The following is a 115,343-nucleotide window of genomic DNA, read 5'->3' on the forward strand; positions in this document are numbered from 1 at the left end:
GATCTATGAATCCCTCGGCCCGCTGTCGGTGAACCTCGCCGGCGCACAACTGCGCCAACCCAACCTGCTGGGACGCATCGAGCAACTGCTCAAGGACAACCGCCTGCAACCGGAATTACTGCAACTGGAAATTACCGAAAACTTCATCATGAGCCAGGCTGAAGAGGCGCTGGCAGTGCTGCACCAGCTCAAACACCTCGGCGTGCAACTGGCCATTGATGACTTCGGCACCGGTTATTCCTCGCTGAGTTACCTCAAGCGCCTGCCGCTGGACATCCTCAAGATCGACCAGTCTTTCGTGCGCGGCCTGCCCGATGACCCGCACGACGCGGCGATTGTCCGCGCCATCATCGCCCTGGGCCGCAGCATGCAATTCACAGTAATTGCCGAAGGCGTGGAAACCCAGGCCCAACAACAGTTCCTCGCCGCCGAAGGCTGCGAACAGATCCAGGGCTACATCGTCAGCCTGCCGCTGCCACCAGAAGAGTTCGCCGCGACGTTTCTTCGTATAGCCGTATCAGATTTTTCGGATAGCACAGCCGAGAAACCGTCGCTATAATCCGCGGCCTACTGAGGGCCTATAGCTCAGTTGGTTAGAGCAGAGGACTCATAATCCTTTGGTCCACGGTTCAAGTCCGTGTGGGCCCACCAAACATGAAAAAGCCGCGCATTCGCGCGGCTTTTTCGTTTCTGCCATTCCGGCCCGGGGGCAGTCGTTCCATCTCCCTCAAAACATGCGACTTCCGAAAGCGTGAACAAGGCTTGCCTCGTGCCTGTTTAAATCGACAACTAACCATTTCGTTACACTTTTGTCCTGGCACCCAAAGCCGAGGCACATCTGATGATTCGAAAAAGGAATTTTTATGGTTGATGTCACTCGCCGCTCACTCATGGGAATCGCCGCAGCACTCCCCCTGCTCGCGCAGTCATCCTGGGGACAGGCGCAACGTCAGGATGTACCGGCACCGGTACCCGGCGATGAGGTACTGATCAATTTCAACGAGAGCCCCTGGGGACCGGCACTCACCGCCCGACAGGCGATGCAGGAAGGCATTGCACTGTGCGGGCGTTATCCCTACAAGATCCAGTACCGACTCAACGCTCTATTTGCCCGCCAACAAGGCATACCGGAGGAGTATGTTCAGACCTTCTGCGGCTCCAAAATGGCCTTGCAGCATGCGGTTCACGCCTTCACTCGACGGGGCAGCCTGGTCGTCGCGTCGCCCTCTTATGAAGACCCTGTCGAGGCGGCGCGTGGCAGCCAGGTCGCGGTCCACGAAATAGCGCTGAATCCTGATCACGCCCATGATCTGCCACGCATGTTGGCGGCCGACCCGCAGGCGGGACTGATCTACGTCTGCAATCCGAATAATCCGACCGGTACGGTGACGCCCCACGCAGATATCCTGCTCGCGCTGGCGAACAAGCCAAAGGGAACGATTCTGTTGGTGGACGAGGCCTATATCGACTTCTCGAATGCGCCAACCTGCATCCCGTTGGTCAAGGACCATCCCGAACTGATGGTGCTGCGAACCTTCTCGAAAATCTATGGCATGGCGGGCGCTCGCCTGGGTATCGCGATAGCCAACCCGACCCTGCTGGAGCAACTGGAGGTGTTCGGCAACTATAACGTGCCGGCGGCTCCGTCACTTTTGGGCGGCATAGCCAGTCTCGAGGACACGCAGTTGCTGCCACAACGCAAGCACACCAACACGAAGCTGCGTGACGAGACGATCAGCTGGCTGGCCGCTCGTGGTTTTCGCTGCACGGTGTCGCAGGCCAACTGCTTCATGGTCGACGTGAAACGTCCTGCCACGGAGGTGGTGCAGGCGTTGGCCGATCGCCGGGTAAAAGTAGGCCGGGTATGGAAAGAGTGGCCGACCTGGATTCGGGTCAGCGTTGGCACGGAAGACGACATGCGACGGTTTCGCGAGGCATTTGCCAGCGTCTGATATCAAGACAGTTCCTATGGAAAACCGCGCGAGTGTCGCCCACAAGCTTACCGCCGGCCGAGCCTGTAACATGCGCAGCCAAAGATCCGCGCCCATGGAGACGCCCCTTGTCCGACATCCGCCCACCCGTGCTCGATGAAATCGACCGCCAGTTGATCGCTGCCCTGCAAATCAACGCCCGCGAAAGCGTGGCGATGCTGGCGCGGCAATTGGGGATCGCCCGCACCACCGTGACTTCGCGATTGGCGCGACTGGAAAAGGCCAAGGTCATCACCGGGTATGGTGTGCGTCTGGGTCAGCGCGTGGTGGACGGCGGATTGCAGGCTTACGTCGGGATCAAAGTGCAGCCACGCTCCGGCAAAGAGGTGCTGCGCCGGTTGAGCGCGATGGCCCAGGTACAGCAATTGTGCGCGGTGAGTGGTGAATTTGATTACGTAGCCTGGCTGCGAACCGATTCCCCGGAGCAGCTCGATCAGCTTCTGGATCAGATCGGCAGCGTAGACGGCGTGGAGAAGACCACAACTTCGATCATCCTCAGCAGCAAGATTGATCGCGGGCATCCAGTTTGATCACTACTTTCGTCATATTGCAGCACTAACGTTCAAAACGACGACACATTGCGTCTTATTAACGTGTTCTACGCTCCCTAGAATGGCTGGCATCTTTTCCTATACTCAGACGCGCATCCAGCGTCGGGTCGCCAGCAAGGTCAGCCATGAACAAGAACAATCGCCATCCTGCAGACGGTAAGAAACCCGTCACCATTTTCGGCCCGGACTTTCCTTTCGCCTTCGACGACTGGATCGAACACCCGGCCGGTCTGGGCAGCATTCCCGAGCATAACCACGGGGCCGAAGTGGCCATCGTCGGTGCCGGCATCGCCGGTCTGGTGGCGGCTTATGAGCTGATGAAGCTCGGCTTGAAACCGGTCGTGTATGAGGCCTCGAAGCTTGGTGGACGCCTGCGTTCGCAAGCGTTCAACGGTACCGACGGCATCGTCGCCGAGCTCGGCGGCATGCGCTTCCCGGTGTCCTCCACCGCGTTCTATCACTACGTCGACAAACTCGGCCTCGAGACCAAGCCCTTCCCCAACCCGCTGACGCCGGCCTCCGGCAGCACCGTGATCGACCTGGAAGGCAAAACCCATTACGCACAGAGCCTGAAGGATCTTCCTGCACTGTTCCAGGAAGTGGCTGACGCTTGGGCCGACGCTTTGGAGGCCGGCTCGCAGTTCGCCGATATCCAGCAAGCGATCCGCGACCGCGACGTGCCACGCCTCAAGGAACTGTGGAACACCCTCGTACCGCTATGGGACGACCGCACGTTCTACGATTTCGTTGCCACATCGAAAGCCTTCGCCAAACTGTCGTTCCATCACCGTGAAGTGTTCGGTCAGGTCGGTTTCGGTACCGGCGGCTGGGACTCGGACTTCCCCAACTCGATGCTGGAAATCTTCCGTGTGGTGATGACCAACTGCGACGATCACCAGCATCTGGTGGTCGGCGGTGTGGAACAAGTGCCGCAAGGCATCTGGCGTCATGCGCCGGAACGCTGCGTACACTGGCCGCAAGGCACCAGCCTGAAATCGCTGCACCACGGCGCCCCGCGCTCCGGGGTGAAGAAAATCGCCCACGCGCCTGACGGACGCTTCGCAGTCACCGACAACAACGGCGACACCCGCGAATACGCGGCCGTACTGACCACCTGCCAGAGCTGGCTGCTGACCACTCAGATCGAATGCGACGAAAGCCTGTTCTCGCAAAAGATGTGGATGGCACTGGACCGCACGCGCTACATGCAATCGTCGAAGACCTTCGTGATGGTCGACCGCCCGTTCTGGAAGGACAAGGACCCGGAAACCGGCCGCGACCTGATGAGCATGACCCTCACCGATCGCCTGACCCGTGGCACCTACCTGTTCGATAACGGCGACGACAAGCCTGGCGTGATCTGCCTGTCGTACTCGTGGATGAGCGATGCGCTCAAGATGCTCCCGCACCCGGTGGAAAAACGCGTGAAACTGGCGCTGGATGCGCTGAAGAAGATCTACCCGAAGGTCGACATCGCCGCGCGGATCATCGGCGATCCGATCACCGTGTCCTGGGAAGCCGACCCGCACTTCCTTGGCGCGTTCAAGGGCGCCCTGCCCGGCCACTATCGCTACAACCAGCGCATGTACGCGCACTTCATGCAGGACGACATGCCGCCGGAGCAGCGCGGGATTTTCATCGCCGGTGACGACGTGTCGTGGACGCCGGCCTGGGTTGAAGGCGCGGTGCAAACGTCGCTCAACGCGGTGTGGGGAATCATGAAGCACTTCGGCGGGTCCACACATAAAGAGAACCCCGGCCCGGGCGATGTGTTCAAAGACATCGGCCCGATCGCCCTGCCCGAGTAAGAGGAATCCCCGATGCGTGTAGCCCTTTACCAATGTCCACCGCTGCCACTGGAACCCGCCGCCAACCTTCAGCGCCTGCATCAACTGGCGATGGAGGCCAAAGGCGCCGATCTGCTGGTGGTGCCGGAGATGTTCTTGACCGGCTACAACATCGGCAAGGAGGCAGTCGCGACATTGGCCGAGGTCTACAACGGTGAGTGGGCGCAGCAAGTCGGACGTATCGCCAAGGCTGCCGGCCTGGCGATTCTTTACGGTTACCCTGAGCGCACCGCCGAAGGACAGATCTACAACGCCGTGCAGTTGATCGACTCAAACGGCGAGCGCCTGTGCAATTACCGCAAGACGCATCTGTTCGGCGATCTGGATCGTTCGATGTTCAGCGCCGGCGATGGCGAGTTTCCCATCGTCGAGCTCAACGGCTGGAAGCTCGGGTTCCTGATCTGCTACGACCTGGAGTTCCCGGAAAACGCCCGGCGCCTGGCCCTTGAAGGTGCCGAACTGATTCTGGTGCCGACAGCGAACATGATTCCTTTCGATTTCATTGCCGACGTCTCCGTGCGCTCCCGGGCTTTCGAAAACCAGTGCTACGTGGCGTACGCCAACTACTGCGGCCACGAGGGCGACATCCATTACTGCGGGCAAAGCAGCATCGCCGCGCCGGATGGCAGCCGCATCGCCCAGGCAGGATTGGATGAAGCACTGATCGTCGGTGAGCTGGATCGCCAGTTGATGGTCGACTCCCGTAGCGCCAACCGTTACTTCAACGACCGCCGTCCCGAACTTTACGACGCGCTCAACAAGCGCTAATCCGCTAGCATTGGCACTTCACTGTTCTGGAAGTGCCCATGCCTGCGCCGACTCACCCCCGCCCCCACACCGAAACCCTGGCCAACGGCTTGCGCGTGACCCTGCGTCACGTGCCCGGCCTGAAACGCAGCGCCGCTGCGTTGCGAGTGGCGGCCGGCAGTCATGACGTGCCGTTGGCATGGCCGGGGCTGGCGCACTTCCTTGAGCATCTGCTGTTTCTCGGCACCGAGCGATTTCCTGCACAGCAAGGGCTGATGGCCTACGTGCAAGGTCACGGCGGCCAGGTGAATGCCAGCACCCGCGAGCGCACCACCGATTTCTTCTTTGAATTGCCGCCAGCGTCGTTCAGCGCTGGGCTGGAGCGTCTGTCAGACATGCTCGCCCATCCGCGTATGAATCCGGACGATCAGTTGCGGGAACGGGAAGTGTTGCAGGCGGAGTTTGTCGCGTGGACGCAGGATGCTGCGGCTCAGCAGAAAGAAGCGCTGTTCGAAGGGTTGTCAGCGGAACATCCGTTGCGCGGTTTCCACGCCGGAAACCGCGACAGCCTGCCGGTGGAGCAAGCGGACTTTAAACAGGCATTGAAAGACTTCCATCAGCAGTTCTACCGCACCGGGCAAATGACCCTGAGCCTGGTCGGGCCGCAGAGTGTTAAAGAGCTGCGCACGCTGGCCGAACAGTTTGCCGCCACGCTGACGCCTGGGGATAAAACTGCACAGGCAGCTGCCGTACGCTTGATGGGCAACGCTGAGGAGAGTTATCAACAGGCCGGCGAGCATCGCGGCAATCTGCTGTTTGCGTTGGAGGAGTTACCGGAGTCGTCAGCCGAAGCGCTGGCGTTTCTCTGCCACTGGTTGAACAGCGCCAAACCCGGTGGCTTGCTCGCCCATTTGCAGCAGCAGGGTCTGGCGGAAGGTTTGCAGGCCTGTGTCCTGTATCAGTTTGCCGAGCAAGCTTTGCTGCACCTTCAATTCACGACGCCATCCGGTCCACTCGACGCCATCCGCGCACAGTTTCTCGACTGGTTGAGCTTCTTCGCAGCCCAGCAGGACTGGCCGACTTTGCGGGAGGAATATTCGGCACAGTTTCAGCGTCAGCAGCAGGTCAGCGGCGCGCTGCAACGGGCGCGACTCGACAGCGAACAACTCGAGAGCGGCCTGTCCGACGCGGCCGTTACGGCGCTCAAAGTAATTCTCGGCAAAATCGGCACTGTGGATAACTTCAGCAGTCACTGGCATCTGCCCGCTGCCAACCCGCTTCTGCGCGCAGCCGAGCCGCTGGCCAACGCCGGTCTGATCCGCGGCCAGACCAGCGCCCACCGAGGCCTGCGCACATTCGCTCAGGATCGCTCGCGCAGCCGCCGCGAACGCTCGCCGATGCAATTCAGCCAGGCGCTGCCGGATAACGGCGACGAAGGCGCGGTGTATGTGCGCTGGCAGACGGAAGCGGCGGCCACGGCCGAGCTGCAAGCGAAACTGCAACGCAGCCTGCGGGAAGTGTCTGACGACGCGCGTCAGGCCGGGGTGGAGTTGTCCTTCAGCACTACGGGTAATCAGTGGCTGCTGAAATTGACCGGCCTGCAGGACACGCTGCCCGTAGTGCTGGAACATGCGCTGAAATATCTGACGCAGGTCGATGCCGACTCGCCAAGCGGTGAGCCGCCAGTGCCGTCGATGCTGATCCGTCAATTGCTCAAGGCATGGCCCGAGCGTTGCCTGCCCGTGGTTGCGCAATCCGATGATGCCAAGCAGCTGTGGACAACTTCCCGTTGGGATGGTCTGGCGCTGGGTCTCGATGCCCATACCCAATCGGCCATGGGACTGGCCCTGAGCCGCATTCCCGGCAAGCCATCCAATGAATTACCAACCCTGCCGGCATTCCACGCACAACATCGCTGGGATCAGTTCGACACCGCCTCCAGCGAACACGCATTACTACTGTTCTGCCCGACCGCCAGACCGGACATTCCCAGCGAAGCCGCGTGGCGCTTCCTTGCGCGCTTGTGTCACACGCCGTTCTATCAGCGGCTACGAGGTGAATTGCAACTGGGATACGCGGTGTTCAGTGCTTTCAGACAGGTACACGGTCAAGGTGGATGGCAGTTCGGCGTGCAATCGCCGACCGCCACTCCCGCGCAACTGCTCGATCACGTTCAACAGTTCATCGAAGGCATCCCCGCGCTGGTCGAAAACATTGATGATGCCTTCCTCGTCGAGCAGCGCCAGATCCTCGCCGTACACCTGGATGCCGGCATCCTGTCCGGCAAGGAGGCTGCCGAACTTCTGTGGCAGGCAAAACTCGCCGGCCACTCGTCGGATTACCTGATTCAACTGAGCAATGCCATAAGTCAGCTTGACCGCGAGGCATTGCTGGCCGCCGCACACTGTTTAATCCGCGCCGAAGGCGGCTGGCACGTCCTGGCCAACAGCCCTTCGCCCGGCGCGCCCTGGCAAGCGGCAAATTGATCATTACCGGGGCTGCAAGGAGCTTTCTCAAAGATTCACGGGCAAACCCCCTGAAATTTTGAGTAACATAGCCACCTAACTATTTGGAACATCCCTGCGCTGCCGTGGACTATACCTATGGATAGCGCTATCCCACCCACCTGAAAAAGGAGTCACCCGATGGCCTGGACCAAACCTGCTTACACCGACCTGCGCATCGGCTTCGAAGTCACCATGTACTTCGCCAGCCGCTGAGTCCTGCCTCAAGCAGAACATTGCAGTGCAACGCCTCGGCTCGCCGGGGCGTTTTATTTTCAGCGTTGAAATGATGGAGCGTTCATGTTCGTCCAGATTCTGGGTTCGGCCGCCGGTGGCGGTTTTCCGCAGTGGAACTGCAACTGCGTCAACTGCGCAGGCTTTCGCGACGGCAGCCTGAATGCCCAGGCCCGTACCCAATCGTCCATCGCGATTTCCGATGACGGCGTGAACTGGGTGCTGTGCAATGCCTCGCCGGACATCCGCGCGCAGCTTCAGAGCTTCGCCCCGATGCAGCCGGCCCGTGCCCTGCGTGATACCGGCATCAGCGCGATCATTCTGATGGACAGCCAGATCGACCACACCACCGGTCTGCTCAGCCTGCGCGAAGGCTGCCCGCATCAGGTCTGGTGCACGGACATGGTCCACGAAGACCTGAGCACCGGTTTCCCGCTGTTTACCATGCTCAAGCACTGGAACAGCGGGCTGGACTGGAACCGCATCGAACTCGACCAGAGCTTCACCGTCGCCGCGTGCCCGAACCTGCGCTTCACCCCGCTGCCTCTGCGCAGCGCCGCACCGCCTTACTCGCCGCACCGCTTCGACCCGCACCCGGGCGACAACATCGGCCTGATCGTCGAAGACCTCAGCACCGGCGGCAAACTGTTCTATGCGCCAGGCCTGGGCAAGGTCGATGCGCCGTTGCTGGAAATCATGGCCGGCAGCGACTGCGTGCTGGTGGACGGGACGATGTGGGATGACGATGAAATGCAGCGTCGTGGCGTCGGCACACGCACCGGCCGCGAAATGGGCCACCTGGCGCAGAACGGCCCCGGCGGCATGCTCGAAGTGCTGGAACAGCTTCCCGAGCAGCGCAAGGTGCTTATCCACATCAACAACACCAATCCGATTCTCGATGAGGACTCGCCGGAGCGCGCGGAGCTGGTGCGGCGCAATGTTGAAGTGGCGTATGACGGCATGAGCATCGTCCTGTAACGAATGGCCCGGAGAACCGCAATGACCGACACCCCGCTGTCCCCCGCCGAATTCGAAGCGGCCCTGCGCGCCAAGGGCGCCTATTACCACATTCATCACCCGTATCACGTGGCGATGTATGAAGGCCGGGCCACCCGCGAGCAGATTCAGGGCTGGGTCGCCAACCGTTTCTACTATCAGGTGAACATTCCCCTGAAAGACGCGGCGATCCTCGCCAATTGCCCGGATCGCGAGATCCGCCGCGAATGGATTCAGCGCCTGCTCGACCACGACGGCGCGCCCGGTGAGGACGGCGGCATCGAAGCCTGGCTGCGTCTGGGCCAGGCCGTCGGTCTCGATCCGGATCAATTGCGTTCCCAGGAACTGGTGCTGCCCGGCGTGCGTTTCGCCGTCGATGCCTACGTCAACTTCGCCCGCCGCGCCAGTTGGCAGGAAGCTGCCAGCAGCTCTTTGACCGAACTGTTCGCGCCGCAGATCCACCAGTCGCGTCTCGACAGCTGGCCGCAGCATTACCCGTGGATCGACCCGGCCGGCTACGAATATTTCCGCACCCGTCTCGGTCAGGCCCGCCGCGATGTCGAGCATGGTCTGGCGATTACGCTGGAGCACTACAGGACCCGCGAAGGTCAGGAGCGCATGCTGGAAATTCTCCAGTTCAAACTGGACATTCTTTGGAGCATGCTCGATGCCATGAGCATGGCTTACGAACTGAACCGCCCGCCGTATCACAGCGTCACCGATCAACGGGTCTGGCATAAAGGAATCGCCTTATGAGTTTCGACCGCAGCAAGACCCCGACCTGGCGTCCCGGCTACCGTTTCCAGTACGAACCGGCCCAGAAAGGCCACGTGCTGCTGTACCCGGAAGGCATGATCAAGCTCAATGAAAGTGCCGCGCTGATCGGCGGCCTGATCGACGGTGAGCGGGACGTCGCGGCAATCATTGCCGAACTCGACAAACAGTTTCCCGGCGTGCCCGAGCTCGGTGACGACATCGAGCAATTCATGGAGGTTGCCCGTGCGCAACACTGGATCGAACTTGCCTGAGTCATCGGTGCAAGTCCCGGCCAAACCGGAAGTCGGCCTGCCGCTTTGGCTGCTCGCCGAGCTGACCTACCGTTGCCCGCTGCAATGCCCGTACTGCTCCAATCCGCTGGATTTCGCCGAGCAGGGCAAAGAACTGAGCACCGAGCAGTGGATCAAGGTGTTCCGCGAAGCGCGGGAGATGGGCGCAGCGCAATTGGGCTTCTCAGGTGGCGAACCGCTGGTACGCCAGGACCTTGCCGAGCTGATCCACGAAGCGCGCCAGTTGGGTTTCTACACCAACCTGATCACCTCCGGCATCGGCCTGACCGAGCAGAAGATCAGCGACTTCAAGAAGGCTGGCCTCGACCACATCCAGATCAGTTTCCAGGCCAGCGACGAGCAAGTGAATAACCTGCTCGCCGGCTCGAAAAAGGCCTTCGCGCAGAAACTGGAAATGGCCCGCGCCGTGAAGGCGCACGGCTATCCGATGGTGCTGAACTTCGTCACCCATCGGCATAACATCGACAAGATCGACCGCATCATCGAGCTGTGCATTGCGCTGGAGGCCGACTTCGTCGAACTCGCCACCTGCCAGTTCTACGGTTGGGCGCAGCTCAATCGTGTCGGTCTGTTGCCGACCAAAGAGCAACTGATCCGCGCCGAACGCATCACTAACGAATACCGCGCCAAGCTGGAAGCCGAAGGGCATCCGTGCAAGCTGATTTTCGTCACCCCGGACTATTACGAAGAACGCCCGAAAGCCTGCATGAATGGCTGGGGCAGTCTGTTTCTGACAGTCACACCGGACGGCACCGCCCTGCCCTGTCATGGCGCCCGACAGCTGCCGGTACAATTTCCCAATGTGCGCGACCACAGCATGCAGCACATCTGGTACGACTCGTTCGGCTTCAACCGCTTTCGCGGTTATGACTGGATGCCCGAGCCGTGCCGCTCCTGCGACGAGAAAGAGCAGGACTTCGGCGGCTGCCGCTGCCAGGCCTTCATGCTCACCGGCGATGCCAGCAATGCCGACCCGGTGTGCAGCAAGTCAGAACATCACGGCGTGATTCTCAAGGCCCGCGAAGAAGCCGAGCACGCCACCCAGACCATCGAACAACTGGCCTTTCGCAATGAACGAAACTCGCGCCTCATCGCCAAAGGCTGAGCCTTTCAGCGCTACCGCCGCGGTTGCCGCCGGCGTGGACTTCGCCGAATTGCAGCTCGGCGCCCAGGGTTTGTTCTGGAATGAATATCGCCCGACAGACGCCGCATGCCGGATCTGGCACTGGCGCGATGGTACGGCGAAATGTCTGACACCCGCGGGTTTCAGCGTGCGCAGCCGGGTGTACGAATATGGCGGTGGGGCGTTTTGCCTGACGCCTGACGGGGTGGTTTTTGTCAACGAGGCGGATCAGCAGCTGTATCGCCAGACGCTGGATGGCGAGCCCGTGGCATTGACGTCTGGCGAGTGTCGTTATGGCGATCTGAACTACGCCGACGGGCAGGTGCTGGCCGTTGAAGAGAACGGTGATCGCCATCGGCTGGTGGCTATCGATCTGGCGAATGGCGACCGCCAAATGCTGGTTGAAGGGGCGGATTTTTACGCGTCGCCGATCATCAGTCCGGACGGCCAGCGCCTGGCGTGGATCGAGTGGAGCCGTCCGCATCAGCCGTGGACTTCCACCCGACTGATGATCGCCGAGCGCTCGTCCAATGGATTTTCCGCCCCGCGTTGTGTGGCGGGTGAAGCGTTTGAAGAGTCGGTCCAGCAACCGCGATTCAATGCCAATGGCCGACTGGGCTGTCTGACCGATCGTGCTGGTTATTGGCAACCGTGGGTCGAGTCGGCAAACGGCTTGCAACCGTTAGCCAGCGCCGAAGCCGATCACGCTCCAGCCCCATGGCAACTTGGCGGCTGCACCTGGCTGCCCACCGACGAAGGTTTTTTGGCGAGCTGGAGCGAAGGCGGTTTCGGTCGTCTGGCGCTCAACGGCGAAGACTTCACCGGCGACTACAGCCGCTTCCGTCATCTGGCTGTCGATGATCAGTTCATTTACTGCATTGCCGCCTCACCGATCAGCCCTTCAGCGGTGATCGCCATTGATCGCAAATCGCGTGAAGTGAATGTCCTGGCCGGCGGTGTCGCACCGCTGCCCGCCGAGCGCATCAGCCGCCCGCAAACCCTGCGCTACCCCAGCGGTTCGGGTGAAGCACACGGATTCTTTTACCCGGCCACGAATGGCGATGCGAAACCGCCGCTGGTGGTGTTCATCCACGGTGGCCCGACGTCGGCCTGCTACCCGATGCTCGACCCGCGCATTCAGTACTGGACACAACGCGGGTTCGCCGTCGCCGATCTCAACTACCGAGGCAGCAGCGGCTATGGCCGAGAGTATCGACAGGCCCTGCATCTGAGTTGGGGAGTGGTGGATGTAGAGGATGCTTGCGCAGTGGTGGCCTATCTGGCCGAACGCGGCATGATCGATGGCGACCGTGCGTTTGTCCGTGGCGGCAGCGCCGGCGGTTACACGACGCTGTGCGCACTGGCGTTCCATCAGGTATTCCGCGCTGGCGCCAGTCTGTACGGTGTCAGCGACCCGGTGGCCCTAGCCCGTGCTACGCACAAGTTCGAAGGCGATTACCTGGACTGGCTGATCGGCGATCCAGAGAAGGACGCCGAACGCTACGCCGCCCGCACGCCGTTGCTGCACGCAGGCAACATCCGCGTACCGGTGATTTTCTTTCAGGGTGAACTGGACGCCGTCGTCGTGCCGCAACAGACCCGCGACATGGTCGCGGCTCTGGAGCAAAACGGCATTGAGGTCGCAGCGCATTACTACGCCGACGAACGCCACGGCTTCCGCCGGGCCGCCAACCAGGCCCATGCGCTGGAGCAGGAATGGCGGTTCTACCGGCGAGTGATGGGTTTGACGGACTGAGACTCAGCGCTTGGCGATGATGTACACCGCGTGCACGATCCCCGGGATGTAACCGCACAACGTCAGCAGAATGTTCAGCCAGAACGCGCCGCCGAACCCGACCTGCAGAAACACACCCAGTGGCGGCAACAGAATGGCGATGATGATGCGGATAAAGTCCATGGGGCAGCTCCTGATTGGGGGTTGGCTCACCTGAGCCATACAAGCTAATCGACCTGTGCCGTTTGTCAGGGTTCAGTGCAAACCGCAATCTCGCCATCTGATTGCCATTACCCGGCCACAAAAAAACGCCCCACGCCAAAAGAATCAGGCGTGGGGCGTGCGTTATACCGCGAGACGGTTCTTGAATTCGGGTGGGAAATTTCAGCTCAGACGGCAATCCCTTTGCGGCATTGCAGCTGCGCGGTGCGTACCCGGGAGAAGGCGCGGGCCAGACGCAGGAGCATTTCGTCGATGTTGGCCTGGCTGACGTTGAGCGCCGGGGTGAAGCGCAGGCAGCTGGCTTGCGGGGCGTTGAGCAGCAAACCTTCGTGAAGTGCGGCTTTGACGACGGCCTCGGCGGAGTCTTCCGACAGGGTCAGTCCCCAGAACAGCCCTTGCCCGCGCAACTCGCCATGTTCATAACGATGGGCCAGACGGGCGAGCCCTTCGCGCAGATGCTGGCCGTTGTCCCGGATCTGTTCGAGGAAGGCGCGGTCCTGCACGCTGTCGAGCACCACCAGGCCAGCGGCGGTCATCAGTGCGTTGCCATGATGCGTACCGCCCAATTCCCCAGGTTCGAAACAGCAGGCCTTGCCTCGCGCCAGCAGCGCCGCCAGTGGAACACCGCCGCCGAGGCCTTTGCCGAGCACGACGATATCGGCGCGCACTCCGTAGGACTGTTCGGCGAGCAAGGTGCCGCAGCGGCCGATGCCGGTTTGAACTTCGTCGAGAATCAGCAGAATCCCCAGCTCACGGCACAGACGTTCGACACCCTTGAGGTAATGCTCGGTCGCCGGGATTACTCCGGCATCGCTCTGGATCGGTTCGAGCATGATCGCCACGGTTTGTGCGTCGACCGCTGCATGCAATGCCGGCAGGTCATTGAACGGCACCAGATCGAAACCCGGCAGCAGCGGCGCGAAGCGGTTGTGCAGGTTGCAACTGTCCGACGCCGAAATCGTCGCCAGACTACGTCCGTGACAGCCTTGTCTGGCGACAATGATCCGCGAAGCGCCACCGCGATGCAGTTGACCCCATTTGCGCGCCAGTTTGATCGCTGCTTCACAGGCCTCACTGCCGCTGTTGAGCAGGTACGCCTGATCGCTGGCAGTGCTGGAACACAGGCGCTCGGCGAGGCTGAGCATGCCGCGGTTGTGCAGATTGAAGCCGGGATTGATCAGGGCCTGGGCCTGGCTGGCGATGGCCTTGACCAGCGCCGAAGGGCTGTGGCCAAGGCTGTTGGCGCCGCCGGCCTGGGAAAAGTCCAGGTAGGCGCGGTCATTGCTGTCCCATAGCCAGGAGCCCTGGCCGCGAACGAATACCTGCTGCGGGCGCTCGACGCTGGGCATCAGACGTTCGGCATTCAGGCCATCAGCGACGTTCGATTCTTGGGTTTCAAAAACCAGGTCATCGAGGCTCGGCGTCTGGCGCCGCAAACTGAACAGATTCATTGAAAAAAACCTCGATCGAGGTTTTTTGAACTGCCTATGCAAACACTTTCATAACAAACGCTGGTCATTGCGCTTTCCGGCCCTGTAAGCCTTGTGAATGCGGTTAGACTAGGCCGGTTCACGGCGTCGAGCCATTTCGATTTCCCAGCATTTTCGATAAGTATTACTTATGGATTTCAAACAACTGCGTTATTTCGTCGCGGTCTACGAAGAAGGTCATGTCGGACGCGCCGCCGAGCGCCTGTCGATCTCTCAACCCGCGCTGTCCCAGCAGATCCGCCAGCTGGAACAGAACCTCGACGTCACCCTGTTCGAACGCAGCAGCAAACGCCTGTTGCCGACCCTCGCCGCCCACACCTTGTACAACCACGCCCTGCCGCTGCTCGACGGCATGCAGCGGGCGCGCGAGGCGCTGGGCAACTTCAAGGGTCAGGCACTGCGCACATTGGCGATTGGTGTACTGCAAACCGTGCACACCAGCCTGGTGCCGCAGATGCTTGAGCGGGTGCGCAAGGCCCAGCCGCATCTGGTAGTGCAAATTTATGAACTGACGGGGCTTGAGATCGAGCGGCGACTGCTCAACGGCTCGCTGGATATCGGCATCAGCTATTTGCCGCCACGTCAGCCGGGGCTGCACGGCGTAATGCTGTACGAAGATGAACTGACGCTGGTCATCCCGGCGGATCATCCGCTGCGGGAATTCAAGAAAGTCTCGATGAGTCAGGCGGCCGAATTGCCGATGTTGCTATTGGGCGAAGAATTTCAGATCCGTCAGATCTGGCAGGCGCAATTGGCCAGCCTCGGACGACGCCCGCAAGTGCAGGCCGAATTGAACAATATGGTCGGGATTCTAGACAGCCTGCCGCATACGCGTCTGGCGACGGTGCTACCCGGTCGTTCGCAAAAGGAGTACGACGATCAGGATCTGTTGTGGAAACCGTTGAGTGAGCCGCGTGTACCGTTGAAGGTCGGGCTGGTGTGTCGCGATGTGCAGCGCCAGCAGGCGCCATTGGCCTTGCTGCGAACGTTGCTGGAAGAGGTGATGCAGCGTGAGGACAAACCGCTGAAAGGTGCACCACCGCTGGACGCGCTGAGCTGAAAACTTTTCTGCGGGCATAAGAAAACCCCGCCGAAGCGGGGCTTTGCAGACTGTTTCCCTGACATCCATTTCACTCCGCCACCCTGGCAGAATCCTACGTGTCCGTGTTGTTGCTTTGCGCTTCCTGCGCGACGTCCATGGAAAGTAGATTAGCTCTGGATCCAATCTACGCCTATGGGAGAACAGCAGCACGTCATGTAAGAGATCGCTTACATGACGTTACATCATCAGAACTGCGCAGCGTCCAGCAGGAACAGCGACTCGCTACCAGCCTTGACCGACGCGCTCAGCGAGTGAATCCGCGGCAGCACACGGGCGAAATAGAACCGCGCCGTGCCGAGTTTGCTCGCGTAGAAATCGTCCTGCGCTTCTTTGCCCAGCGATGCCTTGGCCATCAGCGCCCACATGTACGCGTAAGCGGTGTAGCCGAACGCTTGCAGATACTCGACCGATGCCGCGCCGATTTCGTTCGGGTTGGTTTTCGCCCGGTCCAGCAACCACGAGGTCAGCTCGTCGAGGGTGTCGACGGCGTCATTCAGCGGCTTGGTGAACTCGCCCAGATCGGCACTGGCGGTCGCGGTGAAATGGCGGATCTCGTCGGCGAACAGCTTGTAGAACGCGCCGCCGCTGCCGACGATCTTGCGCCCCACCAGGTCCAGCGCCTGAATGCCGTTAGTGCCTTCATAGATCTGGGTGATGCGCACATCCCGCACCAGTTGCTCCTGGCCCCACTCGCGGATGTAGCCGTGGCCGCCGAAGATCTGCTGACCATGGACGGTGGTTTCCAGACCCAAATCGGTCAGGAAGGCCTTGGCCACTGGCGTCAGCAAGGCAACCAGATCTTCCGCACGCTTGCGGGTGGCGGCGTCTTCGCTGAACTTGGCGGTATCGAGTTGCATCGCCACGTAGGTGGAGAACGCACGGCCGCCTTCGTTCGAGGCTTTCATGGTCAGCAGCATGCGACGCACGTCCGGGTGGACGATGATCGGGTCGGCCACCTTGTCTTTGTTCTGCGCGCCGGTCGGCGAACGGCTCTGCAGGCGGTCGCGGGCGTATTCGATGGCGTTCTGGTACGAGCGCTCGCCGGTGGCCAGGCCCTGGATGCCGACGCCCAGACGCTCGTAGTTCATCATGGTGAACATCGCCGCCAGGCCCTTGTTCGGCTCGCCGACCAGATAACCCACCGCTTCGTCGAAGTTCATCACACAGGTGGCCGAGGCCTGGATGCCCATCTTGTGTTCGATCGAACCGCAATTCGCAGGGTTGCGTGCGCCCAGGCTGCCATCGGCATTGACCATGAACTTCGGCACCAGGAACAGCGAAATGCCCTTCGGCCCAGCCGGTGCGTCAGGCAGCTTGGCCAGCACCAGGTGAATGATGTTTTCGGTCAGGTCATGCTCACCACCGGTGATGAAGATCTTGGTGCCGCTGACCTTGTAGGAACCGTCGGCCTGAGGCTCGGCCTTGGTGCGAATGATGCCCAGGTCGGTGCCGGCGTGCGGCTCGGTCAGGCACATGGAACCGGCCCAGACACCGGCGTACATGTTCGGCAGGTAAGCGGCTTTCAGTTCTTCGCTGGCGTGAGCGTTGATCGACAGGCAGGCGCCGGCGGTCAGCATCGGATACAGACCGAAGGCCAGGCTGGCGGAGTTGACCATTTCTTCGACCTGGGCCGATACGGCTTTTGGCATGCCCATGCCGCCGTAAGCCGGATCACCGCCAACACCGACCCAGCCGCCTTCGGCGTAAGTCTGATAGGCCTGTGGGAAACCAGCCGGCGTGGTGACGGCACCGTCGGCCCAGTGGCAGCCTTCTTCATCGGCGGCACGGCTCAGGGGCGCGATGCTTTTGCTGGTGACTTTGCCGGCTTCTTCGAGAATGGCTTCGACGGTTTCCGCGTCCACGGTCTCAGCCAGCGCCGGCAGTTCGGCCCAGAGTTTGGCGACTTCGAACACTTCATTGAGGACGAAGCGCATATCGCGCAGCGGCGCTTTGTAGTCAGCCATGGCAAACCTCGCAAAGATCTAAACAGGTGATTCGTGGAAGGGTGTTTTCGTTGAGCTGGAGTGTAACCCAACAACTTTTGCGACACATAGGGTCAGGCAGTGACTGTTTTGTTATTTTTAGTCACCAGCCATCCAGCATAAAGAAGCCCGCAATCAGCGGGCTCTTTTGTTTAACAGGCGCGCGTTACAGCGCAAACAACTGGGCCGGCAGCTTCATCAGGCAATCGCTGCCCGCCTCGATCGCCGCACGATGCGCCGCGATGCGCGGCAACAGACGCTTGAAGTAAAACTCGCACGTCGCCAGTTTGCCCTGGCAGAAATCGCCATCACCCTCGCCCGACTCCAGCTGCGACTGAGCGACCAGCGCCATGCGCAGCCACAGATAGCCGAGAACGATGTAACCGCTGTACATCAGGTAATCCACCGACGCGGCGCCCACTTCATCCGGGTTCTTCATCGCGGCCATGCCGACCTTCATGGTCAGCTCGCCCCACTGCTGGTTGAGGCCATCAAGCTGCGCGACAAACCCGCCCAGTTGCGGATGCCCGGCATTGGCCGCGCAGAACTTGTGGACGATTTTGGTGAAGTTTCGCAGCAGCTTGCCCTGGCTGCCCAGCACCTTGCGCCCGAGCAGATCCAGCGCCTGAATGCCGTTGGTGCCCTCGTAGATCGGCGCGATCCGGCAATCGCGAACCAGTTGCTCCATGCCCCACTCGCGGATAAATCCGTGGCCGCCGAACACCTGCATGCCGTGGTTGGTCACCTCAAGGCCGGTGTCGGTCATGAACGCTTTGCAGATCGGGGTCAGGAACGCCAACAGGTCTTCGGCCTGCTGACGCGCCTCGGCGTCCGCGCTCAGGTGCGCGACATCGAGCATCTGAGCGGTGAAATAGGTCAGCGCGCGGTTGCCTTCGTTGAAGGCTTTCATAGTCAGCAGCATGCGTCGCACGTCCGGGTGGACGATGATCGGGTCGGCCGGTTTGTCCGGAGCTTTGGCGCCGGTCAGGGCACGCATCTGCAAGCGATCGTTGGCGTATTTGATTGCGCCCTGAAAACTCGCTTCGCCCAGACACAGGCCCTGCATTCCCGTGCCGAGGCGCGCATGGTTCATCATGGTGAACATGCAATTCAGGCCCTTGTTCGGCTCGCCGATCAGGAAGCCTTTGGCGTCGTCGAAGTTCAGCACGCAGGTGGCCGAGGCCTTGATGCCCATCTTGTGCTCGATCGAGCCGCAGGAAACGCCGTTGCGCTCACCCGCCTCACCGGCTGCGTCCGGAAGGAATTTCGGCACGATGAACAGCGAAATGCCTTTGGTCCCGGCCGGTGCGTCCGGCAGCTTGGCCAGCACCAGATGAATGATGTTGTCACTCATGTCGTGCTCACCGGCGGAGATGAAAATCTTGCTGCCGGTCACTGCATAACTGCCGTCGGCCTGAGGCACCGCGCGGGTCTTGATGATGCCCAGATCGGTGCCGCAATGGGCTTCGGTCAGGCACATGGTGCCGGTCCACTGGCCGGCGGTGAGTTTGCGCAGATAGGTGTTTTTCTGTTCTTCGGTGCCGTGGGCGTGGATCGCCGACATGGCGCCGTGGGTCAGGCCCGGGTACATGCCCCACGAAGTGTTGCTGGAGGCGACCATTTCGCTGATCACCAGCCCCAGCGAACTCGGCAGGCCCTGGCCGCCGTAGGTCGGATCTGCCGCCAGACCGTGCCAGCCGCCTTCCACGTATTGTGCGAAGGCTTGCTTGAAGCCTGTAGGCGTTGTTACCACGCCGTTGTCGAAATGGCAGCCCTCTTCGTCACCGCTGCGATTGAGCGGTGCCAGCACGTTCTCACAGAACTTCGCGCCCTCGTCGAGGATCGCGTTGATCATGTCCGGGCTGGCGTCGTGGGCGCCGAGGGCCGCGTACTGAGTGTGGAAGTCAAAGACGTGGTCGATCAGAAAGCGCATGTCGCGCAAGGGAGCTTTGTACTCGGGCATGGTGGCTTCTCCTTCAGCAGATTGCTTCAACCTACTGCCGGCCACCCTGCCCCACAATCACTGTCCAGACGCTGAATGCGCCGTCATCACTCAACCTGCGGCGCTGTCCATGCGCACCGCGCCACGGCGGTTCTGCCCGAACGCCATCACGCAGTTTCGCCCTGCGCCCTTGGCGCTGTAGAGCGCCTGGTCGGCGGATTTCAGTACCTCTTCCGGCGTGCGCTGTTCCAGGCGTTCGGCCACGCCGATGCTGACCGTGACGGACACACTGGACGCGCCCGAACCCGAGCGACGCTGGCGGCCCTGCTGATCATCCTGCGGGCGGCTTTCCTGATTGCGCAGCTGGATGTTGTAGGAGGCAATCGACTCGCGAATGACTTCCAGGTGCGGCATGCACTCTTCAAGGGTCTTGCCTGCAAACACCAGGGCGAATTCCTCACCGCCATAGCGATACGCCCTACCGCCGCCGCTGATTTTCGACAGCTTGCTGGCGACCAGTCGCAGAACCTGGTCACCCACGTCGTGGCCGTGGGTGTCGTTGAATTTCTTGAAGTGATCGACGTCGCTCATTGCCAGCACATAGTTGCGCCCCAGACGCTGCATGCGCTCGTTGAGTGCGCGGCGGCCGGGCAGGCCGGTGAGCTCGTCGCGGAATGCCATTTGATAAGCCTCGTGCGCCACCGCCGCCGCAATCATCAGCATCACCTGGCTGCACATGATGTTCAGGGTGAACGGCAGGATGAAGGTTTTCGGCAGCATCCAGAACACCCCGAGCAACCCCACCAGTTGCGCCGCGTGCAGCGGCCGCGGGTTGCGCCAGTATTGCCAGGCCAGCAGCAGAAACGCCGAGATGAACACCGGATACGACAACTGAATCAGGCTCATCCACGCGCCGTGCAGCGCCGGCCAGCGGATCTCGGAAAGCCACATCAGCAAGGCCTGCGGATAACTTTGCTCAAGTCCCAGCGCCACGCTGCCAAACGCCAGCAGCACGGCGAAGCGCGCGACCATGTCCTGAAACAGGTGCGTGCGTTCCTGCCACGCGGCGAATAGTCCGAACAACAGCGGCAATAGCAGACAGACCAGATGGAAGACGACTGCCGCGTCTTCGCGCACCTTGCCGTTGTCACGGTAATAGTCCGTCTGGGTGTCGAGCAGGAAGTAGGCGATGTACACCGTGACCATCAGAAACAGCTCGCGCTGGCGTCGGTAAACCGCACAGTACGAACCGCCCAACAGCAGCACCAAGGTTGGCAATACGTTGAAGAGCGAGGTGAAGAACACGTTGAGGTCTTTGACGTACGCAGCCGCCAACCCCGCAAGCAACAACAGCAGTGAAGGAATGAAATGACTGAAACGTACAGCGGAAGAACGCGGCAAGGGTAAAGCTCCGACCGTCTTGGCAAAGAGATGGCATTGTGCCTGCAATGTGGCCAGTTAAGCACACACAATGTGATCCAGATCACAGGCAGCCTCTTTAACGGCCGAAATCTGAAGTTACTGAGGGATTTAGTAAGGTTTTTTGCGCAATGGCTGCTAGACGGCCACCATGGCCATCATTCTTGATGGCCATGGTGTGTTTTTCTGCTCAGAGATCGTTGTAGAACGGCTGCAATGGCCCCTCTGCCGCCGGCCGGCCTTCAGCACCGTAAGGCTTGAGATTGAGCGATGCGTCCATCGCCTGACGGGTCGTGACTTTCGGACTGGCCGGACGCTGGGTCACGGCGTTTTCATCGCCGATGTGGCCCTGCGGAATCACCAGCGACGGATGATCGAACGGTGCGCGCTCCCACGCCACGCGCGGATCGGTCAGGCCGACCTCCATGAATTTCACCAGAGCGTCGATTTCATCGGGCGTCAGGTTCAGCGCCGTCATGTCCGGGTCGAGATTGGAGGTGTTGTGCTGATTCACCGCCGGATGCTCGAAGCCGCTGGTGTTGTTGGCGTCCTCGCCGCGCCGGTCACCGCCACGGTTGTAGAACTCCATCACCTGCTTGAGCGTCGAGCGGCTGCCGTTGTGGAAGTACGGGCCGGTCAGGGCGATGTTGCGCAGGGTCGGGGTCTTGAAAGCACCGTCGACCGAGTCGCGGAAACCGACATTCGGCTTGAGCGTGGCATCGCACGGAATCGCCGCGCTCAATGGCGCCTCGAACGTGCAGACATCGACGTCCAGCGGATCGACCGAGCGGCCGCCCTGCAGCACGCTGTTGTACTGCCGGGTGAACGACCAAGGATTGCCCCACGCATCCGCGCCGCCAAGGGCCAGGTCTTCCGAGGTCGGCCGCACACCGGTGTTGTAGAAACCGTTGTCGTAAAGGGTGGTCAGGTTGTCGGCCATCACCATGCGCTCGATGCGTTCGCGCGGATGCATCAGCAGGCGGCTGGCGGCGTTGGTCAGCTCCGGTCCGCCGTGGCAATTGACGCATTTGCCCTTGCCGAGAAACAGGTTCATGCCCTCGACCTGTTGCGCGTTCATCGCCGTGTGATCGCCTTGCAGATAGGCATCGATCGGCGCCTGATCGGACACCAGCGTGGCCTCATACATCTGGATCGCCAGGCCGAAGAACAGCGGGAAATTGGCCTCCATCTGGGTGTACGGCGCACCTCCCACCAGAACGTTTTGCGTGGCGTTCCACAGCCGGGGCTGGAAGGCGTTCTTGATCAGCTCGCGATAGGTCGGACGCCGTGCGCCGGACACTGGAGCCAGCACCGAGTCGGTGGATGAGATCCGCTGCTGCTTGAGCATCAGCGTGTCGAGCATCCTGCGACCAATGTCGGCAAAAGTGCGGCCACCGCAGGACATTTCCACCGGACTGCCGGGCGGGCCGACGGCTTGCGAGGCGGCAGACGCATCGTTGAGCGCCAGCCGCACTTTGGTCGCGACCGTGCTGCGTTCGCTGGTCACGTAGATCCCGGCATCCGGATCGCGTTTACCGAACGGCGAGAAGCCGTTGAACACGTTGTTGGCCCGACCGTCCCAGAAGTTGCGCACGTTGAACGCGGCATTGATCACCGACGGCGCGTTGCGTCCAGTACTGCGACGTACGTTGATGCCGCCTACCTGAAACAGTCCGTCCGGCTGCTGGGTGCATTTGTCGAAACGCGGCTGGTTGGGTTTGACGAAGTTGGCGTCAAACACGCCTTGCGAGCCGACCACGTCGTCCGTCGAGTACACGATGGGCGAGTTGCGCTCCAGCGGATTGCTCAGCACGTGGGTCGGGAAGTCGGTTTTCTTCAGCGTGTAGTTCGGGCCACCCTTGCCACCGGACAATGTCGCGTAGGACGCCACGTCACCGGGAATGTCCGACGCCACAAACGGCTTGTTGAAGATCGACGCGACGTTGGCGTTGGTGTGCGCCTGGCCGGGGTTAAGCTGGTTGGTGATGCGGTGGTCGACGCCGGCGTGGTAATGGCAGGACGCGCAGGCCGTGGACCCATCGCTGCCGATCTCCATGTCCCAGAACAGCGCCTTGCCCAACAGGATCGCAGCCTGGCGATTGAGCACGTAGTCGGTCATCAGGTCGACCTTGCGCCCACCTTCGGTTCCGGACGGATCAGGGGGCACCATCCCGCGCAACGATTGCAGCGAAGGGACTTCCGGCACCGGGGGATCGACTTCGGCGGGGTCGGCGGCCCATGCGCTGTGGACTGACAGCGCGATGGGTAACCAGAAGGTCAAACGAGCGAGTCGACTGATGTTCATAGGCTTCACCCTGACTGTTGTTGTTAAGTGCCGGGCGTCTTGCTTCTTTGAGCAGGCAGTTCTGGTTAGCACCGGTAAATCGGGCAGTGCAATTAATTGGCCACTCTTCTGGAAACATTTTGAATCAATAAGCGCAGGGATTCGGCCGAGCAGTGGCTTCATCAATGCTGGGGAATCAGCCCCGGGATTGGGGAAATCCGGGCACAAAAAAACCGCTGCCCCCGAGGGAGCAGCGGTTTTTTGAAAGACCGCGTTAAGGCTTAGTAGCCCAGTGCGAAGTCTTCTTCTTTCATGTCCATCAGGTTGTTGGCGCCCGACAGCATGGTGGCCACGTGCGTACGGGTACGCGGCAGGATGCGCTGGAAGTAGAAGCGCGCGGTTTGCAGCTTGGCGGTGTAGAACGCCTCGTCGCTGGTGCCGGCAGCCAGTTTTTCAGCAGCCAGACGCGCCATGTCAGCCCAGAAGTAGGCCAGGCAGGCGTAACCGGAGTACATCAGGTAGTCCACGGAGGCCGCGCCGACTTCTTCGCGATCTTTCATGGCGGCCATACCGACCTTCATGGTCAGTTCGCCCCACTCTTTGTTCAGTGCAGCCAACGGTGCGACGAACTCTTTGACGGCTTCGTTGCCTTCGTTGTTCTGGCAGAACTTGTGGACGATCTTGGTGAAGCCTTTGAGCGCCTCGCCTTGAGTCATCAGCACTTTACGGCCCAGCAGGTCGAGTGCCTGGATGCCGGTGGTGCCTTCGTACAGCATCGAGATGCGGCTGTCGCGAACGTTCTGCTCCATGCCCCACTCGGCGATGAAGCCGTGGCCGCCGTAGATCTGTACGCCGTGGTTGGCGGATTCGAAACCGACTTCGGTCATGAACGCTTTGGCGATCGGAGTCATGAAGGCCAGCAATGCGTCGGCTTTCTTCTTCTCTTCTTCGTCCACGCCGTATTTGACGATGTCGACCTGTTTGGCGGTGAAGTACACCATCGCACGGTTGCCTTCGGCGAATGCCTTCATGGTCAACAGCATGCGGCGTACGTCTGGGTGAACAATGATCGGGTCAGCAGCCTTGTCCGGCGCTTTCGGGCCAGTCAGGGAACGCATTTGCAGGCGATCGCGAGCGTATTTCAGGCCGCCCTGGAAGCCGATTTCGGCGTGAGCCAGACCTTGCAGTGCGGTACCCAGACGTGCGGTGTTCATGAAGGTGAACATGCAGTTCAGGCCTTTGTTCGCCGGGCCGATCAGGAAGCCGGTCGCGCCGTCGAAGTTCATCACGCAGGTCGCGTTGCCGTGGATGCCCATCTTGTGTTCGATCGAACCGCAGGTCACCGCGTTGCGTGCACCGACGGTGCCATCAGCATTCGGCATGAACTTGGGAACGATAAACAGCGAGATGCCTTTGGTGCCGGCCGGTGCGTCCGGCAGGCGGGCCAGTACGATGTGGACGATGTTGTCGGCCATGTCGTGTTCACCGGCCGAGATAAAGATCTTGGTGCCGGAAACTTTGTAGGAACCGTCGGCCTGAGGTTCGGCCTTGGTGCGCAGCATGCCCAGGTCGGTGCCGCAGTGCGGCTCGGTCAGGCACATGGTGCCGGTCCATTCGCCGGAGACCAGTTTGGTCAGATAGGCTTCCTGCTGCTCTGGGGTGCCGTGCTCGGAGATGGTGTTCATCGCGCCGTGCGACAGGCCCGGGTACATGCCCCACGACCAGTTGGCTTCGCCGACCATCTCGCTGACAGCCAGACCCAGCGACTCAGGCAGACCCTGACCGCCGTGCTCGACGTCATGGGCCAGGCTCGGCCAGCCGCCTTCGACGAATTGCTTGTAGGCCTCTTTGAAGCCGGTCGGGGTTTTCACGCCGGACTCGCTCCAGGTGCAGCCTTCGGTGTCACCCACGCGGTTCAGCGGTGCCAGCACCTGCTCACAAAACTTGGCGCCCTCTTCGAGAATGGCGTCAACCATGTCCGGCGTTGCTTCTGCACACGCTGGAAGGCTCTGATAGTGCGCTTCGTAGCCGAGCAGTTCGTCACGAACGAAGCGAATATCACGCAAGGGGGCCTTGTAGTCAGGCATAGCGATAAACCTCTGCTGATGTAACCGGGAATGAACGACCGCGTTGATTTGTTGTGACGGTCAAACAGTTGTTTGAAACATACGTTTACGCCGAAATCTTGTCAAGCGTCGTTCTTTTGCCATTCGTCATCACATTTTCCGAACGCCGGACACAGCAGCGCGACATGTGCCCGACCGAGCCATGTGCACTGAAAAAAGATTAGTTGAGGGAGAAGGACTTACAACGAAAAACGCCGCGAACAGTCGCGGCGTCTGGCAAAGCGCAGATCAAAAAAATCAGGCGAATGTGTCGATGATCGTACCGAGCATTTCATCGGAAGCCTTGGCGACTTTCACGCCCAGTTCCGCCTGAAACTTGCCTTGGGCCATCTCGACCATGTTGCTCGACAGGTCCGATTGCTGGGCGCGATCCACCGAACGCAGACGATCGACCTGCACTTCCGAAGACTGGCTGGTCACCGAACGCTCGATAGTGCTGCTGGCGATCTGGCTGGCCGCCTGATCGACGCGGTTCTGCCCGGTCTGAATGGTGCTCAGACCTGCATAAAAAGCTGTGTTTCCGGAGATTTCCATGGGAGCTCTCATCCTTGGGAAGGATCAATGGTCGCCATTGAACCAGAGGCGCCAGAAAAACACCCGTCAAAAACACTAATGGCACAGTGCCTTGTCATAGCCAAAATCAGTCGAGCAGATCCAGTTGCAAGTGATCGGCAACCGCTTCGGCGCTGACCGCCTTGAGTTTTGGCACCCGCCCCAGGCACGGCGCCGGGATTCGCTCGGCCAGTGTCGCCAGGTTTTCCTCCAGCCGCGAAGTCTTCGGATCAATAATATTCGCCACCCACCCGGCCAATTGCAGCCCGTCTCGGGCAATTGCCTCGGCAGTCAGCAACGCATGGCTGATGCAGCCCAGACGCACGCCGACCACCAGAATCACCGGCAATTTCAACGCAATGGCCAGATCCGACAAATTGTCCTGATCCGCCAGCGGCACTCGCCAACCGCCCGCGCCTTCGATCAGCGTGAAGTCGGCGTTCATGGCCAGGATCTCGCGCATCGGCGCCAGCAACGATTGCACGGTCAGCGCCACACCCGCCTCACGCGCTGCCAGATGCGGCGCGATGGCCGGCTCGAACGCCACCGGGTTAACCTGTTGATAGGTCAGCGGCAACGAGCATTCGGCCTGTAACGCCAGCGCGTCGGAATTGCGCAAACCTCTGGGCGTCACCACACAACCGGACGCCACCGGTTTGCCCGCCGCCGTACTCAGCCCCGCCGACCGTGCAGCGTGCAGCAACCCGGCGGCGACGGTGGTCTTGCCGACGTCAGTGTCGGTTCCGGTGATGAAATAGGCTGCGCTCATAAGGGTTTCTCCAACACGGCGTAGACCACCTGATAAGTCGCCGGCAAGCCCTGCGGCTGACGGAACTGCTCGTAGGCTTCGACCAGCCCCAGAATCCGCGCCCGTCCGGTCAAACCACCCGGCCGACCGGGGTTCAGGTTATGCGCGCCCAGTGCCTTGAGTTCGTGGGTCAGGCTGCGCACATCCGGGTAATGCAGCACATGCGGCCGATTCTCCAGACTGGCCGTACGCAAACCACTGGCCGCGCACAATTGCTCATAGCGGGCGAACTCGCGGAAGCGGTTCACGTGCACCAGGCCATCGACCTGACGCCAGCTGTCGCGCAATTCGTACAGCGTCCCTACACAAAGACTAGCAAACGCGAAAATCCCCCCCGGTTTCAGCACCCGAAACGCTTCGCCGAGCACCGCTTCGAAGTCTGCGCACCACTGCACGGCGAGGCTGGAGAAGATCAGATCACATGTCGAATCCTGTAACGGCAAACGTTCGGCATCGCCAGCGATAAAGTGCGTGGCGCCACCCAACGGCCGCGCGTGATTGAGCATGCCTTCAGCGATATCCAGCGCCAGCCCCTCACCAAATCGCTCGGCCAGCGCCCGAGTGAAATACCCGGTGCCGCAGCCCAGATCCAACCAGCGTGCCGGCCGAAAATCCACCGGCAAGCGATTCATTAACTGCGTACCGACATCGCGCTGCAACTCGGCGACGCTGTCGTAGCTGGCCGCTGCGCGAGAAAAAGAAACCGCGACCTGGCGCTTGTCAGGCAAGCCGCCGGGCAACGCCGCAACAGACAAATCAGTCATCACCGCACTCACTCAAAAACGCCTGGATCGCACCCGCCACACCGTGGGGATCTTCCAGAAGAAACGCATGGCTGGCCTGCTCGATCAGACCGACCTCGACATCCGCCAGCAACGCGAACAACTCGCCCGCGGCCTCCGCCGGCACCAGCCCGTCAAGCCCGCCGAACAAATGCAATTGCGGGCCACTAAACGCCTGCAACGCTTCCCGCGTATCGATCTGCGCCAACAACTCCAGACCGGCCATCAAAGCGGCCGGCGAGGTGTTCGGCGCGCCGCCGAGCAACAGACGCGACAAGCCGCGCGCGTCTTGCGCGCCCTGGGCGCACAGCAGCGAGAATCGCTTGAGGGTCGTGCGCGGGTCGGCGCTGCAGCCGGCCAGAAACGCATCGAAGGTTTCGCCGGGCATCGCGCTCGGCCATTGTTCATGGGCGACAAACGAAGGATTGCTCGCCAGGGTCAGCAAGCCGCAGCAATGTTCGCCACGCCGGGCCGCCAGCTCGGACGCGAGCATGCCGCCCAGCGACCAGCCGCCAAGCCAGGCATCTTCGGGGACGCGCTCATCGAGCTCGTCGAGCCAGTCGTTCAGATCGCTGGAGTCCAGCTCCGGCAACGGCTCGATGTCGACCTGCAGGTGTTCGTCGAGTCCGCGCAACGCAGCGGCCAACGGCTCCAGCGGCGAAACGCCGAGCCCCCAACCCGGTAACAAAATCAGGCGATCACGCATGACTCGGCTCCGACGTAAGTTGAGCAAAGCAATCGGCCAGTCCTTCTAACAATAGCTGCACCTGCGCCTCGCTGTGGGCAGCGGTCAGCGTCACCCGCAACCGCGCACTGCCGGCAGGCACGGTCGGCGGGCGGATTGCGGTGACCATCAGCCCACGCTCACGCAGCATCTGCGACAGACGCACGGCGCGACCGGCATCGCCAATCAGGATCGGCTGGATCGGCGTGAAGCTGTCCATCAGTTCCAGGCCGATCTGTTCGGCGCCGTGGCGGAACTGGCGGATCAGCGTCTGTAAATGTTCGCGACGCCAGTGTTCGCTGCGCAGCAGTTCCAGACTTTTCAACGTTGCGCAGGCCAGCGCCGGCGGTTGGCTGGTGGTGTAGATGTACGGGCGGGCGAACTGGATCAGGCTTTCGATCAGCTCTTCACTGCCCGCGACGAACGCACCCGCCGTGCCGAACGCTTTGCCGAGGGTGCCGACCAGTACCGGCACATCCTCCTGGCTCAAACCGAAATGCTCGACGATGCCGCCACCGTTCGCCCCCAGCGGACCGAAACCGTGAGCGTCATCGACCATCAGCCAGGCGCCTTTGGCCTTGGCTTCCCGGGCCAGCGCCGGCAAATCAGCAAGGTCGCCGTCCATGCTGAATACGCCGTCAGTGACCACCAGTGTATTGCCGGTGGCTTTCTCCAGGCGCTTGGCGAGGCTGTCGGCGTCGTTGTGCAGATAACGATTGAAGCGCGCGCCGGACAACAATCCGGCATCCAGCAACGAGGCATGATTGAGCCGGTCTTCCAGCACCGTATCGCCCTGCCCGACCAGCGCCGTGACCGCGCCGAGGTTGGCCATGTAACCGGTGGTGAACAACAGCGCACGCGGCCGTCCGGTGAGGTCAGCCAGGGCTTCTTCCAATTCGTGATGCGGGCCGCTGTGGCCGATCACCAGATGCGAAGCACCGCCACCGACGCCCCACTTCGACGCACCGGCGCGCCAGGCCTCGATCACTTGCGGATGATTGGCCAGGCCCAGGTAATCGTTGTTGCAGAACGCCAGCAACGGCTGACCGTCGACCACCACTTGCGGCCCTTGCGGGGTTTCAAGCAGCGGTCGCTGGCGGTAGAGATTTTCGGCACGACGGGCAGCAAGGCGTGCGGCGAGATCGAAAGACATGCAAGCCTCACGGGTGGCAAATGAATCAGCAGGCGCCGTCCGAGGCAGCGCCTGAGAAGGACGGGCGATCAGACCGCCGCGTTGTAGAACTGCTCGCTGCTCTTCTGCTCCACCAGCGCCTGCTCGATAGCGGCCTGATGGACTTCGTCGGCATGCTCTTCGCGGGCTTCCGGCTGAATGCCCAGGCGCGCGAACAGTTGCATGTCCTTGTCGGCCTGCGGGTTGGCGGTGGTCAGCAGTTTGTCGCCGTAGAAGATCGAGTTGGCGCCGGCGAAGAATGCCAGGGCCTGCATCTGCTCGTTCATCGCTTCGCGGCCGGCGGACAGGCGTACGTGGGATTGCGGCATGAGGATGCGCGCCACGGCGAGCATGCGGATGAAATCGAACGGATCGACGTCGTCGGCGTTTTCCAGCGGCGTGCCGGCAACTTTCACCAGCATGTTGATCGGCACCGATTCCGGATGCTCCGGCAGGTTGGCCAGCTGGATCAGCAGGTTGGCACGGTCATCGAGGGACTCGCCCATGCCGAGAATGCCGCCGGAGCAGATCTTCATCCCCGCGTCGCGCACATAGGCCAGTGTCTGCAGACGCTCGGCATAGGTGCGGGTGGTGATGATGCTGCCGTAGAACTCCGGCGAGGTATCGAGGTTATGGTTGTAGTAGTCGAGCCCGGCCTTGGCCAGGGCTTCGGTCTGGTCCTGATCGAGACGGCCGAGGGTCATGCAGGTTTCCAGGCCCATGGCCTTCACGCCTTCGACCATCTTCAGCACGTAAGGCATGTCCTTGGCCGACGGGTGTTTCCACGCCGCGCCCATGCAGAAACGGGTCGAACCGATGGCCTTGGCGCGGGCAGCCTCTTCGAGGACCTTCTGCACTTCCATGAGCTTTTCTTTTTCCAGCCCGGTGTTGTAGTGACCGGACTGCGGACAATATTTGCAATCTTCCGGACAGGCCCCGGTCTTGATCGACAACAGGGTGGAAACCTGAACGCGGTTGGCGTCGAAATGCGCGCGGTGCACCGTCTGCGCCTGGAACAGCAAGTCGTTGAATGGCTGAACGAAGAGTGCTTTGACTTCGGCCAAAGTCCAGTCGTGACGCAGGGTGGCAGTGGTGCTGGCGCTCATGGGCGTTTCCTTGGTTATGCTTGGCTGGCGCCTGGGGAAACGGAATACCCACAGGCACGACACGGATGTTCGGCATATTTAAGGAAGAGTCATGCGCTGTCAACCACACTACGAAAGGCCGGTTTACATCTGGTTAAAAAACAAACAGAACTGCTTGTTGTGCGACGAACCGGCAGACGCGCAAATCCCGATCTGCACCGCCTGCGAAACCGATTTGCCGTGGCTGGGCGATCAATGCCTGACCTGCGCCCTGCCCCTCGCAGCCGGCCTGACTTGTGGTGGCTGCCTGCAGGATCCACCGGCCTTTGAACAGGTGGCTGTGCCCTGGGTTTATGGCTTTCCGGTGGACACGCTGATCACCCGTTTCAAGCACAACGCCAAATGGCCGCTTGGCCACTTGCTCGCCGACGTTCTCGGCGAGTTTCTGCAACATCGCTTCGAAGAAGACCTGCCTCGCCCGGACGCCCTGCTACCGGTGCCGCTTGCGCCGAAACGCTTGCGCCAGCGCGGCTTCAACCAAGCGGCGATGCTCGCGCAGTGGCTGGGCAAGTCACTCGACCTGCCTTGCGAGGAACACAGTCTTTTGCGGGTGCAGGATACCGACGCCCAGCAGGCGCTGAACGCCAAGGCGCGGAAACACAATCTGCGTCACGCCTTCGCCTTGAGCCCCGATGCCCAAGTGAAAGGCCGGCACCTGGCCCTGGTCGACGACGTGCTGACCACCGGCGCCACCGCCCAGGCGCTGGCCCGTTTGCTGATGGACGCCGGCGCCGCGCGGGTGGATGTGTACTGCCTGGCCCGCACGCCAAAACCCGGCGACGCGGCTTGACGGATACGCCATGAGCCGCCAACGTCCTCCCTCAACCCTTCAGTACAAAGCGTCCGCCATGTCCCTGCCCAGTCTGTTGTCCCAGCACATCGTCCGCCGTCCGCAGCGCATCGCCTTGCTGCAACACATCGCCGAACAGGGTTCGATCACCCGCGCAGCGAAGAGCGCCGGTTTGAGTTACAAGGCGGCCTGGGATGCCATCGATGAGCTGAACAACCTCGCGCAAAAGCCTCTGGTCGAGCGCGCGGTAGGCGGCAAGGGCGGTGGCGGAGCCAAACTGTCGAGCGAGGGCGAGCGAGTGCTGCGCCTCTATCAAAAGCTGCAAGCCTTGCAGGCTCAGGTACTGGAGGCGGCCGAGGATGCCAGCGATCTGGATCTGCTCGGTCGGCTGATGCTCAGGACCAGCGCACGCAATCAGCTGCACGGCAAAGTCGTGCTGATCGAAGGTCAGGGCCGCAACGACCTGATCCGCCTCGAACTGGCCGAGGGCCTGTCGATCAACGCGCAGATCACCCACGACAGCACCGTCCATCTGGAACTGCAACCGGGCACCGAAGTGGTGGCGCTGATCAAGGCCGGCTGGCTCGAACTGCTCGCTCCACAGGCCACGCCTGCGGTCGGCCACAACCTGTTGAACGGTCGGATCGAGGCGATTCTCGACGCCGAAGATGGCCCGAGCGAAGTGCGCATCGCGCTGCCCAACGGCCAGACCCTGTGCGCGCTGGCCGAACCGCTGGACTTGCGCAGCCGGGGCCTGACGGTCGAGCAAGCGGTGCAGGTGCAGTTTTCCCCGTCGAATGTGCTGCTGGGCACACCGCTCTGAGCGCACTGCAACGAAAGCGTCATCGACCCGCATTAAGGTGGCTGCCAAAACCATGCAGGGAGCCTGATGTGAGCCTATTAGAAGAAAACCAATCCACAGACCTGGAAAAAATGGTCGGCCTGAGCCGTCGCGGTTTCATCAGCGCCGGCGCGCTGTGCGGCGCGGCGATGTTCCTCGGCGGCAACCTGCTGAGTCGCAGCGTGCTGGCCGCCAGTGTCAGCGCCGGCAACAGCCGTCTGCTTGGCTTCGACAGCATTCCGGCGGCCACCACCGACACCATCAGCCTGCCCAAGGGCTACAAGTCGTCGGTGCTGATCAGCTGGGGCCAGCCGCTGCACAAGAACGGCCCGGCCTTCGACCCGAGCGGCAACGGCACCGCGGCCGCACAGGAAGTGCAGTTCGGCGACAACAACGACGGCATGAGCCTGTTCGAATTCCCGGGCGAGAAAAACCGCGCGTTGATGGCGATCAACAACGAATACACCAACTACCGCTACCTCTATCCGCACGGCGGCATGCCGCAATCGGCCGAGGACGTGCGCAAGGCCCTGGCCTGCGAAGGCGTGTCGGTGATCGAAGTGCAGCGCAAGAACGGCCAGTGGCAGTTCGTCCAGGGCTCGCGCTACAACCGGCGCATTCACGGCAACTCGCCGCTGCGCATCAGCGGCCCGGCCGCCGGCCACGAACTGCTGAAAACCAGCGCCGACAAGCACGGCAAAAAAGTCCTCGGCACTTTCCAGAACTGCGCCAACGGCAAGACACCGTGGGGCACTTATCTGACCTGCGAAGAGAACTTCACCGACTGCTTCGGCAGCAGCAACGCCCAGCAACAGTTCGACCCGGCGCAAAAGCGCTACGGCGTATCGGCCGCCAGCCGCGAGATCAACTGGCATCCGTTCGATCCGCGCTTCGACATGGCGAAGAACCCCAACGAGCTCAACCGTCACGGCTGGGTCGTGGAGATCGACCCGTTCGATCCGCAATCGACCCCGGTCAAACGCACTGCGCTGGGCCGCTTCAAACATGAAAACGCCGCGCTGGCCGAGACCGATGACGGTCGTGCCGTGGTGTACATGGGCGACGACGAACGCGGCGAGTTCATCTACAAATTCGTCAGCCGCGACAAGATCAATCACCGCAACGCCAAGGCCAACCGCGACATCCTCGATCACGGCACGCTGTACGTGGCCAAGTTCGATGCGGGCGACGGCAACCCGGACCACCCGAAAGGCCAAGGCCAGTGGATCGAACTGACCCACGGCAAGAACGGCATCGACGCCAGCAGCGGTTTCGCCGATCAGGCCGAAGTGCTGATTCATACGCGGTTGGCAGCCAGCGTGGTTGGCGCCACGCGCATGGACCGTCCGGAGTGGATCGTGGTCAGCCCGAAAGACGGCCAGGTTTATTGCACCCTGACCAACAACGCCAAGCGCGGCGAAGACGGCCAACCGGTGGGCGGACCGAACCCGCGCGAGAAGAACGTCTACGGGCAGATCTTGCGCTGGCGCACCGACCGCGACGATCACGCGTCGAAGACTTTTGCCTGGGACCTGTTCGTGGTCGCCGGCAACCCGGGCGTCTACGCCGGTACGCCGAAAGGCGGTTCGTCGAATATCACGCCGCAGAACATGTTCAACAGCCCCGACGGCCTCGGCTTCGACAAGGCCGGACGGTTGTGGATTCTCACCGACGGCGACTCGAGCAACGCCGGTGATTTCGCCGGGATGGGCAACAACCAGATGCTCTGCGCCGATCCTGCCACCGGGGAAATTCGCCGGTTCATGGTCGGGCCGATCGGCTGTGAAGTCACCGGGATCAGCTTCTCGCCGGATCAGAAAACCCTGTTCGTCGGGATTCAGCACCCGGGCGAGAACGGCGGTTCGACCTTCCCCGAGCATTTGCCGAACGGCAAGCCGCGCTCATCGGTGATGGCGATTACCCGTGAGGATGGCGGGATCGTCGGCGCCTGATCGGGCGACACTCTGATCGTTCCCGTGCGCTGCCCGGGAACGATCCCACTCAAGACAGCCCGTCTGCGCTACCATGCTGAGCCGGACGCGGCAGCCTGCTGCGCGCAGGAGTCAGCATGGCCCACCCGTTTGAAACCCTCACCCCAGACCTCGTGCTCGATGCCGTCGAAAGCATCGGCTTCCTGAGCGACGCGCGCATTCTGGCGCTCAACAGTTATGAAAACCGCGTCTATCAGGTCGGCATCGAAGACTCGGAACCGCTGATCGCCAAGTTCTATCGCCCGCAGCGCTGGACCAACGAAGCGATCCTGGAAGAGCACCAGTTCACCTTCGAACTGGCCGAAGTCGAGATCCCGGTGGTGGCGCCACTGATCCACAACGGCGAAACCCTGCACGAACACGCCGGATTTCGTTTCACCCTGTTTCCCCGTCGCGGTGGCCGGGCGCCGGAGCCGGGCAATCTCGATCAGTTGTATCGCCTCGGCCAGTTGCTCGGGCGCATGCACGCGGTCGGCGGTACCAAACCGTTCGAACACCGCGAAGCGTTGGCCGTGAAGAACTTCGGCCATGACTCGCTGACCACACTGCTGGAAGGCAACTTCATTCCCAAGGCCCTGCTGCCGGCCTACGAGTCCGTCGCCCGCGATCTGCTCAAGCGCGTGGAAGACGTCTACGCCAGCACGCCGCACCAGAACATCCGCATGCACGGCGACTGCCACCCCGGCAACATGATGTGCCGCGACGAGATGTTCCACATCGTCGACCTCGACGACTGCCGCATGGGCCCGGCGGTGCAGGACATCTGGATGATGCTCGCCGGCGACCGTCAGGATTGTCTCGGGCAGCTGTCGGAATTGATGGACGGCTACAACGAATTCCATGACTTCGACCCGCGCGAACTGGCGCTGATCGAACCGCTGCGCGCCCTGCGCCTGATGCATTACAGCGCCTGGCTGGCCCGGCGTTGGGACGATCCGGCGTTCCCCCGCAGCTTTCCGTGGTTCGGCAGCGAGCGGTATTGGGGCGATCAGGTGCTGGCGTTGCGCGAGCAACTGGCGGCGTTGAACGAAGAGCCGTTGAAGCTTTTCTGACACGACACGTCTATACAACTGCCCGTACAATCGCTGCTTTGTTAGCTGCCTAAGCAAGGATTCTGCATGCAAGCCGCCAACCCGCGTCGCGGGTACATTCTGGGCCTGAGCGCCTACATCATCTGGGGACTGTTCCCGCTCTACTTCAAAGCCATCGCCGAAGTGCCGGCGGTGGAAATCATCATTCACCGGGTGCTGTGGTCGGCGCTGTTCGGCGCGCTGCTGTTGATGGTGTGGAAGCATCCCGGCTGGTGGCAGGAGCTGCGCGACAACCCGAAACGCCTGGCGATTCTTGCGCTCAGCGGCACCTTGATCGCGGCCAACTGGCTGACCTACGTGTGGTCGGTGAACAACGGCCGGATGCTGGAAGCAAGCCTCGGTTACTACATCAACCCATTGGTGAACGTGCTGCTGGGCATGCTGATCCTCGGCGAACGCTTGCGGCGCATGCAGTGGCTGGCGGTTGGTCTGGCGGCGGTCGGTGTTGCGCAGCAGGTGTGGCAGGTCGGCAGTCTGCCGTGGGTATCGCTGGTGCTGGCGCTGACCTTCGGTTTCTACGGGCTGATCCGCAAGCAGGCGCCGGTCAAGGCGTTGCCGGGGCTGGTGGTGGAAACCTGGATGCTGGTGCCGATCGCCCTCGCGTGGCTGCTGTTCAATCCGACCGCCACCAGCGCCCAGGCCGAGTTCTGGACCACCTCCGAAGCCTGGTGGCTGGTGGCGGCCGGCCCGGTGACGCTGGTGCCGCTGGTGTGCTTCAACGCGGCGGCACGGCATCTGCCCTACACCACCCTCGGTTTCCTGCAATACCTGGCGCCGACGTTGGTACTGCTGCAAGCCGTGCTGCTGTTCGGCGAGCACTTGTCGTCCAGCACGCTGATCGCCTTCATGTTTATCTGGGCCGGTCTGGCGGTGTACAGCGTCGATGCATGGATGAGCTTGCGCCGGCGCAGCTGATCAAAAAACGCACAAACCTCCACAGGCCACGGTTCTCGTGGCCTGTATCGTTCCTTCCCAAGGTTATCCACAGCGTGATCCCCGCCGTTTGTGCGCAAGTCACTGAATGCCGACGGTTTTTTGATCAATTTTCGCCAAGCCACAGCGGACGTGGCCTGGCGTCCGGTCTCTACAGGTTATCCACAGGCAGGTGCACGTTTAAACTGGATAACCAGATCCGTCTTCACAGGTCGGTGCGCAGCACCAGTTCGACCATCAAGTCATCGGCCAGGGTTTCCAGGCGCGATTGCAGCACGTCCAGCGACAGGGTCAGCGGCACTGCCAGGATCGCCTCGGCGTGGAACAGCGGCTCGCTGCTCATCGGCGCCGGTCGTACTTCGGTCACCAGCCGTTCGAGGTTGACGCCCTGCTCGCTCAGCAACCGAGTAATGTCGCGCACGATGCCGGGACGATCATTGCCCACCAACTCCATGGCGATCGGTTTCCAGGTGCAGGCCTGTTCGATACCGCTTTCCGCCACCAACACGCGAATGCCCTGTGCCGACAGTGCTTGTAAGGCATCGACTAATTCGTCGTAAGCCTCCGCCGGCACGCCGACCCGCAGGATCCCGGCGAACTGCCCGGCCATGCACGACAGGCGGCTTTCCAGCCAGTTGCCGCCGTGTTCGGCGATGCATTGGGCGATGCGCTCGACCTGCCCGGGCTTGTCCGGTGCGAAGACGGTGAGTACGAGGTGATCCATGGCGCAGCCCTCTTGTCATGACTTTTGTTATAGAAAAGCAAGTATAGGCAAGCGTTCTACAGACGCCTCAGACGCTCGAAGTCACAAATCGTGTACAACTTTTTATATTTAACTGGAACAATCCATTGGTTTTTTGAGAACATCCCGTTCCGCGCCGTGACCGCAATGCGTCATGGGGTCGCAGAACGACGTAATTAGTCCGATTTTCACAACCGCAACTCATCATGTAGTATGCCGCAGCGCGCACTACATAACGCTGGATCGATGTCTGCCCAAGGCACGTTCGCAACCCTGAAAGCCCCGTCAGCAAGGCCCCCAAGCCGTTGATTGGTCCCAACCCAGCCGCCAGCGATGGCATGTACTGGTCGAAGGGTTTGTGGTTTAAATGGCCAGAGGCTTCATTGTTAAATTGACGAGCTGAAAAGCGAAATAGCTGAGCAGAGTGAGGCAAGCAATGACTGAACACGTTCAAGTCGGTGGCCTGCAGGTCGCCAAAGTCCTGTTCGACTTCGTGAACAACGAAGCCATTCCCGGTACCGGCCTCACCGCCGACAAATTCTGGGAAGGTGCCGACAAGGTCATTCACGACCTGGCGCCGAAGAACAAAGCCCTACTCGCCAAACGCGATGACTTCCAGGCTCGTATCGATGGCTGGCACCAGAGCCGTGCCGGTCAGCCCCACGACGCCGTGGCCTATAAAGCCTTCCTGCAAGAGATCGGTTATCTGCTGCCAGAAGCGGCTGATTTCCAGGCAACGACGCAAAACGTCGATGACGAAATCGCCCGTACCGCCGGCCCGCAACTCGTGGTGCCGGTGATGAACGCCCGCTTCGCCCTCAACGCCTCGAACGCCCGCTGGGGTTCGCTGTACGACGCCCTGTATGGCACCGATGCCATCAGCGAAGCCGGCGGCGCGGAAAAAGGCAAAGGCTACAACAAGGTGCGTGGCGACAAAGTCATCGCCTTCGCCCGTGCATTTCTCGACGAAGCCGCGCCACTGGCGACCGGCTCCCACGTCGATTCCACCGGCTACAAGATCGCTGACGGCAAACTGGTCGTCACCCTCAAGGGCGGCAGCACCAGCGGCCTGCGCAACGACGCACAGCTGATCGGTTTCCAGGGCGACGCCAATGCGCCGATCGCGATTCTGCTGAAAAACAACGGCCTGCATTTCGAGATCCAGATCGACGCCAGCACCCCGGTCGGCCAGACCGATGCCGCCGGCGTCAAAGACATCCTGATGGAAGCGGCCCTGACCACCATCATGGACTGCGAAGACTCCGTGGCTGCTGTCGATGCCGACGATAAAGTGGTGATCTACCGCAACTGGCTCGGCCTGATGAAGGGCGATCTGGCGGAATCCGTGTCCAAGGGCGGCCAGACCTTCACCCGCACCATGAACCCGGATCGTACCTACACCAAGGTCGACGGCAGCGAACTGACCCTGCACGGCCGCTCGCTGCTGTTCGTGCGCAACGTCGGCCACCTGATGACCATCGACGCGATCCTCGACAAGCACGGCAACGAAGTGCCGGAAGGCATCCTCGACGGTCTGGTGACTTGCCTCGCGGCGATGCACAACCTGAACGGCAACACTTCGCGCAAGAACACCCGCACCGGTTCCGTGTACATCGTCAAACCGAAGATGCACGGCCCGGAAGAAGCGGCGTTCACCAACGAGCTGTTCGGTCGCATCGAAGACGTGCTGGGCCTCAAACGCAATACCCTGAAAGTCGGGATCATGGACGAGGAGCGCCGCACCACGGTCAACCTCAAGGCCTGCATCCAGGCTGCCAGCGAGCGCGTGGTGTTCATCAACACCGGTTTCCTCGACCGCACCGGCGACGAAATCCACACCTCCATGGAAGCCGGCCCGGTGGTTCGCAAGGCTGACATGAAGGCCGAGAAGTGGATCGGTGCCTACGAGAACTGGAACGTCGATATCGGCCTGAGCACCGGCCTGCAAGGTCGTGCGCAAATCGGTAAAGGCATGTGGGCGATGCCCGACCTGATGGCGGCGATGCTCGAACAGAAAATCGCTCACCCGATGGCCGGCGCCAACACCGCCTGGGTTCCGTCGCCGACCGCCGCTGCGCTGCACGCGCTGCACTACCACAAGGTCGACGTGTTCGCCCGTCAGGCCGAGCTGGCCAAACGTGCCCGCGCTTCGGTCGATGACATCCTGACCATCCCGCTGGCGGTCAACCCGAACTGGACCCCGGATCAGATCAAGAACGAGCTGGACAACAACGCCCAGGGCATTCTCGGTTACGTGGTGCGCTGGATCGATCAGGGCGTGGGCTGCTCGAAAGTGCCGGACATCAACGACGTCGGCCTGATGGAAGACCGTGCAACGCTGCGTATCTCCAGCCAGCACATCGCCAACTGGCTGCGTCACGGTGTGGTAACCGAAGCGCAAGTGATGGAAAGCCTCAAGCGCATGGCGCCGGTGGTGGACCGTCAGAACGCCAACGACCCGCTGTACCGCCCGCTAGCCCCGAACTTCGACAGCAACATCGCCTTCCAGGCGGCAGTCGAACTGGTGATCGAGGGCACCAAACAGCCGAACGGTTACACCGAGCCGGTTCTGCACCGTCGTCGTCGCGAGTTCAAGGCTGCCAACGGCCTGTAACCTTCGCGGATGCCGGACATGAAAAAGCCCTGATCTTTTGGTCAGGGCTTTTTTGTTTGTGATAAACATCAATCGGACGAAGCCGTATAGCTGCCGGAGATTTTGACAATCGGAACACTGTCCGAAAACGTTACGTTCTCCAGCGTACCGTGATGTTTGAAGTCCCCACCGAACGGAGGACGCTCGACGATTACCGTGAGCTTGCCACTTTTCGGACCGAAATGTTCAGTACCTTCGGGATCACGATAGTCCAGCCGTTGACCGGGCTGCGCTGCGTAATCTATGGTGTGCGTACCGTCAGGCAGAGCAGAGCCGTATTGGACAAAGACACTTTCAGGCCATTCACCATTGAGCGTTGCATACGATAGATAGGCGATGCCGTCTTCCACTTCAAACTTGCGTGGCGGCTCATCCCCTACATAAACCAGAAAAGTACCTGTTACGGTCACTTTCGGCGATGCGGAATCCTGGGTACTCATGACAAACTCCTTTAACCGGGTTTTAGGCGCTGACTGATTGTCAGCCCTGGAGCGCTCAGTTAACGGAGTTTCGGAAGTGTATGGCTACTGTCAGAACTGACAGTTGACAATGATTTCAGATCAACGGCAATACCAAAACGAACATAGCCGATTCAGGGCTCGATCCCCAGTTCATGTCTGACGAGACCGAGCAACTTGGCGGTATCGATCGGTTTGAGCAGGAAATCCACCACACTCAAATGCATCGCCGCGATCGCGTCCTTCACGTCGGCATCGCCCGAAACAATGATGATCGGCATCGCCGCCCGTACCGATTCACGCACCTGACGAATCAGGTCCAGCCCATCGACATTGCCCATCCGCAGATCGGTGATCACCAGGCCGATGGAGGGCCTTTCCTCGAGCATCTTCAGCGCGGACTCACCGCTGGCCGCGGTCATGCAACGAATACCGTCCAACCCGAGAATCTCCGACAACAGCTCCCGGGCGTCCTTGTCGTCATCGACGATCAATACGCGCTGCGGTGGCAGATCGGGTTCGAGCATTACAGCGCTGAGCGCTTCGCGCTCGGCGTCGCTCAAAATATCGTGGTCGGACATGGCGTTCTCTACGTTTTCAGTTCGATCCCCTGGCACAGTGGTCAGACATCGCTGGGCAGAGCTTCAATGTGCACTTCGTCGGATTTTTTTCCAAGGGGCGAACCGAAGAATTTCCGACTGATTTTGTAGGGCATATCCGAAAATTCCCCAACGGCATGCCCAACCTAGACTTACGTCCAATGGGCACCCCGCGCGATGGGGTCGACCATGGCTGCAACGATCCGACAACAACAATTCGAAAAAGACTGCGGTAATGGTTATGAGTAAAGCGGACGCCTTCACCCAGGCAGGGAAAACCGCGGTGTTGCAGAACATTCAGGGCACTTTGCAATTCCTCCAGCGCTTCCCCCCTTTCAATCAAATGGAACACGCCCACCTGGCCTACCTGGTGGAGCAATGCCAGCTGCGCTTCTACGGTCAGGGCGAAAGCATCATCAAACCCGCCGACGGGCCGGTCGAACACTTCTATATCGTCAAGCAGGGCCGAGTGGTCGGCGAGCGTCCGCACACGGCCAATGGCGGCACCGAAACCACGTTTGAAATCACCACCGGCGAGTGTTTTCCCCTCGCTGCGCTGCTCGGCGAACGGGCGACCCGCACCGAACACCTGGCCGGCGAAGACACCTTCTGCCTGCAACTGAACAAACTGGCGTTCATCAAGCTGTTCGCCCTTTCCAGCACCTTCCGCGACTTCGCCCTGCGCGGAGTCAGCAGCCTGCTGGATCAGGTCAATCAGCAAGTCCAGCAGAAAGCCGTGGAAACCCTCGGCACCCAATACTCGCTGAACACCCGTCTCGGCGAATTGGCCATGCGCCATCCGGTGACCTGCAACCCCTCCACCCCACTGCGCGAAGCGGTGAAGCTGATGCACGAACAGCAGGTCGGCAGCATCGTCGCGGTGGACGAGCAAAAGGCACCGCTGGGGATTTTCACCCTGCGCGACCTGCGCCATGTCGTGGCGGAAGGAGTTGGCGACTTCAGCGAGCCGATCGAGCGTCACATGACCCGCTCGCCGTTCCATCTGTCGCCGGATCACAGCGCCTTCGACGCGGCGATTGCCATGACCGAGCGGCATATCGCCCACGTGTGTCTGGTCAAGGATCGACGCCTGTGCGGCGTGGTTTCCGAACGGGATCTGTTCTCGCTGCAACGGGTCGATCTGGTGCACCTGGCGCGGACCATTCGCAGCGCCCAACGGGTCGAACAGCTGGTGACCCTGCGCGGCGAGATCGGCCAACTGGTGGAGCGCATGCTGGCTCACGGTGCCTCGTCGACCCAGATCACCCACATCATCACCCTGCTCAACGATCACACCGTGTGCCGGGTAATCGAACTGACCCTTGCCGAAAAAGGCGACCCCGGCGTACCGTTCAGTTGGCTGTGCTTCGGCAGCGAAGGCCGGCGCGAGCAGACTCTGCACACCGATCAGGACAACGGCATTCTGTTCGACGCGCGGGATGCGGCCCATGCGGCGGAGATTCGCGGCAAGCTGCTGCCCATCGCCCAGCAGATCAATACCAGCCTGGCGCAATGCGGTTTCACCCTGTGCAAGGGCAACGTCATGGCCGGCAATCCGCAGCTGTGCCTGTCCCGCGCCGAATGGGCCCGACGCTTTGCCGCGTTCATTCGCGAGGCGACGCCGGAGAACCTGTTGGGCTCCAGCATCTATTTCGACCTGCGCGTGGTCTGGGGTGATGAACAGGGCTGCGAGCAATTGCGCCGCGGGATTCTCGATCAGGTCGGCGACAATCGTCTGTTCCAGCGAATGATGGCCGAGAACGCCTTGCGCAACCGTCCGCCGGTTGGGCGATTCCGTGAGTTCGTGCTGACCCGCAAGAACGGCGAGAAAGCCACGCTTGACCTGAAAATCCAGGGCCTGACCCCCTTTGTCGACGGCGCACGTTTGCTCGCACTGGCCCATGGCATCGACGCCAACAACACCCTCGAACGCTTTCGCCAACTGGTGGATAAAGAAGTCATCGACCGGCTGGATGGCGCCGCGTACGAAGAGGCCTATCACTTCATCCAGCAGACGCGCATGCAGCAGCATCAACTGCAGACCCGGGAAAACCTGCCGTACTCGAACCGGGTCGATCCCGACAGCCTCAATCATCTGGACCGGCGCATCCTGCGTGAATCCCTGCGCCAGGCCCAGCGCCTGCAAAGCAGCCTGACCTTGCGGTATCAGCTATGAGCCTGTTTTCGTGGCTGCGCCCGGCCAGCCCCGTTGTGCCGCACGACCTGCAACAACGCCTGACGAAACTCCCGGCCATCGGCGAGCTGCGCGAGTGCAGTCTGCGCGAACAGCGTTGGGTGGTGCTGGATCTGGAAACCACCGGGCTGAACCTGAACAAGGACCGGGTGCTGTCGATCGGCGCGGTGGTGATCGAGGACGGAGCGATCGACTTCAGTCAGCAGTTCGAACGCACCCTGCAATGCCGCGAGCTGAAACTCGGCCCGAGCGTGTTGATTCACGGTCTGGCACCGAGCGCGATTGCCGCCGGCAGCGAGCCCACCGAAGCCCTGGTCGAGCTGCTGGAGTTTATCGGCGACAGTCCGGTGCTGGCGTTTCACGCCTCCTTCGACCAGCACATGCTCGGCCGCGCATTGAAGGAACATCTGGGGCACAAGTTGCAGACGGTGTTCCTCGATGTGGCGCAGATCGCCCCGCTGGTTTGCCCCCAGGCGCACATTCGCGAGGCGGGGCTGGACGAGTGGATCGACTGGTTCAAGCTCGAAGTGTTCGAACGTCACCATGCGAGCGCCGATGCTCTGGCCACGGCGGAACTGGCGCTGATCCTGTTCAGCCGGGCACGCCAGCAGCAGATCCACAGTCCGCTGAATCTGCAGCAACGCCTGAGTCAGTGGAAACGCCGCCAGCAGACGCATTCGTTCTGAATCCGGGTTGTCGCCCGACAACCCGACCGGTGGCCAATTGCTAACCATTCCCACCTCTGCCACAATCGCGAACAATTCTCGTTAGTTAACACTTCCCAGTCGGTGTCGTCGTGTCTTCAGCCCAAAGCCCTCAAAGTGAGCTCGTCGGTGCGTTGTATCGCGACCACCGCGGCTGGCTGCTGGCTTGGCTGCGGCGCAACGTGGCTTGCCCGCAACGCGCCGAGGACCTGAGCCAGGACACCTTCGTCCGCCTGCTCGGCCGCGACGAGTTGCTGACACCCCGCGAACCCCGGGCGTTTCTGGTGGCGATCGCCAAAGGGTTGCTGTTCGACTACTTCCGCAGGGCCGCGCTGGAACAGGCGTATCTGACCGAACTGATGCTGATCCCCGAGGGCGAACAGCCCTCGGTCGAAGAACAGCAACTGATCCTCGAAGACCTCAAGGCCATCGACCGCATGCTCGGCAAGCTGTCGACCAAGGCCCGCGCCGCTTTCCTCTATAACCGCCTCGATGGCCTGACCCACGCCGAGATCGCCGACAAACTCGGCGTGTCGGTCCCGCGCGTACGCCAGTACCTGGCCCAGGGTATTCGACAGTGCTACATCGCGTTGTACGGTGAGCCAACATGAGCCCGGCCAGTTCTAGACCGGTCCCGGCCCATGTGCTGGACGCGGCGATTGCCTGGCAATTGACCCTCGATTCCAGCACGCCACTGGAGCGCGAAGAGTTCGCAAAGTGGCACGCGGCCAACGAAGAACACGCCCGCGCCTGGCGCCAGTTGGGCATGCTCGACCAGCGTTTCAGCGTGGCCAAGGGCCCGGCACGCAACGCGTTGCTGCAATCGCGCGAAGGTATCCGCCGCCGGGTGCGCAAGCTGGGCAGCGGGCTGGCCAGTGTCGTGGCGGTGGTCGGTCTGGCGTTGTTTGCCGGCGAACGTTATCTGCCGCTGGATTACTGGCTCGCCGATCAACGCACCGCCACCGGCGAACAGCGCACCGTGCGCCTGGCCGACGGCACCGTACTCAACCTCAATACCCACAGCGCGGTGGATGTCCGTTTCGATGAAAAACAACGCCTGATCGTGTTGCAGGAAGGCGAAATCCTTGTCGAAACCGGTCACGGCGATGCGCGGCCATTCATCGTCGAAACCGCCGAGGGCAGCATGCGCGCCCTGGGCACGCGGTTTCTGGTCAAGCGCGAAGACGCCGGCACGCGCCTGAGCGTTCTGCGGTCGGCGGTGGCGGCGCATCCGCAATCCGATCCGCAGGAACAGATCCTGCGCGAAGGCCAGCAAGTGCTGATCCGCCACAACGGTCTGGATTCGGTGGTGGCGCTCAACCCCGGCGCCGATGCCTGGACCCGCGGCATGCTGGTGGTGGACAACGCGCGCCTGGAAGACCTGGTGCATGAACTTGGCCGCTATCGTCGCGGCCATCTGGGCATTGCGCCGGAAGTCGCCGACCTGCGCATCACCGGCAGCTTCCCGCTGCACGACACCGACAAGGCGCTGAACGCCCTGCTGCCAACCCTGCCGGTGCAGATCGAGCAGCACACCCCATGGTGGGTAACCGTGGCCAAGGCTGATCCGAAGCCCTGACATTCAGCACTGCCTGCCCACGACTGGCCGCCTGCCACACCCCTGAAAACGGACTTTCTGCTGACTTGCGCAGCCATGTCGTTCGTTAATCGAAATTATTTTCATCCAGCCCTATCACTTTTCGAATCTCGTCCGGCACACAGGCAATTGAGAAATATTTCCATTCAGGAGCCGCCGTATGTCCCGTTCGCTAGACACCTTGTTGCGCCCCAGTTTGCTGGCGGTCGCCATTGCCCTCTGCACCCCGCTGGCCAGCAGCCAACTGATCGCCGCTGAACAGGCATCGAGCGTGCGCGCCTACAACCTGCCGGCGGCCCCGCTGTCGACCACCCTGAACCAAATCGCCAGCCAGGGCGGCCTGACGCTGTCGCTGAACCCGTCGCTGGCGGCGGGCAAGACCTCGGCGCCGGTCACCGGCCAATATGACGCGGCCGGCGCCCTGCGCGCGGCGCTGCGTGGCACCGGCCTGCAACTGGAACAGAGCGGCTCTGGCACCTACACCCTGGTCGCCGTGCCGGAAGGCGCGATGGCCCTGCCGGAAACCTCGGTGATCGGCGTGGAAAACTTCGAAAGCGCCTGGGGCCCGGTCGAAGGCTACACCGCCACGCGCACCGCCGCCGGCACCAAGACCGACACCGCGCTGGTCGAAGCGCCGCGTTCGATTTCGGTCGCCACGCGCCAGCAAATGGAAGACCGAGGCGTGCACAGCCTTGATGACGCCGTGCGCTACATGCCGGGCATCACCGCCAGCAGCTACGGCAGCGACACTCGCGCCGACTGGCTGCGCGTGCGCGGCTTCGAACCGACCCAGTTCCTCGACGGCCTGCCCCTGCCAAAAGGCGTGTACGCCAACCCGAAACAGGAAACCTGGAACCTCGACCGCCTCGCCCTGCTGCGCGGCCCGGCCTCGTCGGTGTACGGCCAGACCCCGCCGGGCGGCCTGCTCGACATGGTCAGCCGTCGTCCGAGCGATGTGCAGAGCAGCGAAATCCAGTTGCAGTACGGCAGCGACAACCACCGCCAGATCAACTTCGCCAGCACCGGCAAGATCGACGACGCCGGCCAGTTTCTCTACGGCCTCAGCGGTGTGGTACGTGACAGCGGCACGCAGATCGACCACGTCGACAACAAGCGCTACAACATCGCGCCGAGCCTGACCTGGAACATCGACGACGACACAAAATTCACCCTGCTGACCCAGTTCACCCGCGACGATACCGGCATCACCAGCCAGTTCCTGCCGGTGCAGGGCACCAAGATCGACATGCCGTTCGGCAAGGTTTCCCATCACAAGAACCTCGGCGATCCGGACTGGGAATACTACGACCGCACCTACTACGCGCTGGGCTATGCCTTCGAACATCGCCTGAACGATACCTGGCAGTTCAAGCAGAACCTGCGTTACACCAAGTCGGATCTGTCGTTCCAGGGCATCACCGTCGGCTCGTATCCGTTCACTCAAGTGGACAATGACGGCAACGTCGGCCGTACCACGACCATCGTCGACGAGGACATCAGCCAGTTCGCCGTGGACAACAACTTCCAGGCCGACTTCGCCACCGGCGACATCCGCCACACCCTGTTGCTGGGCCTGGATCACCAGCGCAGCAACACCAACTACACCTCGATTTTCGGCAGCGCACCGGAGATCAATGTGAACAACCCGATCCATGGTCAGCCGATCGTGCGCCCGGCGCGTTCCACCGCCTTCTATGACTACAACCAGAAGACCTACCAGACCGGCCTCTACGTCCAGGACCAAATGGCCCTGGACCAATGGCGCCTGACCCTGGGCGGTCGTGAAGACTGGGTGCATACCAGCACTCAATTCATCAACAAGGGTGACGCCACCAACACCCAGCGCGACAAGGCGTTCAGCGGTAACGCGGCGATCAGCTATGTCTTCGACTCCGGTTTCGTGCCGTACCTGTCCTACGCCGAATCATTCCAGCCGACCACTGGCGCCGACGCCTCGTCGACCGAATCGCTCAAACCCACCGAAGGCAAGCAGTGGGAACTGGGCATCAAGTACCAGCCACCGGGCAGCAAGACCCTGCTGACTGCGGCCGTGTATGACCTGACCCAGAAAAACGTCTCGGTCAGCTCGTTCGTCAACGGCGTATCGATCACCAGCCAGACCGGTGAAGTCAAAGTCAAAGGCCTGGAGCTGGAAGCCGTCTCCGACGTTACCGACAACCTGAAGGTCATCGCCGCCTACACCCTGGCCAAGTCCGAAGTGCAGAACGGCGCCGACAAGGGCAACCGCCTGCAACTGATGCCGAATCAGCAAGCCTCACTGTGGGCCGATTACACCTGGCACAGCGGCGTGCTCGACGGCTTCGGCATCGGCGCCGGCGCGCGCTACACCGGCAACACCTACGGCGACAAAGCCAATACCTGGCTGGGCAAGGCAGACGCCTACACCGTGTTCGACGCCGCCGTGCATTACGACCTCGGTCGTCTGGACAACAGCCTCAAAGGCGCGTCGCTGGCACTCAACGCCACCAACCTGCTGGACAAGGATTACATTTCCACCTGCGACAGCTTCTACTGCTACTACGGCGACCAGCGCAGCGTCGTCGCCAGCGCCACTTACAAGTGGTAAGCGCCTGAGCTGAACAGGCCCTGCAACCAGGCCGTCCCTCGTGGACGGCTTGGGTGTTTTTGAAGGTCATGAAATGAAAAGTAAAACAATTCGCCGCTGGTCCTTCGTCCACACCTGGACCAGCCTGATCTGCACCGTGTTTTTGCTGCTGCTGGCCCTGACCGGCCTGCCGCTGATTTTCCATCACGAGATCGACCACCTGCTGGGCGATGCGCCCGAGTTGCGGGTGATGCCGGCGGACACGCCGCATCTGAACCTGGCGCAACTGGTCGAAGCGGCGGAGAAGCATCGGCCCGGCGAGGTCGTGCAGTACTTCGGTTTCGAAGACGACGAACCGAATGCCGTGCTGACGATCATGGCCAGGACCGCCGGCACCGAACCCAACTCCTCGCACACCTTCATGCTGGATGCGCGCACCGGCGAAGCACTGGAAATGCCGTCGGCCAACGGTGGGCTGATGCTGTTCATCCTGCGCCTGCACGTCGACATGTTCGCCGGTCTGCCGGGCAAGCTGCTGCTGGCGTTCATGGGTTTGCTGTTCGTGGTCGCGATCGTGTCCGGCACGGTGTTGTACCTGCCGTTCATGCGCCGCTTGAAGTTCGGCACCGTGCGCCAGGACAAATCCACCCGCCTGCGCTGGCTCGACCTGCATAACCTGATCGGCGTGGTGACCCTGACCTGGGCGCTGGTGGTCGGCGTGACCGGTGTCATCAGCGCCTGCGCCGATCTGCTGATCGCCGCGTGGCGGGCCGAAGCCCTGACGACCCTGATCGCGCCCTACCGCGATGCCCCGCCCCTGACGCAACTGGCCCCGGCGACCCGTGTGCTGGAGATTGCCAGTGACGTCACACCGGGGATGAAACCGGACTTCATCGCCTTCCCCGGCACGCGCTTCTCCAGCGAGCACCATTACTCGGTGTTCATGAAGGGCGGCACCCACCTGACCTCGCACCTGCTGACCCCGGTGCTGATCGACGCCAGCACCCTGCAAGTCACGGCGGTGGCAGAGCGACCGTGGTACATGGACGCCATGGGCATGTCGCAGCCGCTGCACTTCGGTGACTACGGCGGCATGCCGATGAAAATCCTCTGGGCCACGCTGGACGTGCTGACCATCATCGTCCTCGCCAGCGGCGTGTACCTGTGGGTGGTACGGCGCAAGGCCGCGAAACCGGTGTTGGAAACGGCGGAGGCCGCTGCATGAAGCCGCGTCAGTCGAATTTCTGGAAAGTCTTCAGCACGCCGCTGGTGATCGCGCTTCTGAGTGCGGCGGGCCTGTTCGCGGCGCTGCTGGGCGACGGGATCTGGGATGGCCTGAGCTGGGTGGGTCTGGGCATTCCCACAGCCCTTGCCCTGCGCGGATTGCTGCAACGTCGCTGAGATTTGCATTGGCTGGACTGGCCTCTTCGTCGGATCGCCGCCCGGGGCAAGCCCGCTCCCACAGGGTTCGCGGTGTTCACGGGATCGGTGAACACCCGAGAACGTGTGGGAGCGGGCTTGCCCGCGAAGGCGTCTGCAAAGACGCTATCAAACTCTCGCCAGCCACGCCGGAACTTACTAGGCTACGCCTTTGCACTTTGAAGACTGCCGAGGAATGCCCATGTCCGCTCCCAGCATGACCCTGTTCCACAACACCCTGTCCCCGTTCGTGCGCAAAGTCATGGTGCTGCTGCACGAGACCGGCCAGCAGGATCGCGTCGCGCTGCAGGATTGCGTGCTCAGCCCTGTCAGCCCGGACGCCGCCCTCAACGAAGACAACCCGCTGGGCAAGATCCCGGCCCTGCGCCTGGCCGACGGCAATGTCATCCATGACAGCCGGGTGATCCTCGATTACCTCGACCACCAGCACGTCGGCAACCCGCTGATTCCCCGCGACGGCTCGGCCCGCTGGCGGCGCCTGACCCTGGCCTCGATGGCCGACGGGATCATGGACGCCTCGGTCATGGTGCGTTACGAGCAGGCCCTGCGCGCCCCGGAAAAACACTGGGACGAATGGCTCGAGGCCCAGCGCGAGAAGATCCGCCGCGCCCTCGCCCTGCTGGAACGCGACGCGATTGCCGAACTGACCTGCCACTTTGACGTCGCCGCGATCAGCGTGGCCTGTGCGCTGGGTTACTTGGATCTGCGCTTCCCGGATCTGGGCTGGCGTGAAGCCAATCCGCAACTGGCCAACTGGTTCTTTGAAGTGAGCCAGCGGCCGTCGATGATTGCGACGATGCCGAAGGTTTGATGTGCCGGGCGGGAGGCAGCGAGGCAAAGATCAGCGTCATCAACAACTCGGCCTCCCGCTGCTCCTCACGCAGCCCCACGAACCGGCTCATTGCACCGCTCCGATATCGAACTCCAGCGGTTTGGCCGGTTTCTGCCCGATCCCGTACCAGTCCAGATTGCGGGTCAGCACCATGAACACACCGAGCAGACCGAACAGCAGCAGCGAGCCCATCAGCAGCGCGTAATCCTCGGCGCTCAGCAGGCCGTAGAGCAAGCCGTACAACGCCGCCAGCCCCGCCGAAAAACTCAAGCCATGCCGCACGCTGCGCAGCACATGGCAGACGTAGAACCCGATCAACAGCACACAACCGCTGGCCGACAACAGATACGCCAAGGCAAAACCGATGTGCTCCGACAACGACAGCAGCAACAGATAAAAGAACGCCAGCGCCACACCCACCAGCGCGTATTGCACCGGGTGCACCGCCAGGCTTTTCAGCACTTCGAACAGGAAGAAACCGGCGAACGTCAGGACGATGAACAGCAGCGCATATTTGATCGCCCGGTCACTCTTCAGATACTGATCCACCGGATCGATGAAGCTCACGCCGAAACTGCGCCCGTTGAACGCCTCACAATCATTGCCCGACACGCAGCGGCTCATCGCTTCTTGCAAATTGGTGGAGAAAAACGAGGTCTGCCAGTCAGCGGTAAAACCCAGATCGTTGATCTCGCGTTTGGCCGGCAGGAAGTTACCGATGAAGCTTGGGTGCGGCCAGTTGGCGGCGAGGTTTACCCGGCTGGTTTTGCCCACCGGCAGCACCTGCAACGAACCGGTGCCTTGCAGGCGCAAGTCGAAACCGAAGGCCAGTTCCGTGGTCTTGCTGGTGTCCAGCGCCGGCAGCGTCACTCGCACACCCTCGCCCAGCCAGCCAACCTGAGTACCGGGCACGAAGTCCAGGCGTTGCGCGCCCAGTTCCAGCTTCAGCGCGTTTTCAATCCCGCGAATGTCACTGATACCGACCGCCAGGAACGGCGCTTCGAAGCTGTAATCGGCAAAATCCTCCTTGATCCCCAACTGCGCCGGCAGCGAGAAATGCCCACTGATGCGGTTGTCGGCATGGAACAGCCGCGCCTCGTAAATGCCCCGGGCACGCAGCTCGGTCTGCACCTGGCCGTCGAGCTCAAAACGCTCCGGGAGGAAATACAGGCGTCCACGTTCTTCGCCGATTTCCTGGTAACGCTCATCGCTTTTCTCTTTGGTTTTCCAGGTGCGCACCACTTTGCGATACGGCACAACCATCACCGGCCCGCTGAGTTGCTGGCTGAAGCTTGAGCTTCTGGCAATGTCTTCCAGCACACCGTCGCGCAGTTGCTGGCGATCGTCGATGATGCCGTCAATCATCAACAGCGGCACCAGCAATACCAGGATCAGCAGGGCAATGGCCCCGAGTTTGAATGTCAGATTTCGGTTCATCGGAACGCTCCCTTGTTGGAATGGAGCGAGTCTGCAAACGCTGTATGGATTTGTTATGGAGGTTGTGTGGGCTTTACGTGGAAATACCTGTAAAACGCTGTTCCACGGGAGCCGCCACCCGACTTTTCCGGCACCGGCGGACAAATGGAACAAAGGACTATTGGATTGCGTAACAACTCTTTCGATCTGATCAGGCACGTGGCCGCGTTATTGGTGCTGGTCAGCCACCACTTCGCCCTGAGCGGTTTGCAGGAGCCGGGCATTTCTGGCTACAACTCACTGGGTGGCATTGCGGTCATTGCCTTCTTTTCGATTTCCGGCTTGCTGATTACCCACAGTTTCCTCAATGCCAAGGGCCTCGCTGACTATCTGGGCAAACGTGTCGCGCGGATCTTTCCGGCGCTGATCGTTTGCGCCTTCCTCATGACGTTTGTGGCCGGCGCGCTGTTTGCCGAGGGCTATGTGACGAGCCCCGCCGTCCTGATCGACTTCCTGCGTATCTCGCTGTTCGGTCGGGCGAGCATCGAGCCAGTCACTGACGGGTTTATCTTCAGTGAATCCTTCAACGGCAGCCTCTGGACACTGAAAATCGAATTCGCTTTTTATCTGTTGGTCGCGGTGGTGCTGAGTCTGCACCGACGGGCGGCAGCAGCGGGTGCGATGCTTGCGCTGTTCTGCGTGGCGACCTTTGTACTGGGCAACGGCCCTGCCACAGCGCTGACTCAGAAGCTCGCGGTGTATGGATGTGCCGGTATCGCGTTTTTTGCCGGATCGCTGCTGGCCTTCTACAAGCAATTGCTGGGCGACAGACGCCGATTGGCAATCATGCTGCTGGCCTTTATCGGGATTGCTTCACTGGCAATCGGGACACCGGTGGCCGGCGTGGTCGTCACCCTGAGCATCTGCCTGGCCACCCTGAGTGTGGGCCTGCTCTACGTCGATCGCACCATCCGGGGTCGATTCGACCTGTCCTACGGCATCTACCTGTATGCGTTTCCCGTACAGCAGTTGGTGATCAACAAGACATCACTGACGTTCGTGCCCTCCATGCTGCTGTCGGCGCTGATCGTGATCGTGCTGGCCATCGCCTCCTGGCACTGGGTCGAGCGACCGGCGCTGCAATGGGCGCATCGCCGAAACAAGGCTCGAATCAACGAAGCGGCAACGCCGTCCTGAGCGGGCGAAGGATTACCGGGCTAATCACGGCAGGTGCAATTGCACCTGCACGCCCCCTGCGAGGTTCTCGATGCGCAGAGAACCACCGTGCAGCTTGATCACCTCCTCGACGAAGTTCAGCCCAAGCCCCGTGCTTTTGCGCCCGCTGTCAGGACGCGGCAATGAATAAAAGCGCTCGGTCAGACGCATCAGCGCGTAATCGGGGATGGGCGCGGCCTCGTTGAACAGGCGAAACACAATCTCGTCGCCAACCCGCTCTGCATCAAATCGCAGCAAGCCCTTGGGTGGCGTGAAATCCAGCGCGTTTTCCAGCAGATTGCCCAAGGCCTGGCGCAGCAGAAACGGCTCGCCGAGCAATGCCAGATCGGCGGGGATGGCCCGTTCGATTCTCAGTTGCCGCCCTTCAATCCGTGCGGCCTGTGCCTGCAAAACTTCATCGACCAACGCCGCGAGCGGTACGGCGACACGTTCTTCCAGGTCCTGACGCTGCTCCACCTGAGCCAGATCGAGCAGGCGCTCGATCAACTGCTGCATCCGGGCACTTTCACTGTCGATGTTGCCGACAAAGCGTAATCGCTGATCCGCCGGCATCTCGCCCTGCAACAACTCGGCGGCACCGCGAATCGCCGCCAGCGGGCTCTTCAATTCATGGGTCAGGGTGTGCACATAACGTTCGACGTAGGCCTTGCCTTCGAGCTGGGTACGCATCTGTTCCACGGCGGTCGCCAACTGCTCCAGCTCGCCGCCGCGATAGTGCGGCACCGCCACCCGACGGCCCTCGCTCACGGCCTGGGCGTACACGGTCAAGCGGTGCAGCGCGCGGCTCAGCCACCACGACAGCACGGCGCCCAGCAGCAGGCCGAGGCCGATCAATCCGGCGCCGTAACCGAGCAAGCGCCGTTCGGTGCGATCGACATAGGGTTGCAGTGAACTGTTGGGTTTGGCCACGGTGACCACGCCGATGATCGCGCCGTTGTCGCGGATCGGCGCACCGACGTGCATCACCGAGGAGTTCGGGTCATTCGGGTCACTGCGGCTGGAGCGTGCGCCGTATTCGCCGCGCAGGGTCAGGTAGACATCGTTCCAGCGCGAGTAGTCCTGGCCGACGGCCAGACCGCTGGAGTCCAGCACCACGATGCCCTTGGCGTCGGTGACGTAGATGCGGTGGTTGACCTGGTTTTTCGCCAGGCCCCAGATCGTCGCCTTCGGCTGGCGCTCGCCATAGGCACGGAGCAATTCGGGCCAGCGATTCTGGTTGAGGGTCCCGGCCTTGAAATCGTCCCGCAGGATTTCCGCCATCAGGTTGGCGGTGTCGACCAGGGTTTCTTCGGTGGACTGGCGCACGCCGGGGCGGATTTCTTCCATCACGGTGTTGAGCACGAAATACCCGGTCAGGCCGATAAACAGCACGTACACCAGGAAAATCCGCAGCCCCAGCGACATCAGCTGTGCCCCGGACTGTAGCTGTAGCCGAGGCCGCGATGGGTCTGGATCGGCTCGGCCTCGGCGCGCACCAGGCGCAATTTGGCGCGCACGCTTTTGATATGGCTGTCGATGCTGCGCTCGTAACCGGCATCCGCCGCCACCCCCAGCGCATCGAGCAATTGCTCGCGGCTGAACACCCGCTCGGGTTGTTCGAGCAGGCATTGCAACAAACGGAATTCGTGGCGGGTCAGGCTCAGAGGCTGGCCGCGATAGCTGATCTGCACGCGTTCGGGATCGATGCGAAACAGCGCCGAGGACGCTTCGATGACCGGACGTGGCGCCATGCGCTTGAGAATCGCCCGGACCCGCGCCGCCACTTCCCGTGGGCTGAACGGTTTGACCACATAATCATCGGCACCGATTTCCAGGCCCACCACCCGGTCGATCTCGGCGTTGCGCGCGCTGAGGAACAGCACCGGTACCTCGCTGAAGCGACGCAATTGCTTGCAGGTTTCGAAGCCGCTGATGTCCGGCAGACCGATGTCGAGGATGATCAGGTCCGCCGGGGTCTGGCGCTGATGCTCCAGCGCCGCCGCGCCCAGGCTCAGCCAGGTCGTGGTGAAGCCCTCGCCCTGCAAGGCAAAAATCAGGGTGTCGGCAATCGCCGCTTCGTCTTCGACAATCAGGATATGAGGCATGGCGTCCGAGCCTGTGGGTTAAGTGCGCGAACGGTGCCCCAAGCCCGGCGTTACGTCAATGAGACCACTTGTTTCAGCAATCAGGTTTGTCAGCGGTGAAACGTCGTGCCGGGTTCACCGCCGCGCCGAACTCGCGCAAGGCCTTGGCACCGATCAGCAACGGGTAGTTGAAGTTGCTGCGGTCGGTCAGGTTGACCTCCACGGTACGCTTGACATCGCCCAAGCACAGCTCCAGATCGACCACCGGGCGCTTGGCCACTTCGGTGCTTTCGCCCTCGTCTTCTTCATCCGAGCGACTCTTGATCTTGCTGATCCGCGCGACCTTGTGCTCGTACACCTTGTTGCTGGCGTCCTTGGTGGCCAGGCGGAAACGCACCCAGTCTTCGCCGTCGCGGGTGAAGGTCTCGATGTCCTTGGCCGACAGCGAGGCGGTCAGCGCGCCGGTGTCCATCTTGGCCTTGAGCACTTCTCCGCCGATTTCCGGCAGCGCGATGTATTCGTAACGACCGTACAGGGTCGGTTCGGCGGCGAGCACCGGCAGGGCGACGAGGGAAAGCAGTGCAAGGAGGGATTTCACGTAAGGGGCTTCCTTGGGAAATGGGGGCGTCAGACGCGAGATTTTAGACCGTTGTTCGCATGAACGTTCCCGGCAGGTTATCGCGCCACAGGTGAAACATTCGTCACCGGCGGATTTGGCCTGCCGGCCGAAGCCACTTATCATGGCGCGCCCATCCGTTTTCCAAGAGTTGCTTATGCGCCGCCTGCTCACCGGCTGTTTCGTCACCCTGCTGCTGTTGTCCAACACCCTGGTATTGTTCGGCCCGCTGATGGTGTTCGCCGTGCTCAAGCTGATCCTGCCCGGGCGCTTTCGCGACTATGCCTCGTGGGCGGTGATGTGGATCGCCGAAACCTGGGCGGAGATCGACAAACTGATATTCCGCCTGTGCATTCCCACGCAATGGGACATTCGCGGCGGCGAAGACCTGCGCAGCGACACTTCCTACCTGGTGATCAGCAACCATCAGTCCTGGGTCGATATCCCGGCGCTGATTCAGACCCTCAACCGGCGCACCCCGTTCTTCAAGTTCTTCCTCAAGAAAGAGCTGATCTGGGTGCCGTTCCTGGGCCTGGCCTGGTGGGCGCTGGATTACCCGTTCATGAAGCGCTACACCAAGGCGTTCCTGGCGAAGAACCCCGAGCTGGCCGGCAAGGATCTGGAAATCACCAAGGCCGCCTGCGAGCTGTTCAAGCGCCAGCCGGTGACCGTGGTGAATTATCTGGAAGGCACGCGTTACACCGCTGCCAAAAGCACTCAGCAGCAGTCACCGTTCAGCCATCTGCTCAAGCCCAAGGCCGGCGGCGTGGCGTTCGTACTGGCGGCGATGGGCGAGCAGCTGGACGCGATTCTCGATGTGACCGTGGTTTATCCACAGCAGAAGATACCGGGGTTCTGGGACCTGATCAGCGGCAACGTGCCACGCGTGATCGTCGACATCCAGACCCGCGAACTGGACCCGACCCTGTGGCAGGGCGATTACGAAAACGATCCGGCGTTTCGCGAGAAGGTCCAGAACTGGGTCAACCAGCTCTGGACCCTCAAGGATCAGCGCATCGCCGAACTCAAGGGCGAGCGCCGCTGAGTCAACCGTTGGTGCCGGTGCCCCAGATGCTGCCCAGGCTTTGCAGCAGCGAACCGCCGACACCCTGCTGACCGAGGTATTGCAATAGGATCGGGGCAAACTGGCCGACCATCCCGCTGTCCATGCCCAACGCACCGAAGGCGTTGTTCAGGTCATTGGTGTCCTTGACGTTGCCCAGCGCATTTTCCAGCCCGGCGGACTTGCCGGACGAGCCGAGCAAGCCGCTCAACGCCGCCAGATTGCCGCTGCCGCCCGACAGTTTGTCGATGCCCGGCACTTCCTTGGCCAGCTCGGAATAATCCGTGTTGCTGAGCTGGTTTTTCGCCAACCCCAGCATGGCACTGGTGCCGCCGACCGCTTGCTGCGGCGTGACGTTCAGCGCGCTCAGGGCACTCAACAGACCGGCGGTTTCCGACGTCGGCGCCGCAGCGGCAGCCTTGTCCCCACCCTGCATGCCCGATACCGCACCGGCCACGTCACTCAAACTGAAACCGGCAAACACCGGCCCTGCCGCCAGGGTCAGGAGCGATGCCAGGGCAAAACCGCGTGAAATCTTCATTCAGACATCCTCTTGTGGCGTGAAGACCGCTTGGATACAGGCGATCAAACTGCCGGTTTGACCGAGCAGGCGGCAGCATGTTCCGGCGTGCACTGGATATTCACATCCTGTTTGTGAAGGAAGCGTGAGGCATGGTTACCCACTTCAGCAATCCGTTATTTCTCCCCTTTATAAAAAGCAATTATTTGATGCCGAAGGGATTTAAAAACCTGTCAGATATGACAGTTAACAGCTCCTCGGGACTGGAATACATTGGTGTTGCATTAATGAATCGGAACAGTGAAGGGCAGGCGCCAGCCATTTAAATGGGAGATACGGCGATGGAAAAGCAATGCGTACAGCGCAATGAACTGCTTGATCCGGGCATCCCGTCGATCATCTTCTGCATCAGTCCGGACGATCCGATCATCAAACACATCAAAGCGGGGCAGAAGGTGACTTATGACCTTGTGCGTGGTGATAACGGCCAGTTTTATGCAGTCGACATCAGACTGGCTCAAGAAGAGGAAATACCCAATCCCATCCAAGCTTCTGCTTTTTTACTGTGAAGTTTTAACCAATCAATAGAAACAGGAAGCACGAACATGGCAGGCGAAAGAGAGCCGGGTATAGTCAAATGGTTCAATGATGAAAAAGGATTTGGCTTCATAACCCCAGAAGGTGGAGGCGATGACCTTTTTGTTCATCACAAAGCCATTGATATAGATGGATTCAGAACTTTGAAAGAAGGACAGAAAGTCACTTTCATCGCTGAAAAAGGGCAGAAAGGAATGCAGGCGGCACATGTGAAACCCGAATAAGGTATTTGCCGCACCGCCCCCTTGTCTATCAAAAAAAACGGCGCTCAAGAGCGCCGTTTTTCATTTGGATATATTTACGCCGCACTAAACAACTTGTGCGTATCAATCACAAACTTCTTCGGCACGCCTGCATCGAACTCGCCGTAACCTTCCGGCGCCTGGTCGAGGCTGATGACCTGCAAGCCCACCACTTCGGCAATGTTGATGCGGTCCCACATGATTGCCTGCATCAGTTGGCGGTTGTACTTCATTACCAGTGGTCTGCCCCGTGTGGAAGCTGTGGGACTGGTCCAGGATTGCCTGCGCCGCCCGACCAGGAAAGATGTCAGGGCAAAACCGCGTGAAATCTTCATTCGGACATCCTCTTGTGGCGTGAAGACCGCCCGGATACAGACGATCAAACTGCCGGTTTGACCGGGGGGGGACTTCCTGCATGTTCCAGACTGCAAAGATCATTTTCCGTCTATAAACATTCAGCTGGCCGTGCGCTTAGATCAGTAACCTCTGAATTATGAAGCAACTATTTCAAATAGAACTTAAAGACTGCCATATATGACAGTTGTCGCGAAAACAACGGACAGAGAGTATGGCTACTCCAATAACCGTGTCGGAGTACAACTGATGTTAAAAAAACCATTTGCTGCCGCGCTGCTGAGTATCGCCCTCGCAAGCACCGCTTATGCTGATTGCCCGAACGCCACTTCGATTACAAAAAAGTCCAACGGCGATTTCGTTGTGACTACCCCGGAGGGTACGTTTCCGGTGACGGTCGATCCAGCCACCGCCTCTCAGTTTGATGTTCAAAAAATGTTTTTTACAGCAGCCCGTCTCAAGGACAAAGAGCAAGCCACTGCCAGAGCAGCCTGCCAGTACGAGGATGGAAAGAAACCTTCACTGCTCGGAGCGTCATTGGTCATCAAGACCGGGAACCCGATCCAACCAGCTGGCTCGAACTGGCAGGGTGATGATTGCGTGACCAAAGACAGCGACGTGACGAAGTGCGCGTTCAAGTGATGTGAAAATTATTTACCGCAATGAATCTATACAACGGAAAAGGGCAACCCGACGGGCTGCCCTTTTTCATCTGCGCAACTTACGCCGCACTGAACAACTTATGCGGATCAATCACAAACTTCTTCGGCACGCCCGCATCGAACTCGCCGTAGCCTTCCGGCGCCTGGTCGAGGCTGATGACCTGCACGCCCACCACTTCGGCGATGTTGATGCGGTCCCACATGATCGCCTGCATCAGTTGGCGGTTGTACTTCATCACCGGAGTCTGCCCTGTGTGGAAGCTGTGGGATTTGGCCCAGCCCAGACCAAAGCGGATGCTCAGGCTGCCCATTTTCGCGGCAGCGTCCACAGCACCCGGATCTTCGGTCACGTACAGGCCCGGAATACCGATCTTGCCGGCGACCCGCACCACGCCCATCAACGAGTTGAGCACGGTGGCCGGGGCTTCGGATTTGACGCCGTCGTGACCATGACCACGGGCTTCGAAGCCCACGCAGTCCACCGCGCAATCCACTTCCGGTTCGCCCAGCAGCGCGGCGATCTGTTCGTGCAGCGGGGTGTCTTTCGACAGGTCGACGATTTCAAAACCCTGAGCCTTGGCGTGGGCCAGGCGGACGGTGTTGACGTCGCCGACGATCACCACCGCAGCGCCGAGCAAACGGGCGGAGGCGGCAGCGGCCAGACCGACCGGGCCTGCGCCCGCGATGTAAACGGTGCTGCCCGGACCGACGCCCGCGGTAACGGCGCCGTGGTAACCGGTCGGCAGAATGTCGGAGAGGCAGGTCAGGTCACGGATTTTCTCCATGGCCTTGTCGCGGTCCGGCAGTTTCAGCAGGTTGAAGTCGGCATACGGCACCAGCACGTATTCGGCCTGGCCGCCGGTCCAGTCGCCCATGTCGACGTAACCGTAGGCACCGCCGGCGCGAGCCGGGTTGACGGTCAGGCAGACGCCGGTGTGCTGCTCCTTGCAGGAACGGCAGCGCCCGCAAGCCACGTTGAACGGAACGGAGACCAGATCGCCGATTTTCAGGCTTTCGACGTCGCTGCCCTTCTCGATCACTTCACCGGTGATCTCGTGTCCCAGCACCAGACCGACCTGAGCGGTGGTACGGCCGCGCACCATGTGCTGGTCGGAGCCGCAAATGTTGGTTGAAACCACACGCAGGATGACACCGTGCTCGATCTTCCTGCCGCGCGGATCCTGCATTTTCGGATAGTCGATTTTCTGTACTTCGACCTTGCCAGCGCCGAGATACACCACACCACGATTGCCAGACATGCTTTCACCTCGCTGTTGTTTTTATGGAACCGCGCCGCCCAGGCAGGCAGCGCGTAAATGCTCGGGTTATTGCTTGTTGGTTTTGCGTTGTCAGTTATGACCCCTTCGCGGGCAAGCCCGCTCCCACATTGGCTCTCTTGGGTGCATGCCATCTTGCTCAAACCACAAATCCCCTGTGGGAGCGAGCCTGCTCGCGATGGCGATCTAAAGAACGACGGTTCTGTTGGCGTTCAAAAAAACCCTTCTTTCAATGTGATACCCAACAGCCCGGGCCAGGGTCAGGCCTTCGATGTCGCGGCCCTTGGCGATCAGGTCTTCCGGGTAATGACTGTGATCCACCGCCTCGACGCCCTGGGCGATGATCGGCCCCTCGTCGAGGTCATTGTTGATGTAGTGCGCGGTGGCGCCCACCAGCTTCACGCCCTTGTTGTAGGCCTGGTGATACGGCTTGGCGCCCTTGAAGCCCGGCAGCAGCGAGTGGTGAATATTGATCGCCTTGCCATCGAGCTTGCGGCACAGCTCCGGCGACAGCACCTGCATGTAACGGGCGAGGATCACCAGTTCGGCGCCGGCCTCCTCGATCACCTGCCACACCTGCCGCTCCTGGGCCGGTTTGTCGTTGGGATCGAGGGGGAAATGGTAGTAGGGAATCTGGTGCCAGTCGGCCAGCGGCTTGAGGTCCGGGTGGTTCGACACCACCGCCGCCACGTCCATCGACAACTGGCCGATGCGCTGGCGGTAGAGCAAGTCGTTGAGGCAGTGATCGGCCTTGGAGACCATGATCACCACTTTTGGCCGGTAGTTCGGCGCGGTCAGCTCGAAGATCATGCCGAACGCCTGACCGCGTTCGGCGAGGCCGGCGCGGAAGGATTGCTCGTCGAAACCGTCGGGCTGACGGAACTCCACCCGAATGAAGAACCGGCCCGAGAGCCGGTCATCGAACGAGTGGTGCTCGGTGACATAACAGCCCTGCTCGAACAGAAAACGCGTCACCGCGTCCACGGTGCCGAGAACGCTGGGGCAGTCGGCGGTCAGAATCCATGTATCCGGGGCGCGGCTCATCGTTTTCTCCTGATCAGGCCTGAACGCTCAGGCCGTATTCGGCGGACGCATCCTGCAACCACAACCACCAGTAATCCGAGAAGCTGCGACGGATCAGCAGTTCCCAGGTGTCTTCGGCGGTGTGGCGGATCATCAGCTGCGACTTGGCGAACACCGTGCCGACCGCCTTGCCGACCGGGAAGTTGTTCGGGTGCACGTCGTAGCTGGTGGATTTCATCAGCACCTGACGCACGTTCGGGCCGCTCAATTCGAGCACTTGCTGGCCGCCGCTGACGTTGACGATGGCGATGTGCAGATCGCCCAGCGCTTCGCGCAGTTTCTGCTCGGCGGCGAACTCTTCACCGCTCGGCACGATCAGCAGCCACTCATCCGGTCCCATCCATTGCAGGCTGGTTTCGCCTTTGACGATGACGCTCAGGGCGCCCGGCAACTCGATGCCCAGGGCCTTGTGCACGCCGGCAGCGAACGCGGCATCGTGGCCGTCGCCACGAATGGTGAGGTGACCGAGGAGTTTTTTCTCGCGCACGGTCACACCGGCGGTCTTGCGGCCCTTGCCGACCAGGCTGGCGAGGTCGGCGTGGTGCAGCGACGACTCGGCCTTGGCCCCGGTGGTCGGGCGTTGTTGGTAAACGTTGGCTGCGGTCATAAAACACCTTCCTGAATTCTGTTGATTACGGCCCTTGTGGTGGCTGTACCGCCGCCTTCGCGAGCAAGGCGAACGTCGCACCGCCGCTCCCACATTCGACCGCATTCCCCTGTGGGAGCGGGCTTGCTCGCGAATGGGCCGACTCGGTGTCATTGCCCACTCACAAGTCCTGAAGCCACTAGATGTTCTGGCGATCGCCTTTCGGATCGAAGAACACCGAAGAAACGATTTCCGCCTCGATCACGCTGCCATCCGCCAGCGGTGCGAACACCCGCTCGCCCATGCGCTTGAGACCGCCCTTCACCACGCCCATGGCAAACGAATAGCCGAGGGAGTTGTGCGCGTAACTGGAGGTCACGTGGCCGACCATGGTCATCGGGATCGACTGCTTGGTGTTGAACACCAGCTGTGCACCTTCCGGCAGCCAGACGTTCGGATCGATCGGCTTCAGGCCCACCAGCTGTTTACGCTGGTCACGCACGCAGTCTTCACGGTTCATGCCGCGCTGGCCGATCCACGAGAACGGTTTGGTGCGACCGACGCACCAGCCCATGTTCAGGTCGTCCGGGGTCATCGAGCCGTCGGTGTCCTGGCCAACGATGATGAAGCCCTTCTCGGCCCGCAGAACGTGCATGGTTTCGGTGCCGTAAGGCGTCAGGTTGTACTGCTTGCCCGCCTCGACGATTTTTTCCAGCACGCCCATCGCGTAATCGGCCTGGACGTTGACTTCGTACGACAGCTCACCGGTGAACGAGATGCGGAACACCCGCGCCGGCACACCGCCGACCAGACCTTCTTTCCAGGTCATGAACGGAAACGCTTCGTTGGCCAGGTCGATGTCGGTCACGGCGCTGAGCAGCTTGCGGCTGTTCGGGCCGGACAGGGTCATGGTCGCCCAGTGGTCGGTGACGGAGGTGAAGTAGACCTTCATCTCTGGCCATTCGGTCTGGTGGTACAGCTCCAGCCACTGCAGGACGCGAGCCGCGCCGCCGGTGGTGGTGGTCATGACGAAATGGTTGTCGGCCAGACACGCCGTCACCCCGTCGTCGAAGACCATGCCGTCTTCCTTGCACATCAGGCCGTAACGGGCCTTGCCCACGTCGAGCTTGGTCCAGGCGTTGGTGTACACGCGGTTGAGGAACTCGCGGGCGTCCGGGCCCTGGATGTCGATCTTGCCCAGGGTCGAAGCGTCCAGCAGACCGACGCTGTCACGCACAGCCTTGCATTCGCGTTTGACGGCCGCATGCATGTCTTCGCCGTTTTTCGGGAAGTACCACGGACGTTTCCACTGACCGACGTCTTCGAACTCGGCGCCATTTTTCAGGTGCCATTGATGCAGTGCGGTGTAACGCACAGGTTCAAAGATGTGCCCGCAGTGACGACCGGCTACCGCGCCAAACGTCACCGGCGTGTAGTTCGGACGGAACATCGTGGTGCCCATCTGCGGGATGGTCACGTTCAGCGAACGGGCGGCAATCGCCAGGCCGTTGACGTTGCCGAGCTTGCCCTGATCGGTGCCGAAGCCCAGCGCCGTGTAGCGTTTGACGTGCTCGACCGACTCGAAACCTTCGCGGGTCGCCAGTTCGATGGCGGCGGCGGTCACGTCGTTCTGCAGGTCGACGAATTGCTTCGGCGCCCGGGAAGTGCCCTTCTCGTGCGGCACCTGGAACAGCGCCAGGGTTGGTTCTTCGAGACGGCTCAGGGCTTTCGGCAACACGGCTTCAACGGCCTGGAAACCGGCTTCGGACGCAGCGCGCACGCCGCCTTCAAAACCGTCAGCCAGAGAATCGCCGAGGCCGTAGACACCATTGATGCCACCGACACACACACGTTTCTGCGGTGCTTCGCCCGGTACGAAGCCGAGGATGTCTTCGCGCCAGATCGGCTTGCCGCCCAGGTGCGACGCCAGGTGCACCACCGGGCTGTAACCGCCGGAGCTGGCGATCAGGTCGCAGTCGAGCCATTCGCCCGGGCTGGTGACCTTGTGGCCTTTGACATCGATCGCCGCCACGCGGGCAGCGGTGACGTGCTTGCTGCCACGGGCCTCGATCACGGCGCTGCCGGTGAGGATGCGAATGCCTTTGGCGCGCGCCTCTTCAACCAGTGCGCCACGCGGATTGCTGCGGGCGTCGGCGATGGCGACCACTTGCAGGCTGGCATCGAGCCAATCCAGCGCCACGCGGTAGGCGTGATCGTTGTTGGTCGACAGCACCAGCTTTTTGCCCGGTGCCACGCCGTAACGGCGCACGTAAGTCGACACCGCGCCGGCGAGCATGTTGCCCGGCACATCGTTGTTGCCGTAGACCAGCGGACGCTCGTGAGCGCCAGTCGCCAGCACCACACGCTTGGCGCGGACGCGGTGGATGCGCTGACGCACCTGGCCGATCGGCGCGCGGTCACCGAGGTGATCGGTGAGGCGTTCATGAATGGTCAGGAAGTTGTGGTCGTGGTAACCGTTGACCGTGGCGCGCGGCAACAGCAGCACGTCCGGAGTACTCTTCAATTCCGCGATGACGCCGGCCACCCATTCCATCGCCGGTTTGCCGTCGAGGCTTTCGCGGGAATCGAGCAGGCTGCCGCCAAACTCTTCCTGCTCATCGGCGATGATCACTCGCGCACCGCTGCGCGCAGCCGCCAGTGCAGCGGCCAGACCGGCCGGGCCGGCGCCGACGATCAGCACGTCGCAGTGCTGGTTCATGTAGTCGTAGGTGTCCGGATCGACTTCGGTCGGCGAACGACCAAGACCTGCGGCCTTGCGAATGTATTTCTCGTAAGTCATCCAGAACGATTGCGGGTACATGAAGGTTTTGTAGTAGAAACCCGGCGGCATCAGCTTGCCGCCGACCTTGCCAAGAATCCCCATCATGTCGTTGTTGACGCTCGGCCAGCCGTTGGTGCTGGTGGCGACCAGGCCCTGGTACAACGCCTGTTGCGTGGCGCGCACGTTAGGGATCTGGGTGGCTTCGGTCGCGCCGATTTGCAGGACAGCGTTCGGCTCTTCGGCACCGGCGGCGAAGATGCCGCGCGGACGCGAATACTTGAAGCTGCGGCCAATGATGTCGACGCCGTTGGCCAGCAGGGCGGCGGCCAGCGAGTCGCCTTCAAACCCCTTGTAGGTCTGGCCGTTGAAGGTGAAGCTCAGCACTTTGTTGCGGTCGATCCGTCCACCGTTGGACAGGCGATTGGTCTGGCTCATACCTTCTCTCCCAGCGCCGTCGTGGCTGTTTTCGCAGTGTCAGCCTTGTCGGTGAATTGCGGCTTGGTGCCGATCTTGTAGGTTTCGAGAATCTCGTAGGTCACGGTGTCGCGGGTGACGTTGAAGTACTGACGGCAACCGGCGACGTGATCCCACAACTCGTGGTGCAGACCGCGCGGGTTGTCGCGGAAGAACATGTAGTCGCCCCACTCCTCGTCGGTGCAGCTTGCAGGGTCCAGAGGGCGCGGGATGTGCGCCTGGCCGGATGCGTGGAATTCCTCTTCGGAGCGCAGTTCGCCGCAGTGAGGACAGAAGATATGCAACATGGGATTTCTCCTGTTAGTGGGCGACAGCCGCAGCGCCGTGTTCGTCGATCAACGCACCGTTGTGGAAACGGTCGATGGAGAAAGGTGCGGCCAGCGGGTGCATTTCACCCTTGGCCAGGCTTGCGGCAAACACGTTGCCCGAGCCAGGTGTGGCCTTGAAGCCACCGGTGCCCCAACCGCAGTTGAAGAACATGTTCGGGACCGGGGTTTTCGAAATGATCGGGCACGCATCCGGCGTGGTGTCGACGATGCCGCCCCACTGACGGTTCATGCGCACTCGGGACAGCACCGGGAACATCTCGACGATCGCCTGGATGGTGTGCTCGATCACCGGGTACGAACCGCGCTGGCCGTAGCCGTTGTAGCCGTCGATACCGGCGCCGATCACCAGGTCGCCCTTGTCGGACTGGCTGATGTAACCGTGCACGGCGTTGGACATGATCACGCTGTCAATGATCGGTTTGATCGGCTCGGACACCAGTGCCTGCAACGGGTGCGACTCGATCGGCAGACGGAAACCGGCGAGCTTGGCCATGTGCCCGGAGTTACCGGCGGTGACCACGCCGACGCGCTTGGCGCCGATGAAGCCCTTGTTGGTTTCAACACCGATGCACACGCCGTTTTCCTTGCGGAAACCGATCACTTCGGTCTGCTGGATCAAGTCCACGCCGAGGGCGTCGGCGGCACGGGCAAAGCCCCAGGCCACGGCATCGTGACGGGCCACGCCGCCGCGACGCTGAACGGTCGCGCCCATCACCGGGTAGCGGGTATTTTTCGAGCAATCGAGGTACGGGATTTCGTCCGCGACCTGCTTGGCGTTGAGCAGTTCGCCGTCGACGCCGTTGAGGCGGTTGGCGCTGACCCGACGCTCGGAATCACGGATGTCCTGCAGGGTGTGGCACAGGTTGTAGACGCCGCGCTGGGAGAACATCACGTTGTAGTTCAGGTCCTGAGACAGGCCTTCCCACAGTTTCATCGCGTGTTCGTACAGGTGCGCCGACTCGTCCCACAGGTAGTTGGAGCGAACGATGGTGGTGTTGCGCGCGGTGTTACCGCCACCCAGCCAGCCCTTCTCGACCACGGCCACGTTGGTGATGCCGTGCTCTTTGGCCAGATAGTAGGCCGTCGCCAGACCGTGCCCGCCGCCGCCGACGATGACCACGTCGTAGACCTTTTTCGGGGTCGGCGTGCGCCACATGCGCTGCCAGTTTTCGTGGTGGCTGAGGGAGTGTTTGAAGAGGCCGAAGCCCGAATAGCGTTGCATAGTCATGTACTCCAGAACGCTCAGCGATAAACCGGGAAGTCAGCGCACAGGGCCGAAACCTGCTGGGCGACGTTGGCCTCGACATCGGCATCGCCGAGGTTGTCGAGGATGTCGCAGATCCAGCCGGCCAGCGTCACGCACTGGGTCACCTTGAAGCCGCGAGTGGTCACCGCCGGGGTGCCGATGCGCAGGCCGGAGGTCACGAACGGCGACTGCGGGTCGTTCGGTACGGCGTTCTTGTTGACGGTGATGTGCGCGCGACCAAGTGCGGCGTCGGCGTCCTTACCGGTGAGGCCCTGACGGATCAGGCTGACCAGGAACAGGTGGTTGTCGGTGCCGCCGGACACTACATCGTAGCCACGTTTGATAAATACGCTCGCCATCGCCTGGGCGTTGTCGATCACTTGTTGCTGATAGGCCTTGAAGCCCGGCTCCAGTGCTTCCTTGAAGCACACGGCTTTACCGGCGATGACGTGCATCAACGGGCCGCCCTGGGCGCCGGGGAATACCGCGGCGTTGAGCTTCTTCTCGATTTCTTCGTTGGCCTTGGCCAGGATCAGGCCGCCACGTGGACCGCGCAGGGTCTTGTGCGTCGTGGTGGTGACCACGTCGGCGTACGGCAGCGGGTTCGGGTACAGACCGGCAGCCACCAGACCGGCAACGTGGGCCATGTCGACGAACAGCAGCGCACCGACCTTGTCGGCGATCTGACGGAAGCGCGGGAAGTCGAGGGTTTTCGAGTAGGCCGAGAAACCGGCGACGATCATCTTCGGTTTGCACTCGACGGCCAGACGCTCGACTTCGTCGTAATCGATCAGACCGGTCTTGGTGTCGATGCCGTACTGCACGGCGTTGTACAGCTTGCCCGAGGACGACACCTTGGCGCCGTGGGTCAGGTGACCGCCGTGGGCCAGGCTCATGCCGAGAATGGTGTCGCCCGCTTGCAGCAGCGCCAGGTACACGGCGCTGTTGGCCGAGGAACCGGAGTGCGGCTGGACGTTGGCGTAATCGGCGCCGAACAGTTGCTTGGCGCGTTCGATGGCCAGGGCTTCGACCTTGTCGACGTGCTCGCAGCCACCGTAGTAGCGCTTGCCCGGATAGCCTTCGGCGTATTTGTTGGTCAGGCCGCTGCCTTGCGCTTGCATCACGCGTTTGCTGGTGTAGTTCTCCGACGCGATCAGCTCGATGTGATCTTCCTGACGTTGCTCCTCGGCATTCATCGCCGCCAGCAGTGCATCGTCGTAACCCTGGATCTGGTCTTGCTTGCTGAACATCGCGTCTCTCCCAGCGGCATCTGTGCGCCATTCGTCTCGGTAAGGCACGGCGTTCAGCCAATGCCCTTTGATGCGATGGTATGGCCGGCGCAGGGAGGTCAAATGCCTACGGACGCCACGCAAAGGTGCGTTTACGACATGGCGGCGGCGACGGACTCAAACAAGCAGCTGGCGCAAGGCCAGAAGAACCATGAAATGCGCGGGATAGAGCGCATACGCCCAGCGCCGCATGGGTGGCGCGTGGAGGCAAGTGGCGTGTCGCAACAGGAACATTCCGAGCAGTGGCGCGATCAGGCAGGTCGCAATCCCGAGGATGGCGACGAAGTTGCCGAACTGCGCGGATTCGTAGAGCACCCGCCATTGATTAGCGGCCAGACACAGCAGGCCCGGCAACAGGCTGAAAAACCAGGGTTTGCGAAACACCAGCAACATCGCCAGCGGCAGCAGGACACCGAACAAACCGAACATCAGTCGCTCCGGGAACAGCGCGGCCACCAGCAAAGCACTGACGCCCAGCAGTCGCGAAATCAGCGCTCGATCCTGCCAGCCCCGCGCCACCAGCAGGCCCAGCGCCAGCGTCGGCATCACGTTCAACGTGTCGGGCTCTGGAATGTACAAACGGTAGGGAATCTCGCTGAGCAGACTGAACAGCAACAACCAGCCCAGATAACGCCATTCGGTCTTGCGCGCGCCGTCCCGTGCCAGGTTCGCCGCCATCGCCAGACAGAACCACGGGAAGGCCAGCCGTCCCGGCCCATACAGCCAATCGGCGCTGATCCCGACATATCGCAGGTGATCGAGCAGCATGCTCAGCAACGCCAGCCACTTGAGCAGATCGAGTGCGCCGTCACGCTGGCTCAGGTGCATAATCGGCTCGCATCCCTGTAATGTTCTGACAGCGACATCCCGTGTGCTCCCCGGATGATCTTCGGTAAAGTGCGCACCATCATTGACCAACGGAGCGCCACAAGCGCGCCGACCACGGAAGCCGGCCATGACCGACAAGAGCCAACAATTCGCCAGCGACAACTATTCCGGTATCTGCCCTGAAGCCTGGGCTGCCATGGAACAGGCCAACCACGGCCACCAGCGCGCCTATGGCGACGATGAATGGACAGCCCGCGCCTCGGATGATTTCCGCAAGCTGTTCGAGACCGACTGCGAAGTGTTCTTCGCCTTCAACGGCACCGCCGCCAACTCGCTGGCGCTGTCATCGCTGTGCCAGAGTTACCACAGCGTGATCTGCTCGGAAACCGCCCACGTCGAAACCGACGAATGCGGCGCACCGGAATTCTTCTCGAACGGCTCGAAATTGCTGATCGCCGGTACTGAAAACGGCAAGATCACCCCGGCCTCGATCCGCGAAGTCGCCCTCAAGCGCCAGGACATCCACTACCCGAAACCGCGCGTCGTGACCCTGACCCAGGCCACCGAAGTCGGCAGCGTCTACACCCCGGAAGAAGTCCGCGCCATCAGCGACACCTGCAAGGAGCTGGGCCTGAACCTGCACATGGACGGCGCGCGTTTCTCCAACGCCTGCGCCTTCCTCGGCTGCTCGCCGGCAGACCTGACCTGGAAGGCCGGCGTCGACGTGCTGTGCTTCGGCGGCACGAAAAACGGCATGGCGGTGGGTGAGGCAATCCTGTTCTTCAACCACAAACTGGCCGAAGACTTCGACTACCGCTGCAAACAGGCCGGGCAACTGGCCTCGAAAATGCGCTTCCTGTCGGCGCCGTGGGTCGGCATCCTGGAAAACGACGCCTGGCTCAAATACGCCCGCCACGCCAACCACTGCGCGCAACTGCTGGCCGAACTGGTCAGCGATATCCCGGGCGTGGAACTGATGTTTCCGGTCCAGGCCAACGGCGTGTTCCTGCAGCTCTCGGAACCGGCGATTGCCGCCCTGACCGCCAGGAACTGGCGCTTCTACACCTTCATCGGCAAAGGCGGCGCCCGCTTCATGTGCTCGTGGGACACCGAAGAAGAACGCGTACGCGAACTGGCGCGCGACATCCGCGAAGTCATGTCGGCCTGATTTATCCCTTCCTCCCCCTTCTCCTGATCGTTCCCACGCTCTGCGTGGGAACGATCAGGCTCCCTCCCGTTTCAGCTCCATCGTCTACATTGTCTGTCGAGCCATCGCTCACATAACAATAAGCAGGAGCTTGCGCATGTCGCTAAAAGGCAAAACCTTGTTCATCACCGGCGCCAGCCGTGGCATCGGGCGTGAGATTGCGCTGCGGGCAGCAAAGGACGGGGCCAATATCGTGATCGCGGCCAAGAGCGCCGAGCCGCACGCCAAGTTGCCCGGCACCATCCATAGCGTCGCCGCGGAAGTCGAAGCGGCCGGCGGCAAGGCACTGGCGCTGCAACTGGATGTGCGTGATGAAGACGCAGTGCGACAAGCGCTGGCCCAGGCCAACGAACACTTCGGCGGAATCGACGCACTGGTGAACAACGCCGGGGCGATCAAGTTGACCGGTGTGCAGCACATCGAACTCAAGCGTTTCGACCTGATGCATCAGATCAACACCCGCGCGGTGTTGCTGTGCAGCCAGGCCGCCCTGCCCTATCTGAAAAAATCCTCCGGACACATTCTCAACCTGTCACCGCCGCTGAATCTGGCCAGCAAATGGTTCGCGCAATACAGCCCTTACACCGTGACCAAGTACGGCATGAGCATGCTGACGGTGGGCATGAGCGAGGAATTCGCCAACTACGGGATCAGTGTGAATTCGCTGTGGCCGCAGACCATGATCGCCACGGCGGCCATCGAATTTCAGCTGGGCAATCGCGAGTCGTTCAAGCATGCGCGCACGCCAGCGATCATGGCGGATGCGGCGCATGTGATTTTGAGCAGCAGCGGGCGGCGGATTACCGGGCGGTTGTTGATTGATGAGGAGATTTTGCGGGAGAGCGGCGTGACCGAGTTCGATCATTACCGCTTTGAGCCGGGGAGTGATGCGAAGTTGATGACAGACCTGTTTATCGACTGAGCATTTTCAGAAACGACCTACGCCAGGGCCTACATAAACCAAACAGGCCTCGCCATAGACTGCCGACTCCATTTTCGAGGAGCGCAGACTATGGCGAACCCTGCCTACATGACCATCACCGGCAAGACCCAAGGCCTTATTTCAGCCGGATGTTCGACGCCGGAATCGGTCGGCAACAAATACCAGACGGCCCATACCGATGAAATCATGGTGTTCGCCCTGAGCCATGAAATGCGCCGCGACGCCAATCTGGGAAAACCCGTCCACCGGCCGGTCATCATCACCAAAGCGGTCGACAAATCTTCCCCATTGCTGGCTCAGGCGCATTCGAACAGCGAAGAACTGGACTGCACGATCAGCCTCTACCGCACTTCGCCCCAAGGGCAGCAGGAAAAATTCTATTCGATCACCCTCGACGGGGCGGTTCTCGCTGAACTGTCGCAGGATGTGCCGCACGTGATTCTGCAAAATGATGCCCAGCCTCAAGAACAACTGGCCATTCGTTACCGCGGCATCAGTTGGGTACACCACATTGCAGGCACCACTGGCTATACCTCGTGGGGCGAAGCGGGTTGAGTTCACGGCAGCATGATCTGTGCGATGTGCAGGACGCCGCCGGCAACCTGCTTGGACAGGCACTGACCATCGGAAACCGTCATCTGGCATTTGGCATTGCACGTGTGCAATTCCATCAACAAGTCGCGTACTTCGCCAAGCAAATTACCGAGGAGGTAGCGGACGGACGCCTCACGCCGCAGCAAGGGATCAATTCGCTTGCGCAGGAACAACGAAACCTGTTGATCCAGTCCCGAGCCCTGCAGCAGAACAGACACGGCACGCTCACCGGCGCGGCCAGGACACCACGCTTGTCGATGCTTCCACATGCCGCAGCAAACCCCGATCCGCAACGTTTACTACGGGCCGTTCGCCAGCAGAATCTGAGAGTGAAGCGCCTGAACTCAGCCCCGCTCTCATCTGTGCATCCAGTCAACGACTTGCGATTCTTCCCCCGCGAACACTGGCCCCAGGAATTGCCGGCACCGGAGGAGCCCGGGTTCTACATCGTGCCCAAAAGCCTGCCCGCCGAGAAACTGCAGGCGCAACTGTTTCCGTCGCCCAATCCGAATGTCATCGCCAAATTCAAAAGCCTCAATCAGCTGGACGACGTGGTGAAAGCCGGAACGCTGATTGTCCTGAGCGACCCGAACAATCAGCAATGCACCTATGAAGAATCATTGCTGATGGAAACCGCGCACATCGTCAGCATGGCGCTGGAGCCGCTGACGCTGGAAGAAGCTGATTTCATGGCGCAACACCACGGCGTTATTCAGAGTGCACTTTCAGTTGAATCGAAAGTGATAGGCGTCACCACGGCCATGGCGGCCAATTATCTGGATGGAATAAAAAACGCGCTTCAAGAAATCGAAAACTTGCATACCAAAACCCTCAACGCGAATGGCAGCCTGAACTCAAAAGCGTTTAAAAAACAACGTACACAGCTGCTTAACAAGCTGGATAGCCGACTCACCGACTTCACCAAAATAACCATTGGCCTGCCTGATCACCCGAACCTCAAAGCAGCCCTCGGCATTGATCATCCGCACCTGGTGCATCGATGGAGAAAGGCTGGCGGCATCGGCCAGAACCCGGGATATGCCACTCATATTCAAGCCGTCACCAAGGCATCGCGATATGTCAAATATGGAGGTTGGATTGGCACCGCTGTGGGAGGTAGCGCATCGGCAGTGAAGGTTCAGGATGTTTGCTCAAATGGCAGCATTGAAGCGTGTGAAAAGGTGAAGTTCACGGAGACCGGTAGCTTTTTGGGTGGAGTGGGTGGCGGAATGGTTGCCGGCGCGCTCGTGAGCTTAACGGCCTCAACGATCTGCGTAGGAGTTGGTCTCCCGACTGGCGGACTCGGTACTGCCCTTTGTGCTGCTCTATTGGCAGGAGTCGGAAATTACGCGGGCGGGACTTTGGGCGAAAAAGGCGGCGAGCAGGTCGCGGAGAAAGTATACGAGGCTGCTAAATGATTCTTTGCATTACAGAGAAAATATTGTTGTTGATCGGCATTGTAGATTTCATCGGTATATTTACGCTGATAGGCGTGATGTTGTATGTCGCCAAAACAAAAACCGAAACCATATTAAGCCACCTAACAAACAGTTCAATTTCGAGCAAAATAACAATGCTTTGGCACGGAGGACCTTGGGGCAGAATTTACATGATGGGAGAAGTGTTCGCCATCATGAGAAGCCCTGCGATTTATATTCATACCGGAAAGCTTTGCGCGAAAGACTTTGAAAACTTCCCACGAAAACTTAGAAAAAAATTAATTACCTTATACAGACTCGTATTCATTTTTTACGCAATCATGATATGCCTGGGGTTAGTCGCATACATAGAAGATATGCAAGACATCGCAATAAACCCAATAGTAATTATGACAATAGTGAGCTTCACAGGTCTGTTATTAGTAAATGGAATTTTGCTTTATGTCGCCAAAAGAAGACTAGAAATAATCCTTACCAGCCTTAAACACAGCTCGATCACCTCGTCTCTGTTCATGCTATGGCAAGCGGGCTTGGGGGGGCGAATTTATATGTTGGGAGAGATTTCTGGCATCCTAAAAAACCCTTCACGGTATATTTCCCAAGGCAAAGTAAGCGCAAGAGACGTTAAGAATTTCCCACCGAAACTCAAACGCGACTTGCTTAAACTGAATAAATGCCAGCAAATATTTGGCTTTACGTTCGTGGGCTTTGCCTTGCTCGCCATGTCCGGACTGATTTGAAATCGCATTTTCCAGGCGATTTCCTCAAAGAGGAGATCGCCCTAAGTGCAAACCTACTCAAAACTCGATACGAACATCCCCCTTCGGCACACTGCAGCAAGAAAGAATGTACCCCTCCGCCTCGTCGTCCTCGGTGATCCCGCCGTTGTGATCCATCTCCACCTCGCCGCCCAGCTTGAGCACCTTGCACGTCCCGCAGATCCCCATGCCGCAGGCTTTCGGGATCATCAGGCCGACCTTGGCAGCCGCCGCATGCACGGTCTCGCCCGGGGCCACGCGGATGCTCTTGTCCGAAGAGGTGAATTCCACCAGGTGCAGATCCGCCGCCGGGACTTCCGGTGCTTCCGCTGCTTGTTCGGCCTGTTCCACCGCGTCGGCACGAGCTTCCGGCGGCGTGGCGCCGAAGGATTCCTCGTGATAGCGCTTCATGTCATAGCCGGCGTTTTCCAGCAGGCGCTTGACCGCGGTCATGTACGGCGTCGGGCCGCAGCAGAAGACTTCGCGCTCGAGGAAGTCCGGCACCATCAGTTCCAGCATCTTGTGGTTGAGGTAGCCGCGATAGCCGGCCCACGGCTCGCCCAGCCCATGCTTTTCGCAGATCAGGTGCAGGCTGAAGTTGTCGATCCGCGACGCCATGTGTTCCAGCTCGCGGTGGTAAATGATGTCTTTCGGCGAACGGGCGCTGTGGATGAACGTCATGTCGACGTTGCCGTTGGTGTCGTAGAACCAGCGCGCCATCGACATCACCGGCGTGATGCCGACACCGCCGCTCAGGTACAGCACTTTCGGGCTCGGGAAATCGATGGCGTTGAACAGCCCGACCGGCCCGTGCACCGCCAGCTCCTGGCCTTCATGCAGCGTGTCGTGCAGCCAGTTGGACACCTTGCCCCCCGGCACGCGCTTGATGGTTACCGAAAAGCTGTACGGCACCGACGGCGAGCTGGAGATGGTGTACGAACGCATGATCGGCTGGCCTTCGATTTCCAGCTCCAGGGTCACGAACTGCCCGGGCTTGAAGAAGAACAGGATCGGCTGGTCGGCCATGAAACAGAAGGTGCGCACATCCCAGGTTTCCTGGATGACTTTGACGCAACGGACGATGTGTCGGCCATTGGCCCAGGTCTGGGTGGTGACCGGATTCAGGAAGCTGTTCGACATGCTGTTCTCCACGGCCGACTGTCGGCCTTCATGTGGCGATTCTGCGTATAGCGCGAACGCCCCGTTTACCTATCCGCGACATTCACATACTTATCGCGACCAGCCCCCAACCACCGGGGGTTGCGCGTCGGGAACAGATTGCACCATGTCGCCCATGGATAAGGTTCCGGGCAGCGGCGGCCCCACACTCGCCCCAACACAAACAGATTCTTTACACCTTGCGTAGCACCCCTTAGCCGCACACCCGATCAGCCACTTTCGCGGCCACGCAGATGGCCTTGAGGATTACATCGATGGACACCGCAAAAATCAGCCTGGGCGACCCGCTGGAACCCGCACGCAAGGCCACCGCACAAATGCTGCAGGAACGGGAGCGCACCTATTCGCTGCCGCAACCGTTCTACAGTGACGAGCGCCTGTTCGATATCGACATGCAGGAGATCTTCCAGAAAGAGTGGTTGATCGCCGGCATGACCTGCGAGATCCCGGCCAAGGGCAACTACATCACCCTGCAGATCGGCAAGAACCCGATCATCGTCATTCGCGGCGCCGATGGCGTGGTGCACGCGTTCCACAACGTCTGCCGCCACCGTGGCTCGCGCCTGTGCACCAGCGACAAGGGCAAGGTCGCCAAACTGGTCTGCCATTACCACCAGTGGACGTATGAGCTGGACGGTCGCCTGCTGTTCGCCGGCACCGAAATGGGTGCCGATTTCGACATGAAGCAATACGGCCTCAAACCGGTGAACGTGAAGACTGCCGGCGGCTACATCTTCATCAGCCTGGCGGAGAACCCGCCGGCCATCGATGACTTCCTGTCGACCCTGAACCACTACATGGAACCGTATGACATGGAAAACACCAAGGTGGCGGTGCAAACCACCTTGATGGAAAAGGCCAACTGGAAACTGGTGCTGGAAAACAACCGCGAGTGCTACCACTGCAACGGCTCCCACCCTGAACTGCTGAAAACCCTGCTGGAATGGGACGACGTCACCGACCCGCGCGCCGATCAGGCGTTCAAGGATCACGTCGCCGCCTCCGCCGCTGCCTGGGAAGCCGAGAAAATCCCTTACGCCCACGCCAGTTTCGGCCTGCGCAACCGCATCGTGCGCATGCCGCTGCTCAAGGGCACCGTATCGATGACCATGGACGGCAAACAGGGCTGCGCCAAGCTGATGGGCCGGATCAAGAACCCCGATCTGGGCTCGATGCGCATCCTGCACCTGCCGCACTCGTGGAACCACTGCATGGGCGACCACATCATCGTGTTCACCGTGTGGCCGATCAGCGCCCAGGAAACCATGGTCACCACCAAGTGGCTGGTGCACAAGGATGCGGTCGAAGGCGTGGATTACGACGTCGAACGCATGCGCCAGGTGTGGGATGCGACCAACGATCAGGACCGTCGTCTGGCCGAAGAGAACCAGCGCGGGATCAACTCCACCGCCTACCAGCCGGGCCCGTACTCCAAGACCTATGAGTTCGGCGTGGTCAACTTCGTCGATTGGTACAGCGAGCGGATGCTGAGCAACCTCGGGGCCGAGCCTGCGCCGTATCTCAAAGGCGTGCCGGTCCAAGGCTAAGAGCATCGCTGGCAAGCCAGCTCCCACAGTTTTCATGGTGCTCACAACATTTGTGTACACCGAAGAACCCTGTGGGAGCGGCGGTGCGACGATTCGACTTGCTCGCGATAGCGTCCTTACAGACACCGCCTCACTTCGATGACCACCTCACACTGCCATCCTCACCAATAAACTCCTCGAAAATCTCCTCCCCCACCAACCTGATCTTCGCGTAGCCGTTCAACACCCGCAGCGGATAGTCCGGATCGTTGGCATCCTGCGTCTCCGAAAACAGCACCCGCGAATGCCCGTTCAGCTCGCTGGTGGTGCCGTAGGGAATCGCTCCATGCCCGGCACAGCGCGCGTGCAGCCCACCCTGCGGCGCATAGACGATGCCATTGTGCAGATGCCCCCAGTACCAGTAATCCGGCTCGCGCCCCAGTGCATCGCACACCGGTTGATACAGCGCGGTCTTGTTGTGCCCGGTGATGTCCAAGCCCTGATGGTGGCTGAGCACCATGAGTTTCTTGCGTTTGGGCAGGCTTTTCATCCACTCGATCTGCGGTTTGTTGAGGGTGCCGTCCATGTACAGGTTCATGACATCCGAGGCGTACGCGGTGTCCAGACCGACAATCAGCCAGTCGTCATTGATCAGGGCAAAGTAGCTGGTGCCCTGCTGCCCCGGAAAACGCGCGGCCAGTTCCTTGAAATAACCATGGGCGCCGCTGTACATCTCGTGATTGGAGTTGAGGGTGAACGAACCGTGGGTGCCCATCGGCCAGCCGGCCATGTCGGTGTCTTCCTGGGAGTGGGTGCCGGCGTAATAGACATCCCCCAGGTGAATGGTGAAATCGGCATTGGCCAATTGCATCTGGTTGGCCACCGACACCGCCGGCGCATGGCTGTTGAACGGCCCGGTGCCCCAGTCGCCGGCAATCGCCAGCGTCACCTCGCGATCCATGGTCACCAGCGCCGGATCGGTGCCGAAGGTCGCGTGATGGCGCAGGTTCTCGATCCACTTCAGCAGCGCCTCGCTCCACAGCAGATCCAGCAGCTCCCATTTGCGGCAGCCCAGCAGCGTGCCGTCCTTGAGCACCTTGGTCTGCAGTTGATCGGGCGATTGCGGCAACGGCGTCGCATTGCCGATGCGCAGGATCGACAGGCCGTGGGACAACTCCCACGGCACCGCCGGTTCGTCGTCCGGCAGCTCGCCGTGCTTGAGCACGTATTGCGCCTGATCGTGACCGCGCTGGAGCAACTTGATGATGGCTTGAAACTCCTGCGGCTCCAGCTCGCTGATGAGCTTCATCCAGGCCATTTCGATGCGCGTGAACAACCCGTGCAGGCGCAGCTTGACCTTGTCGTATTCGTGTTTCAGATGACCGACCGCTGACATGGCGTAATCCTCTATCCGTAGGGGTTCACAGGGTTTTCATGAATTCGATCAGCGCACGCTTGTCGTCGTCCGACAGCGTCGTGCCGTACAGGTGACCGCTGTTGTGGTTGCCCTCCAGGCGCGTGTCGTAGGTGAAATCCGCCGAGGCTTTGGCCTGGGCGCCACTGGTCACGAAGCCGACGTTGACCGGGTCGTAGACATCGGAGCCGGTGATGAACACCTGCGGACGTTTTTCCGGCGGTTGCAGCAAGTCCCACAGGGTCGGCACCGAACCGTTGTGCAGGTACGGCGCGCGCAGCCAGATGCCGTCGGTGGGCGTGTTGCTGTAGCTCTGGGTCTTGCGATAGGCGCCGAAATCGAACGGCGGTTTCTTGAAGGTGTGGAACGCGGCCACCAGCCCGGTGGTGAACGAGTTCAGCCGGTGCGGATCGGTGCCGAGCTGGTCGATATTGGTGGTCACCTGCCCGGTGTCGACGCGACCGAAATCGTGACAACCCGCGCAGTTAGCCTCCCACACCGGTTTGCCCTGAGCGACCCTGGCCTGATCCAATGCCCACGGCCACGCCGGCGCCTTGTGCCCGAGCAGCCAGTTGGTCACCCGGTTGAAACTCGGCGGCAGCACCGATTCCGGCGTCGCGCCCACGGCCATCGCAGCGGCGTAGTTGCGCTCGTGGATCTTGTTGTTATTGCCGTCCCAGTGCAGGTACATCGATTCCCGGGGTTTCTGGTTCCACACTTGCGGCAGGTCGACGGTGCCGATGGTCGAGTCATCCGGGAAACCGAAAACCACCATTTTCGTCGGGTTGAAGGTGTCGGTTCTCCCCGGTCCCTGTTGCGGGCGCAGCTTCTGCCAGGCGTAGGCCTGCTTCTGTTTGAGCAACGCGCTCTTGGCCATCGGGATGATCAGGTAGCGGTTGTAGAGCTTCTCGAAAAAGCCGAGCTGGAACTTGCTGTTGATCGCCGCCATCACCGCGTCGGTGGTGAATTTCGGATCGCTGGCGCAATCGTAGGCGAACCACTGGAAGGCTTGCAGTTGCAGGGTGTTGGCCGGTGCGCTCGGCACATTCACCGCGACGTCGCTGGCATTCGCCCGGTAGGAACCGGTGTGGCACAGCGCGCAGTTCGGCTCGACGGTCGGGTAGCCGATCTGTCGCTTGGCCATACCGATCGGCAGGTCCTTGCCGTTCTCGAACAGGAAACCGAAGACTTCCCAGCCACCGGGTTTCGGCAGCTTTTCCGGGCACATCTGCGGCAGCACCGAGAACAGGTAATACGGAATCCGCGCTTCGATGCCCAGGCCAATCGCGGCGTATTTGTAGTGATCTTCGTCGGAGGCGTAGTCCTGCTCCGGCACCACGCGCAGCATCTGATACCAGGTCTGGTAACCGATGAACGCCAGCAGCGCCACCACGACCAGCGTGCCGACCTTGAACCCGTGGCTCTGCCAGCGCCGCGCCCACGCCGCCCGCCATTCGCGCCAGCCGTCACAGAGCAGCGCAAGCGGCCGGTTTTCAGGGGGGGTGCCGAGGTACAGCAGAATGCCGAGGATCAGGAAAAAGCTCAGATCGCCCATCAGCATCGGCACGAACACCGAGCCCTGGCTGCTGGTGTTGATCAGGTAGATCCAGAACACCACGGCGATCAGCCGCGTCAGCACGCACAGCCAGGAGTGCACCACATAGCGCGGCGCGTTGAAGCCCGACGGCATGTAGAACACGCTGATACCCACCAGCAGCATCCCGGCGTTTTCCAGCCACGGGTCGGAGAGTTGTGGCGGCAGGCCGACCACCGATGTCAGCAACCCCGGCGCGAACAGCGCCGGGACCGCGAACACCATGTTCATCGCAATGCCGAGCCAGATGAAGCGTTGAAACCAGCGGATGTAGCTGTCCATGTCATCCATTTCCTTGTGCAGACCCGAGAGATGTATTGCCTGACCTACCGCCTTCGCGAGCAGCCCGCTCCCACATTGGGCTGGGGTGTCTGCTGATTTTGTGTCTGGCACAAAACCCTGTGGGAGCGGGCTTGCCCGCGAAGCGGTCGACTCGGCCTGAGATCAACCGAGGGCCGTTTTCTCCAGGTGTTCAAGGATGATCGGATACACATCGACCACCGCGTTCTTGCCGAACATGCAGTCGATGTGGCCGTAACCCGGCACCACATGCCGGCTGTAGCGTTCCGGCCCGTGCTTCTCGCAAACCCGCTGATAGGTCTTGAGCGTGCTTTCCGGCAGATAACACTGGTTGTCGGCACCGCTGATAAAGCAGATCGGCATGGTCAGCCGATCAAAGTGCGGCATGTACACGTCGTGCCCCTTGAAATCCACCAGATGCCCTTTGCGCACGATCAGCGCCAGGTGCTCGAAGGTCTCGATGTTCGACTCGCCGAACAGTTCGTGCAGGTTGTCGTGCAGCGTTTCATTGAGGGTGTCGTGGCGATACAGCGAGGCGTACATGAAGGTGATGCGGTGGCACACCGGATTGGTGCAATAGCCTTGAGCTTCGATCCGCGCGTAGCCGTTGAGCGCCTTGTCGTAGAGCCGGTTGAACCAGTTCTCCTTGCTGTCGGCGTAGGCGGTCATGGATTTGATGCCGATCGCGTCGAGCATTCCCGGCAAGTGCAGACCGGCCTTCAACCCCGTTGCGGTTGCGACCACCGTGTCGGCGGCAATCTGCGAGCAGACCACCGAACGCACGCCCTGCAAGCCGGCGAGCAATGACATGAAGAACGTGGTCGCGCCATAGCAATGCACCACGCACTGCACGTCCTTGGCTTTGGTTTCCTGCTGGATCTGCGCGATGGCGGCCTTGAAGTCGTACTGGGCGATCTGGTCGCCGTTCCATTCTTTCTTGCTCGCCGGCAGCAGGATGCTCACCCGGAAATCCAGCAGCCACACGTCGTAGTCGTGCTTGCAGAGAAACTCCAAAAGGTTGGTCTGGATCGTATCGGTGGAAAAGATATTCGAGCCCACACCCAGGCCATGCACCAACATCACCGGGCCTTTGCTGCCGGCCTGATAACGGGTCAGGCGCAACTGCACGCCATCTTCGGTGGAGAAGAAATGCACGGCCGGCGTCGGCGCATCCAGTGGTCGTTTCAGCCGTGGCGGCGCGTCGGGGTTGAAGTATTTGTCACCGGCGAACACCCCGCCGTAACTCTCCCAGAGAATCCCGGCGAAGAACTTGCCGAACCGCGCCAGCCCTTCGATGCGCTCACGCTCGTTGCGCGCATTGAGGACTTTCATGGTGGTCATCTGCTTGGCGAAATCGGTCGGTTTGATGTGCATCACCCCGGAGCCGATCACCTCGCCGGTCTTGTCCGGCCCGCGATACAGCGTGACGTAGAGGGTGCTGGTGTCGTGCCAGATATTCAGCACGCCGTTGTCTTCCGGCACGGTCTTGAAGGCACTGAAGAAGTAGTCGTTGCCGTCCTCGGCGGACAGTTTCATGTCGTACTTCATGTGGCGCGTATCGACCTGCTGCTCGAACTGCTCGAACAGGTTGAACACACCGTTGCTGGCGGTCAGCGGTTCTGGCGACAGCGCCGGGGCAATCACCGTGCCGACGATGGTCGCGGCGTGTTCCGGCTCCTTGATCATCCGGTTGAGGTCGTTGGCGGTGATGGTCAGGGTGAAGTCGATCGGCGAGTTGTCCGCCTCGCCGCGTTTGGCAGCCGCCTCGTAAACCTTCAGGTCGGTGCTTTGCGCGGCGGTGAAGGCGCGGGAGAAGTAGCCTTTCATGGTTTCAGTGAACTGCACGCCAAGGGTCGGCGGCGCGGTCTGTTTGCGCGGCGCCGACGGCAGCGTGTAGTCGATCGTCCAGCCTCGGTCTGCCGCCAGCAGGCCCATGTTGCGCTCGCTCACGGCGGAGATGGTCAGCAGCGGATTGACCGCCAGTGACGTCGGGATCACCGCGCCGTCGGTCACGTACAGGTTGGCGTAGACATCGGTGCCACTGGCACCGCTGAACACCTGGCCCTTGTGGTTGACCACGCCTTGCGCGGCGTCTTCACCCATCACGCAACCGCCCAGCGGATGCACCGAGACGATGCTGTGCTTGAGCAGCTTGGTCCAGATCGGATTCTCGACCCAGATCCCGCCCAGGGCCTTGGTGCTCTGGTACAGGCGTTGGTTGCCGATCTTGAAGTTTTCCTGCTCGCCGACGCCCGGCCAGTCGATGCGCAGTTGATCCTTGCTGTCGAGAACCATGCGTCCCTGGCCGCTGTCGTGGCTCATGATCAGGTAGGTCTGCATGTTGTGCAGCGCGCCGTGGTACGGGCCGCGCAGGAAGCTTTCGGCTTCGCGCTCCTTGTACTTCACCTTGCCACTGAAGCTGTCGTCGGTGGGCTTGCCGATCATCTCGGCGAACCCGGCCATCGCCGGCACCATCGGCCGGCCTAGAGCGCCGGGGATCGAGCCTTCCTCGATGACCATGCGACTGCTGCGGTCACCCTCGGTGCGCATGTCGATGATCGAGGTGATGCATGGGCCGACCGGTTGCAGTTCCTTGGCCGAATGCGCGCCGAAACCGATGCCGTTGATGGTCTGCTCGCAGTTGTGGCCGAAGCCGAGGATGTCGCCGTTGCCGCTCATGTTCTCGCCGAGCTGGCCGGACATCACCAGACCTTTGTCCCGTGAGCGCAGCAGAATTTCGGTAGAGCCGAGGGTGCCGGCGGAGACCACGACGATGTCGGCTTTCACAAACAGCGTCGGCGCGTCGAATTTCTCGCGACCGCTGTCCAGATACTGGAAGTGCACGATCCAGCCATTGCCGTCGCGCTCCAGATGCCGCACCTGGGCCTGGCAGAAAATCTCTGCGCCGTGGTTAGTGGCGTCCGGCAGGTAGTTCATCAGCGTGGTGTTCTTGGCCTTGTTGTTACAGCCCGAAACGCAGTCGCCACAGTGGTTGCACGGCAGTTGCTCGACGCCGACGTGGTTGAGGTTGTTCGGCAGTTTGTCGAAGGTCACGTTGATCGGCGGCTTGTAGAAGTGCGCGCCTTGCTTGAGGAAATCTGCGGATTTTTTGTTCGCATCGAGCTTCGGCAGGTTCGGCGCGGTGCTCGGGTAGGGATTGGGTTTGAGCATCTCCCGGGCTTTTTCGTAACCCGCCTTGAGCAAGCCGTCGTGGTCCTCGCGCACAGCCAATGGCCAACGCGGATCCTGGAATACCTCATCGGTCGGCTCGAGGGAAACGTTGGCATTGATCAGCGACGTGCCACCGAGGCCACAACCGACCACCACGTTCTGCTGCGCGTTGACGTGCAGATCGAACAGCCCGGTGCGCGAGCCGATGTGGCCGTCCGGGTCGTGCACCTGCAATTCTTCGGTCGCGGCGATCATGGTGTTGGGGTATTCGCCGGGCTGGATCTCCCGACCGCGTTCCAGCAGACAGACCCTTTTACCGGCCCGGGACAGGCGCGACGCGGCAATGCCGCCGCCGTACCCGGAGCCGATGACGATCACGTCGTAGTGTTCCTTGATTTCGCTGATGGGCGTTGCGATCCGTGTCATGAGGTGGTTCCTCTCTCAGGCAGATGGGGCAACTCTGCGGTTGCCTGCAATCGATGGGCGAACGGGCACCTGGCCTTCGGGTAATCCCGACGGCAGTACAGCGGTTTGGGCAGGAATCAGGCGCTACAGACGGGCGTGCTGATTGGCGGCACGACGCAACGTGCGCTTGCGCGGCGAAGGTGCCGGCAGAGCACGAAGCATGCAGGGATTGAGGGGTAAGCGGTGGGGCCGGGTATCCATCACGCGTTCTCCCTGAACCAGATGTGGATAAGTGACAGCTGTCCTTGTGCCATTGCAGTGAAGACAGGCACCGGATCGAAGTCAAGGAAGCCTCTTAGAACTGTATGAAATCTGATCAATCGCCTTTTGGACTAAGCCCGCCGGGGGTTGCAGGGTTTGGCGAACAAGTTATCCACATAGCCACCCACAGCTATTGGGGACAACTGTGGATGACCTGGAAAAATAATCGAGGTTTTGTGAAGAAAAACCGTGACTTATCCAGAAGCAGGGTTTCCACAAGCGATTGAGTGTTTTTTGATCAAGTCGCTACATGGCACGGATTACGTGGTTTGCAGAGGATGGCGAACACCTTATCCACAGAAGCGCCAACAGAGTTCGGGGGTAACTTGGCGGATGCTGTGGAAAAGCGCTGGAGGCGTTGATAAATCGGGGTTTGCTTTGGGTTTGGTGGATTAAAAGGGAGAATTGATCGTTTTTTGATCAGATCGTTGTAAGCCACGGTTTATAGGGCTCTTAGCGGATAGCGAACATCTTATCCACAGAAGCGCCAACAGAGATTGGGGGCAAGTCCGGGAGTTGTTTTGGAGAAAAACTCAGAAAAAACCGCTAGTTAGACTGGTTGTTTTTTGATCTTGGGGCTGGAGAGCTTGATTGGCGTGGGGTGCAGGGAGGGGCGAACACGTTATCCACAGATCCACCAACAGGGATTGTGGGTAAAGCGCCCTCTCCCAAAGGGAGAGGGTCAGCAAAGGTCTCAGCGGACAACACCTTCTTCGATCAGCAGTTTGAGAATGGCTTCAGCACCGGCCTGCGCCGTCACGCCTTTCAGGACTTGCCCACCACCGCCACTGGCCTTGGCCGTCGCGGCCTTCATCCGGTCCGCCCCGCTCTTGGCCTTGATCACCTTCAACCGTTTCGGCCGGGGCTTGGCCGGTTGCAGGGTCGCCACCGCGAGCAGTTCGTCATCCACCACTTCCACGTCTTTCGCCTGAAGAACCCCACGCCGCGCCGGACCGTAAGCACTCTGCCGAGGCTTGGGCGCAGCGTTATCCACAGTCGCCAGAAACGGCAGCCGCACCTTCAACCGGCGCCGCTGCCCACGGGGCAACGCTTGCAGCACCAGCGCTGAACCGTCGTTGATCGACTCGACCTGAGCCAGACCCACCACCAATGGCCAACCCAGCCCTTCGGCCAGCAGGAACGGCAGCATCCCCGAACCTTCTCCGGTTTCCGCCTGACTGCCGGTCAGTACGACTTGCGCGCCAGCATCACGCAGATACTCGGTCAATGCCGGCAACGCATCGGCGCCGGCCGGTTGTTCCAGCACGTGCAACTGTTCCAGTCCCATGCCCAGATAGGCGCGCAGCGCCGGTTCCGCGATGTCGCCGGCGTGCAGCACTTGCAGGTTATCCCCCGCCAGTTGCAGGCCGAGCTCCACCGCACGGGCGTCCTGATCGGCGCGGCGCGGGCGGCCGGAAGTCGGGTGGGCGCCGATTGAAACCAGACTGATGATCTTTGTGCTCATAACCGTTCCTTAAGCCGCATCGCGCTTGGCTTCGTTGCGGTAAGCCTCTACCGCCGCGATCAAGGCCTGAAGAATTTCCGCGCTTTCGCCGATCACCGACAGGTCGGCACGCTTGATCATGTCGCAACCCGGATCGAGGTTGATCGCCACCACTTTGTCGCAGGCACCGATGCCCTGCAGGTGCTGGATCGCCCCGGAAATCCCCACGGCCACGTAAACCCGCGCGGTGACCCAGGTGCCGGACGCGCCGACCTGACGGTCGCGGGCCATGAAGCCGTCGTCCACTGCCACCCGCGAGGCGCCTTCGGTGGCGCCGAGAGCGGCGGCGGTCCTGTGGAAAAGCTCCCAGTCCTTGACCCCGTTGCCGCCGGAGAAGATGAACTCGGCCTCGGCCATCGGAATAGCTGCCGGATCCACCGCCACCGCGCCCAGATCCTCGATCCGCGACAAGCTGCGCGCGACGGGTGTGGATAACTCCACCGGCAGCGCTTCGTGACGGGTTTCGCTGACCGGTTCGGCACATTCGGCGGACGCCAGAATCAACCGCGCCACCGGGCGGGCCAGATCCTGCAACCCGGCACCGGCGCGGCCGATGCACTCCTGATCCTTGACCTGCCACACCCGTGTCGCCGGGCGTTCACCCAGTGCAGCGGCAAAGCGCCGCCCGAGTTCGCCGCCACCGCTGCGGCTGTCCGGCAGCAGCCAGTGACGCGGGTTGAACTGGTTATCCACAGCCCGCAGGCCCTGGATCCGTTGCTCCGGTGCATAACCACTGAATTCTTCACCTTCCAGCACCAGCAAGCGGTCAACGCCTGCGGTGGCGAAAGCGTTTTCCTTGTGCTCGCCGAACACCACCGCCAGCACCGCACCGTCGCTGCCGGCCAGTTGATGAGCCAGGCCGAGCAAGTCGCGGTCGTGGCTGCTCAGGCGGCCACCGACCATGTCCGGAACCACGCTGATGTAGAACGCCGGGGCCGGCACCTGATGCAGCGGCAATTGCACTTCGACCGCGGCCGAGCGTTTGACCGCCCCGCCCTGTTGAGCGCCGCTGCGGTCGATGCGCTTGATGCCGTTCGGTCCGATAAAGCCGATGCCGTGCAGGTTCTTGCGGATGATCCCGTTGGGGCCCATCCAGCTGTGTTGCGCCGGTTGCATGGCCGCGTGCAGCGGGTGCAGGCGGTTGCGTGCGATCCATTCGGCGCGGGGGTCGCGGCGGATAATGTCGCTCATCAGTGGGCCTCCGCGGGTTCACGTTTGGCCGGGGTGGCAGGCTTGTTCGGCGCGGCGTCTTCGAGCAGCGCGTCGGCCACCAGTTCGGCGATGTCCTTGATCAGCGGACGCGGTTCGACCACGCCTTCGAGCATCGCCGTGCACTGTGGACAACCCACGGCCACCAGCTCGGCGCCGGTCTCGCGAATGTCTTCCATGCGCATGTCGGGGATCCGCTGCTTGCCCGGAATGTCAGTGATCGGCGCCCCGCCACCGCCGCCGCAGCAGCGCGAACGGAAGCCGGAACGTTGCATTTCCTTGATCTCGATGCCGAGGGCGCGCAGCACTTCGCGCGGCGCTTCGTACTCGCCGTTGTAGCGGCCGAGGTAGCACGGATCGTGATAGGTCACGCTGTTGCCTTTGTGCTGACCGAGGTTCAGCGCGCCGGCCTGAATGATTTCCGCCAGATAAGTGCTGTGGTGCTGCACGAGGTAGTTGCCATCGAACGCGCCGTACTCGTTTTTCAACACGTGGAAACTGTGCGGATCGCAGGTGACGATGCGGTTGAAGCTGTATTTGGCCAGGGTCTGGATATTGCGTTTGGCGAGCAACTGGAAAGTCGCTTCATCACCCAGACGTCGGGCCACGTCGCCGCTGTCGCGTTCTTCCAGCCCCAGTACCGCGAAGTCGACCTTGGCCGCTTTCAGCACTTTGACGAACGCCCGCAGAGTACGCTGGTTGCGCATGTCGAAGGCACCGTCGCCAACCCAGAACAGCACGTCGGTGGACTTCTTCTCGCTGAGCAGGTTGAGGTTCAGGTCGGCCGCCCAGTTCATCCGTCCGCCCGGGGCAAAACCGCCAGGGTTGTCGGTGGCAATCAGGTTTTCCAGGACTTCGGCGCCCTTGTTCGGGGTCGCGCCTTTTTCCAGGGTCAGGTGGCGGCGCATGTCGACGATGGCATCGACGTGCTCGATCATCATCGGGCATTCCTCGACGCAGGCGCGGCAGGTGGTGCACGACCACAGGGTTTCGGCGTCGACCAGACCGTTGACGATCGGTTGATGCGGATTGCCGCTGTGTTCGCCCACCGGTTTGCCCGGATAAGGGCTGCCGGCGAACTTGGCATCGGTGCCGCCGGCGAGGCCGACGACCATGTCCTGAATCAGCTTTTTCGGGTTCAACGGCTGGCCGGCGGCGAATGCCGGGCACGCCGCTTCGCACTTGCCGCACTGCACGCAGGCGTCGAAACCGAGCAACTGGTTCCAGGTGAAATCCTTGGGTTTTTCCACGCCCAGCGGCGCGGTCGGATCATTCAGGTCCAGCGGTTTCAAACCGGTGGAACGACCGCCACCAAAACGTTCGGCGCGACGGTGCCAGGCCAGGTGCAGGGCACCGGCGAAGGCGTGTTTCATCGGGCCGCCCCAGGTCATGCCGAAGAACAGTTCCGACACGCCCCACAACACACCGATGCCGAGAATCGCTGCAAGCACCCAGCCGCCGAAGTTCTCCGGCAGGATCCCGGCCACCGGCAAGGTCACCAGGAAAAACGACGCCGAGAACGCCAGCAGGCTTTTCGGCAGGCGCATCCACGGGCCTTTCGACAGCCGCGCCGGCGGGTTGAGCCGGCGCCGATAAACGAAGACCGCCCCGACGAACATCACCGCCGTCATCAGCAGCAACGCGTAGCCGAGAATGCGGTTATGCAGGCCGAAACCGTGCACCAGAATCGCCAGCACGATCGACGCCACCGCACCGCCCGCCGTGGCGACGTGGGTGTTGGCGATGTATTTGTCCCGCGCCACCACGTGGTGCAGATCGACCATGTAACGCTTGGGCATGGCGAACAGGCCGCCGATCAGATCGACCTTCGAGGCCCGGCCCCGGCGCCACATGGCCACCCGCCGCAACGCCCCCAGCACCGCGAGGGCCAGGGCTGCGAACAACAGGATTGGAAGAAGGGTGTTCAACATGGTGAAGCTCCCACCAGTACAGCCTGGAGAAACACGTTCGGCGTGTTCCTGTGGGAGCGAGCTTGCTCGCGAAAGCGCCGGGTCAGTCGATGCAGCGGTGACTGACAGAATGCATTCGCGGGCAAGCCCGCTCCCACAGGGTCTTGGGCAAGCTTTTAGAAATCCTTGCAGAGGCGCAGGGCGTCGTAGATCGCAGCATGGGTATTACGCTGCGCCACGCAGTCACCGATGCGGAACAGCAGGTAACCATCGCCATTGCTGCTCAACGAAGGTTGCGGCTGGATCGCGAACAGCGCCTCGACGTCGATCTGGCCCTTGTTGCGCGAGCCGTCCTTGAGGGCGTAGTAGATTTCCTCGTCCGGGCGCACGCCGTTCTCGACGACCACCTGATCCACCACCCGCTCCTCTTTGGCGCCGGTGTATTCGTTCTCCAGCACGGCGACGAGTTTGTCGCCTTCGCGGTAGACCTTCTCCAGCATCATGTCGCCGGTCATGATCACTTCTTTCGGGTACATGCTGCGGTAGTAGGTCGGGAACGACGTACCGCCGATGGCCACGCCCGGCTTGATGTCGTCGGTGACGATCTCGACCTGGCTGCCCTTGTCGGCGAGGAAGTCGGCCACCGACATCCCGGTGAACTCGCAAATGGTGTCGTAGACCAGCACGTTCTTGCCTGGCGCAACCTTGCCGTCGAGCACGTCCCAGCTGCTGACGACCAGCCCTTCAGCGGCGCCCCAGTGTTCGTTCTGTTCCAGGTACGGATGCCCGCCAACGGCCAGTACCACGATGTCCGGACGCAAGTCCATGATGGTGTCGGCATCCGCCGCAGTGCCCAGACGCAGGTCGACTTTCAGCCGCGCCAGCTCCAGCTGGAACCAGCGGGTGATACCGGCGATCTGGTCACGCTGCGGCGCTTTCGAGGCGGTGGTGATCTGGCCGCCGATGAATTCCTTCTTCTCGAACAGGGTCACGTCGTGGCCACGTTCGGCCGCCACGCGGGCCGCTTCCATCCCCGCCGGCCCGGCACCGACGATCACCACCTTGCGTTTCGGCCCGGTGGATTTCTCGATGATGTGCGGCACGCCCATGTATTCACGGGAAGTCGCGGCGTTCTGGATGCACAGCACGTCCAGACCCTGGTACTGACGGTCGATGCAGTAGTTGGCGCCGACGCACTGCTTGATCTGGTCGATCTGGCCCATCTTGATCTTGGCGATCAGGTGCGGGTCGGCGATGTGGGCGCGGGTCATGCCGACCATGTCGACGTAACCGCCCTCGAGAATCCGCGTGGCCTGGTTCGGGTCCTTGATGTTCTGCGCGTGCAGCACCGGAACCTTGACCACTTCCTTGATCCCGGCCGCCAGGTGCAGGAACGGCTCCGGCGGATAGCTCATGTTCGGAATCACGTTGGCCAGGGTGTTGTGGGTGTCGCAACCCGAGCCGACGACGCCGATGAAATCGAGCATGCCGGTGTCGTCGTAATACTTGGCGATCTGCTTCATGTCTTCGTGGGACAGACCGTCCGGGTGGAACTCGTCACCGCAGATGCGCATGCCGACGCAGAAGTCGTCACCGACCTCGGCGCGCACGGCTTTCAGGACTTCCAGACCGAATTTCATCCGGCCTTCGAAAGTGCCGCCCCATTCGTCGGTCCGCTTGTTGACGCGCGGGCTCCAGAACTGGTCGATCATGTGCTGGTGCACGGCCGACAGTTCGACGCCGTCCAGACCGCCGGCCTTGGCGCGGCGCGCGGCTTGCGCGTAGTTGCCGATCACCCGCCAGATCTCTTCCGGCTCGATGGTCTTGCAGGTGGCGCGGTGCACCGGTTCGCGGATGCCCGACGGCGACATCAGGGTCGGCCAGTGGAAACCGTCCCAACGGGAGCGACGGCCCATGTGGGTAATCTGGATCATGATCTTGGCGCCATGCTTGTGCATGGCGTCGGCGAGATTCTGGAAGTGCGGGATGATCCGGTCGGTGGACAGGTTCACCGAACTCCACCATTGCTGCGGGCTGTCGATCGCCACCACGGACGAACCGCCACAGATCGCCAGGCCGATGCCGCCCTTGGCTTTCTCTTCGTAATACTTGACGTACCGCTCGGTGGTCATGCCGCCGTCGGTCGCGTAGACCTCGGCGTGCGCGGTGCTGAGCACGCGGTTGCGGATGGTCAGTTTGCCAATTTGAATTGGCTGGAACATTGCTTCGAAAGCCATGGCGGGTTCCTCGACTTACAACGGCTTGACGGTGAACAGGCCGTCGTCGTGGCCTTCTTCGGAGCCACCGTAAACCTGCTCGGCTACGGTGCGGATCTGGCTGCCGCGCGCGGCGAGGATCTGGTCCATGGCACCGGCAAACCAGCCGGTGAACATGTAGTCGACCTTGCGCCCGACCTTGCCGTAGACGTAGACGAATGCCGAGTGTTCGAGCTTGACGCTGGCGGTGCCTTTGTCGAGGTCGATGTCCTGGATCTTGAACAGGCCCCAGCCGCGCTGCGACAGGCGCTTCATGTAGTGCTCGAACACCGCGACGCCTTCCAGGCCGTGGCACTCGGCTTCTTTTTCACACCAGTGCCAGGCGGACTTGTAGCCAGCCTTGTAGAGGATTTCGGCATAGGCGTCAGCGCCCAGCACTTCCTCGATGCCCATGTGGTTGTTGACGAAGAAATGGCGCGGCACGTACAGCATCGGCAGGGCGTCGGAGGTCCAGACACCGGTCTCGCTGTCGACTTCGATTGGCAATTGCGGGGCGATCTTGGCCATGGAAACTTAACTCCAGAAAAATTTTGGTGTTGCCCCCGGCGCGGACGGCCGGGGGAAAGTATTCGGGAAGCGGCGGCTTATTCGCCCCAGACGTCTTTCAGGACGTTCACCCAGTTTTCGCCCATGATCTTGCGTACCACGCGCTCGGAGTGGCCGCGCTTGAGCAGGGTTTCGGTCAGGTTCGGGAACTCGCCGACGGTGCGGATGCCCAGCGGGTTGATGATCTTGCCGAAGTTGGTCAGACGGCGGGCGTAGCCCTTGTCGTGGGTCAGGTATTCGAAGAAGTCCTGGCCGTGACCCTGGGTGAAGTCGGTGCCGATGCCGATGGCGTCTTCGCCGACCAGGTTCATGGTGTATTCGATGGCTTCGGCGTAGTCGTCGATGGTCGAATCGATGCCCTTGGCCAGGAACGGCGCGAACATGGTCACGCCGACGAAACCGCCGTGGTCAGCAATAAACTTAAGCTCTTCATCGGATTTGTTGCGCGGGTGCTCTTTCAGCCCCGACGGCAGGCAGTGGGAATAGCAGACCGGTTTTTTCGATTCGAGGATGACTTCCTCGGAGGTCTTGGAGCCGACGTGGGACAGGTCGCACATGACACCGACACGGTTCATCTCGGCGACGATTTCGCGACCGAAACCCGACAGGCCGCCGTCACGTTCGTAGCAACCGGTGCCCACCAGATTCTGGGTGTTGTAGCACATCTGCACGATGCCGACGCCGAGCTGCTTGAACACCTCGACATAGCCGATCTGGTCTTCGAACGCGTGGGCGTTCTGGAAGCCGAAGAGGATGCCGGTCTTGCCCTGCTCCTTGGCCTTGCGGATGTCGGCGGTGGTGCGGACGGGGATCACCAGGTCGCTGTTTTCGCGAATCAGTTTCTGGCTGGCAGCGATGTTGTTGACCGTGGCCTGAAAGCCCTCCCACACCGACACAGTGCAGTTGGCCGCCGTCAGACCGCCCTTGCGCATGTCTTCGAACAGCTCGCGGTTCCATTTGGCAATGATCAGACCGTCGATAACGATGCTGTCGGCGTGTAATTCGGCTGGGCTCATCAGGCGTCCCCTTATTGGCGATTCATGCGCCGAATCGTCTGCCGGCGCTTTGGGGCCAGCATATGCCTCGGTGCGCGACCAGCCGGGTGCAAAAACGACAGGGGAATTGCCGAAAGCGTCAATCCGCGACAAAGGGTCGCCAACCGGTCCGACCGGCCACCTGTTCAAGCCCGCGAGCTTGAGCCAGAATCTGCCGCATCCCGGAAACACCACTGGATTAGAGCGGCGACATCAATGAAATCGATCTTCCTGGCCCTGGCCCTGATTGCGACCGGCGTACACGCCGCCGAAGAGTCCGACAACAACCCGTGCGACGCGGTGGAAAACGACATCCAGACCCTGGAATGCTCGGCCTACAGCCGCACCACCGCCGAAGACCTGCTCAAGGACAACTACGCCAGCCTCAACGAGCGCATGCAGACCGCCTACGGCAAGAACCCGGCACAACTGGCCGACATCACCGCCAAACTCAAGACCGCCCAGCAACAATGGCTCAAGACCCGCGACGCCGACTGCGCCGTCGAAGCCTTCCCGGCGACGGACGGCAGCAAGGCGTTCAAGATTGCGCAGAATGATTGCGTGGCGCGGATGAGTGACGAGCGGTCGGAGTTTTTGGAGTCGATTGGGCAGGAGTGAGTCGAAGATGGAAAGCATGATTCCCCACGAAGTCGTTAGCCGCATCGTTGACGGCGCCCTCCCGGTTCGCGCTTGGCGCGAACATCTCAACCTGACTCAGGAAGAAGTGGCGAAACGCATGGGTATTTCGCAGCCAGCCTTTGCCCAACAGGAAACCGTTGCAAAGCCGCGCAAGGCCACTCGCGAGAAGATTGCAGCGGCGTTTGGTATCACCGCCAACCAGCTTGAGCTGTAAGCTGCACCTCTTCAGCCAATCAAGGGATTCACATGAATATCTGCGGTATCGAAATCAAAGGCAGTGAAGCGATCATCGCCGTGGCGTCCCTCGATGGTTCGGGGCTGAGCCATGTGGCTCTGAGCATCAAGAAAATCGCCCTGGACGATGACGACGAGGCGGCCAACGTGAAGCTGTTCGCCGCTCAAGTGGCGTCGTTCGTGCGCGAGAACTCCATCGATCGCATCGCGATCAAGAAGCGCAGCAAGAAGGGCGAGTTTGCCGGTGGGCCGACCACGTTCAAGATCGAGGGTGTGTTTCAGTTGCTGGACGGTTGCGAGGTGACGCTGCTGTCGCCGCAGACGATCAATGCGCAGGCCAAGAAGCACAACTTTGAGCTGCCGGGCACGCTGAACAAGTATCAGCATGAAGCCTACAAGGCAGCGTGTTCGGCTTTGGTGAAGAAGTAACTAGCGCGCTTTACGTGCGCTCAGCCAGTCGCCGAAGGACTTGTCTTCCAGCGCATAACCACCACGGCTCGACTTCCACACCAGTTCCTTGTCGCGCAGGGCATCGATGCAGGCCTGAATGGTCTGGGTGCCCGGCACCACGTCGCTGCCCATGTTTTCCAGTGCCTTGCCGACTGCCATGAGTGTGCTGTCGGTGAAAGGGGCAAAAGGCTCGTTGTTCTGTGAGCGCTCCACCATCACTTCCAGCACGGCGCGTTGAGGGATGGTCAGAGCGTTCCAGGCGCTCTCGAACTCGGTCCACACGCCGGCGCGCAACAATTCGGCGCGGCTCTGCAGCAATTGGCCCAGATTGCTGGCCTCGCCCAGCTCCAATGCCACTTCACCAATGATGGTGCGCAACATCTCCGGGCGCCGCCCCACCAACTCGAAGGCGTCGTCGATATCGGCAGCGCTGAACTGGTTGGTCTCGGCCAGATGGGCGTTGAGGTGCGAGGTGTACGCCTGGGTGAACTCTTTTCCCAACAATGGAAAGGGCGTGATGCTCGAGCCGAAAAACGGTTGGCTCTTGCCCAGTACCAGGTGGGCGAGTTTGTCGCGATTGGAACCAGTGAACACCAGATGCAACCCGCTGCCCTCGCCTTCACGCCCCTGATTGAGCTGGTCCCGTGCGGCCTTCAGGGCAAACATTGCGTTAATGCCCGCTGCTGTGGTGAGTGCGTGCTGGGCCTCGTCGATCACCAGCACTACGGTTTTTTCGGCGGCGCTGTGGAGCAGTTCCAGCGCTTGCGTCAGGGTCGCGCCAGTCGGCAGTTGCGGCTTGGTGAAATCCCAGGACAAGGTGCGCAGAAAGCTGAGTTTTTCGATGCCGATATTCTTCGCCAGTTTGCGGATGCCCTTTTCAAAGGGAACCAAAGCACCTGCAATGGCACTGGCGATCAGGTCAGCAGGGTCTTTTTCCTTGTCGGCCCACAGGTCGACGTAAACCGTCAGCCAGCCTCGGGCCTGGCATTCCGGGATCAGGTCCTCGCGCAGAAAGGTGCTTTTGCCGGTGCGGCGCGGCGCTGCCAGAAAAAGACCGGAGGTGAAATCCTGCAGACCTGCACCCACCAGACCATCGGCAACGCTGCGGGCCAGAGCGGGGCGGCGGAAAACGAAGCCGTTGTTTCGGGACATGGTTTTACACTCAATTATTTCAAACGACTGTAATTTATACCTGAAAGTATAATTAACTATAATCGTCCGTCAAACGGCCTCCCGTCGCCGATCCTCCCGCGGACACCGTGCAAACTTCGCCCGGTAGCTGCGGGTGAAATACGACGGGGATTCAAACCCGCAGGCGATGCTGACTTCCAGCACGCTCATGTCGGTCTGGCGCAGCAGCTGTCGGGCCTTTTCCAGTCTCAAGCGCAGATAGAAATTGCTCGGCGTGTCGTTCAGGTGCAGGCGAAACAGGCGCTCCAGTTGCCGCCGCGTCACCTTGATCGATTCCGCCAGTTCCAAAGTGGTCAGCGGCGGTTCGCTGTGCTGTTCCATCTCGCCGATTACATGCACCAGTTTCTTGTTGCTGATGCCATAGCGCGTGGCGACTTCCATGCGCTGGTGGTCCTTGCGCGGACGAATCCGCCCCAATACAAACTGCTCGCTGACCTGGATCGCCAGTTGCGGGCCGTGGGCCTGGGCGATCAGGTCGAGCATCAGGTCGATGGACGCGGTGCCGCCGGCCGACGTGATGCGCCGACGGTCGATCTCGAACAGCTCCTGGGTGACGCTGAGCTGTGGATAAGATTCCTTGAAGGCGTCGATGGCCTCCCAGTGCAGAGTCAGGCGATGACCATCGAGCAGGCCCGCCTCGGCAAGGACGAAGCTGCCGGTGTCGATGGCGCCGAGGGTCACGCCTTCGTTGTCCAGCCGTCGCAGCCAGTGCTCCAGCGCCGGGGTGGCGAACTTCAGCGGTTCAAAACCGGCGACCACCAGCAGCGTCGCCCCTTTCTTCAGCGGCTCCAGCGCCGCATCGGCGTTGACCGACATCCCGTTGCTCGCCAGCACCGCCCCGCCATCGGCGCTCAACACGTGCCAGCGGTACAGCTCGCCGCGAAAGCGGTTGGCCACCCGCAGCGGTTCGATCGCAGAGATGAAACCGATGGCGGAAAAACCCGGCATCAACAGAAAGTAGAAATCCTGGGACATGGCGCGCACTCGGTCAGCGGGTAGCGTGCAACGTTGATACGCCAGTTGTCGGCGGCATTCAAGAGCACAGGTCGCTGCAGTGCAAGAGCTGGTCGCCGCAGTGCGTTTTTACAGGGGCATTGCTGCGTAATTTGAGCATCACCGGCGCACAGATGCCGGAACCCACAATAACGACCTGCCGAGGAACCCGACATGAAACGACTGATCAGCAGCTGTGTTCTTGCACTCAGCGGTACCGCGTTTTTAAGCGCCAGTGTCATGGCGGCCGATTCCGCATCGTGTCAGAACGTGCGCATGGGCGTGGTGAACTGGACCGACGTGATCGCCACCAGCGCCATGGCCCAGGTTCTGCTCGACGGCCTCGGCTACAGCACCAAACAGACCAGCGCCTCCCAGCAGATCGTCTTCGCCGGCATCCGCGACCAGCGTCTGGATCTGTTCCTCGGCTACTGGAACCCGTTGATGACCCAGACCATCACCCCGTTCGTCGAGGCCAACCAGGTCAAGGTGCTTGAAGCGCCGAGCCTCAAGGACGCCCGCGCCACCCTCGCCGTGCCGACCTATCTGGCGGACAAGGGCCTGAAAACCTTCGCCGACATCGCCAAGTTCGAGAAAGAGCTGGGCGGCAAGATCTACGGCATCGAGCCTGGCTCGGGCGCCAACACCCAGATCAAGGCGATGATCGCCAAGAACCAGTTCGGCCTCGGCAAGTTCCAGCTCGTGGAGTCGAGCGAGGCCGGCATGCTCGCCGCCGTCGATCGCGCCGTGCGCCGCAAGGAAGCCGTGGTGTTCTTCGGATGGGCGCCGCACCCGATGAACGTCAACGTGCAGATGACCTATCTGACCGCAGCGACGACGCCCTCGGCCCGAACGAAGGCATGGCCACCGTGTGGACCGTCACCGCGCCGAAATACGCCGAACAATGCCCGAACGTCAGCCGCCTGCTGAGCAACCTGACGTTCACCGCCGAAGACGAGAGCCGGATGATGCAGCCGCTGCTCGATCACAAGGACGCTTTCGAATCAGCCAGGCAGTGGCTCAAGGATCACCCGCAGGACAAACAGCGCTGGCTCGAAGGCGTTACCACTTTCGATGGCAAACCGGCGGCTGAAAACCTCCAGCTCACCAGCAAATAAACCGCAACGAATGAACCACTTCGCAGCCCGCCACGGGCTGCGAACAGACCCATCACGCCTGAAGGAAAACGCACCATGAATCACGACGTCATCATCACCTGCGCACTCACCGGTGCTGGCGACACGACCGCCAAAAGCCCACACGTGCCGGTCACCCCGAAACAGATCGCCGCTGCCGCAGTAGAAGCGGCCAAAGCCGGCGCCACGGTCGTGCACTGCCACGTCCGTGACCCGCAGACCGGCAAGTTCAGCCGTGACGTGGCGCTGTACCGCGAAGTCATGGAGCGCATCCGCGAAGCCGACGTCGACATCATCGTCAACCTCACCGCCGGCATGGGCGGTGACCTGGAAATCGGCCCCGGCGAGAACCCGATGGAGTTCGGCCCGAACACCGATCTGGTCGGCCCGCTGACCCGTCTGGCCCACGTCGAAGAACTGCTGCCGGAAATCTGCACCCTGGATTGCGGCACCCTGAACTTCGGCGACGGCGACACCATTTACGTCTCGACCCCGGCCCAACTGCGGGCTGGCGCCAAACGCATCACCGAGCTGGGCGTGAAGGCGGAGCTGGAGATTTTCGACACTGGCCACCTGTGGTTCGCCAAACAGATGATCAAGGAAGGTCTGCTCGACAACCCGCTGTTCCAGCTGTGCCTGGGCATCCCGTGGGGCGCGCCGGCCGACACCACCACCATGAAAGCCATGGTCGACAACCTGCCCGCCGACGCGGTGTGGGCCGGGTTCGGCATCGGCCGGATGCAGATGCCGATGGCGGCGCAAGCGGTACTGCTCGGCGGCAACGTGCGGGTCGGCCTGGAAGACAACCTGTGGCTGGACAAAGGCGTGCTGGCGACCAACGGCCAACTGGTCGAACGTGCCAGCGAGATCCTCAGCCGCCTCGGCGCACGTGTGCTGACCCCGGCTGAAGGTCGCAAGAAGATGGGCCTGACCCAGCGCGGCTGATTCGAATTCACCTCTGACCCTGTGGGAGCAGGCTTGCTCGCGAAGAGGCTGGTACATCCGAAGCATCTTCATCAGCAGTGCCGCCGCATTCGCGAGCAAGCCCGCTCCCACAGGGAATCACCGAATTTTCCTAGGAAATCACCATGAGCTTTATCACCGAAATCAAAACCTTCGCAGCACTGGGCAGCGGCGTCATCGGCAGCGGCTGGGTCGCCCGCGCCCTCGCCCACGGCCTCGACGTGGTGGCCTGGGACCCGGCGCCGGGTGCCGAAGCGGCGCTGCGCAAACGCGTGGCCAATGCCTGGGGCGCGCTAGAGAAAAACGGTCTGGCGCCGGGCGCTTCGCAGGATCGCCTGCGCTTTGTGGCGACCATTGAAGAGTGCGTGCGCGATGCGGACTTCATCCAGGAAAGCGCCCCGGAACGCCTCGAACTGAAACTGGATCTGCACAGCAAAATCAGCGCGGTGGCCAAGCCGAATGCGTTGATCGGTTCCAGCACTTCCGGCCTGTTGCCAAGCGAGTTCTACGAGAGCTCGATCCACCCGGAACGCTGCGTGGTCGGTCACCCGTTCAACCCGGTTTACCTGCTGCCGCTGGTGGAAGTCGTCGGTGGCAAAAACACCGCGCCGGAAGCCGTGCAGGCCGCGATGAAAGTCTACGAATCCCTCGGCATGCGCCCGCTGCATGTGCGCAAGGAAGTCCCGGGCTTCATCGCCGACCGCCTGCTCGAAGCGCTGTGGCGCGAGGCGCTGCATCTGGTCAACGACGGGGTGGCAACCACCGGTGAAATCGACGACGCGATCCGTTTTGGCGCGGGTCTGCGCTGGTCGTTCATGGGTACGTTTTTGACTTACACCCTGGCCGGGGGCGATGCCGGTATGCGCCACTTCATGTCGCAGTTCGGCCCGGCGTTGCAGTTGCCGTGGACATACCTGCCGGCGCCGGAGCTGACCGACAAGTTGATCGACGATGTGGTGGACGGCACCAGCGATCAACTGGGCCGGCACAGTATTTCGGCACTGGAGCGCTATCGTGATGATTGCCTGCTGGCGGTGCTTGAGGCGGTGAAGACCACCAAAGAGAAGCATGGGATGAGTTTCAGCGAGTAACCGATCGCTCCCACGTCGAGGCGTCGAACCGTCTGCGTGGGAATGCAGCCCGGGACGCTCTGCGTCCCAGAAGCGTGACGCAGAGCGTCACAGGAGGCGTTCCCACGCAGAGCGTGGGAACGATCGTATCTGGAGATAAACATGCCCACCCTCACCACCTACCAAACCCGCATCATCCCCGACTGGGTCGACTACAACGGCCACCTGCGCGACGCCTTTTATCTGCTGATCTTCAGCTACGCCACCGACGCCCTGATGGATCGCCTCGGCATGGACAGCAACAACCGCGAAGCCAGCGGTCACTCGCTGTTCACCCTCGAACTGCACCTCAATTACCTGCACGAAGTGAAGCTCGATGCCGAAGTCGAAGTGCGCACGCAGATCATCGGTCACGACCAGAAACGCCTGCACCTCTATCACAGCCTGCACCTGGCCGGCGGTGACAAGGAGCTGGCCGGCAACGAACAGATGCTGCTGCACGTCGACCTCGCCGGGCCGCGTTCCGCGCCGTTTACCCCGGACACCCTGGGCCGTCTGCAAGCCATCTTCGCCGAGCAGGCCGACCTGCCCGCCCCGGCTTACATCGGCCGGATCATCGCCCTGCCCCCAGCCCGGTAAACTCATCCATCGCAAGGAGCCACCATGCAAACCGCCGCCGCAGTTGCCGATTTCCGTACTTATCCGTTGATCAGCGCGCTGAACGGCGTGCAGACCCTGGCGGATCGCGTCCTGATCGAATGGGCTGACGGGCGCGTCAGCCCGTTCCACCACGTGTGGCTGCGGGACAATTGCCCGTGTCCGCACTGCGTCTACAGCGTCACCCGCGAGCAGGTGTTCGAGATCATCGATGCGGCTCCCGACCTGACGCCATCCGCGCTGCACATCGACACCGATGGCTGCCTGCGTATCGACTGGCAGGACGGCCACCTCAGCCGCTTTGATGCCGGCTGGTTGCGCGCCCACGCCTACGATGATGAATCGCGCACCGAACGCCTCGCCTCCAGGCCGAAACCCTTCCTGTGGCGCAGTGATTTGCAGTTGCCGGTGTTCGACTATGCGGCGCTGATGAACGACAACGCCGCACTGCTGCAATGGTTGCTGGCGGTACGCGACATCGGCCTGACCCAGGTGCGCGGCGTACGCACCGAACCCGGTTCGCTGAAGCTGATCGCCCAGCGTATTTCGTTCATCCGCGAGAGCAATTTCGGCGTGCTGTTCAACGTGCAGTCCAAGGCCGACGCCGACAGTAATGCCTACACCGCTTTCAACCTGCCATTGCACACCGACCTGCCGACCCGCGAGCTGCAACCGGGCCTGCAGTTTCTGCATTGCCTGGTGAACGACGCCGAGGGTGGCGAGAGCATTTTCGTCGACGGTTTTGCGATTGCCGAAGCGTTGCGCCAGGAAGACCCCGCGTCGTTTCAGGCGCTGTGCGAGATCCCGGTGGAGTTTCGCAACAAGGACCGCCACAGCGACTATCGCTGCCTCGCACCGATCATCGCCCTGGATGCGTTGGGCCGGGTCGCGGAAATCCGCATGGCCAACTTCCTGCGCGGCGCGTTCGACACGTCCGTGGAGCAGATGCCCCTGCTGTATCGCGCTTATCGGCGCTTCATCGCCATGACCCGCGAGCCACGCTTTCGGGTAATGCAGCGGCTCAATCCGGGCGAGTTGTGGTGCTTCGACAACCGCCGCGCTTTGCACGCGCGCAATGCGTTCGACCCGACCACCGGGGCCCGGCATTTTCAGGGCTGCTACATCGATCGGGATGAGTTGCTGTCGCGGATTCTGGTGTTGCAACGCTAGACCGCGTCAGCCTTATTCGCGAGCAAGCCCGCTCCCACATTTCACCGCGTTCCCATGAATGAGCGCGGTCACCTGTGGGAGCGGGCTTGCTCCGGGCGGCGTTCCGACGAAAGCGTCAGATCCGGCAACACACCTCTCCCGGATTCGCAGGCAAAAAAATCCCCGATACAAGCCGTGACAGGATCGGGGCGAGGGTACTGTTGAGGAGCTGCCGTGGCGAGGGTGACCAAACCTTCGTGAAGCGAGCTGAGGCCAGTGTGCCCACTCCCCTTGACGGCGAGTTAGCCGAAAACGACCTGTTCATAGCCGTCGCGGCCACTGCGACAAATCGCCCTTGCCGTGCCTGGGCAGGCCTACCAGAATCGAGCCACGACCTCCGTTGCCGAAGAAGGATTCGCGTCATGATGTATGCCGATTTGATCGATCAGGAAGACCTGTTGGGCCAACTCAAGTCGTTGGGTTTTCAAGTGCCGAGCGGTTCAACTGCCGAGCAGGCCTGTGAGTATGCGGTGCGCGGTCTGGATAACGTTCGCGCCTTTGAACTGCGCAAGATGGTCAAGGACATGTACACCAGCGGCGCCAGCATCCAGCCTGCAGTGCGTCAGGCCATCGACAAACAATTGTTGCCGGCATTGGCGCAATACCAGCAAACCCATAGCGCCTGAAAAATTCATTCGCGAGCAGGCTCGCTCCCACATTGGAATGCATTCCTGTGTGGGAGCGAGCCTGCTCGCGAAAAACGATGACCCGGTCTACAGCCTTACACTGGCGAATGTGGATTCGTTGCGTGCCTGGCTCAGCGCCGACATTGGCCCGGACAGCGGCGACATCACAATGGCCTGCGGCAGCGGCATCATCGCCACCTGCTGGGTGGTGTTGGAGCCGACGCGCTCGTCACGCGGCGGAATGCCGAAGTACTCGCGATAGCACTTGGAGAAGTGCGGCGTCGACACAAACCCGCAGACCGACGCCACTTCGATGATCGACATCGGCGTCTGCTTGAGCAGTTGCCGCGCGCGGATCAGGCGCAGCTTGAGGTAGTAGCGCGACGGCGAGCAGTGCAGGTATTTCTGGAACAGGCGCTCGAGCTGGCGACGGGACACGGCGACGTACACCGCCAGTTCGTCGAGGTCGATCGGCTCTTCCAGGTTGGCTTCCATCAGCGCAACGATTTCCTGCAGTTTCGGCTGGTTGGTGCCGAGCATGTGCTTGAGCGGCACACGCTGGTGATCCTGCTCGTTGCGGATGCGCTCGTAGACGAACATCTCGGAGATCGCGGCTGACAGTTCACGACCGTGATCGCGGCTGATCAGGTGCAGCATCATGTCCAGCGGCGCGGTGCCGCCGGAGCTGGTGAAACGGTTGCGGTCGAGGGTGAACAGACGGGTGCTCATCGCAACGCGCGGGAAAGCTTCCTGCATCGCCGCCAGACATTCCCAGTGCACGCTGCAATCGAAACCGTCGAGCAGGCCGGCGCAAGCCAGGGCCCAACTGCCGGTGCACACGGCACCGAGGCGGCGGGACTGGCGCGCCTGGCTTTGCAGCCACGACACGTGTTCACGGGTAACGGTGCGTTGAATGCCGATCCCGCCGCACACGATGACGGTGTCGAGGGCCGGGGCTTTGTGCATGGAAGCGTCGGGGGTGATCTGCAGACCGTCACTGGCCCAGACCTGGCCGCCGTCGACGGTGAGGGTGGTCCAGCGATACAGCTCGCGACCGGACAACTGGTTGGCCATGCGCAGCGGTTCGACTGCGGAAGCCAGGGAAATCAGCGTGAAATTGTCCAGCAGCAGAAAGCCGATGGATTGAGGCGCACGGTTCTGGGGTTGAGCCCCGGAGTTGAACGACGTCATCGCGGTATCTCCTCACACAAAGCGGGTGATGGCCTCAGGCGGAGGCTCTTGTTATTGCCATCGTTCTCTTGCGTGAGACGGGCTTTGTTATGACAGAGCAATTGCCATGCCTAAAATTGAATGGCTGTTCAATAACTCCTGAAAACGACGTCGCGACGCGTCTATACAAGCGCTCCGCCGGAGGGTAATTCGAAGTGCCATCAGCGGCCGCGGAAGCCCTGCCCCGGAGCGTGTGAGCAAATCGGTAGCACTTGTGGGAACTGGCCTGCGCGCGATTGTCCTACAGTGTCACCGCAGGCACGGGTGACGGACGGTAGCGCCTGCGAATCAGGCGCTGGAGGCAGGAAAGACTCTTATCCGATAGCGACGCGCCAAAAGGTGGCGCGTTTGATATCCGGTGCTCACTTGGTGCGCAGTTTTGACTGGTCCGGCCTCATCGCTGGCAAGCCAGCTCCCACAATTGAGCGGGTTCCTCTGCCGGAATGCGATCGAATGTGGGAGCGGGCTTGCTCGCGAAGGCCACACCTCGGATTTACTGACTCAACATTCAACCGCGCTGACCGCCAACCCGCCTCGCGAAGTCTCTTTATATTTGTCATGCATATCCGCGCCAGTATCGCGCATGGTCCGGATCACCCGGTCCAGCGAGATGAAGTGCTGACCGTCCCCGCGCAAGGCCATCTGCGCGGCATTGATCGCCTTCACCGCCGCAATCGCATTGCGCTCGATGCACGGCACTTGCACCAGGCCGCCCACCGGATCGCAGGTCAGACCCAGGTTGTGTTCCAGTCCGATTTCCGCCGCGTTGCACAATTGCTCCGGACTTGCGCCGAGAATTTCCGCCAGCCCTGCCGCCGCCATCGCACAGGCCGATCCAACCTCTCCCTGGCAACCCACTTCAGCACCGGAGATCGAGGCGTTCTTCTTGCACAGAATCCCCACCGCCGCCGCCCCGAGGAAGTAGTCGACCACGTTGGCGTCGGTCACCGCCTCGCTGAATTTCATGAAGTAGTGCAACACCGCCGGAATGATCCCCGCCGCGCCGTTGGTGGGTGCCGTGACCATGCGCCCGCCGGCGGCGTTTTCCTCGTTCACCGCCAGGGCGAACAGGTTGACCCACTCCATCGCGCTGAGGGTCGAGCCGATCACGTTGGGCTTGTTCAGTTCCTGAAGGCTGCGGTGCAACTTCGCCGCGCGGCGGCGCACGTTGAGGCCGCCCGGCAGGATGCCTTCGTGCTTGAGGCCCTGCTCGACGCAATCCTGCATCGCCCGCCAGAGCTTCATCAGGCCGGCGCGGATTTCTTCTTCGCTGCGCCAGACCTTCTCGTTGGCCATCATCAATTCGGCCACGCGCAGGTTATGGGTCTTGCACAGCTCCAGCAGCTCCACCGCGCTGGAAAAGTCGTAAGGCAACTCGGTGCGATCCAGATCCACCACGCCGCTGGAGGCCTGCGCCTCGTCCACCACAAAACCGCCGCCGACCGAATAGTAGGTGTCGCGATGCAACTCGCCGTGATCGCCTTCGGCAACCAGGGTCATGGCGTTGGGATGGAACGGCAGGTTCTCGTCGATCAGGCGCATGTCCCGGCCCCATATAAAGGGCACCGACAAACGACCGTCGAGCAACAGCGTATGGGTTTCACGCAAGGCCTGGATCCGCGGGCCGATCTGCGACGGGTCGATCGCGTCCGGCCACTCGCCCATCAGGCCCATGATCACCGCGTTGTCGCTGCCGTGACCGACACCGGTGGCCGACAGCGAACCGAACAGCTGCACCTCGATGCGACGCACCTGCTCCAGCAAATGTTTGTCGCGCAATGACTCGACGAACAGGGCGGCGGCGCGCATGGGCCCGACGGTGTGGGAACTGGAAGGGCCAATGCCGATTTTGAACAGGTCGAAAACGCTGATAGCCATTGCTGCAGAGCTCCTGAAAGTGCCGGTCCGGGGCGTGAAGCGCCCGCTGGCGGAGCTGCTACGCTCAAGCTGCGATCCGCCGGAATGCCCGCATCATCGGGCTTTTCCCCGGTCGCTCGGCGTCTGACACCGACGCACTCATGCCCACTAACGCCGTGCCGGTTTCAGCCCGTGTTTTCGCCGTTTTTATGCGGTTCAGATGGCCAGAAAGGGCAGAAAAAAGCTGTAAACGACGTCACTGACACTGGATGCGACCATCCCTGTACTGGATACGACGCACCCTGTAGGCGTCAGATTTTCACTGGTACATGATCGTATCGACTCGATTGCAAGGCGCTGCGGTAGAGCTGTCTCCAGAACGCCATCCAACCGCAACCCATAAGTGCGGTGGTCCAATCGGAACACTGCCAAAAAAAACACCAAGGAGTCCATTCATGAAAGGTTCCCCGTCGTTGTTGTTGGCCGCCATGCTGAGTCTGCCGTTACTGGCTCAAGCCGCAGAACCGGCGCAGTGCAGTACCGTGAACTTCTCCGATGTCGGCTGGACCGACATCACCGCAACCACCGCCACCACCTCCGTCGTGCTTCAGGCCCTCGGCTACAAGACCAAGACCACCATGATCTCCGTACCCGTGACCTACAAGTCGCTGGCCGACGGCAAGAACATGGACGTGTTCCTCGGCAACTGGATGCCGACCATGGAAAACGACATCAAGGCCTACCGCGACGCCGGCACCGTGGAAACCGTGCGCACCAACCTCAAGGGCGCCAAGTACACCCTCGCCGTTCCCCAGGCTTTGTATGACAAGGGCCTGCACGACTTCGCCGACATCGCCAAATTCAAGAAGGAACTCGACGGCAAGATCTACGGGATCGAGCCGGGCAACGACGGCAACCGTCTGATCCAGAGCATGATCGACAAGAACGCCTTCGGCCTGAAAGACGCCGGCTTCAAGGTCGTCGAATCCAGCGAGGCGGGCATGCTGTCGCAGGTCGACCGCGCACAGAAACGCGACACCGCCGTGGTGTTCCTCGGCTGGGCGCCGCACCCGATGAACAAGCGCTTCAAGATTCAGTACCTGACCGGCGGCGATGACTTCTTCGGCCCGGATTTCGGCGCCGCCACCGTGGCGACCAACACCCGCAAGGGCTACGCCGAGGAATGCAGCAACGTTGGCCAACTGCTGAAAAACCTGGAGTTCACCGTCGACATGGAAAGCGAACTGATGGGCAACATCCTGGACGACAAGATGAAGCCTGACGCGGCCGCCAAGGCCTGGCTGAAAAAGAATCCACAGGTGCTCGATACCTGGCTCGCTGGCGTGACCACCATTGACGGTAAACCTGGCCTGGAGGCCGTGAAAGCCAAGATTGCCCAGTAATCGCTTATGCCGGACGGCTCACGCCGTCCGGGCTGTTTATTTCCTTGCATGCGGACGTTCACTACCATGCTGATTGATCAGAAAATCCCTTTAGGCCAGTACATCGCGGGCTTCGTTGAATGGTTGACGCAACACGGCGCCAACACCTTCGACGCAATCGCCGTGACACTGGAAACGATGATCCACGGCGTGACGTTTGCGCTGACCTGGTTCAACCCGCTGGTGCTGATCGGCCTCATCGCCCTGCTGGCCCACTTCATTCAACGCAAATGGGGCCTGACCGCGTTCGTGGTCGCCTCCTTCCTGCTGATCCTCAACCTGGGGTACTGGCAGGAAACCATGGAAACCCTCGCCCAGGTCATGTTCGCGACCCTGGTCTGCGTGGTCATCGGCGTGCCGCTGGGCATCGTCGCCGCGCACAAACCGATGTTCTACACTTTGATGAGGCCGGTACTCGATCTGATGCAGACCGTACCGACCTTCGTTTACCTCATTCCTACCCTGACCCTCTTCGGGCTGGGCGTGGTGCCGGGCCTGATCTCGACGGTGGTGTTCGCCATCGCCGCGCCGATCCGCCTGACCTACCTGGGCATCCGCGATGTCCCGCAAGAACTGATGGACGCCGGCAAGGCCTTCGGCTGCTCGCGTCGCCAACTGCTTTCACGGATCGAACTGCCTCACGCCATGCCGAGCATCGCGGCCGGCATCACCCAGTGCATCATGCTGTCGCTGTCGATGGTGGTGATCGCGGCACTGGTGGGCGCCGACGGACTCGGCAAACCGGTGGTCAACGCACTGAACACTGCTGATATCGCCCTGGGCTTCGAAGCGGGCCTGGCGATCGTACTGCTGGCGATCATGCTCGACCGTATCTGCAAACAACCCGACGCCAAAGTAGGGGGTGACGCATGAGCATAATTCGCTTCGATAACGTTGACGTGATCTTCACCAAGGATCCGCGCGAAGCACTGAAACTTCTCGATCAGGGCCTGACCCGCAGTGAGATCCTGAAAAAGACCGGGCAGATCGTCGGCGTTGAAAAGGCCAGCCTGGACATCAACAAAGGCGAGATCTGCGTGCTGATGGGCCTGTCCGGTTCCGGCAAGTCGAGCCTGTTGCGCTGCATCAACGGCCTCAACACCGTGAGCCGCGGCAAGCTGTTCGTCGAACACGAGGGCAAGCAGATCGACATCGCCTCCTGCACCCCGGCCGAGCTGAAAATGATGCGCACCAAACGCATCGCCATGGTGTTCCAGAAATTCGCCCTGATGCCCTGGCTGACGGTGCGCGAGAACATCAGTTTCGGTCTGGAAATGCAGGGCCGCCCGGAGAAGGAACGGCGCAAACTGGTCGATGACAAACTCGAACTGGTGGGCCTGACCCAATGGCGCAACAAGAAGCCCGACGAGCTGTCCGGCGGCATGCAGCAGCGTGTCGGCCTGGCCCGCGCGCTGGCGATGGACGCCGACATTCTGCTAATGGACGAGCCGTTCTCGGCCCTCGACCCGTTGATCCGTCAGGGCCTGCAGGATGAACTGCTGGAACTGCAACGCAAGCTGAGCAAGACCATCGTATTCGTGAGCCACGATCTCGACGAAGCGCTGAAACTCGGTAGCCGCATCGCGATCATGAAGGACGGCCGGATCATCCAGTACAGCGTGCCGGAAGAGATCGTGCTCAATCCTGCGGACGATTACGTGCGCACCTTCGTCGCCCACACCAACCCGCTGAACGTGCTGTGCGGTCGCAGCCTGATGCGCACCCTGGACAACTGCAAACGCATCAACGGTTCGGTATGCCTGGATCCGGGCGGCGATTCGTGGCTGGATCTGGCCGAAGGCAACACCATCAAGGGAGCGCGGCAGAACGGTTCGGTGCTGAACCTGCAGAACTGGGCACCGGGGCAAGCCGTGGAAGGCCTGGAGCGCAAGCCGACGCTGGTGGACTCGAACATCGGCATGCGCGACGCCTTGCAGATCCGTTACCAGACCGGCAACAAACTGGTGCTGCACGACAACAACCATGTGGTGGGGATTCTTGGGGACAGCGAGCTGTATCACGCGCTGCTCGGCAAGAACCTGGGATAAAGAGAGCAGACACAAAAACGCCGCGAGAGGATCGCGGCGTTTTTGTTTTCATCAATCCCACGCATCGCGTGGGATTGATCACTTCACAACTCAGCTATAAACCCGGCCAAGGAGCTGCCGATGGCTTTCAAACTGATCGAGCACATCGCGTGTGATCTGATCCTGTGTGAAGCCCATCAGGTCGTAGTCCTGGCTGCCGTTGTGCAGGTACACCTCGGCGCGGTAGAAACGCTGGCGCGCTTCATCGGACTGAACCGACTCGCTCGGGGTGGCCAGGTAGCCGTCCAGGCTCACTTCGTAGACAAAAGGGTTGCCCTCTTCCATCTCGACCCGCACGCCCATGCAGCGCTTGGACTTGCCCAGCAGCGTCTGCACTTCCAGACCCTGTGCACGCATTTGCGCCGCGGCATCTTCCAGCGCCGGGCTGACGTGTTTGTCCATGAAGCGCTGCACCACCGACTGACTCGGTTGCAGGTCCAGCTGGGTCAGGCGCTCGCTGAAACCACGACGACCGCGTTCAGCCAGTTGCGCCTGCTCCTGTTCGATCTGCATGTCCTGGCGCATCGCCTTGTGCAGGCCGAACATGAAGCACACCAGCACCACCGAGAACGGCAGACCGGCCAGCACCACCATGGTCTGCATGGCTTCGAAGTTACCGGCGAACAGCAGGCCGATGGTCACCAGGGTGATCACGACCGACCAGAAGATTCGCAGCCAGTGCGGAGCGTCTTCGTCGACGTTGCCGCCCTTGCAGGACAGGTTCGCCATCATCACCGCGCCGGAGTCCGCCGGGGTCAGGAACAGCACGAAACCAACGAAGATCGACACGCCGATCACGACTTTCGACGCCGGGTAGTGTTCCAGCAACTGATAGATCGCCATGGACGGCTGTTCCAGCGCCGTCTTGCCGAGTTCCACCGCGCCCTGGTTCATTACCAGATCCAGCGCCGAGTTACCGAAAATCGACAGCCACGCCAGGGTGAAACCCAGCGGAATCAGCAGCACGCCCGCCACCAGCTCACGCACGGTACGACCACGGGAAATACGCGCGATGAACATGCCGACAAATGGGGCCCAGGAAATCCACCAGGCCCAGTAGAACAGCGTCCACAGACCCAGCCAGCGGTCGGACTTCTCGCTGTCGCCTTCATAGACGTACAGGTCGAAAGTCTTCAGTACCACGCCGTTAAGGTAGTCCCCGATGTTCTGCACGAAGCCGTTGAGCAAGTGCAGGGTCGGGCCGAACAGCAGGACGAAAATCAGCAGGCCGCTGAACAGGATGATGTTGAGGTTGGACAGACGACGGATGCCGTTTTCTACACCGGACACGGCGGCGATGGTGGCCACGGTGCTCATCACGATGATCACGATCAGCAGGTTGGTGTTGCTGTGTTCCATGCCGAACAGGTTTTCCAGACCCGAAGACACTTGCAGCGAGCCGATCCCCAGGTTGGTCACCAGACCCAGCAGGGTCACGAACATGCCGAAACCGTCTACCGCATGACCGGCAGCGCCCTTGACCCAACGCTCGCCCACCAGCGGGTACAGTGCCGAACGCAGGGCCAGCGGCTGGTTATGACGGTAAGCGAAATAGGCCACGGCCAGACCGACCAGTGCGTAGATCGCCCAGCCGTGCAGGCCCCAGTGCAGGAAAGTCAGCTGAACAGCCTGACGTGCCGCCATGTTGGTAGCGGACGCGCCTTCCGGCGGATTGAAGTAGTGATCCAGCGGCTCGGAGGCGCCAAAGTACAACAGCGAAATACCGATACCCGACGAGAACAGCATCCCCGCCCAGGCGCCGTAACTGAAATCCGGGGTGTCGTCCTTGCTGCCCAGTTTGAGTTTGCCGTACGAGGAAAACGCCAGGCCCACCACAAATACCAGGTAAGCGGCGATCACCACCATGTAGTACCAGCCGAAGCTGCGGGACAACCAGGCCTGAGCCACTCCCAGCATTCTGCCGGCCTCTTGCGGGGCGATGATCAGAATGGCGGTCAACAACAGAATCAGCGCGGTAGAGGTGTAAAACACCCAACCGTTGACCGTCACCTTCTCGGGCGGGGTCTTTATAAGCGAGGCAGAACTCATGGCACAAATGCTCCAGGCAGTGCGAGAGAAGAACACAAGGCAACACGGAACCCGACCAATCGGTTAGTTGGCAGCCGACCGGCGGGTGATATAAAGACACCCCGAAAAAAGCCCGAACCTGCAGAGATGGCACCGCGAATCGCCGTCGTGGCCGAGGCATGGACGTTCATCCGAAACCTGGCCTTGAGCGTCTTGCCCATTCAACACGTCCATCGAACGTCGAACCGCGCCTTGCCCCGCGCAGGTTTCGAGCCTTTTCGGATGTCGGTTTTATCGCCACTTACACGTAAGAAAATTCTGTAGGCAGCGACGATTTGTCGCAGATCTTATTCTTTGTTGATTGAACGTTCAATCAAAACAAAATAGACTGGCCCTCAATCCGATAGGCGTCATTCGCCCGTCGGAAGGCCTAAGGAGATGTGCAAGATGCCCAAGGTCGGTATGCAACCCATCCGCCGCCAACAACTGATCGAAGCCACTTTGCAGGCGGTTGATCAGGTCGGAATGGGGGACGCCAGCATTGCGCTGATCGCCCGTTTGGCCGGTGTCTCGAATGGCATCATCAGTCATTACTTTCAGGACAAGAACGGCCTGATTGCCGCCACGATGCGGTATCTGATGAGCGTCCTCAGCGAGAACGTCACCGCGCGCCGTCAGGCGCTGGCAGACAGCAGCCCCCGGGCGCATCTGCAGGTGATCATCGAAGGCAACTTCGACGCCAGCCAGGTCAATGGCCCGGCAATGAAAACCTGGCTGGCCTTCTGGGCCACCAGCATGCACCAGCCGTCTTTGCACAGGTTGCAGCGGATCAACGATCACCGTCTGTATTCCAACCTGTGCTGCGAGTTCCGCCGTGTGTTGCCGCTCGAAGATGCGCGCACCGCCGCCCGTGGACTGGCAGCTCTGATCGACGGCTTGTGGTTGCGCGGCGCGCTGTCGGGAGACGCTTTCGACACTGCGCAGGCGCAACAGATCGCTTACGAATACATGGATTTCCAATTGGCCAAGCAGGTGAGCTAGAGCACAGAGAAAACGCTCGGCCCCTGAACTGTCACCGACCCGCGATGCCACAGCTATATGGCTCACCCGGTGACCAACGCCAACCACTAATGCACTTGCGAGGACACTATGGCCCGTTTCGAACTGCAAAAACTCTACATCGATGGCGCGTACTCCGACGCCGGCAGCGATGCCACCTTCGAAGCCATCAACCCGGCTAACGGTGAAGTCCTCGCACTGGTGCAACGTGCGACCAAGGAAGACGTCGAGCGCGCTGTGGTCAGCGCCGAAAAGGGCCAGAAAATCTGGGCCGCGATGACCGCCATGGAGCGTTCGCGCATCCTGCGTCGCGCCGTCGACATCCTGCGCGAGCGCAACGATGAACTGGCAGCCCTGGAAACCCTGGACACCGGTAAAGCCTTCTCCGAAACCAAGTATGTCGACATCGTCACCGGCGCCGACGTGCTGGAATACTACGCAGGCCTGGTACCCGCCATCGAAGGCGAGCAGATCCCGCTGCGTGACACTTCCTTCGTCTACACCCGTCGCGAGCCGCTGGGCGTTGTCGCCGGTATCGGCGCATGGAACTACCCGATCCAGATCGCCCTGTGGAAATCCGCGCCAGCCCTGGCGGCCGGTAACGCGATGATCTTCAAGCCAAGCGAAGTCACCTCGCTGACCACCCTGAAACTGGCCGAGATCTACACCGAAGCCGGCGTTCCGAACGGTGTGTTCAACGTGCTGACCGGCAGCGGCCGTGAAGTCGGCACCTGGCTGACCGAGCACCCGCGCATCGAGAAGATCTCCTTCACCGGCGGCACCGACACTGGCAAGAAGGTCATGGCCAGCGCTTCGGCTTCGTCGCTCAAAGACGTGACCATGGAACTGGGCGGCAAGTCCCCGCTGATCATCTGCGACGACGCCGACCTGGATCGCGCCGCCGACACCGCCATGATGGCCAACTTCTACAGCTCCGGTCAGGTCTGCACCAACGGCACTCGCGTGTTCGTGCCGAGCCACCTGAAAGCCGCTTTCGAAGCCAAGATCGTCGAGCGCGTTGCGCGCATCCGCGTTGGCAACCCGGAAGACGAAAACACCAACTTCGGCCCGCTGGTCAGCTTCCCGCACATGGAAAGCGTGCTGGGCTACATCGCCAAGGGTAAAGAAGAAGGCGCCCGCGTCCTGTGCGGCGGCGAGCGTCTGACCGACGGCGAATTCGCCAAAGGCGCGTTCGTGGCCCCGACCGTGTTCACCGACTGCACCGACGACATGACCATCGTCCGTGAAGAAATCTTCGGCCCGGTGATGGCGATCCTGAGCTACGAAACCGAAGAAGAAGTGATTCGCCGCGCCAACGACACCGACTTCGGCCTGGCCGCCGGCATCGTCACCCGCGACCTGAACCGCGCGCACCGCGTGATTCATCAACTGGAAGCCGGTATCTGCTGGATCAACGCCTGGGGCGAGTCCGACGCAAAAATGCCGGTTGGCGGTTACAAGCAGTCGGGCGTCGGCCGTGAGAACGGCATCAGCTCGCTGAACAACTTCACTCGCATCAAATCGGTACAGGTCGAGCTGGGCGATTACGTCTCGGTGTTCTAAGACCCGAGCGCTCTATCGCCTGCGAGGCCGCCTTCGCTGGCAAGCCAGCTCCCACAGGTTGGATGTCGTCCACCCAGTCTGTGGCAGACCCGATCCCTGTGGGAGCGGGCTTGCCCGCGAATCGAGTGCAAAGCACTCACCCAGGCCTGACCTGACCAACTTCAAAGAGGGTGCATCCAATGTCCCAAGAATTCGATTACATCATCGTCGGTGCCGGCTCTGCCGGTAACACCCTGGCGACCCGTCTGACTGAAGACGAAGGCGTCACCGTCCTGCTGCTTGAAGCCGGCGGCCCGGACTACCGTCTCGACTTCCGCACGCAGATGCCGGCAGCCCTGGCATTCCCGCTGCAAGGTCGTCGCTACAACTGGGCCTACGAAACCGATCCGGAGCCACACATGGACGGCCGCCGGATGGAATGCGGTCGCGGCAAGGGCCTCGGCGGTTCCTCGCTGATCAACGGCATGTGCTACATCCGTGGCAACGCAATGGACTACGACGGCTGGGCCAAACTGCCAGGTCTGGAAGACTGGTCGTACCTCGATTGCCTGCCGTATTTCCGCAAAGCGGAAACCCGCGACATCGGCCCGAACGACTACCACGGTGGCGACGGCCCGGTCAGCGTGACCACGCCGAAAGCGGGCAACAACCCGCTGTTCCACGCCATGGTTGAAGCCGGCGTGCAGGCCGGTTACCCGCGCACCGAAGACTTGAACGGCTACCAGCAGGAAGGCTTCGGCCCGATGGACCGCACCGTGACGCCGAACGGCCGTCGTGCTTCCACCGCCCGTGGTTACCTGGACGTGGCCAAGAAGCGTTCGACCCTGACCATCGTCACTCACGCCCTCACCGACAAGGTTCTGTTCGAAGGCAAGCGTGCCGTTGGCGTGCGTTACCTGGTCGGCGCGGCTGAAGAGCGCGTTGAAGCCCGCGCCCGCAAGGAAGTCATCGTCTGCTCCGGCGCGATCGCTTCGCCGCAACTGCTGCAACGCTCCGGCGTCGGCCCGGCGAAACTGCTGGAAAGCCTCGACATCCCGGTGGTTCACGATCTGCCGGGCGTCGGCGAAAACCTCCAGGATCACCTCGAGCTGTACCTGCAATACGCCTGCACCCAACCCGTTTCGCTGTACCCGTCGCTGCTCTGGTACAACCAGCCGGCCATCGGTGCCGAGTGGCTGTTCAACGGCACCGGCATTGGCGCCAGCAACCAGTTCGAAGCCGGCGGTTTCATCCGCACCCGTCCGGAATTCGAGTGGCCGAACATCCAGTACCACTTCCTGCCAGTGGCGATTAACTACAACGGCAGCAACGGTGTGAAAGAGCACGGCTTCCAGGCGCACATGGGTTCCATGCGTTCGCCGAGCCGCGGTCGCATCCAGGTCAAATCCAAGGATCCGCGCCAGCACCCGAGCATCCTGTTCAACTACATGGCCACCGAGCAGGACTGGCAGGAATTCCGCGACGGCATCCGCCTGACCCGTGAAATCATGCAACAGCCTGCACTGGACGCGTTCCGTGGCCGTGAAATCAGCCCGGGCATCGAAGTGCAAACCGATGAGCAGCTGGACAAGTTCATCCGCGAGCACGCCGAAACCGCGTTCCACCCGTCCTGCTCGTGCAAGATGGGCACGGACGACATGGCGGTAGTGGACGGCGAAGGCCGCGTGCATGGCATGCAGGGTCTGCGTGTGGTCGATGCGTCGATCATGCCGATCATCACCACCGGCAACCTGAACGCGCCGACGATCATGATCGCCGAGAAAATCGCCGACAAGATCCGTGGCCGCCAGCCGCTGCCGCGCAGCAAGGCGCCGTACTACGTCGCTGGCGATGCGCCGGTGAAAGGCAAGCCGATGCGTGATGTGAGTGCTGTTGCTCAGTAATTCAGCTACACCGCATCAAGGCTAATCGCTGGCAAGCCAGGCTCCCACAGGGTTTTGCGTCGTTCACAAATATTGTGTTCAACAGAAAACCTGTGGGAGCCTGGCTTGCCAGCGATGAGGCCCTATCATTCAGCACAAATCTCCCCGCTACACAGTAAATCCCCCTACCCCCCCTCTTCACTTGATCCTACCCCCTCGCAGGCCTACTCTAGTCCTCGCCCAATCGTTTCACCCCCTCCCCGCCGAATTCGCGTCACCGCTGCTCCCATAACAAGGAGGTTCCCCTGATGTTCGATTTCCACCCCCAGCTCAAGCAGCGCTTCGCTGCCTTGCGCACGGGCGCCGAATTTTTTTCCCTGCGGTATGTGCGCGAATCCGGGCAGTACCTGTCGGTGCGCAAGAACGTCGCCGAACCGCCGAGCCTGAGCCGCGACGAAGGCGCGATGCTGACTGTCCGGGTCAATGGCGTCGAGGCCTACGCAGCGACCAATGACCTGTCGCAGCAGGGCCTGCAAGCCGCTCTCGAGCGTGCCGAGCTACAGGCCCGGCGGCTCAAGCCCCATGCCCTGCTCGACCTGAGCCAGCAGCCGGTTTCCAGCGACCGCGCCGATTACTTTTCACCCAATCTCGAACAACCCTTCCCGTCCCTGAGCGAATGCTTCGAGCTGCTCGGCGCGGAATCCGCCTCGGTGCCAAGGGATGAGCGCCTGGTGAATTGGCAAGTGAGCATCGGCATCACCCACGTCGAACAGATCTACCTGAGCAGCGCCGGCGCCGAATTGCGCCAGGCCCAACGCTTCGTCTACCCGAGCCTGGACGTCACCGCCTACGACGGCAACGACAGCCAGACCCGCAGCCTCGGCCGCGAGAACTTCGGCCAGCAGGGCGGCGCCGACGTAATCAACCGTTGCGGCCTGATCGGTGCCGGCCCGCAAGTCGCCGATCAGGCCCTGCAATTGCTGCTCGCGCCGAACACCCCGCAAGGCCCGCGCGACCTGCTGCTGATGCCCGACCAGATGATGCTGCAGATCCACGAATCCATCGGCCACCCGCTGGAG

At 61.3% G+C, this 115,343-nt stretch carries 96 protein-coding genes, 1 tRNA gene and 3 pseudogenes (2 of these 100 only partly in view); 55 read left to right on the forward strand and 45 right to left on the reverse strand.

Annotated features, from left to right (window positions below; genetic code table 11):
• The 13 genes from K3819_RS26490 to K3819_RS26550 all read left to right on the forward strand — a co-directional run.
• Positions 1-559: the 3' end of a bifunctional diguanylate cyclase/phosphodiesterase gene (locus K3819_RS26490; RefSeq protein WP_221398212.1), read on the forward strand. It extends 3,188 nt beyond the left edge of the window; 559 of the gene's 3,747 nt are visible here — the last part of the coding sequence; its start codon lies off the left edge, out of view; it ends in the stop codon at positions 557-559.
• 15 nt (positions 560-574) lie between these two features.
• A tRNA-Ile gene (locus tag K3819_RS26495) sits at positions 575-651 on the forward strand.
• A 212-nt stretch (positions 652-863) separates the two neighbouring features.
• The gene (locus tag K3819_RS26500) at positions 864-1,952 is read left to right on the forward strand and encodes a pyridoxal phosphate-dependent aminotransferase (RefSeq protein WP_085612940.1); all 1,089 of its coding nucleotides are present in this window, start codon (positions 864-866) and stop codon (positions 1,950-1,952) included.
• Positions 1,953-2,059: 107 nt separating this feature from the next.
• Positions 2,060-2,521, forward strand: a complete 462-nt coding sequence (locus K3819_RS26505; RefSeq protein WP_064599860.1) for an Lrp/AsnC family transcriptional regulator — start codon at positions 2,060-2,062, stop codon at positions 2,519-2,521.
• Between the two features lie 146 nt (positions 2,522-2,667).
• Positions 2,668-4,350: an NAD(P)/FAD-dependent oxidoreductase gene (locus K3819_RS26510; protein WP_064599862.1), complete on the forward strand. Its 1,683-nt coding sequence runs from the start codon at positions 2,668-2,670 to the stop codon at positions 4,348-4,350.
• 12 nt (positions 4,351-4,362) lie between these two features.
• Positions 4,363-5,157: a carbon-nitrogen hydrolase family protein gene (locus tag K3819_RS26515; protein WP_085646887.1), complete on the forward strand. Its 795-nt coding sequence runs from the start codon at positions 4,363-4,365 to the stop codon at positions 5,155-5,157.
• Between the two features lie 38 nt (positions 5,158-5,195).
• Positions 5,196-7,622 carry a pyrroloquinoline quinone biosynthesis protein PqqF gene (gene pqqF, locus K3819_RS26520; protein WP_221398213.1) on the forward strand — a complete coding sequence of 809 codons (2,427 nt, stop codon included), beginning with the start codon at positions 5,196-5,198 and terminating at the stop codon, positions 7,620-7,622.
• Between the two features lie 159 nt (positions 7,623-7,781).
• Positions 7,782-7,856 (forward strand): pyrroloquinoline quinone precursor peptide PqqA, encoded by a 75-nt coding sequence (gene pqqA / locus K3819_RS26525; RefSeq protein WP_003444522.1) that lies wholly within the window; start codon positions 7,782-7,784, stop codon positions 7,854-7,856.
• Positions 7,857-7,940: 84 nt separating this feature from the next.
• Positions 7,941-8,852: a pyrroloquinoline quinone biosynthesis protein PqqB gene (gene pqqB, locus K3819_RS26530; protein ID WP_221398214.1), complete on the forward strand. Its 912-nt coding sequence runs from the start codon at positions 7,941-7,943 to the stop codon at positions 8,850-8,852.
• 21 nt (positions 8,853-8,873) lie between these two features.
• Positions 8,874-9,626 carry a pyrroloquinoline-quinone synthase PqqC gene (gene pqqC / locus K3819_RS26535; RefSeq protein ID WP_064599869.1) on the forward strand — a complete coding sequence of 251 codons (753 nt, stop codon included), beginning with the start codon at positions 8,874-8,876 and terminating at the stop codon, positions 9,624-9,626.
• Complete coding sequence (gene pqqD / locus K3819_RS26540; protein ID WP_095195887.1) at positions 9,623-9,898, forward strand: pyrroloquinoline quinone biosynthesis peptide chaperone PqqD; 276 nt, start codon at positions 9,623-9,625, stop codon at positions 9,896-9,898. The genes pqqC and pqqD overlap by 4 nt, the downstream gene beginning before the upstream one ends.
• Positions 9,870-11,042, forward strand: coding sequence for a pyrroloquinoline quinone biosynthesis protein PqqE (gene pqqE, locus K3819_RS26545; RefSeq protein ID WP_221398215.1), 1,173 nt, complete (start codon positions 9,870-9,872; stop codon positions 11,040-11,042). The genes pqqD and pqqE overlap by 29 nt, the downstream gene beginning before the upstream one ends.
• A complete protein-coding gene (locus tag K3819_RS26550; protein WP_221398216.1) occupies positions 11,008-12,816 on the forward strand; it encodes a S9 family peptidase in 1,809 nt (602 codons plus the stop codon). Before pqqE ends, K3819_RS26550 begins: the two co-directional genes overlap by 35 nt.
• 3 nt (positions 12,817-12,819) lie before the next feature.
• Here K3819_RS26550 and K3819_RS26555 read toward each other — a convergent pair whose 3' ends face one another.
• Positions 12,820-12,978, reverse strand: a complete 159-nt coding sequence (locus tag K3819_RS26555) for a YqaE/Pmp3 family membrane protein (RefSeq protein WP_003228885.1) — start codon at positions 12,976-12,978, stop codon at positions 12,820-12,822.
• 206 nt (positions 12,979-13,184) lie between these two features.
• Positions 13,185-14,468, reverse strand: coding sequence for an aspartate aminotransferase family protein (locus tag K3819_RS26560; protein ID WP_221398217.1), 1,284 nt, complete (start codon positions 14,466-14,468; stop codon positions 13,185-13,187).
• 169 nt (positions 14,469-14,637) lie between these two features.
• Here K3819_RS26560 and K3819_RS26565 point away from each other — a divergent pair, with 169 nt between their 5' ends.
• Complete coding sequence (locus K3819_RS26565; RefSeq protein WP_085612948.1) at positions 14,638-15,567, forward strand: LysR family transcriptional regulator; 930 nt, start codon at positions 14,638-14,640, stop codon at positions 15,565-15,567.
• Positions 15,568-15,794: 227 nt separating this feature from the next.
• Here the strand turns inward: K3819_RS26565 and K3819_RS26570 are convergent, their stop codons facing one another.
• From K3819_RS26570 to bioB, 11 genes are all read right to left on the reverse strand, one after another.
• Entirely contained in the window at positions 15,795-17,573 is a 1,779-nt protein-coding gene (locus tag K3819_RS26570; protein ID WP_221398218.1) for an acyl-CoA dehydrogenase C-terminal domain-containing protein, read from the reverse strand.
• A 184-nt stretch (positions 17,574-17,757) separates the two neighbouring features.
• On the reverse strand, positions 17,758-19,554 hold the full coding sequence (locus K3819_RS26575; protein WP_221398219.1) for an acyl-CoA dehydrogenase C-terminal domain-containing protein: 1,797 nt from the start codon (positions 19,552-19,554) through the stop codon (positions 17,758-17,760).
• A 90-nt stretch (positions 19,555-19,644) separates the two neighbouring features.
• Complete coding sequence (locus K3819_RS26580) at positions 19,645-20,934, reverse strand: GGDEF domain-containing protein (protein WP_085612951.1); 1,290 nt, start codon at positions 20,932-20,934, stop codon at positions 19,645-19,647.
• A gap of 208 nt (positions 20,935-21,142) precedes the next feature.
• Positions 21,143-23,257 carry a cytochrome-c peroxidase gene (locus K3819_RS26585; protein WP_221398220.1) on the reverse strand — a complete coding sequence of 705 codons (2,115 nt, stop codon included), beginning with the start codon at positions 23,255-23,257 and terminating at the stop codon, positions 21,143-21,145.
• Positions 23,258-23,517: 260 nt separating this feature from the next.
• The gene (locus K3819_RS26590; RefSeq protein ID WP_064599882.1) at positions 23,518-25,323 is read right to left on the reverse strand and encodes a phenylacyl-CoA dehydrogenase; all 1,806 of its coding nucleotides are present in this window, start codon (positions 25,321-25,323) and stop codon (positions 23,518-23,520) included.
• Between the two features lie 276 nt (positions 25,324-25,599).
• On the reverse strand, positions 25,600-25,896 hold the full coding sequence (locus K3819_RS26595; protein WP_085612954.1) for a pyrroloquinoline quinone biosynthesis protein PqqE: 297 nt from the start codon (positions 25,894-25,896) through the stop codon (positions 25,600-25,602).
• Between the two features lie 106 nt (positions 25,897-26,002).
• Positions 26,003-26,683 (reverse strand): dethiobiotin synthase, encoded by a 681-nt coding sequence (bioD, locus tag K3819_RS26600; RefSeq protein WP_007959854.1) that lies wholly within the window; start codon positions 26,681-26,683, stop codon positions 26,003-26,005.
• The gene (bioC, locus tag K3819_RS26605) at positions 26,680-27,486 is read right to left on the reverse strand and encodes a malonyl-ACP O-methyltransferase BioC (protein ID WP_221398221.1); all 807 of its coding nucleotides are present in this window, start codon (positions 27,484-27,486) and stop codon (positions 26,680-26,682) included. Before bioC ends, bioD begins: the two co-directional genes overlap by 4 nt.
• Positions 27,479-28,210: an alpha/beta fold hydrolase gene (locus tag K3819_RS26610; protein ID WP_221398222.1), complete on the reverse strand. Its 732-nt coding sequence runs from the start codon at positions 28,208-28,210 to the stop codon at positions 27,479-27,481. Before K3819_RS26610 ends, bioC begins: the two co-directional genes overlap by 8 nt.
• Entirely contained in the window at positions 28,203-29,381 is a 1,179-nt protein-coding gene (bioF, locus tag K3819_RS26615) for an 8-amino-7-oxononanoate synthase (protein ID WP_221398223.1), read from the reverse strand. Before bioF ends, K3819_RS26610 begins: the two co-directional genes overlap by 8 nt.
• Positions 29,382-29,449: 68 nt before the next feature.
• Entirely contained in the window at positions 29,450-30,505 is a 1,056-nt protein-coding gene (gene bioB / locus K3819_RS26620) for a biotin synthase BioB (protein ID WP_011336244.1), read from the reverse strand.
• 91 nt (positions 30,506-30,596) lie between these two features.
• Between bioB and K3819_RS26625 the strand changes: the two genes are divergently transcribed.
• The 5 genes from K3819_RS26625 to rarD all read left to right on the forward strand — a co-directional run bounded on the left by K3819_RS26625 (position 30,597) and on the right by rarD (position 36,172).
• Positions 30,597-31,334: a ComF family protein gene (locus K3819_RS26625; RefSeq protein WP_221398224.1), complete on the forward strand. Its 738-nt coding sequence runs from the start codon at positions 30,597-30,599 to the stop codon at positions 31,332-31,334.
• Between the two features lie 58 nt (positions 31,335-31,392).
• Positions 31,393-32,157, forward strand: coding sequence for a TOBE domain-containing protein (locus tag K3819_RS26630; RefSeq protein WP_221398225.1), 765 nt, complete (start codon positions 31,393-31,395; stop codon positions 32,155-32,157).
• 68 nt (positions 32,158-32,225) lie between these two features.
• Positions 32,226-34,127, forward strand: a complete 1,902-nt coding sequence (locus K3819_RS26635) for a PhoX family phosphatase (RefSeq protein WP_221398226.1) — start codon at positions 32,226-32,228, stop codon at positions 34,125-34,127.
• A 116-nt stretch (positions 34,128-34,243) separates the two neighbouring features.
• Complete coding sequence (locus K3819_RS26640; RefSeq protein ID WP_085612961.1) at positions 34,244-35,218, forward strand: serine/threonine protein kinase; 975 nt, start codon at positions 34,244-34,246, stop codon at positions 35,216-35,218.
• A gap of 66 nt (positions 35,219-35,284) precedes the next feature.
• Positions 35,285-36,172 carry an EamA family transporter RarD gene (rarD, locus tag K3819_RS26645; RefSeq protein WP_039768038.1) on the forward strand — a complete coding sequence of 296 codons (888 nt, stop codon included), beginning with the start codon at positions 35,285-35,287 and terminating at the stop codon, positions 36,170-36,172.
• Positions 36,173-36,395: 223 nt separating this feature from the next.
• Here rarD and K3819_RS26650 read toward each other — a convergent pair whose 3' ends face one another.
• Positions 36,396-36,914 carry a glycine cleavage system protein R gene (locus K3819_RS26650; protein ID WP_085612962.1) on the reverse strand — a complete coding sequence of 173 codons (519 nt, stop codon included), beginning with the start codon at positions 36,912-36,914 and terminating at the stop codon, positions 36,396-36,398.
• A 454-nt stretch (positions 36,915-37,368) separates the two neighbouring features.
• Between K3819_RS26650 and K3819_RS26655 the strand changes: the two genes are divergently transcribed.
• Positions 37,369-39,546, forward strand: coding sequence for a malate synthase G (locus tag K3819_RS26655; protein WP_221398227.1), 2,178 nt, complete (start codon positions 37,369-37,371; stop codon positions 39,544-39,546).
• A 68-nt stretch (positions 39,547-39,614) separates the two neighbouring features.
• Here the strand turns inward: K3819_RS26655 and K3819_RS26660 are convergent, their stop codons facing one another.
• A complete protein-coding gene (locus K3819_RS26660) occupies positions 39,615-40,025 on the reverse strand; it encodes a hypothetical protein (RefSeq protein WP_085612963.1) in 411 nt (136 codons plus the stop codon).
• A 152-nt stretch (positions 40,026-40,177) separates the two neighbouring features.
• Positions 40,178-40,624 (reverse strand): response regulator, encoded by a 447-nt coding sequence (locus K3819_RS26665; protein WP_064599912.1) that lies wholly within the window; start codon positions 40,622-40,624, stop codon positions 40,178-40,180.
• A 253-nt stretch (positions 40,625-40,877) separates the two neighbouring features.
• Here K3819_RS26665 and K3819_RS26670 point away from each other — a divergent pair, with 253 nt between their 5' ends.
• The 8 genes from K3819_RS26670 (at position 40,878) to K3819_RS26705 (ending at position 49,954) form a co-directional block, all read left to right on the forward strand.
• Positions 40,878-42,818: a putative nucleotidyltransferase substrate binding domain-containing protein gene (locus tag K3819_RS26670; protein ID WP_221398228.1), complete on the forward strand. Its 1,941-nt coding sequence runs from the start codon at positions 40,878-40,880 to the stop codon at positions 42,816-42,818.
• On the forward strand, positions 42,815-43,522 hold the full coding sequence (locus K3819_RS26675; RefSeq protein ID WP_085612965.1) for a PolC-type DNA polymerase III: 708 nt from the start codon (positions 42,815-42,817) through the stop codon (positions 43,520-43,522). The genes K3819_RS26670 and K3819_RS26675 overlap by 4 nt, the downstream gene beginning before the upstream one ends.
• A 110-nt stretch (positions 43,523-43,632) precedes the next feature.
• Positions 43,633-44,151 carry an RNA polymerase sigma factor gene (locus K3819_RS26680; RefSeq protein WP_221398229.1) on the forward strand — a complete coding sequence of 173 codons (519 nt, stop codon included), beginning with the start codon at positions 43,633-43,635 and terminating at the stop codon, positions 44,149-44,151.
• On the forward strand, positions 44,148-45,119 hold the full coding sequence (locus tag K3819_RS26685; protein ID WP_221398230.1) for a FecR family protein: 972 nt from the start codon (positions 44,148-44,150) through the stop codon (positions 45,117-45,119). The genes K3819_RS26680 and K3819_RS26685 overlap by 4 nt, the downstream gene beginning before the upstream one ends.
• Positions 45,120-45,297: 178 nt before the next feature.
• Entirely contained in the window at positions 45,298-47,724 is a 2,427-nt protein-coding gene (locus K3819_RS26690) for a TonB-dependent siderophore receptor (protein WP_085612967.1), read from the forward strand.
• A 73-nt stretch (positions 47,725-47,797) separates the two neighbouring features.
• Positions 47,798-48,928 carry a PepSY domain-containing protein gene (locus K3819_RS26695; RefSeq protein WP_085646906.1) on the forward strand — a complete coding sequence of 377 codons (1,131 nt, stop codon included), beginning with the start codon at positions 47,798-47,800 and terminating at the stop codon, positions 48,926-48,928.
• On the forward strand, positions 48,925-49,104 hold the full coding sequence (locus K3819_RS26700; RefSeq protein ID WP_221398231.1) for a hypothetical protein: 180 nt from the start codon (positions 48,925-48,927) through the stop codon (positions 49,102-49,104). The genes K3819_RS26695 and K3819_RS26700 overlap by 4 nt, the downstream gene beginning before the upstream one ends.
• A 220-nt stretch (positions 49,105-49,324) precedes the next feature.
• On the forward strand, positions 49,325-49,954 hold the full coding sequence (locus K3819_RS26705; protein WP_085612969.1) for a glutathione S-transferase: 630 nt from the start codon (positions 49,325-49,327) through the stop codon (positions 49,952-49,954).
• Positions 49,955-50,041: 87 nt separating this feature from the next.
• On the opposite strand, the gene creD is transcribed toward K3819_RS26705, so the two are convergent.
• On the reverse strand, positions 50,042-51,412 hold the full coding sequence (gene creD, locus K3819_RS26710) for a cell envelope integrity protein CreD (RefSeq protein ID WP_085612970.1): 1,371 nt from the start codon (positions 51,410-51,412) through the stop codon (positions 50,042-50,044).
• A 165-nt stretch (positions 51,413-51,577) separates the two neighbouring features.
• Between creD and K3819_RS26715 the strand changes: the two genes are divergently transcribed.
• Positions 51,578-52,588, forward strand: a complete 1,011-nt coding sequence (locus K3819_RS26715) for an acyltransferase (protein WP_085612971.1) — start codon at positions 51,578-51,580, stop codon at positions 52,586-52,588.
• A gap of 24 nt (positions 52,589-52,612) precedes the next feature.
• Here the strand turns inward: K3819_RS26715 and creC are convergent, their stop codons facing one another.
• The 3 genes from creC to K3819_RS26730 form a co-directional block, all read right to left on the reverse strand.
• On the reverse strand, positions 52,613-54,031 hold the full coding sequence (gene creC, locus K3819_RS26720; protein WP_085612972.1) for a two-component system sensor histidine kinase CreC: 1,419 nt from the start codon (positions 54,029-54,031) through the stop codon (positions 52,613-52,615).
• Positions 54,031-54,711 (reverse strand): two-component system response regulator CreB, encoded by a 681-nt coding sequence (creB, locus tag K3819_RS26725; RefSeq protein WP_007959816.1) that lies wholly within the window; start codon positions 54,709-54,711, stop codon positions 54,031-54,033. The genes creC and creB overlap by 1 nt, the downstream gene beginning before the upstream one ends.
• Before the next feature lie 73 nt (positions 54,712-54,784).
• Positions 54,785-55,288, reverse strand: a complete 504-nt coding sequence (locus K3819_RS26730; RefSeq protein ID WP_064599935.1) for an ATP-dependent zinc protease — start codon at positions 55,286-55,288, stop codon at positions 54,785-54,787.
• A 175-nt stretch (positions 55,289-55,463) separates the two neighbouring features.
• Between K3819_RS26730 and K3819_RS26735 the strand changes: the two genes are divergently transcribed.
• Entirely contained in the window at positions 55,464-56,351 is an 888-nt protein-coding gene (locus K3819_RS26735; RefSeq protein WP_221398232.1) for an acyltransferase, read from the forward strand.
• Position 56,352: 1 nt separating this feature from the next.
• Here K3819_RS26735 and K3819_RS26740 read toward each other — a convergent pair whose 3' ends face one another.
• Positions 56,353-56,910, reverse strand: coding sequence for a DUF2780 domain-containing protein (locus K3819_RS26740; protein ID WP_085612974.1), 558 nt, complete (start codon positions 56,908-56,910; stop codon positions 56,353-56,355).
• A gap of 320 nt (positions 56,911-57,230) precedes the next feature.
• Between K3819_RS26740 and K3819_RS26745 the strand changes: the two genes are divergently transcribed.
• Both K3819_RS26745 and K3819_RS26750 read left to right on the forward strand, forming a co-directional pair.
• Positions 57,231-57,458 carry a hypothetical protein gene (locus K3819_RS26745; protein ID WP_085612975.1) on the forward strand — a complete coding sequence of 76 codons (228 nt, stop codon included), beginning with the start codon at positions 57,231-57,233 and terminating at the stop codon, positions 57,456-57,458.
• Between the two features lie 36 nt (positions 57,459-57,494).
• Positions 57,495-57,710: a cold-shock protein gene (locus tag K3819_RS26750; protein WP_085612976.1), complete on the forward strand. Its 216-nt coding sequence runs from the start codon at positions 57,495-57,497 to the stop codon at positions 57,708-57,710.
• 74 nt (positions 57,711-57,784) lie between these two features.
• On the opposite strand, the pseudogene K3819_RS26755 reads toward K3819_RS26750, so the two are convergent.
• Positions 57,785-57,998, reverse strand: a pseudogene (locus tag K3819_RS26755) (formaldehyde dehydrogenase, glutathione-independent); the annotation flags it as partial.
• Positions 57,999-58,262: 264 nt separating this feature from the next.
• Here K3819_RS26755 and K3819_RS26760 point away from each other — a divergent pair.
• The gene (locus K3819_RS26760; protein WP_256575406.1) at positions 58,263-58,724 is read left to right on the forward strand and encodes a hypothetical protein; all 462 of its coding nucleotides are present in this window, start codon (positions 58,263-58,265) and stop codon (positions 58,722-58,724) included.
• A 79-nt stretch (positions 58,725-58,803) separates the two neighbouring features.
• On the opposite strand, the gene fdhA is transcribed toward K3819_RS26760, so the two are convergent.
• The 8 genes from fdhA to K3819_RS26800 form a co-directional block, all read right to left on the reverse strand.
• Positions 58,804-60,003 carry a formaldehyde dehydrogenase, glutathione-independent gene (fdhA, locus tag K3819_RS26765; protein ID WP_085612977.1) on the reverse strand — a complete coding sequence of 400 codons (1,200 nt, stop codon included), beginning with the start codon at positions 60,001-60,003 and terminating at the stop codon, positions 58,804-58,806.
• 204 nt (positions 60,004-60,207) lie between these two features.
• Positions 60,208-61,065: a formyltetrahydrofolate deformylase gene (gene purU / locus K3819_RS26770; RefSeq protein WP_007959808.1), complete on the reverse strand. Its 858-nt coding sequence runs from the start codon at positions 61,063-61,065 to the stop codon at positions 60,208-60,210.
• Positions 61,066-61,078: 13 nt separating this feature from the next.
• The gene (locus K3819_RS26775; RefSeq protein ID WP_064599941.1) at positions 61,079-61,711 is read right to left on the reverse strand and encodes a sarcosine oxidase subunit gamma; all 633 of its coding nucleotides are present in this window, start codon (positions 61,709-61,711) and stop codon (positions 61,079-61,081) included.
• Between the two features lie 178 nt (positions 61,712-61,889).
• Positions 61,890-64,907 carry a sarcosine oxidase subunit alpha gene (locus tag K3819_RS26780; protein WP_039768017.1) on the reverse strand — a complete coding sequence of 1,006 codons (3,018 nt, stop codon included), beginning with the start codon at positions 64,905-64,907 and terminating at the stop codon, positions 61,890-61,892.
• A complete protein-coding gene (locus K3819_RS26785) occupies positions 64,904-65,233 on the reverse strand; it encodes a sarcosine oxidase subunit delta (protein WP_007959805.1) in 330 nt (109 codons plus the stop codon). Before K3819_RS26785 ends, K3819_RS26780 begins: the two co-directional genes overlap by 4 nt.
• Before the next feature lie 13 nt (positions 65,234-65,246).
• The gene (locus K3819_RS26790) at positions 65,247-66,497 is read right to left on the reverse strand and encodes a sarcosine oxidase subunit beta (protein WP_003206307.1); all 1,251 of its coding nucleotides are present in this window, start codon (positions 66,495-66,497) and stop codon (positions 65,247-65,249) included.
• A 20-nt stretch (positions 66,498-66,517) separates the two neighbouring features.
• Complete coding sequence (gene glyA / locus K3819_RS26795) at positions 66,518-67,771, reverse strand: serine hydroxymethyltransferase (protein ID WP_011336274.1); 1,254 nt, start codon at positions 67,769-67,771, stop codon at positions 66,518-66,520.
• A gap of 156 nt (positions 67,772-67,927) precedes the next feature.
• Positions 67,928-68,638 carry a TraX family protein gene (locus K3819_RS26800; RefSeq protein WP_085612978.1) on the reverse strand — a complete coding sequence of 237 codons (711 nt, stop codon included), beginning with the start codon at positions 68,636-68,638 and terminating at the stop codon, positions 67,928-67,930.
• A 127-nt stretch (positions 68,639-68,765) separates the two neighbouring features.
• Here K3819_RS26800 and K3819_RS26805 point away from each other — a divergent pair, with 127 nt between their 5' ends.
• The 5 genes from K3819_RS26805 to K3819_RS26825 all read left to right on the forward strand — a co-directional run bounded on the left by K3819_RS26805 (position 68,766) and on the right by K3819_RS26825 (position 73,561).
• The gene (locus K3819_RS26805; protein WP_039768015.1) at positions 68,766-69,806 is read left to right on the forward strand and encodes a low specificity L-threonine aldolase; all 1,041 of its coding nucleotides are present in this window, start codon (positions 68,766-68,768) and stop codon (positions 69,804-69,806) included.
• A gap of 136 nt (positions 69,807-69,942) precedes the next feature.
• Complete coding sequence (locus K3819_RS26810) at positions 69,943-70,767, forward strand: NAD(P)-dependent oxidoreductase (protein ID WP_221398233.1); 825 nt, start codon at positions 69,943-69,945, stop codon at positions 70,765-70,767.
• Between the two features lie 90 nt (positions 70,768-70,857).
• Positions 70,858-71,343 carry an Hcp family type VI secretion system effector gene (locus K3819_RS26815; RefSeq protein ID WP_108563425.1) on the forward strand — a complete coding sequence of 162 codons (486 nt, stop codon included), beginning with the start codon at positions 70,858-70,860 and terminating at the stop codon, positions 71,341-71,343.
• Between the two features lie 26 nt (positions 71,344-71,369).
• Positions 71,370-72,800 (forward strand): hypothetical protein, encoded by a 1,431-nt coding sequence (locus K3819_RS26820; RefSeq protein ID WP_260329003.1) that lies wholly within the window; start codon positions 71,370-71,372, stop codon positions 72,798-72,800.
• Entirely contained in the window at positions 72,797-73,561 is a 765-nt protein-coding gene (locus K3819_RS26825) for a hypothetical protein (protein WP_085612981.1), read from the forward strand. The genes K3819_RS26820 and K3819_RS26825 overlap by 4 nt, the downstream gene beginning before the upstream one ends.
• A gap of 57 nt (positions 73,562-73,618) precedes the next feature.
• Here K3819_RS26825 and gbcB read toward each other — a convergent pair whose 3' ends face one another.
• Positions 73,619-74,719: a glycine-betaine demethylase subunit GbcB gene (gene gbcB, locus K3819_RS26830; RefSeq protein ID WP_085612982.1), complete on the reverse strand. Its 1,101-nt coding sequence runs from the start codon at positions 74,717-74,719 to the stop codon at positions 73,619-73,621.
• A gap of 293 nt (positions 74,720-75,012) precedes the next feature.
• Here gbcB and gbcA point away from each other — a divergent pair, with 293 nt between their 5' ends.
• Positions 75,013-76,305, forward strand: coding sequence for a glycine-betaine demethylase subunit GbcA (gene gbcA / locus K3819_RS26835; protein ID WP_221398235.1), 1,293 nt, complete (start codon positions 75,013-75,015; stop codon positions 76,303-76,305).
• A 130-nt stretch (positions 76,306-76,435) separates the two neighbouring features.
• On the opposite strand, the gene K3819_RS26840 is transcribed toward gbcA, so the two are convergent.
• From K3819_RS26840 to K3819_RS26880, 9 genes are all read right to left on the reverse strand, one after another.
• A complete protein-coding gene (locus K3819_RS26840) occupies positions 76,436-77,680 on the reverse strand; it encodes a metallophosphoesterase (protein ID WP_221398236.1) in 1,245 nt (414 codons plus the stop codon).
• Positions 77,681-77,705: 25 nt separating this feature from the next.
• Entirely contained in the window at positions 77,706-79,574 is a 1,869-nt protein-coding gene (locus K3819_RS26845; RefSeq protein ID WP_221398237.1) for a hypothetical protein, read from the reverse strand.
• 162 nt (positions 79,575-79,736) lie between these two features.
• Positions 79,737-83,189, reverse strand: coding sequence for a GMC family oxidoreductase N-terminal domain-containing protein (locus K3819_RS26850; protein WP_221398238.1), 3,453 nt, complete (start codon positions 83,187-83,189; stop codon positions 79,737-79,739).
• A gap of 994 nt (positions 83,190-84,183) precedes the next feature.
• Complete coding sequence (locus K3819_RS26855) at positions 84,184-84,954, reverse strand: electron transfer flavoprotein subunit beta (protein WP_221398239.1); 771 nt, start codon at positions 84,952-84,954, stop codon at positions 84,184-84,186.
• Between the two features lie 9 nt (positions 84,955-84,963).
• Entirely contained in the window at positions 84,964-86,184 is a 1,221-nt protein-coding gene (locus K3819_RS26860; RefSeq protein ID WP_007959785.1) for an electron transfer flavoprotein subunit alpha/FixB family protein, read from the reverse strand.
• Positions 86,184-88,133: a dimethylglycine demethylation protein DgcB gene (gene dgcB, locus K3819_RS26865; RefSeq protein WP_221398240.1), complete on the reverse strand. Its 1,950-nt coding sequence runs from the start codon at positions 88,131-88,133 to the stop codon at positions 86,184-86,186. The genes K3819_RS26860 and dgcB overlap by 1 nt, the downstream gene beginning before the upstream one ends.
• 155 nt (positions 88,134-88,288) lie before the next feature.
• A complete protein-coding gene (gene dgcA / locus K3819_RS26870; protein ID WP_007959780.1) occupies positions 88,289-90,349 on the reverse strand; it encodes a dimethylglycine demethylation protein DgcA in 2,061 nt (686 codons plus the stop codon).
• A gap of 15 nt (positions 90,350-90,364) precedes the next feature.
• Positions 90,365-90,895 (reverse strand): DUF5943 domain-containing protein, encoded by a 531-nt coding sequence (locus K3819_RS26875; RefSeq protein WP_011336290.1) that lies wholly within the window; start codon positions 90,893-90,895, stop codon positions 90,365-90,367.
• Between the two features lie 77 nt (positions 90,896-90,972).
• The gene (locus tag K3819_RS26880) at positions 90,973-91,950 is read right to left on the reverse strand and encodes a dipeptidase (protein ID WP_039768004.1); all 978 of its coding nucleotides are present in this window, start codon (positions 91,948-91,950) and stop codon (positions 90,973-90,975) included.
• A 234-nt stretch (positions 91,951-92,184) separates the two neighbouring features.
• Here K3819_RS26880 and K3819_RS26885 point away from each other — a divergent pair, with 234 nt between their 5' ends.
• The 3 genes and pseudogenes from K3819_RS26885 (at position 92,185) to K3819_RS26895 (ending at position 93,270) form a co-directional block, all read left to right on the forward strand.
• Entirely contained in the window at positions 92,185-92,586 is a 402-nt protein-coding gene (locus K3819_RS26885; RefSeq protein ID WP_064599962.1) for a lysozyme inhibitor LprI family protein, read from the forward strand.
• Positions 92,587-92,602: 16 nt separating this feature from the next.
• Positions 92,603-92,821 (forward strand): annotated as a pseudogene (locus K3819_RS26890) (helix-turn-helix domain-containing protein); the annotation flags it as partial.
• A 32-nt stretch (positions 92,822-92,853) separates the two neighbouring features.
• On the forward strand, positions 92,854-93,270 hold the full coding sequence (locus tag K3819_RS26895) for a DUF3010 family protein (protein ID WP_085612989.1): 417 nt from the start codon (positions 92,854-92,856) through the stop codon (positions 93,268-93,270).
• On the opposite strand, the gene K3819_RS26900 is transcribed toward K3819_RS26895, so the two are convergent.
• Both K3819_RS26900 and K3819_RS26905 read right to left on the reverse strand, forming a co-directional pair.
• Positions 93,271-94,443: an AAA family ATPase gene (locus K3819_RS26900; RefSeq protein WP_085612990.1), complete on the reverse strand. Its 1,173-nt coding sequence runs from the start codon at positions 94,441-94,443 to the stop codon at positions 93,271-93,273.
• A gap of 69 nt (positions 94,444-94,512) precedes the next feature.
• Entirely contained in the window at positions 94,513-95,457 is a 945-nt protein-coding gene (locus K3819_RS26905; RefSeq protein WP_011336294.1) for a GlxA family transcriptional regulator, read from the reverse strand.
• Positions 95,458-95,649: 192 nt separating this feature from the next.
• On the opposite strand from K3819_RS26905, the pseudogene choX reads away from it, so the two are divergent.
• The 6 genes and pseudogenes from choX to K3819_RS26935 all read left to right on the forward strand — a co-directional run bounded on the left by choX (position 95,650) and on the right by K3819_RS26935 (position 101,136).
• A pseudogene (choX, locus tag K3819_RS26910) lies at positions 95,650-96,593 on the forward strand (choline ABC transporter substrate-binding protein).
• A 75-nt stretch (positions 96,594-96,668) separates the two neighbouring features.
• A complete protein-coding gene (locus K3819_RS26915) occupies positions 96,669-97,556 on the forward strand; it encodes a 3-keto-5-aminohexanoate cleavage protein (RefSeq protein ID WP_011336296.1) in 888 nt (295 codons plus the stop codon).
• Between the two features lie 143 nt (positions 97,557-97,699).
• Positions 97,700-98,665, forward strand: a complete 966-nt coding sequence (locus K3819_RS26920; RefSeq protein ID WP_221398241.1) for an L-carnitine dehydrogenase — start codon at positions 97,700-97,702, stop codon at positions 98,663-98,665.
• A 141-nt stretch (positions 98,666-98,806) separates the two neighbouring features.
• Positions 98,807-99,283 carry a thioesterase family protein gene (locus tag K3819_RS26925; protein ID WP_221398242.1) on the forward strand — a complete coding sequence of 159 codons (477 nt, stop codon included), beginning with the start codon at positions 98,807-98,809 and terminating at the stop codon, positions 99,281-99,283.
• Between the two features lie 24 nt (positions 99,284-99,307).
• Positions 99,308-100,471, forward strand: coding sequence for a gamma-butyrobetaine dioxygenase (locus tag K3819_RS26930; RefSeq protein WP_221398243.1), 1,164 nt, complete (start codon positions 99,308-99,310; stop codon positions 100,469-100,471).
• A 401-nt stretch (positions 100,472-100,872) separates the two neighbouring features.
• Positions 100,873-101,136, forward strand: coding sequence for a hypothetical protein (locus K3819_RS26935; protein WP_039767996.1), 264 nt, complete (start codon positions 100,873-100,875; stop codon positions 101,134-101,136).
• A gap of 87 nt (positions 101,137-101,223) precedes the next feature.
• Here K3819_RS26935 and K3819_RS26940 read toward each other — a convergent pair whose 3' ends face one another.
• Positions 101,224-102,327: a GlxA family transcriptional regulator gene (locus tag K3819_RS26940; RefSeq protein ID WP_011336300.1), complete on the reverse strand. Its 1,104-nt coding sequence runs from the start codon at positions 102,325-102,327 to the stop codon at positions 101,224-101,226.
• Between the two features lie 540 nt (positions 102,328-102,867).
• Complete coding sequence (locus tag K3819_RS26945; protein WP_007959754.1) at positions 102,868-104,244, reverse strand: L-serine ammonia-lyase; 1,377 nt, start codon at positions 104,242-104,244, stop codon at positions 102,868-102,870.
• Between the two features lie 434 nt (positions 104,245-104,678).
• Here K3819_RS26945 and K3819_RS26950 point away from each other — a divergent pair, with 434 nt between their 5' ends.
• From K3819_RS26950 to choV, 3 genes are all read left to right on the forward strand, one after another.
• Positions 104,679-105,626, forward strand: coding sequence for a choline ABC transporter substrate-binding protein (locus K3819_RS26950; protein ID WP_085746647.1), 948 nt, complete (start codon positions 104,679-104,681; stop codon positions 105,624-105,626).
• A 66-nt stretch (positions 105,627-105,692) separates the two neighbouring features.
• Positions 105,693-106,538 (forward strand): choline ABC transporter permease subunit, encoded by an 846-nt coding sequence (gene choW, locus K3819_RS26955; protein ID WP_007959749.1) that lies wholly within the window; start codon positions 105,693-105,695, stop codon positions 106,536-106,538.
• Positions 106,535-107,713 (forward strand): choline ABC transporter ATP-binding protein, encoded by a 1,179-nt coding sequence (gene choV, locus K3819_RS26960; protein WP_041063385.1) that lies wholly within the window; start codon positions 106,535-106,537, stop codon positions 107,711-107,713. The genes choW and choV overlap by 4 nt, the downstream gene beginning before the upstream one ends.
• A gap of 90 nt (positions 107,714-107,803) precedes the next feature.
• On the opposite strand, the gene K3819_RS26965 is transcribed toward choV, so the two are convergent.
• Positions 107,804-109,744, reverse strand: coding sequence for a BCCT family transporter (locus K3819_RS26965; protein WP_223290698.1), 1,941 nt, complete (start codon positions 109,742-109,744; stop codon positions 107,804-107,806).
• Positions 109,745-110,227: 483 nt separating this feature from the next.
• Here K3819_RS26965 and betI point away from each other — a divergent pair, with 483 nt between their 5' ends.
• The 4 genes from betI to K3819_RS26985 all read left to right on the forward strand — a co-directional run.
• A complete protein-coding gene (betI, locus tag K3819_RS26970) occupies positions 110,228-110,821 on the forward strand; it encodes a transcriptional regulator BetI (RefSeq protein WP_011336305.1) in 594 nt (197 codons plus the stop codon).
• 108 nt (positions 110,822-110,929) lie between these two features.
• On the forward strand, positions 110,930-112,402 hold the full coding sequence (betB, locus tag K3819_RS26975; RefSeq protein ID WP_064380209.1) for a betaine-aldehyde dehydrogenase: 1,473 nt from the start codon (positions 110,930-110,932) through the stop codon (positions 112,400-112,402).
• A 179-nt stretch (positions 112,403-112,581) separates the two neighbouring features.
• Positions 112,582-114,285, forward strand: a complete 1,704-nt coding sequence (gene betA, locus K3819_RS26980) for a choline dehydrogenase (RefSeq protein WP_064599981.1) — start codon at positions 112,582-112,584, stop codon at positions 114,283-114,285.
• A 287-nt stretch (positions 114,286-114,572) separates the two neighbouring features.
• A protein-coding gene (locus K3819_RS26985; RefSeq protein WP_221398244.1) for a TldD/PmbA family protein crosses the window boundary here: on the forward strand, positions 114,573-115,343 show its 5' portion. 672 nt of this gene lie beyond the right edge of the window; only the first 771 of its 1,443 coding nucleotides appear in the window; it begins with the start codon at positions 114,573-114,575; its stop codon lies beyond the right edge, outside the window.

It is taken from the genome of Pseudomonas sp. 3-2 (assembly GCF_019710535.1).
In the GTDB taxonomy this organism is placed as follows: domain Bacteria; phylum Pseudomonadota; class Gammaproteobacteria; order Pseudomonadales; family Pseudomonadaceae; genus Aquipseudomonas; species Aquipseudomonas pharyngis.

Coding starts and splice junctions, on each gene's coding strand:
- choW (WP_007959749.1), top strand. CDS start 105,693: ATGCTGATTGATCAGAAAATCCCTTTAGGCCAGTACATCGCGGGCTTC.
- K3819_RS26500 (WP_085612940.1), top strand. CDS start 864: ATGGTTGATGTCACTCGCCGCTCACTCATGGGAATCGCCGCAGCACTC.
- K3819_RS26800 (WP_085612978.1), bottom strand. CDS start 68,638: ATGCACCTGAGCCAGCGTGACGGCGCACTCGATCTGCTCAAGTGGCTG.
- K3819_RS26940 (WP_011336300.1), bottom strand. CDS start 102,327: ATGACGTCGTTCAACTCCGGGGCTCAACCCCAGAACCGTGCGCCTCAA.
- K3819_RS26855 (WP_221398239.1), bottom strand. CDS start 84,954: ATGAGCACAAAGATCATCAGTCTGGTTTCAATCGGCGCCCACCCGACT.
- creC (WP_085612972.1), bottom strand. CDS start 54,031: ATGTCGCTGGGGCTGCGGATTTTCCTGGTGTACGTGCTGTTTATCGGC.
- K3819_RS26845 (WP_221398237.1), bottom strand. CDS start 79,574: ATGGACAGCTACATCCGCTGGTTTCAACGCTTCATCTGGCTCGGCATT.
- gbcB (WP_085612982.1), bottom strand. CDS start 74,719: ATGTCGAACAGCTTCCTGAATCCGGTCACCACCCAGACCTGGGCCAAT.
- K3819_RS26660 (WP_085612963.1), bottom strand. CDS start 40,025: ATGAGTACCCAGGATTCCGCATCGCCGAAAGTGACCGTAACAGGTACT.
- K3819_RS26640 (WP_085612961.1), top strand. CDS start 34,244: ATGGCCCACCCGTTTGAAACCCTCACCCCAGACCTCGTGCTCGATGCC.
- pqqF (WP_221398213.1), top strand. CDS start 5,196: ATGCCTGCGCCGACTCACCCCCGCCCCCACACCGAAACCCTGGCCAAC.
- betB (WP_064380209.1), top strand. CDS start 110,930: ATGGCCCGTTTCGAACTGCAAAAACTCTACATCGATGGCGCGTACTCC.
- creB (WP_007959816.1), bottom strand. CDS start 54,711: ATGCCTCATATCCTGATTGTCGAAGACGAAGCGGCGATTGCCGACACC.
- betI (WP_011336305.1), top strand. CDS start 110,228: ATGCCCAAGGTCGGTATGCAACCCATCCGCCGCCAACAACTGATCGAA.
- K3819_RS26900 (WP_085612990.1), bottom strand. CDS start 94,443: ATGTCCCGAAACAACGGCTTCGTTTTCCGCCGCCCCGCTCTGGCCCGC.
- bioC (WP_221398221.1), bottom strand. CDS start 27,486: ATGACTGATTTGTCTGTTGCGGCGTTGCCCGGCGGCTTGCCTGACAAG.
- K3819_RS26945 (WP_007959754.1), bottom strand. CDS start 104,244: ATGGCTATCAGCGTTTTCGACCTGTTCAAAATCGGCATTGGCCCTTCC.
- K3819_RS26745 (WP_085612975.1), top strand. CDS start 57,231: ATGGAAAAGCAATGCGTACAGCGCAATGAACTGCTTGATCCGGGCATC.
- K3819_RS26785 (WP_007959805.1), bottom strand. CDS start 65,233: ATGTTGCATATCTTCTGTCCTCACTGCGGCGAACTGCGCTCCGAAGAG.
- K3819_RS26625 (WP_221398224.1), top strand. CDS start 30,597: ATGCGCTGTCAACCACACTACGAAAGGCCGGTTTACATCTGGTTAAAA.
- glyA (WP_011336274.1), bottom strand. CDS start 67,771: ATGTTCAGCAAGCAAGACCAGATCCAGGGTTACGACGATGCACTGCTG.
- K3819_RS26905 (WP_011336294.1), bottom strand. CDS start 95,457: ATGTCCCAGGATTTCTACTTTCTGTTGATGCCGGGTTTTTCCGCCATC.
- bioF (WP_221398223.1), bottom strand. CDS start 29,381: ATGTCTTTCGATCTCGCCGCACGCCTTGCTGCCCGTCGTGCCGAAAAT.
- K3819_RS26825 (WP_085612981.1), top strand. CDS start 72,797: ATGATTCTTTGCATTACAGAGAAAATATTGTTGTTGATCGGCATTGTA.
- K3819_RS26670 (WP_221398228.1), top strand. CDS start 40,878: ATGGTTATGAGTAAAGCGGACGCCTTCACCCAGGCAGGGAAAACCGCG.
- K3819_RS26805 (WP_039768015.1), top strand. CDS start 68,766: ATGACCGACAAGAGCCAACAATTCGCCAGCGACAACTATTCCGGTATC.
- K3819_RS26685 (WP_221398230.1), top strand. CDS start 44,148: ATGAGCCCGGCCAGTTCTAGACCGGTCCCGGCCCATGTGCTGGACGCG.
- pqqB (WP_221398214.1), top strand. CDS start 7,941: ATGTTCGTCCAGATTCTGGGTTCGGCCGCCGGTGGCGGTTTTCCGCAG.
- purU (WP_007959808.1), bottom strand. CDS start 61,065: ATGAGCCGCGCCCCGGATACATGGATTCTGACCGCCGACTGCCCCAGC.
- K3819_RS26595 (WP_085612954.1), bottom strand. CDS start 25,896: ATGGAAATCTCCGGAAACACAGCTTTTTATGCAGGTCTGAGCACCATT.
- K3819_RS26735 (WP_221398232.1), top strand. CDS start 55,464: ATGCGCCGCCTGCTCACCGGCTGTTTCGTCACCCTGCTGCTGTTGTCC.
- K3819_RS26590 (WP_064599882.1), bottom strand. CDS start 25,323: ATGCCTGACTACAAGGCCCCCTTGCGTGATATTCGCTTCGTTCGTGAC.
- K3819_RS26790 (WP_003206307.1), bottom strand. CDS start 66,497: ATGCAACGCTATTCGGGCTTCGGCCTCTTCAAACACTCCCTCAGCCAC.
- gbcA (WP_221398235.1), top strand. CDS start 75,013: ATGGACACCGCAAAAATCAGCCTGGGCGACCCGCTGGAACCCGCACGC.
- pqqD (WP_095195887.1), top strand. CDS start 9,623: ATGAGTTTCGACCGCAGCAAGACCCCGACCTGGCGTCCCGGCTACCGT.
- rarD (WP_039768038.1), top strand. CDS start 35,285: ATGCAAGCCGCCAACCCGCGTCGCGGGTACATTCTGGGCCTGAGCGCC.
- K3819_RS26925 (WP_221398242.1), top strand. CDS start 98,807: ATGCCCACCCTCACCACCTACCAAACCCGCATCATCCCCGACTGGGTC.
- pqqC (WP_064599869.1), top strand. CDS start 8,874: ATGACCGACACCCCGCTGTCCCCCGCCGAATTCGAAGCGGCCCTGCGC.
- dgcB (WP_221398240.1), bottom strand. CDS start 88,133: ATGTTGAACACCCTTCTTCCAATCCTGTTGTTCGCAGCCCTGGCCCTC.
- K3819_RS26895 (WP_085612989.1), top strand. CDS start 92,854: ATGAATATCTGCGGTATCGAAATCAAAGGCAGTGAAGCGATCATCGCC.
- fdhA (WP_085612977.1), bottom strand. CDS start 60,003: ATGTCTGGCAATCGTGGTGTGGTGTATCTCGGCGCTGGCAAGGTCGAA.
- K3819_RS26675 (WP_085612965.1), top strand. CDS start 42,815: ATGAGCCTGTTTTCGTGGCTGCGCCCGGCCAGCCCCGTTGTGCCGCAC.
- bioD (WP_007959854.1), bottom strand. CDS start 26,683: ATGAGCGCAGCCTATTTCATCACCGGAACCGACACTGACGTCGGCAAG.
- K3819_RS26850 (WP_221398238.1), bottom strand. CDS start 83,189: ATGACACGGATCGCAACGCCCATCAGCGAAATCAAGGAACACTACGAC.
- dgcA (WP_007959780.1), bottom strand. CDS start 90,349: ATGGCTTTCGAAGCAATGTTCCAGCCAATTCAAATTGGCAAACTGACC.
- K3819_RS26760 (WP_256575406.1), top strand. CDS start 58,263: ATGACAGTTGTCGCGAAAACAACGGACAGAGAGTATGGCTACTCCAAT.
- K3819_RS26570 (WP_221398218.1), bottom strand. CDS start 17,573: ATGGCTGACTACAAAGCGCCGCTGCGCGATATGCGCTTCGTCCTCAAT.
- K3819_RS26950 (WP_085746647.1), top strand. CDS start 104,679: ATGAAAGGTTCCCCGTCGTTGTTGTTGGCCGCCATGCTGAGTCTGCCG.
- K3819_RS26650 (WP_085612962.1), bottom strand. CDS start 36,914: ATGGATCACCTCGTACTCACCGTCTTCGCACCGGACAAGCCCGGGCAG.
- K3819_RS26875 (WP_011336290.1), bottom strand. CDS start 90,895: ATGGCCAAGATCGCCCCGCAATTGCCAATCGAAGTCGACAGCGAGACC.
- K3819_RS26690 (WP_085612967.1), top strand. CDS start 45,298: ATGTCCCGTTCGCTAGACACCTTGTTGCGCCCCAGTTTGCTGGCGGTC.
- K3819_RS26585 (WP_221398220.1), bottom strand. CDS start 23,257: ATGAACATCAGTCGACTCGCTCGTTTGACCTTCTGGTTACCCATCGCG.
- K3819_RS26885 (WP_064599962.1), top strand. CDS start 92,185: ATGAAATCGATCTTCCTGGCCCTGGCCCTGATTGCGACCGGCGTACAC.
- K3819_RS26555 (WP_003228885.1), bottom strand. CDS start 12,978: ATGGACTTTATCCGCATCATCATCGCCATTCTGTTGCCGCCACTGGGT.
- K3819_RS26510 (WP_064599862.1), top strand. CDS start 2,668: ATGAACAAGAACAATCGCCATCCTGCAGACGGTAAGAAACCCGTCACC.
- K3819_RS26515 (WP_085646887.1), top strand. CDS start 4,363: ATGCGTGTAGCCCTTTACCAATGTCCACCGCTGCCACTGGAACCCGCC.
- K3819_RS26930 (WP_221398243.1), top strand. CDS start 99,308: ATGCAAACCGCCGCCGCAGTTGCCGATTTCCGTACTTATCCGTTGATC.
- K3819_RS26935 (WP_039767996.1), top strand. CDS start 100,873: ATGATGTATGCCGATTTGATCGATCAGGAAGACCTGTTGGGCCAACTC.
- K3819_RS26840 (WP_221398236.1), bottom strand. CDS start 77,680: ATGTCAGCGGTCGGTCATCTGAAACACGAATACGACAAGGTCAAGCTG.
- creD (WP_085612970.1), bottom strand. CDS start 51,412: ATGAACCGAAATCTGACATTCAAACTCGGGGCCATTGCCCTGCTGATC.
- K3819_RS26700 (WP_221398231.1), top strand. CDS start 48,925: ATGAAGCCGCGTCAGTCGAATTTCTGGAAAGTCTTCAGCACGCCGCTG.
- K3819_RS26565 (WP_085612948.1), top strand. CDS start 14,638: ATGGATTTCAAACAACTGCGTTATTTCGTCGCGGTCTACGAAGAAGGT.
- K3819_RS26750 (WP_085612976.1), top strand. CDS start 57,495: ATGGCAGGCGAAAGAGAGCCGGGTATAGTCAAATGGTTCAATGATGAA.
- bioB (WP_011336244.1), bottom strand. CDS start 30,505: ATGAGCGCCAGCACCACTGCCACCCTGCGTCACGACTGGACTTTGGCC.
- K3819_RS26740 (WP_085612974.1), bottom strand. CDS start 56,910: ATGAAGATTTCACGCGGTTTTGCCCTGGCATCGCTCCTGACCCTGGCG.
- K3819_RS26655 (WP_221398227.1), top strand. CDS start 37,369: ATGACTGAACACGTTCAAGTCGGTGGCCTGCAGGTCGCCAAAGTCCTG.
- K3819_RS26695 (WP_085646906.1), top strand. CDS start 47,798: ATGAAAAGTAAAACAATTCGCCGCTGGTCCTTCGTCCACACCTGGACC.
- K3819_RS26575 (WP_221398219.1), bottom strand. CDS start 19,554: ATGCCCGAGTACAAAGCTCCCTTGCGCGACATGCGCTTTCTGATCGAC.
- K3819_RS26860 (WP_007959785.1), bottom strand. CDS start 86,184: ATGAGCGACATTATCCGCCGCGACCCCCGCGCCGAATGGATCGCACGC.
- betA (WP_064599981.1), top strand. CDS start 112,582: ATGTCCCAAGAATTCGATTACATCATCGTCGGTGCCGGCTCTGCCGGT.
- K3819_RS26815 (WP_108563425.1), top strand. CDS start 70,858: ATGGCGAACCCTGCCTACATGACCATCACCGGCAAGACCCAAGGCCTT.
- K3819_RS26780 (WP_039768017.1), bottom strand. CDS start 64,907: ATGAGCCAGACCAATCGCCTGTCCAACGGTGGACGGATCGACCGCAAC.
- K3819_RS26775 (WP_064599941.1), bottom strand. CDS start 61,711: ATGACCGCAGCCAACGTTTACCAACAACGCCCGACCACCGGGGCCAAG.
- K3819_RS26920 (WP_221398241.1), top strand. CDS start 97,700: ATGAGCTTTATCACCGAAATCAAAACCTTCGCAGCACTGGGCAGCGGC.
- K3819_RS26550 (WP_221398216.1), top strand. CDS start 11,008: ATGAACGAAACTCGCGCCTCATCGCCAAAGGCTGAGCCTTTCAGCGCT.
- K3819_RS26610 (WP_221398222.1), bottom strand. CDS start 28,210: ATGCGTGATCGCCTGATTTTGTTACCGGGTTGGGGGCTCGGCGTTTCG.
- K3819_RS26665 (WP_064599912.1), bottom strand. CDS start 40,624: ATGTCCGACCACGATATTTTGAGCGACGCCGAGCGCGAAGCGCTCAGC.
- K3819_RS26880 (WP_039768004.1), bottom strand. CDS start 91,950: ATGAGCCCAGCCGAATTACACGCCGACAGCATCGTTATCGACGGTCTG.
- K3819_RS26560 (WP_221398217.1), bottom strand. CDS start 14,468: ATGAATCTGTTCAGTTTGCGGCGCCAGACGCCGAGCCTCGATGACCTG.
- K3819_RS26915 (WP_011336296.1), top strand. CDS start 96,669: ATGAATCACGACGTCATCATCACCTGCGCACTCACCGGTGCTGGCGAC.
- K3819_RS26630 (WP_221398225.1), top strand. CDS start 31,393: ATGTCCCTGCCCAGTCTGTTGTCCCAGCACATCGTCCGCCGTCCGCAG.
- choV (WP_041063385.1), top strand. CDS start 106,535: ATGAGCATAATTCGCTTCGATAACGTTGACGTGATCTTCACCAAGGAT.
- K3819_RS26705 (WP_085612969.1), top strand. CDS start 49,325: ATGTCCGCTCCCAGCATGACCCTGTTCCACAACACCCTGTCCCCGTTC.
- K3819_RS26810 (WP_221398233.1), top strand. CDS start 69,943: ATGTCGCTAAAAGGCAAAACCTTGTTCATCACCGGCGCCAGCCGTGGC.